The following is a 93,695-nucleotide window of genomic DNA, read 5'->3' as shown; positions in this document are numbered from 1 at the left end:
CTATGGCGGAGAATAAAATATCAATGGTTAGATTTTGATGCTTATAAATCATTCGAAAACCTCAAAGAAAAATTAAATTTTGTCCTGACTAATTTCGGAACAAAATACGACATTAAATTTTGACCATTACTTACATCTTGCCTCTAGTAGAAAAGTGTTTTTCTCAAAAAAAACTTTCTTGTTTTTAAAAATAAAAAAAAGGATATCTCTTATGAGATATCCTTTTTAAATTCAAAATAATCAGAATTCTTATCCTCTGATCAGTTTTTTATATTTCAATCGTTTTGGAGTTAAATCACCACCTAAACGTTTTTTCTTATTTTCTTCATATTCAGAGAAACCACCTTCAAAATAATACACTTCAGATTCTCCTTCAAAAGCTAGGATATGAGTACAAACTCTATCCAAAAACCATCTGTCGTGGGAGATTACTACTGCACAACCAGCAAACTGCTCCAGACCTTCTTCAAGTGCTCTAAGCGTATTTACGTCCAAGTCATTCGTAGGCTCATCCAGTAATAGTACGTTTCCTTCTTCTTTCAAAGTCATCGCAAGATGCAAACGGTTACGTTCCCCTCCTGAGAGCGTTGCTACTTTTTTATTTTGATCACTTCCACCAAAGTTAAAACGGCTTAAGTAAGCACGTGAATTCACTTGGCGTCCGCCCATCATAATCAATTCTTGACCATCACAAAAATTTTCCCAAATTGTTTTATTTGGATCAATATCAGAATGTGCTTGATCGACATAAGCAATCTTCACCGTATCTCCAACTGAGAATTCACCGCTATCAGTTTCTTGCTCTCCCATAATCATTCTAAAAATAGTAGATTTACCAGCACCATTTGGTCCGATAATTCCAACAATTCCAGCTTGTGGCAGAGTGAAGTTCAAGTTGTCATATAATAATTTATCTCCAAAAGCCTTCGCAACATTCTTAGCTTCAATTACATTCGTCCCTAAACGTGGGCCGTTCGGAATGTAAATCTCTAATTTTTCGTCAAGCTCTTTTTGATCTTCGTTCAATAATTTATCGTAGTTCTGCAAACGGGCTTTTTGTTTCGTTTGACGTCCTTTCGCACCTTGACGAACCCAGTCCAACTCACGCTCCAAGTTTTTACGACGTTTCGAAGCTACTTTTTCTTCCAATGCCATACGGCTTGATTTTTGATCCAACCAAGAAGAATAATTCCCTTTCCATGGAATACCTTCTCCTCTATCCAATTCCAAAATCCAACCTGCAACATTATCCAAGAAGTATCTATCGTGCGTTACAGCGATTACTGTTCCTTCATATTGTGCTAAATGTTGCTCCAACCATAATACAGACTCTGCATCCAAGTGATTGGTAGGCTCATCCAATAACAATACATCTGGTTGTTTCAACAACAAACGACATAAAGCGACACGACGACGCTCACCACCCGAAAGGTTTTTGATTGGCGTATCACCATCTGGTGTACGCAAGGCGTCCATTGCAATTTCAAGTTTGGTATCGATTTCCCAAGCTCCAAGTGCATCTATTTTATCTTGCAGTGCCGCTTGACGGTCCATCAACTTGTCCATTTTGTCTGCATCAGAATAGTTTTCCTCAAGACCAAACAAGTCATTTATTTTATTATATTCTTCCAAAACTTCCATCGTCTCGGCTACCCCTTCACGAACAATTTCGATAACCGTTTTGCTATCATCCAATTCTGGTTCTTGTTCCAAATACCCAACCGTGTATCCTGGTGCAAAAACAATATCACCTTGGTAATTTTTATCCACTCCAGCAATAATCTTCAATAAAGAAGATTTACCAGAACCGTTTAAACCAAGAATACCAATTTTGGCACCATAGAAGAAACTTAAATAAATATTTTTAAGAACAGGTTTGTCTGCTCCAGTGTAGGTCTTACTCAATTTTGACATCGAGAAAATTACTTTCTTATCGTCTGACATTTTATATATTTATTAATTTAATTCACAATTTTATTACACTCCATTACCAACATTTTTTCTCACCTCCAAGTACATCATTAAGTAAAATAAATCTACTTACATCAAATACTTATCCTAAGACCGGTCAACCTATATTCTTCCTTTCAAAGAATTAAATACCCATGATATAGCAAAAAAACCAACACCAACAGCGGCAAAACCCCAACCTGCAACATCATCATATCGAAAAGCTCCTAGGCCGATCAATAAGAAGCCCATCACAAGCATAATGAAAGTGGCCCAACCCAAGACGGTATTTTTATTCATTGCCATAATTATGTACCAGATTTTATAGACGACAAATATCGTCAATTTTTCGCCCTAATTAAAAATCTTATACAGCATTTCTTTTAATAAATCTCCATTTGGGAGTGCATTTGCGCCAACACCCTTACTTTTTACGTCTATTTCTCGTAATGAAGCTATAATCTGACTCACCTTTCGCATCGGATAATTCTTAATCGCCACATCATATTCTTTCATAAAATAAGGGTTTACTCCTATTACAGAGGCTACTGTTTTTGGATTTTTATCCTTTGTTCCATGGTATTTTAGCAATTGAATAAAAAATCCAAATACCAATCCCGTAGTCATCACCATCGGATTATCTTTTGGATTTTGAGCAAAATTGGCTGCAATCTTATACGCCTTCAATTGGTTGCGTTCTCCAATAGCTTTACGCAATTCGAATACATTAAAATCTTTACTAAAACCTATATTCTCCTCAATATCATGCGCTGTAATTGTACTCCCTTTTGGCAAAATTACTTTTAGTTTCTCTAGTTCATTATTAATTTTACTCAAGTCTGTACCTAGAAACTCTACAAGCATTGCCACCGCCTTGGGCTCGATACTGTACTTTTTACTTGCCAAGACACGTTTGATCCAGTCCCCAACCTGATTTTCATACAATTTTTTACTTTCGAACACCAAACCATTTTTGGCCAACGTCTTAGTTACCTTTTTACGTTTATCCAGCGTTTTATATTTATAGGCAAATACCAAAACAGTTGTTTGCATCGGATTCTCTGCATAAGCTTCTATTTTATCAATTGTACGACTCAATTCCTGTGCTTCCTTCACAATTACTACCTGTCTGTCTGCCATCATTGGGTAACGCTTTGCAGTCGAAACGATATCTTCAATTGATACGTCACGACCGTACAAAACCGTTTGATTAAAACCTTTTTCCTCCTCGGTCAAAATAGTATCCTCAATATAATCCGATAATTTATCAATATAATAAGCCTCTTCGCCCATCAAAAAATAAATCGGTTTTATATTTCCAGCCTTGATATCATTAACAATTTTTATTACTTCGTCCATTTACGTATTTTCAATTTCAAAAATTCATTCCAATAAACAATTTCTATTTGGGCGTGACACCAGTAAAAAAAGGGGCTTCCAGTAGTTTGCACTTACAAAGCCCCTTTCCTTACTGCTGTCGGGCTATCCATGCTACTTCGGTAGCTTATTCCTATCCCTCACGCAGGCAGTAAGGTAAATAGGCCAATTTCGATCAAAAAACCAACAACGAGTAAAAAATACACATTGAAAATTACTCAAATATTTGAACCTACAATTATGTCCTTCCTATCCCAAAAAAATCATTATTTTTGCGCCATGCAAAAGCTACAATTCCCTACTTATACATTTCGATTCAAAAATAGCGAAAATAAAGTGTCTATCTTTGATGAAATCAGGAAAAAATTCATCATTCTCACCCCCGAAGAATGGGTTCGTCAGCACGTAGTCCGTTTTTTATTAGAAGAAAAACAAATTCCAAAATCCTTAATTAACGTCGAAAAAGTAGTAAAGGTCAATGGTTTAAAAAAAAGATACGATGCGGTAGTTTATAATTCTGATGGTTCTATTTATATTTTAGTAGAATGCAAAGCACCCGAAGTCAAAATTACCCAAAGTGTTTTTGACCAAATCGCGCGCTACAACTTGGCAATGGATTCCGAATATTTAATGGTTACCAACGGATTGAATCACTACTTTTGCCAAATGGATTATGAAAAAGAGAAATATGATTTTCTACCCGATTTACCACAATACAAGAATTAAAAAATGAAAATAGCAGTCGTTATCCTCAATTGGAACGGAGTTGCATTACTCCAACAATTTTTACCATCGGTGGTTCAATATTCCCAAGAAGCTACACTATATGTAGCGGACAATGCGTCTACAGATGAGTCAATCACCTTTGTTCAAAAGAATTTCCCATCGATTAAAATCATACAAAACAAAGATAATTATGGTTTTGCACAAGGGTACAATGAAGCCTTGCAACACATCGAGGCAGATGTTTACGCTTTAATTAATTCAGATATCGAAGTAACCGAAAACTGGCTAAAGCCCATTATTAACACTTTCGAAAAAGAACCAAATACAGCTGTCGTACAGCCAAAAATTCTTGATTACAAAAATAAGCAATATTTTGAGTACGCAGGTGCTGCAGGAGGCTATATTGATAAATATGGTTATCCATACTGTCGAGGACGCATTTTTGAAACTATCGAAAAAGACAATGGTCAATATAATGATGAAAAAGAAATTTTTTGGGCATCAGGAGCTTGTTTTTTTATTCGTTCCAAAGTATACCATGAATTAAAGGGGTTTGACGACGATTTTTTTGCACATCAAGAAGAAATTGATTTGTGTTGGCGCATCATCAACAAAGGATTTACTATCAAATACAATCCAAAATCGGCGGTCTATCACGTAGGGGGAGCGACATTAGAATTAGGAAATCCAAAAAAAACCTATCTCAATTTTAGAAATTCCTTGTTCATGTTGGTAAAAAACTTACCCACATCATCCTTACTCCCTATTCTTTTTTCAAGAATGATTTTGGATGGAATAGCAGGATTAAAATTTATTTCTCAAGGAAAGTGGAAGCTTTTTTTGGCAATACTACATGCCCATTTTAGTTTTTACGGCTCATTCATAAGGAATTACAAAAAGAGAACCAACTCACAACATACAAATTACTTTAAAGCGAAATCTATTGTTTACAACTATTACGTCAATCACGGCAAGATATTTGTTAACTAATATTAACACTGTATTATAAGTATCTTATGAAGATTAAGAACTAAATTTGTACACAAACCTAATTAATCAATTTTATGAAAAAAATCGTAGTCGCATTATCAGTATTAGCACTTTTAACCTCGTGCGTTTCCAAGAAGAAGTATACTGCATTGGAAGCTAAAAACAAAGAAACTCAAGATTTATTAAATAGTTGTACCGTTAAATTAAACAGCTGTCTTGAAGATAAAGCAGGACTTACAGCTAGAGTTGAAGGATTGAAAGATCACAACGAAACTTTAATGACTACTTCTAAGAACTTAACCATGTTAACTTCTAAAGGAGCTGAAAACTTAGAAAAATCTCTTGAAAGTTTAAAAGAAAAAGATTTAAGAATTACAAGATTGCAAGATGCAATGACAAGAAAAGACAGTGTAACCCTTGCCTTGGTATCTAGCTTGAAAAGCTCGGTTGGAATTTCTGATCCAGATATTGAAATCAATGTTGAAAAAGGAGTTGTTTTCATCTCTATCGCAGATAAATTATTATTCAAAAGCGGTAGCTATGAAGTAAGCGATAAAGCAAAAGGAGTTTTAGCCAAAGTGGCTAAAGTAGTAAATGACAAACCAGACTTTGAATGTATGGTAGAAGGTCACACAGATAGCGTACCTTATGTAGGTAGTGGAGTGTTACTTGACAACTGGGATTTAAGTGTGAAGCGTTCTACTTCAATTATCCGTGTGTTAACAAATCAATTAGGAGTTAAACCAGAGCAATTAATTGCTGCAGGTAGAAGTTCTTACATTCCTTTGGTACCAAACGATACTGCTGAAAACAGAGCTCGTAACCGTAGAACTCGTATTGTTATTTTACCAAAAATCGACCAATTCTATGATATGATCGAAAAAGAAATGAAAAAACAACAAGGTAAATAAATCTTAATTGACCTAAAATATAGTTCACCTATTTTATAGAAACGTCCCAATAATTTGGGACGTTTTTTTTTGTATTTATCGGAACTTATCTATTCACATTTTACAATAAGGCACAAAAAAAGGACTCGCTTGCGAGTCCTTTGTACTTCAAATCAATTTAAAATTAAAGTGATTGTTGTTTCTTTGCTTTCTTTTCTTTGTATAATTCATATAAAGCACCGCCAATCCAATATTGAACGATACCTACAAGAAAGAACATTAACCAAAAACCTATAGTTAATACGGTTAAGAAAAGTAAAAAGCCTAAATACTGTGAAAATTCAAACATGTTTTCCGGAATTTTTGAATGTAGCCACAAATATAGGTTTAATATCTTTTGTTGACAATAAAAAAGGAATGAAATTACATAAGAAAAATACAATTTTGTACTTTTATAAAAGATACTAAGAAATACAGTCAAACTTAATCATAGAAACTATGAAATTTAGAATAGAAAAAGATACACTAGGCGAAGTTGCAGTTCCCATAGATAAATATTGGGGTGCTCAAACTGAAAGATCAAAGTCAAATTTCAAGATCGGTCCTCCTGCATCTATGCCAAACGAAATAATTATGGGTTTTGCCTACCTCAAAAAAGCAGCTGCTTACACCAATTGTGAATTAGGCGTTTTATCGTTAGAAAAAAGAGATGCTATTGCTAGAGTTTGTGACGAAATTTTAAATGGGGAATTGAATGAACATTTTCCACTCGTGATATGGCAAACTGGATCGGGAACCCAAAGCAATATGAATGTAAACGAAGTTATTGCCAATCGCGCTCAAATAATAAATAACTTGCAAATCGGAGAAAACGAACCTTTTATAAAAGCCAATGATGATGTCAACAAATCACAATCATCCAATGACACCTTCCCTACCGCTATGCATATTGCAGGCTACAAAATGCTAACTGAGATTACAATTCCAGCCTTAGAAAAACTTCGAGACACATTGATAGTAAAGGCGATTGATTTTAAAGACATAATCAAAATTGGCCGCACGCACCTTATGGATGCTACACCGCTTACACTAGGTCAAGAAATCTCAGGTTATGTAGCACAACTCAATCATGGCCTTAAAGCTTTAAAAAATACGTTACCCCATTTAGCTGAAATTGCATTAGGAGGAACTGCTGTAGGCACGGGCTTGAATACTCCAAAGGGATACGACGTTTTGGTAGCCAAATACATTTCTGAATTCACTGGACATGCATTTAGGACCGCCGAAAATAAATTTGAAGCTTTGGCTGCTCATGATGCTATTGTAGAAAGCCATGGTGCACTAAAACAGTTGGCTGTTTCATTGAATAAAATAGCACACGATATTAGAATGTTAGCCTCTGGGCCTCGCTCAGGTATTGGAGAACTTTTATTACCCGAAAACGAACCAGGATCTTCTATCATGCCCGGAAAAGTAAACCCAACGCAATGCGAAGCATTAACCATGGTTTGTGCACAAGTTATGGGGAATGATGTAGCCATCACTATAGGTGGTATGCAAGGCCATTTTGAACTGAATGTCTTCAAGCCAATGATTGCCTATAACTTTTTGCAATCTGCACAATTACTAGGCAACGCTTGCTCCTCATTTGACGAGCACTGTGCAAAAGGAATTGAACCCAATTACAAACGAATATCAGAGTTATTAAGCAATTCACTTATGCTTGTAACCGCTTTGAACACCAAAATAGGGTATTACAAAGCAGCCGAAATTGCACAAACAGCACACAAAAACGGAACTACATTAAAAGAAGAAGCCGTTAAAATAGGATATGTAACGGCTGAAGAATTTGATGAATGGGTGAAACCTGCAGATATGATTTAGAATATAATACACGGATAAATATTATTTATCCGTGTATTGTTTCTCCTTTTCCGTAATTCGCAATCACAGACTCTTCAAAAGCCAACCACTCTCTCCAACGTTTTTCAACATCAACTCCTTTTCCATATTTTCGAGCATAAGTGATAAAGGTGGTATAATGTCCCGCTTCGCTTTCCATTAAATCTCTATAGAAAACGGATAATTCTTCGTCTTTTATATTTTCTGACAAAACTTTAAATCGCTCACAACTTCTAGCCTCAATCATTGCCGAAAATAGTAATCGCTCTACTAATGCTGAAATTCTGCTCCCATCAATTGATTTTTTCATATACAGGTATAGCTCGTTTACATAATCATCTTTACGCTCGCGACCTAACCTCATTCCACGTTTAATAATAATGTTGTGTACTTGCTCAAAATGATCAATTTCTTCTTTGGCCAATGCCAATAGATCTTGTACCAAATCTTGGTGCTCAGAGTTTTGAGTGATGATCGTAATTGCATTGGTTGCTGCTTTTTGTTCACACCAAGCGTGATCGGTCAAAATCTCTTCTATATTTTTTTCTACAATATTCACCCATCTTGGATCTGTAGGTAATTGTAATCGTAATACGCCCATATTTTAAAGTTTAGAAATGGTTTAAGGTAATTTTGTTTTAAGCTTCATTCGATAAAAAGAAAAAAAGTTTAAAGTTTAAATTCTCTGCAATGATTTTATATTCACGCAAATATTCAAACTTTAAACTTTTAAATTATCCGTTAAACATTTAAACTGTTGACCAATTTAAATACTTTAGCTTTTAAAAATTTAGAATACGAAAATAGCTCTTTCGCTCATCATTTCGTTTACTTCATCAGCCACAGCTTCGATAACGGCTTCATCAGTATGATTTGTCAAAACTCTATCCATCAAAGCAACAATAGTTTCCATGTCAGATTCAACCAAACCACGAGTTGTAATAGCTGCTGTACCTACACGGATACCAGAAGTTACAAATGGAGATTTGTCATCAAAAGGAACCATATTTTTGTTTACTGTGATTTCTGCTTTTACCAATGCATTTTCAGCATCTTTACCAGAAATTCCTTTGTTTCTAAGATCAATCAACATCATGTGATTGTCTGTACCACCAGAGATGATATCATATCCTCTTTTTACAAAAGCATCAGCCATTGCATTAGCATTCTTTTGCAATTGACGTGCATAAGTAAAGAACTCATCTTGCAAAGCTTCTCCAAAAGCAACTGCTTTTGCAGCAATAATATGCATTAATGGTCCACCTTGATTTCCAGGGAAAACTGCTAAGTCCAATAATGAAGACATCATTCTAATATCCCCTTTTGGAGTTTTCAATCCCCATGGGTTTTCAAAATCTTTACCCATTAAGATCAAACCACCTCTAGGTCCACGTAACGTTTTGTGTGTAGTTGTAGTAACAATATGACAGTGAGGAATTGGATCATTCATCAAACCTTTTGCAATTAATCCTGCTGGGTGAGAGATATCAGCCATCAAAATAGCTCCAACACTATCTGCAATTACTCTAAAACGTTCAAAATCCATATCACGAGAATAAGCTGAAGCTCCCGCGATGATTAATTTTGGTTGTTCTTTAGTAGCAATTTCTTGAATTTTATCGTAGTTTAAACGACCTGTTTCTTTTTCAACACCATAAAAAACTGGGTTGTAAACACGTCCAGAAAAGTTAACAGGAGAACCGTGAGTAAGATGACCACCGTGAGATAAGTCAAAACCTAATATTTTGTCACCTGGTTGCAAACAAGCGTGAAATACAGAAGCATTTGCTTGAGAACCTGAGTGAGGTTGTACGTTTGCATATACAGCTCCAAATAATTCTTTGGCTCTATCAATAGCAATTTGCTCCACAATATCAACTACTTCGCAACCACCATAATATCTTTTACCTGGATATCCTTCGGCATATTTATTTGTCAAAGCAGAACCTGCTGCTTCCATTACTTCATCACTAACAAAGTTTTCAGAGGCTATCAATTCTAATCCGTGTACTTGTCTATCTTGTTCTTCAAGAATAAGGTCAAAAATTTGTTTGTCGCGTTGCATTTCTATCAATTTAGTTAATTTCAGGCAAAAATACAAAAAAACGTTTGTTCAATAGCTAGATTATGATATATTTGATATAATATTTTTCAACAAAAACCAATACTATATGCCTATATCTGCTAACGATACAAAAAGAAAATCCTGGTTGACAGTTGCTGAAAACAGCGATTTTCCTATTCAAAACATCCCTTTTGGTGTTTTCCTAACCAAAGAGAACGTAGTCACGGTGGGAACCCGAATAGGAGATTACGCCATTGATTTGGGGGCTTTACAACAAATGAATTATTTTTCAGGCATTGAACTGACTGATGATATGTTTATGCAGGATACCTTAAATGATTTTATTTCTGATGGAAAAAAAACTTGGAGGTTAGTTCGAAATAGAATTGGTGACATTTTTGATGAAAACAATTCAAGTTTAAGAGATAATGACAAACATAAAGACATTGTTATTTTCAATATTTCGGATGTAGAAATGCAACTACCCGTTTTAATTGGTGATTATACTGATTTTTATTCTAGTAAAGAGCACGCTACGAACTTAGGAAAAATGGTTCGTGAAGAAGAAAATGCATTGTTACCAAACTGGTCACATATACCAATAGGATATCATGGCAGAAGCTCTACTATCATTCCGTCTGGAATCCCTGTTCATAGACCTCTAGGTCAAACCCTACCTGTTGGAGAAAGTACTCCTGTACTCGGACCTTCTCGTTCAATTGATTTTGAATTGGAAACTGCTTTTATTACAACAGATGCAAATATCATGGGTGAAATGATTCCTATTAATGAAGCAGAAGACTATATTTTTGGAATGGTAATGTTGAATGATTGGACTTCTAGAGATATTCTAAAATGGGAATATTTACCATTAGGCCCATTTTTATCAAAGAATTTTGCAACTTCTATTTCTCCTTGGATTGTAACAATGGATGCTTTAGAGCCTTTTAAAGTCCATGGACCAAAACAAATCCCAAGTCCACTTCCATACTTACAGCAAAAAGGAAAAAATTCCTTTGATATTCAATTGGATGTTGCAATACAGCCTGAAAACGGAACAGCAAATATAGTGAGTAAAACCAATTTAAAACACCTTTATTGGACTATGAATCAACAACTGACGCATCATGCTTCTAGTGGATGTCGAATAAATTCTGGTGATATGATGGGATCAGGAGCAATTTCTGGACCGAATAAAGAAAACTATGCCTCAATGCTGGAATTGACTTGGGGAGGTAAAAATCCAATCAAATTAAATGATGGTACAGAACGAAAGTTTATTAATGATTATGATACAGTAATCATGACAGGATTTTGCAAAAACAGCCAAGTGAGAATTGGTTTTGGAGAAATTTCTTCCCAATTACTACCTCCATTTGTTCGAAAGTAAAAATAACTTAGTAAATAAATATATGAGTATAAGTTTGTATAAATGAAAAATAAAAAGTCTATTAAAACTTAGTTTTAATAGACTTTTTATTTACGAATACAATAAGTCATATCTATAGTATCTGTACGCCACGATAATAATTCTCATTAACATAATACTAAATCTCAAAAAACCATTTTTCACTAGACGCTCCTGCATTATTCCCTTCACTAGTAATAATTTCTTAAAAATTATTGACCTAAATATTTCAAGTTCCTAAAAAATATCGAAGAAACTACTTTCTACCTAAATTTTAAGAATAAAACAAATTAAAGTTCTAACGATAATCCGCTCCTATTTGTATGCGTAATAAAGGCTTGGTACATAAATTCCATTATATTTGTTGATGTTAAACAATTTTTAGATATGGAAGAGTGTATTTCGGTTTTTGATATGTTAAAGATTGGTGTTGGACCTTCAAGTTCGCATACATTGGGACCTTGGAGAGCTGCAGAACGTTTTTTAGTAGCGCTGCAAGAACAAAATTTCGGGACTATTTCTAGAATTAAAGTCGATTTATATGGTTCTTTATCATTGACTGGAAAAGGACATGCTACCGATCTCGCAGTTATGCTTGGACTAAGCGGTCAAGATCCTGAAATGATTCCCATCGCAAACATTGACAAAATTATTAAGTCGATTCGAGCGACACAACAACTTGAATTAGGAAGTCACTACCCTATCTCTTTTCATATAGCTGAAGATATTATTTTTAATAAAGATTTTTTACCTTTTCATCCAAATGGATTGACATTTAAGGCCATTTATACCAATGGAACTGTTTTTTCGGAAACCTATTATTCCATAGGAGGCGGATTTGTAGTCAAAGAAGAACGTACCAATGCTAAGGAAAAAATAAAAATAAAATGCGCTTTTCCATTTATGATAGATAATGCAGTCGAACTGTTAGCGTATTGTAAAAAGGAAAACAAAACTATCTCTGAAATAGTTTACGAAAATGAAAAATCTATGCGCACGGAGAAAGTGATAGACCACGAATTGATGCGTATTTGGAATACCATGCTGGAGTGCATGTATATAGGTTGTCATTCAGAAGGAGTGTTACCTGGGGGGCTCAATGTGCGCAGAAGGGCTTTTGATATGCATCAAGGTTTGATAGGGCTGGCTAACTATACTGATTCTCAGAGCTGGTTAATAGAGATTCGCAAGACGGAAGTTAAATTCCGTCAAATTCTTAAATGGGTAAGTTGTTTTGCACTTGCAGTCAATGAAGTAAATGCAGCGTTGGGCCGCATCGTAACTGCTCCTACTAACGGAAGCGCAGGCGTAATTCCATCAGTATTAATGTACTATTTGGTAATCGAAAACCATCAAGCTGGACCGGAAGAAATTAAAAAATTTTTACTTGTAGCTGGTGAAATTGGGAGCATTTTTAAAAAAGGTTCAACCATATCTGCTGCTATGGGAGGTTGCCAAGCAGAAATTGGAGTTTCTTCGGCAATGGCTGCCGCAGCACTTTGTGAACTATTAGGAGGATCTGTAGAACAAGTCTTGATGGCTGCTGAGATTGCAATGGAACACCACCTTGGATTGACCTGTGATCCTATTGGTGGATTAGTACAAATACCCTGTATTGAGCGCAACACAATGGGAGCGTTAAAAGCAATCAACGCTGCAGAATTGGCTTTATCAACAGATGCTAAGAATGCAAAAGTACCTTTAGATAAAGTAATTAGTACTATGTGGGAAACTGCCAAAGACATGAATAATAAATACAAAGAAACCTCTGAGGGTGGTCTAGCAATTACAGTAAATATGGCCGATTGTTAATTGTACGGCACCAGTAAAGTTTTTTTTGTAAATTATTAAATTACCTCTATCAAAGTTACAAATACGATACTTTGTACGGATTATAATCATCCTAATATTTTCATATTATATAGAAATTTAAACTGTGGTTTAAATTGATTATGAATTTGTTTGTTGTTATTTATTATTATTTTTTTTGAATTCTAAAGGCTTACATTTTATATTATACACAAAATAAGCAGACATTTATTCAATTTTCTATACAATTGTAAAGTCTTCATTGTTATATTAAAAAAAATAGTAGTTTTTAAATTCATAATAATTCATTGCTTTTAAATCAATTTTCGAGTTAAAATTCATCAAAAACAAAAAACAGCAAAGTATAATTCAGCTTTAAGCAGAATTATATAACAAATCAATAGTTAACCAACGGTAGTTTTAAGGTATATTTGCCTTTTTAAGTAAATAAAAATCTCCATTGAAAACAAATAATACCCAAACCAAATTAATTCTTGGATTACAGCACGTATTAGCCATGTTTGGCGCCACTGTCTTAGTACCATTTTTAACAGGCCTTAACCCATCGATTGCATTATTATCTGCAGGAATCGGTACACTCATTTTTCATTATTGTACAAAAAAAATAGTTCCTGTTTTCTTGGGGTCTTCCTTTGCATTTATAGGTGCTTTGACATTGATTCTAAAAGAAGAAGGAATTGCTAACGTAAAAGGTGGTGTTATTGCTGCAGGTGTAGTCTATGTTTTAATGAGTGGGATGGTTCGTTATTTTGGGGTAGAGAAAATAAAATCCTTCTTTCCTCCTATTGTTGTTGGTCCTATTATCATGGTAATTGGATTACGCCTTAGCCCTGTTGCACTTTCAATGTCGGGTTATAAAGATGGAAATTTTGACCCTAAAAGTTTGATTGTGGCCTTGGTTGTTATTGCAACTATGATTACGGTATCTATTTTGGAAAAGTCTTTTTTTAGATTAGTTCCAATTCTGATATCTGTAGTATTAGGTTATATTACTGCAGTGGCTTTGGGAATGGTAAATTTTACTAGTTTGGAAGAAGCTAGTTGGTTTGGGTTTTCCGATTTGGCCAAAAAAGATTTATTGACTATCCCAGTATTTTCAATGACAGCTGTTTTTGGTATTGCACCTATTGCTTTGGTTGTATTCATTGAACATATAGGAGACATCGCAACAAATGGTGCTGTTGTAGGCAAAGATTTCTTTAAAAACCCAGGAATAACGCGTACTTTACTAGGAGATGGTTTGGCGACTATTGTTGCGGGTTTTATTGGTGGCCCAGCAGTTACTACTTATGGAGAAAATACCGGAGTATTGGCTGTGACTAAAGTATATGATCCTGCTATTTTACGAATTGCAGCTGTTTATGCCATCCTACTAGGTATCGTTGGTAAATTTGGAGCTGTATTACAAACGATCCCCACGCCCGTTATGGGAGGCGTATCCATCATATTATTCGGAATGATTGCTGCCGTTGGCGTTAGGACTGTTGTTTCTGCCGAAATTGACTTTTCACATTCTAGAAACTTAATCATCGCTTCGTTAATATTTGTTTTAGGAATTGCAATTGGAGAAGTAAACATTCCAGGAAGTATTACACTGTCGGGATTGACTATTGCTGCATTTATTGGTGTTTTTCTAAATAAAATTTTACCTGCAGATCAATTAGATCCTGACCCTGAAGGACTATAATAATATTTCCAACTCCATACTTACAAAACCACTTTGAATGAAAACCAAAATTACCTTCCTTTTCAGTTTATTTACACTCTGTACCTCAGCACAAGAAGTACAACTACATTATGACTTTTCTAAAACAAGAAATTATCTAACAGGTACTTTTGAAGTATTTAAGCCTGATAGTGCGGGTAGTACTTTTTTCTTTACTGATTTTAATTTCGGACGCCAAGATGGAGCTAACTTGGCCTATTTTGAAATTGCTCGAAAATTTAATATTAAAAATGAAATTATCAACGGACTAAATCTACATATCGAATACAACGACGGTTTTGTAATGACCGATGATAAAAGTACTAGCCCATCATCACCAATTGGTTTTCCTATTAATCGCGCTTATTTAGCAGGTTTTGGTTTTCCAATAAAAATTGGAAATTTCACGCTTCACACCTCTTATTTGTATAAAAACATAAAAGGGTCATCTGGAATTGATGGGCAATTTACAGCTGTGTTTTTTCAGAATCTTTTTAAAAATAAAGTAACCATTAGAGGTTTCTTTGATTTCTGGAGCCAAGAAATTGTTTTAAATAGTCCAGATTCGAATAAAAAGCACATGATTCTTTTAACCGAACCACAAATCATGTACAATTTCACTACAAAATTTTCTGTAGGTTCAGAGATCGAAATTAGCAATAACTTTGTTCCAAATAAAGCTTTTAAAATTTATCCAACCCTCTTTGCCAAATACACCCTTTAATTCAAATACACACAATATGTTAGAAAAAATATTTAACCTCAAAGAACGCCATTCTAGTATAAAACAAGAAGCTATTGGTGGAATGGTCACCTTTTTGACAATGGCCTACATTATATTTGTAAATCCAAATATTCTGTCGACTACCGGAATGGACAAAAATGCACTGATTAGTATTACTTGTTTGGCTGCTGTAATTGGATCCTTGTTAGTTGGATTTTGGGCAAATGTTCCTTTTGCAATGGCACCCGGAATGGGGCTGAATGCTATGTTTGCTTTTACCTTAGTTTTAAAAGATGGTGCCACTTGGCAGCAAGCACTTGGAGTTGTTTTCTTGTCGGGAGTTGTTTTTATAATCATTTCTATCCTCGGACTTCGACATAAAATAATCGATGCCATACCCGAATCACTCCGTGTCGCGATTGGTTCAGGAATTGGTCTTTTTATTGCTTTTATTGGTTTTAAACAAATGGGATTGATTGTCGCAAACGATGCTACTTTGGTCGGATTGGGACATTTTACGCCTGCTTTGGTTATTGGTCTTATTGCCTTTTTTGTCACCGTTATGTTAGAACATTATAAAGTAAAAGGTTCCATTTTGGTGGGGATATTATTGGCTACTATTTTAGGCTTTATTTTCGATCCAAACATTTCTTTCCCTACAGAATTTGTAAGTAGTCCTCCATCGATTATGCCTATATTTGGAAAAATGGAAGTTCTTTCTGTGCTAAAAATTTCTTTCATAGCTCCGATATTTTCTTTCCTATTTGTCAATTTATTTGATTCAATTGGTACGGCAATGGCTTGTTCTATGGAAGCTGGTTTAGTCGATGAAGACGGCAAAATGCCCCATGTAAAAAAAGTGTTAGAAGCCGATGCGGTTGCTACAATGTTAAGTGGTTTTTTGGGTACAAGTAGCACCGTAACCTATATCGAATCGGCTGCAGGAATTGCTAATGGTGCGAGAACTGGGTTGAGCTCTGTGTTTACTGCTTTCTTCTTTTTACTGGCTATGTTTTTTGCTCCACTTATTGGGACGGTACCAGCCTACGCCACTGCACCTGCTCTAATTTTGGTCGGAATATACATGGCTAAGCATTTGGTTCGAATAGATTTTAGCGAATTATATTTAGGGGTTCCTGTGTTTTTAACCTTGTTGTTAATGCCCCTTACTTACAGCATTAGTTCTGGAATTGCTTATGGTTTTTCTAGTTATGTTTTGCTTTGCATTTTTACTAAAAACACAGATAAAATTCACCCTTATATGTGGGGAATTGGTTTTTTCTCGATGTTAGAAATTGTTCTTTCACAGATGTAAAAAAAAACTATATTTACCATTAAATAAGCGAAATAAGATTTACCTCTTATTCCGCTTTTTTGTTTTAAAATTGAAACTGATATCGAACTAAATGCTTCAAACGATTCATCTATTGAATTCGTTTTTTACTTTACGAATACTACTGATATAAACTAATAATTCCTTCTAGCCCCGATAGGAACGGTATCCTGTTGTGTTGCGGTAGCAAAAATAACAGATATAGTGGATAGCGGGAACTTTATTTCCTAAAATGCCTAGTTGCCTTGCTCCAAAAAACAATTAAAAAATAAAGTTTGATTAGGTCCAAAAAAAAAACTCCAAATCTCTCTGAAGTTTTATATAATTGAAAATAAGGAAACCTTATTTTATCATTTCGATTTTTTGTGACTCTTCTTCATTAATACTGTCGAAAAATCCTTGTTCGTTCATCCAGTCGTCACTAAATACTTTACTCATGTAACGTGAGCCATGATCTGGAAAAATAGCGATTACATTGCTGTTGCAATCAAATTCTCCTTCCTCTGCATATTGTTTGATTGCTTGCAAGACAGCACCTGATGTATAGCCTACAAACATGCCTTCTTTTCTAGTGATTTCTCTTGCGGAGTGTGCACTTTCTTCGTCGGTAACTTTCATGAATTTGTCAATTACATCAAAGTCTGTTGCGGTTGGAATTAAATTTTTACCCAATCCTTCAATTCGGTATGGATAAATTTCATCATTATCAAATTCTTTTGTTTCGTGGTATTTTTTCAATACTGAACCAAAAGCATCTACTCCTAAAATTTTAATATTTGGATTTTGTTCTTTTAAATATTTGGCTGTTCCAGAAATTGTACCTCCGGTACCACTGCAGGCTACAAGATGGGTAATCAGACCATTAGTTTGTTTCCAGATTTCGGGACCAGTTGATTTGTAATGTGCGTCAATATTCAGTTGATTAAAATATTGATTGATGTAAACCGAACCTTTTGTCTCTTCATGCAACCTTTTGGCTACACTATAATAAGAGCGTTCGTCATCTGCAGCTACATGTGCTGGACAAACATATACTTTTGCTCCCAAACAACGAAGCATGTCAATCTTGTCTTTGGATGACTTTGAGCTGACAGCAAGAATACAATTATAACCTTTGATTATGCTTACCATTGCTAAACTGAAACCGGTATTACCAGAAGTAGTTTCTATAATGGTATCGCCTGGAGATAATATTCCTTTTTTTTCTGCTTCTTCAATAATGTATAACGCGATTCTATCCTTTGAAGAATGGCCTGGATTAAAAGCTTCTACCTTTGCAAAGAAATTTCCTTCTAGGTTTTCGGTGACTTTATTTAGTTTAATAAGTGGTGTATTACCTATTAACTCTAAAACATTATTGTAAGCATTTATTTCTTTTTTCATAAAAAAATAGTTAATCAACGTTAATATTATTTAACAATGATACATTGCAAATTTAACAAAAAAATTTGATTAGTGTTTAATATTTTCTAATTCTAGTAAAAAACTGAATTCTTTTGCTAATTCTTTAAGGGCTTCAAATCTTCCTGAAGCTCCTCCATGACCTGCATCCATGTTGGTGTCAAGGTACAAAACGGTATCATCTTTCTTGGCTACTCGTAATTTGGCTACCCATTTTGCAGGTTCCCAATATTGTACTTGAGAGTCATGCAAGCCCGTTGATACATACATATTGGGATAGGCTTGTTCCTTGATATTGTCATAAGGCGAATACGAACGCATGTAATTGTAATATTTTTTGATGTTTGGATTTCCCCATTCATCATATTCTCCTGTAGTTAACGGAATACTATCATCTAGCATGGTGGTCATAACGTCTACAAAGGGTACTTGAGCTATCACTCCATGGTATAGTTCTGGTGCTTGATTGATGATGGCTCCCATTAATAATCCTCCTGCCGAACCTCCTTCAGCATACAAATGCTCTGGACTCGTATAGTGTTGATTTATAACATATTTAGAACAATCGATAAAATCGGAAAAGGTATTTTTTTTGTGTAACAATTTCCCATCTTCGTACCATTGTCTTCCTAAATCTTCTCCTCCACGTATGTGCGCGATGGCATAAATGAAGCCTCTATCTAACAAAGATAATCTAGTGGACGAAAAATGTGCATCCATAGAATATCCATAAGAACCATAAGCGTATAATAATAACGGATTTCGACCGTCCTTTTTTAAATCTTTCTTATAAACCATTGAGATCGGAACTTTGGTACCATCTTCGGCTGTTGCCCAAACGCGTTCTTCAGTATAATTATCTTTATCGAATTTTCCGCCTAGCACTTGTTGTTCTTTTTGAACTACTTTTTCTTGCGTTCGCATGTTGAAATCAATAATAGAAGAAGGTGTTGCCAAAGATTGGTAACTATAACGCAAAATTTCGGTTTCAAAATCAACATTGGTTGATGTAGAAGCGGTATATGTTTCACTCCCAAAAGGCAAATAATATTCTTTTTTTCCATCCCATGACATGATTCTGATTTTATTCAATCCTCCTGTACGTTCTTCTAAAACAAGGTAATTGGCAAAAATCTCAATATCTTCTAGTAGAACATCTTCACGGTGCCCGATGATTTCAACCCAATTTTCCACTGTAGTTGCATCTTCATGAGTTTTCATTAATTTAAAATTTTCGGCATCGTCTCTATTTGTCATGATATAAAAACTGTCTTTATAGTGACTTATACTATACTCAACACCTCTTTTTCTTTTCTGAAACATTTTGAATTTTCCGTCTGGTGTGTCGGCATTCAAAATTCTATATTCGGTTGTCATCGTACTGCCCGATTCTATAGAAAGATACTTTCGTGACTTAGATTTCGATATATCCACACTAAATGTATCATCTTTTTCAAAATAAACCATAACATCCTCTTCTTGAGTGGTGGCTAGTTTATGTTTAAAAATTTTGTCTGAGCGTAAAGTAACCTCATCTTGTGAAGAATAAAAAATAGTTTTATTATCGTTTGCCCAAACGGCAGAACCTGTAACTTTTTCGATTTTATCTGATAAAACTTCGTTGGTAACCAAGTTTTTAACCTCTAGGGTATAAATTCTCCTCCCGACAACATCTGTACTAAAGAGTGCCATAGTATTATCAGGGCTAATACTCATGCCACCCAATTTAAAATAAGGTTGCCCTTCGGCTAATGCATTGCAGTCAAATAAAATTTCCTCTCTTGCAGTAAGGCTTCCTTTTTTACGTGCGTAAATAGGATATCCTTTTCCAGTTTCAAAACGAGTAATGTAGTAATACCCATTGTATAAATAAGGAACCGATTCATCATCTTCTTTTATTCGGCTTTTCATCTCCTCATACAATTCTTTTTGAAAATCTTGAGTATCTGCTGTCATTTCTTGATAGTACTCATTTTCCTTGTTGAGGTAATCAATCACTTCTGGATTTTCTCTATCGTTTAACCAAAAATAGTTATCGATACGAATGTCATTAAATTTTTCTAATGACGTAGGGATATTTTTTGCAACAGGTGCAACTATACTTTTTAACATGGGTATGATTTCGATTTTTTATAAGGTCGAATGCAAAAATAACACAAGCAAGTCTAATCAAGCGCTGTTTTAACCTAATTTAACATTGTGAATTGATCTGAATATGTTAATTTCGCTCTAATAACCGCAAAAAAAACAAAAATGGACTTAATGGGAATGATGGGTAAATTGAAAGAAACCCAAAATAAAATAGAAGAGACAAAAAAACGTTTGGATACTGTTCTTGTTGATGAACAAAGTACTGATGGTTTATTTAAAGTTACCTTAACTGCCAACAGAAAAGTTACTGCGGTAACTATTGCTGATGAATTATTGGAAGATAAAGAACAATTGGAAGATTACATCATCATGGTACTTAACAAAGCAATTGAAAATGCAACCAAAGTAAACGAAGCTGAATTGGATGCCGTTGCAAAAATGGATATGCCAATGATTCCAGGTATGGACAATTTATTCAAATAGTCTAATTGTATAGAATTAAAAAAGCATGGATTTCACTTAATCCATGCTTTTTTTTATGTCCTTAAATTACAAGTTTCTCTAGGGCTTCCAATACATAATTATGCATCACCTCGCGATAATCCAAATGGGTCACCATTCGAAGTTTACCTTGCCCCATGGAGCTAATGGAAATATTTTTTTGTTTTAACTTCTCCATTACCAACTTCTCTGTGTACTGTGATTTAATGGTAAAGATTACAATATTAGTTTCTACTGGTGCTATATGATCTACCCAATGGGTTTTTCTTAGTGATCGAGCCAATTCGGTAGCCCTGCGGTGATCTTCAACCAATTTTGATATGTTATTTTCTAAAGCGTATAAACCCGCTGCCGCCAAATATCCCGATTGACGCATACCACCCCCTAGCATTTTGCGAACACGCATAGCTCTATGAATAGTAGCCTTGTCGCCCAAAAGTACCGATCCAATAGGAGCACCCAATCCCTTGGATAAACAAACAGAGATTGTATCAAACAATTGGCCAAATGCTTTTGGATTTTGTTTTTTGGCCATTAAAGCATTCCATATACGAGCTCCATCTAAGTGAAATTTTAGGTTATTGGCATCACATACAGCTTTTATTTTTTGCAGTTCGGCTAGTTCATAGCAGGCTCCTCCTCCTTTGTTGGTTGTGTTTTCGATACAAACCAAACTAGTTAAAGCACTGTGATAAAATTCAGGATCATTGATATGCTGTGCTACTTGCTCTGCAGTAATCATTCCGCGATTGCCATCAATCAAGGAAAAAGAAACACCACTATTAAAAGAAGCTCCTCCACCCTCGTACAAATAAACATGTGAGGTTTTGTCGGCTATAATTTGTTCACCTGGATTGGTATGCAACTTAATCGCCGTTTGGTTAGCCATTGTTCCCGACGGAAAAAATAATGCAGCCTCCATCCCAAATATTTGTGCAACAGTGGCTTCTAGTTCATTTACAGTAGGATCTTGCTTGTACACATCATCCCCCACTTGAGCATTAAACATACGTTCTAGCATTTCGAAATTGGGTTTGGTAACCGTGTCACTAACCAGATTTATATCCATATTTTTATATTATATTCAAATACCCACAAGCCATGACTTGTGTCTTTGCTAAATTTTTCTATTTTTGTGCCACAAAATTACAAATTTTATGACAACTACCGAACAAATTAAAGGTATTGTAGAGCGCCTTGGTGCGTTGAGGAGGTATCTTTGACGTTGATGCTAAATTAATCGAAATTGCCAACGAAGAAGAGAAGACTTTTGCACCCGACTTTTGGAACAACGCCAAAGAAGCAGAACTTATTGTTAAGAACCTGACATCCAAAAAGAAATGGATTGAAGATTACAACAAAGCCATCGAATATACTGATGAATTGCAGATAGCTTATGAGTTTTATCGAGAAGGTGAATACACTCCTGAAGAACTCGACGAGCAGTATTTAAAAACAGCCAATCATATTGAATCGATCGAATTCAAGAATATGCTCTCTGATGAAGGTGATTCATTGAGTGCTGTGATTCAAATTACCGCTGGTGCTGGTGGAACTGAAAGTTGCGACTGGGCAGAGATGCTCATGCGTATGTACATGATGTGGGCCGAAAAAAGCGGTTACAAAATAAAAGAACTTAACTTTCAAAAAGGAGATGCTGCTGGAATCAAAACAGTAACACTCGAAATTGAAGGTGATTATTCTTTTGGATATTTAAAAGGTGAAAATGGTGTACACCGTTTGGTACGTATCTCTCCATTTGACAGTAATGCCAAAAGACATACCTCATTTGTTTCAGTATATGTATACCCTTTGGTGGATGACACGATCGAAATCGAAATTAATCCTGCTGATATTGAAATCACAACAGCACGCTCTAGTGGTGCGGGTGGTCAAAATGTGAATAAAGTAGAAACTAAGGTTCAATTGGTACATAAACCATCCGGAATTCAAATTCAATGTTCAGAAACACGTTCACAACATGATAACCGTAGTAGAGCCATGCAAATGTTGCGCTCACAGCTGTACGAAATTGAATTAAAAAAACAACTTGAGCAGCGAAATGATATCGAAGCGGGTAAAATGAAAATCGAATGGGGTTCTCAAATTCGAAATTATGTTATGCAACCCTACAAATTAGTTAAAGATGTCCGTACTGGATATGAATCAAGTAATGTAGATGCCGTAATGAATGGAGAGATTGATGAATTCTTAAAAGCCTATTTAATGATGATGGGACAAAAAGACGAAGAATAATTTCTTTTTTTTCGAAATATAAAACCTTTCAAAGCATGGTTAATTCCTTATTTTGAAAGTTTTTTTATTTCAAAAAATTAACATAATACTCAATATTTATTCATTAAAAACTATTTCAATGTTAATTTTTTAGTTGAAAGTAAACAATTATTAGGAATACCAACGACAAATCACTTTATTTGATACCTATAACCAACAAACTATGAAATCGTATTCTATTCTAGAAATCAATGAAGTACTCAAAGGAGAAATTCTTGGAGAAACAAACCAAAACATAACAGCACCAGAACAACTGGAAGTAGCAACTAATACCGAAATTTCTTTTATTGGAAATATGAAGTATGAAAAACTATGGGCAGCATCTAATGCTTGCGTTGCGGTGGTAAACGAAGACATCTCTATTGAACCTGGAGAGAATAGAGCTTTTATAAAGGTTAAAAATGCCGATTTGGCTATGTCACAAGTATTAGAGCTTTTTGCATCTCCTATGCCAGCTTTTGAAGTTGCCATTCACCCCACTGCGGTGGTAAACAAAACAGCTACGATCGCCAATGGTGCAAAAGTGGGTGCAGGTTGCTATATAGGACCAAATGTAGCTATTGGAGAAAATACCGTTATTTATCCTAATGTTACTATCTTGGACGATTCTACCATAGGTACAAACAGTATAATTTGGTCTGGAACAGTAATTAGAGAACGTTCTCATATAGGTAATGACTGCATCATTCATCCCAACGCAACCATTGGAGCAGATGGTTTTGGATTTAGACCTTGTCCTGAAAGAGGCTTAGTGAAAATTCCACAAATCGGAAATGTTATCATCGGAAATAATGTCGAAATCGGAGCCAATACATGTGTCGATAGAGGTAAATTTAGTTCTACCGTACTTGGTGATGGTTGTAAAATAGACAATTTAGTTCAAATTGGTCACAATAGTAAACTAGGACGTTTTTGCATCATGGCAGGAAATAGTGGTCTTGCTGGCTCTGTAACCTTAGGAAATGGTGTTATTATTGGAGGTAGTGCTTCTATAAAAGATCATACTACAATTGGTGACGGCGCAATTGTTGGTGCTGGTTCTGGAGTTACCTGTGATATTCCTGCTGGCAAAACAATGCTTGGCTATCCCGCAGTAGAAGCTCGTGATGCACTTAAACAGTGGGCAATATTAAAAAGATTGGTAAATGACTCCAAACGTAAATAATAAATAGTTTCTACGTTTCTTTATACATAAAAAAAACCTGATTCAGTTTTAATATACTGAATCAGGTTTTTTATTGACCTCTAATTATCTAGAAATAGTCTTTACAACTTACTAATGTAGCTGCCGTAAATATCCTTAAATTGATAACCAGTTGCAATACGATCTTTACTTAATTTTTTATATTCTACCATAGCCCACAAAATGAACTCCTTCATAAACAAATGGTCTGCTTCGGGTAGTTGTGGCTGGTATTTCTTAATAAGAATTTCAAGTGGTACAATAGTATTTAAGATGTTTTTGTAATCACCATCAGTTGTGTCGTCTAATAATTCAAAACCACTTTCGGCAAAAAACCATTCGATTAAATCGGTATAGGCTGTTTTTTCATTTGGCTTCTCTAGTTTCTCGATTTTAGGAAAATACAAAGTAAACAAATTACTTATAGCGGCTCCAAGTAAATGTTGCGCTACAAAAGCTGCTCCTTCTTGCTCTCCTTCATAAACCAACTCTACTTTACCAGTAATAGCAGGAATCACACCCATAAAATCAGACAAGCGTACCGTTGTTTGTTCCTCATTATTCAGCAACGCTCTGCGTTCTGCCGTACTCAATAAGTTCTCATAGGCGGTGATACTCATTCGGGCACTTACCCCACTTTTATAATCTACATATTCGCTATCTCTAGCTTCAAAACCAATTTGCTCCAATAAGTCTTTTGCCAAAGAAGGTACTTGTACTCTACTCGTTTGAGTGGCATCCAATTTTGCTTCTTGCTCTGTAATTGTTCTTGCAATAGCAATAGATTCTGGATAATGTGTTAAAATCTGAGAACCAATACGGTCTTTCAAAGGAGTAACAATGCTTCCACGATTGGTGTAATCCTCTGGGTTGGCTGTAAAGATAAATTGAATATCTAGTGGCATACGCAATTTAAATCCCCGAATCTGAATATCACCCTCTTGTAAGATGTTAAACAAAGCTACTTGAATACGCGCCTGTAAATCGGGTAATTCGTTAATCACAAAAATACAACGGTTGGCTCTTGGTATCATTCCAAAATGAATTACTCTATCATCTGCATAAGACAATTTTAGATTTGCTGCTTTTATAGGATCTACATCTCCAATCAAATCGGCAACAGTAACATCTGGCGTCGCTAGTTTTTCAGAAAAACGATCCGAACGGTGCAACCAAGAAATTGGTGTATCATCTCCCTTTGTAGCAATTAAATCTTGTGAAAATCGAGAGATGGGTTGCAAAGGATCATCATTAATTTCTGAACCCGATACAAACGGAATATATTCATCCAATAATTCAACCATCTTACGTGCTAACCTTGTTTTAGCTTGACCACGCAACCCCAAGAAATTGATATTGTGACGTGACAAAATAGCACGCTCCAATTCTGGTATTACCGTATTTTCAAAACCATGAACTCCTACAAAAGTAGGTTGTCCCGATTTCATCTTTAGTATTAAATTAGAACGTAATTCGTCTTTAACTGACTTCGTTTGATAACCCGCAGCCTTTAACTCTCCTAATGTTTTTATATTTTCTATATTCATGTTTTTTTTGTGTAGTTACTAACTTACTTAAACCCTAAGTTGCTAAGTTTTTTTATTGATTTTTGAAATTGAAATTTGATTTTTGAATACTATTTCACCCGTTTCTTCCTATTTGTCTCATAATCCTCAAAAATCATTTCACCCAATCCTTTTAATCCAGTATAAAATGCTTTACCTTGATTAGCCTCGGTAAATTTATTCACGAATTTTTGTAAATAAGGATCGCTTGCAATCATAAAGGTAGTGATTGGAATATGCAATTTACGCGCTTGCTGTGCCTGTGTATAGCACTTATCCACGATGTAATCGTCCAAACCGTTACTGTTCATATAATACGAACCATCACGTTCCTTAACACAACTTGGTTTACCGTCTGTAATCATAAAAATTTGTTTGTTGGTATTTCTTTTTCTACGCAGCATATCCATAGCCAATTGTAAACCAGCAACTGTATTAGTATGAAACGGACCCACTTTTAAATACGGTAAATCTTTAATCGCTATCGGCCATGCATCATTTCCAAATACCAAAATCTCCAAGGTGTCTTTAGGGTAACGTGTCGTAATCAACTCTGCCAAAGCCATTGCAACTTTTTTGGCGGGAGTAATTCGGTCTTCCCCGTACAAAATCATACTGTGACTTATATCGATCATTAATACGGTACTCATCTGTGATTTATGCTGAGAATCTTCTACGACCAAATCATTTTCAGTAAGCATGAAATCACCAATCCCATTATTAATTTGAGCATTTCGCAAACTTTCTGTCAGCGAAATTTTCTCCAAACCATCCCCAAAATGAAACTCACGCAATTCCCCAGTATGCTCGTCACCCGTACCAGAATGTTTTGTTTTGTGATTTCCAGAACCAGAACGTTTCAAATTTCCAAAAATCTGGTCCAAAGCCTGTTGTCGTATCGCTCTTTCGGTCTTGGCTGTTATGCCTATTCCGCCAGTTCCATCCTCTTTTACTTCGTCCTTAATAAATCCCTTCTTCTTTAAATCCTCGATAAAATCATCTATTGTATAATTTTCATCGGTCAATTTGTACTCAATATCTAATTCACGCAACCAACTAATAGCTTCATCAAAATCTCCCGACGTATGCGTTATCAACTCTTTGAAAATACCAAAAAGTTTATCAAACGGAGACTGCTCTGCAGCCGTATATTGCTTAAAATAAAACCCTTTTTTTAACTCGTTTTTCATAATCTTAAAATTACATCATTTTAAAGAATAGGAAGTCCGAACGGTTATTAATTTTTAGTTAAATTAGAATATTCAGGCTGTCCGGGAAGGTTATATACTACAAGTCCGCAGGAACAAGACCATAAAACTGGAGTAAAAATGAGCTTCCTTCGGTCGCTATTTTTATTTCAGTTTTACAAAAAAGGTCTTCTTCCTTTGCGGGCTTTCCGTTACTATCCTTGACAGAAAACCAAACTTCACTACAACCCTTTTTTTTCTTCCAAAAATTAAAACGTTGAAATGAATTTTGTTTTGTATTTTTGGAAACAAATTAAGTATTGACAAATGAATAGTTATTTTTTACATAACGGGACCGATAGCACCGGTCCATTTACAATTGAAGAATTAAAAATAAAAAACATCAAAGCAACAACTCCTGTTTGGTGTCAAGGCATGCCTGATTGGCAAACTGCTGCCGAAGTACCCGAACTAAAAAACTTGTTTATTGTTACTCCACCTCCTATAAAAACTACAGTCATTACACCTGATCCAAAGTCGGAAGCGTTGTTTGTACCTGTAATAGAAGCAAAACCCATTAAAAAAAATCAAGACCATAAACCGAAAAAAGGCCTCTTTGGATTAAGTACTAGTGTAGTTATTTTTATATCCTTCTTTGGAGTGCTCATACTAGGAAGTTACATTTTAAGTAAATATCAGGATGGTCGTCGAGAAGCATTAGAACTCAAAAATCAACAGACAGAAAAAAACAACACTCAATACCGTTTGCAACAAAAGGAGATAGAGGAACAGAAAATTCAAATGGCGATCCAAGAAAAAATTGATGCAGAACGTCAATTGAAAGAGAAAAAAGAGTTATTAAATAGTAAAATAATAGCTAACAACCAACTTCTCAATACGGCAAATAATAATTTTGAAATCGCTAAAAAGAAATTAACAGAGGCAGCAAATTTTCAATTCTTTCGTTCATCTGAAGAAAGAGAACAAGAAATTGCATTAGAGCAACAACAAGTTAGTTATTGGAAAACAGAAGTAGAAAAAATCACCAATGAAACAGACCGTTTCAAATTGGAATTAGAAAATCTACATTAATAACAAAGGGGTTAGATAGCAGTATCTAACCCCCTTTGTTATTATACAGCACTTTTATTACAAAAAAAGCCCATCAACATAAAACCAATTTCCATCCTCTTTTTTAAAAGTTGAAAATTCGTGATGAACATATTTTTCACCCGCTGTATCTTGATAATGCGCTTTAAATTCCACTCTTGTCTCAGAAGCATTTAAGACTTCCAATTGTAGCCATTTATTTGACACTGACCATTCCATTATATCATCGCTATTATGGTTCTTTCTAGTAGAAAAATGGGTGGTTCTCATTAGGTAATCAGCATGCTGCGTAGCAAAAGCCGAATACCTTGACCGCATTAATTCTTCAGCCGTTGACGCACCTATTATTCCACATAATAAAAGATTGCAACAGTCTTCAAACAACTTTCCTGAGCAACAGTAACAATTAACGTTATGCATTATAGATTCCTTTTGGATTAATCTTCAACCGTAGGATTGATTTTCAAAAATAATTGATTCAATAACACTTGATATTTACTTACTTCAATTAAATCTTCATCTTCTTCTGCAAAATCAAGCAACTCATCTAGTTTTTCACTTATGACTATTAATTTATTCCCTGCTTCTATGGTATTATTACTAGCCATCAAATCAATGACTTCTTGCACACTAAATTTTATTTCGGCAAATTTATTATTTTCCATATCTATTTAATATACTACTCTTTAGCAGCTTTACTTTCATTATATTTTTTGGTGATCTCTTTTAACTGTTCTTTACGATCAATTACAGCTTTCTTCGCTTTATCCTGTGCTTTGTGTAATTTATCATTGTGTTTTTTAATATTCCTATCGTTATTCCTTCCCATAATCATTTTTTATAATTGTTCAAATATAACTTAAAATTAAAGTAATCTCAAATTCTAAAACAATTTCTGAAAAATTTTTATAATCAAATCCAGCATATATAATTGTCCTTTACTCTTTTAAAATATAGATAAAAATGTATATTTGTCAGTAATAATTTTCAATAGAAATCAATTTAAAAGTCTTAACCAGCAAATATCGAATATTGAAGAATAATATTAATTTAACAAATAAAGTAGTATCATATATAAATCGCTTTAATAAACCGAGATCCATCGGTTTATTAGTTTTTTTATGCCTCAGCATACTACTTTCCTATATAGTAACTCAACAATATTTTATTTCAGAAAAAGAAAAAAAAGATGAAATGAATAACGATTTGAAAGTTATTCAACAAGATATAGAAAAAACTCTAAAAAATAGTTACATAACTGCCTTGACCCTTGCATTAACAATTAATGACCAAGGTTTTCCCATAAATTTCAATGCCATATCGAAAAAATTAGTTGAATCTAACCCAAATATTAGCTGCGTACAACTAGTACCAAATGGTGTTATAACTTATGTTTATCCATATACACCAAACAAAGCAGCTATTGGTTTTGATATTTTAAACTCAAAAATGCATCAAAAAGAAGCTTTAAAATCTATTGAAACTCAAAAAATGTATTTTGCAGGCCCTTTTGATTTATTACAAGGTGGAAAAGGAATTGTAGGGCGGTTACCTGTTTACAACAATAATAAATTCTGGGGTTTTTCAGCTGTCACAATTAGACTTGAAAAATTGGTGAGCTTTTTCGAAAAACACACAATAGCAGATTCAAGATTTTACCTCCAACTTTCAAAGAAGGACCCTAACACTAACCTTGAAATTTTTTTTTTGAATGGCTCTTTTAATTTCTCAAATTTAAATTATGTCTCTACTACAATTACAGATGGAGATTGGACACTGTATCTTATTAACAAAGACCCTATAATAAATATTGATTCCAAAATTATAATTATAGCTACCTTTGGTTTTATTTTATCAGTACTCATTGGGATTGGTACAACTTCCGTTCTAAAAAAACCTGCCGAGCTACGAGTAATATTAGAAGAACAAGCAAATAATCTACTTAATAGTGAATTAAAATTCAAATCTTTTTTTGATCAAGCTGCTGTAGGAATAGCAAATATCAATAAATTGAACGGAAAGTTCATCGCTATTAATGGGAAGTTTTGCAAATTACTAGGGTACTCCCCTACGGAAATGAAAACGAAAAGTTTCATGGAAATAACTCATCCTGAAGACTTGGAAAACGATTTACAGTATCTCCGAAAACTAAAAGATGGAATTATAAATAAATACTCTATTGAAAAGAGGTATTTCAAAAAAAACGGAAAAGTTATTTGGGTAAAATTGACTGTATCTCATTTAATAACTATTTCTGGGAAAAGTTCAAGTTATATTTCTATCATAGAAAATATAACCAAAAGAAAGACCGCAGAACAAAATTCAAAAGAATACCAAAAAAAGATTGAGTCACTGATCAATACAATTGATGGTATTGTTTGGGAATGCGATGCTAAAACATTTGTTTTTAGTTTTATAAGCAAAAAAGTTGAAGCAATTCTAGGCTATACTTCACGTGAATGGTTATCTACCCCCAATTTCTGGCAGGACCATATACACCCTGATGATTTATCAAGAACCATCAACTACTGTAATGAAAAGATAAAAAAATATGAAGATCATGATTTTGAATATCGAATGATTGCAAAAGATGGATCTATAGTATGGCTGAGAGATATTATAAATATAATACGTAAAAACGATGAAGCTATTTCTCTTCGCGGAATTATGATTAATATTACTAAAACAAAAGAAATTCAAACTGAATTAAATAACTCTTTTGAATTAGTAACGGAACAAAATAAAAGATTGCTGAATTTTTCTTATATTGTCTCACATAATTTAAGATCTCATACAAGCAACATAACATCTTTAACCGATTTAATAGAGACTTCTGATAGTGAAGAAGAAACACAAGAATATGTTCAATTGCTTAAAAATGTATCAAATGCATTAAACGAAACCTTAGAAAATCTAAATGAAGTTGTTAATATACAATCCAATTTAGGTTTAGTCGTTGAAAACATTAATCTAAGCGAGTATATTAATAACACTCTTGTGATACTTTCAGACAAAATTAAATCAAAAAAAGCAATTATAATTACGACAGTAGCAAACGATATAGAATTAATTTATAATCCGGCATATTTTGAAAGCATTTTGTACAATTTAATTTCTAATGCAATACGTTACAGTCACCCCGAAAGAGTACCTGAAATATCAATTTCAATAACTACAGAGAATAATTTTAAAATATTAACTATTACAGATAATGGAATAGGTATTGATTTAGTAAAACACGGTGATAAAATTTTTGGTATGTATAAAACATTTAGCAATAACCCTGAATCCAAAGGAATTGGGTTATTTATTACCAAAAACCAAATAGAAGCAATGGGTGGAAAGATTAGTATTGAAAGTAAACCCAATGTTGGGACAACATTTAAAATTTATATTTCATGAAGAAAAAATCTATATGGGTAGTTGATGATGATCCAATTTATCAAATAATTATGAAAAAAATAATTGATAAATCAGATCTATTCTCAACAATAGTCCCTTTTACAAATGGAAAACAAGCCATCGATGCGCTCAAAAAAGCATTAAAGCTAAATAATAATATTCCAGAAATTATACTCCTAGATATAGAAATGCCTGTTATGGATGGTTGGTCTTTTATGGAAGAATTAAAGCAAATTAATAATTCTCAAAAAAATGCTATTTTAATTTATATTTCAAGTTCCTCCATCGCAGTAGAGGATAAAGAAAAAGCAAAAGACAATAAAAGCATTCTAGGCTATATGTCAAAACCCATCAAAATGAAAGATTTAATTTTCATAGCTAATAGTTAGTACAATCTATCTATTTTAATAATTCACTTTTTATTTGTTCCAATGATTTATTAGAATATACCAATGGCTCAATTATTTGTTTGCGCAAAATATCCAAATCATCACAATCAAAGTATTTAGCCCAAGAGGTAAGCTGCTGTAGGTTGCGAATTTGCTTAATTTTTTTGGTAGTTTCAAAACTGGTCCTCAAAATGGCTTGACCATCATAAGTAGGGCTATATTTGTGCTGATAATTAACCGTATTACTCCCATAGTCTACTTCAATAAAATACAACTCCTCTACTGCATTATCAGGATAAAAACACTCCCAAAGAGCAAAACCTAATTTCTTTTTATTATCGGTAACTAATTCATTAGCAACAAGTCTCCACTTACTATTTGCCAATCTTCCCCAATGATTAGAATATCGATACATCCCTTTATTGGTGTAATAATAAGTACTCCCCGCTTTACTTTCAAATTGTATTTTCAAGCCTTCAAGTACTTTAATATCCATTTCATTAAAGATGCAAAAAGTATTTTTGAATGAATTGGGACTAGGTCTAATGTTTTTTTCCATGTACAAATATAATAAGATTGAACAAAAGACAGTCGTGCTTCCTGTGATCTACACTTAATTTAAAGCAAATTCAAAAAACTAAATGCTATTACTTCTTAATATTAACTATCTTTGCACACAATTTTATTTTAGATTAAAAAACAAAAGAAAGAAAAAATGCTACAAAAAGGAGTTTATACAGGTGTAATTGAAAAAGACGAAAATAACAATTTTTTTTGTGGTGATTACCTCTTAGATTACCAAATGGTAGTTGCGAAACACGTTGTGGGTGATATGGTTACTATCAAAACGATCATAGAAAACCCAAGTGACATCAGCCACAACAAATATCCAAAAAAGTCTAAAAACTTTGATAAGGCTAATAATAAACCAGAAAATAAATAAGCAGCTATAACTATTAAATGTAAAACTCTTTTTAATATTTTTTAGAACACATCTAATTAGTGAAAAAAAAGTGTACCTTTGCAAAAAATTGTTGATTTAGAAAATATAATGAAAACAATTACATATTAAAAGACAAGCAGTTACCATAATTTATGAAAAAAATAGTTGAATTCCGCAAACTACTAAGTGTAGATAAGACAGTACAATTAAAAGAACTTAAAACCATTTATCGTAATGCGATGAAAGATTCTCATCCTGATAAATTTCAAGGTGATGATGCTGGTCTTAAAGATGCTGAAGAAAATAGTAAAAAAATCATTGAAGCTTACCACTTTTTAGTAAGTATCAATCCTGAAACTATCAAAGCTAATTTACCTGAATATACAGAAACAATTACAACTGCAACGATAACAGATTATAAATTTACAGAAAGTAGATTAATAATCAATTTTTCAAACGGTAGCGTTTATGAGTACATTAGTGTACCTAAAGCTACTTATGTAAAAATGGTTAACGCTGAATCTCCAGGTCGTTTTGCAAAAAGACACATCTTTAATGCTTTTCCTTATAGAAAAACTATTAATCAAGACTAGTATACCAAATTTTATTTATACAAAAAAGCTGTCTATTTAGACAGCTTTTTTTATCTCTACTATTTCACAATTACGATATAAAAAAACGACCTACACTGAAACAGAGTAGATCGTCAAACTAACCAATGAATATTTATCTTAAAAATGTAATTTAAAAAATTAAAATAAACTGTATACGACTACAACTTTAAATATTGGATTTCAAACTATTAAAATTATTTTTAATACATTTTCTATTTAGAATAAAGAAAGTTCAATTGGTTTAATGTATATTTTTATTTTAACAAATTATTAAGGTAAAAAACTTTTAAAATACAAATAAAAATATTTTTAATGATAAAGGCTAATAATTTTAAGATAATTTTAATATTAGGTTTACTTACAGCATTGGGTCCCTTCTCAATAGACATGTATTTACCAGGTTTTTCTGGGATTGCCACCGATTTAAACACTACTGTAGCAAAGGTTGCAATGACTCTATCAAGTTATTTTATAGGAATTTCTGCAGGGCAATTACTGTACGGACCATTACTCGATCGATATGGCAGAAAAATTCCCTTATTTACTGGTTTACTTGTTTATATCTTCGCTTCCTTAGGTTGTGTTTTTGTAAAAGATATTGATAACTTTATCGGTTTACGTTTCATACAAGCTATAGGAAGCTGTGCTGCAACTGTTGCCTCTGTATCGATGGTAAGAGATTTATTTCCAGTTAAAGAGATCCCTAAAGTTTTTTCAATGTTGATGCTTGTTGTTGGCCTATCTCCTATGCTAGCCCCAACTGTTGGTGGATATGTTACTGCTAACTTTGGTTGGCAAATGGTATTTGTTATCTTAATGTGTTTGGGAATTATCATACTCCTTGCCTCTCATTTCGGACTACCAACTACCTACACTCCAGACGCAACTATTTCGCTAAAACCAAAACCAATCATAAAGAATTTTTGGTCAGTATTAAAAGAGCCTCAGTTTTATACTTATGCTTTCACAGGTGCTATTTCCTTCTCTGGATTATTTACGTATGTAGCAGCATCTCCTATCTTATTTATGGATATATTTCAAGTAGATGCAAAAACGTATGGATGGATTTTTGCTTTTATGTCTTGCAGTTTTATAGGCGCAAGCCAGTTAAATTCGGTCTTACTACGAAAATATACAAGTGAACAAATGATCTTCAGTGCATTAATTACGCAGTCTGTCATTATCCTTATTTTTTTAATCACTGCCCTTAACAACTTACTTGGACTATATGAAACTATTGGCTTATTATTCCTGTACTTGGGGTGCTTAGGGATCTCAAATCCGAATACAGCCGGACTAACGTTGGCTCCTTTTACAAAAAATACCGGAAGCGCTTCTGCCTTAATGGGTGCAATTCAATTGGGGCTAGGAGCTGTTGCTTCTTTTGCCGTAGGTACATTTGTTATTAATTCTATGATCCCAATGATTTTAATAATGACAACCACAACAATTACTGCTTTATTTATACTTCAAATTGGAAAACGAACCATCAAAGTAAAACACTAGAACAACTGTAACACCTATAATACCTTACTAATTCAATACAAAAAACTCGCAAATAGCTATTTGCGAGTTTTTTAATTATTGTATTTAAATGTGTGTATGTTTGTAGTTCAATCTTACAAAATATTCAAACTACCTTTTCCTTCTCTAAGTACAATGGGGTCATCCTCGGACAAATCTATAATTGTAGAACCTACATTATCGCCATAACCACCATCAACTACTATATCGACAAGATTTTGCCATTTTTCAAAAATTAATTCAGGATCGGTAGTGTACTCTATTACATCATCTTCATCACGAATAGAGGTCGTCACAATTGGATTCCCTAGTAATCGAACAATTTCGAGAACAATATTATTATCTGGAATACGAATACCTACTGTGGTTTTCTTCTTAAACTCCTTTGGCAAATTATTATTCCCAGGTAAAATAAAGGTATATGGCCCCGGCAAGGCTCTTTTCAAAATCTTGAAAGTTGTGGTATCTATTTGACGAACATAGTCTGATAAGTTGCTTAAATCATGACAGATAAATGAAAAATTCGCTTTATCTAGTTTTACACCCTTAATTCTTGCAATTTTTTCAAGTGCTTTACTATTGGTAATATCACAACCCAAACCATAAACGGTATCTGTTGGGTAAATCACCAATCCTCCTGCTTGCAATACCTTAACTACTTTGGCTAATGCCGCTTCGCTAGGTTTGTCTTCGTATATTTTTATGAATTCTGCCATAATTTATTTTATTTTAGTTTTCGATTATAAAAGTGAAAACACTATTCTTTTTTCTTCTTTTTAGTTTTAACATGACCTCTATTTCCAAAATCAATTGCTAATTCAATCCATCGTTTCAATTGCGTTTCGCTTGCAAATCCTTCGGGCTCAATAAAAAGAAAGCTGTTACTACTTTTACCTGTAAAATTCATTGGTTTCACATGATTTTCTTCGAGTAAGGACTCTGAAAACTCCTCCATCACCCGCAGCATTATTTCATCCTTCATTACTCCAATACACATTTTATCAGCAATCATAAAGGAGATACCTCCAAACATTTTCTTTTCGATAAAATCAATTTGCATTTCGAATAAATATTTTTCAATTCGCAACGCTAGCAATTCATTGTAAGCCATAATTGTATTATATTATATACTATACTAATCCTATTATAATCATAATTAAAAGACTAGAACTACCCAATAATATCCAACTTTGCAAAACGGAGCAATAGTTTTTTTATTCCACCAACTTCAAATTTAATTTCAGCTTTTTTATCAGCAGCTACACCTTCTAAATTAACTACCTGCCCTCTACCAAAACGTTCATGCATCACTACGTTTCCAATTGTTAACTGATTATCAAACAAGTTTGCTTGACCTGGAGCACTGGTTCTTGAAACTGGTTTTAATTTACGAACATTCATTTCTGACTTAGGGTCATTAGGAGAAACCTTTTTAGGAGGCACACCACTGGTAGGTTTCGATAATCTAAATTTTGATTTATCTACATCATCAAAAATATCTTTATCAATTGTAGGTTGGTAACGGTAACTACTTTCTGGTGGTGTTAAATATTCTAAGTATTGACTATCAATTTCTTCTATAAATCGAGACGGTTCGCAATCGGTTAGTTTTCCCCAACGGTAACGGGATTGCGCATAGGTTAAGTACGCTTGGTGCTCTGCACGAGTCAAAGCCACATAAAACAACCTACGCTCCTCTTCCAATTCACTACGTGTACTCATACTCATAGCAGAGGGGAATAGATCTTCTTCCATACCGACTACAAATACATGCGGAAATTCTAATCCTTTAGCCAAGTGGATAGTCATTAAACCTACACGGTCTTGATCAGTTGTATCGTTATCCAAATCGGTAGCTAGTGCTACATCTTCCATAAATTCTTCTAGCGAACCTCTTGCACCATCAACCTCTTTTTGTCCTTCGGTAAAATCTTTGATACCGTTGAGCAACTCTTCTATATTTTGAATACGCAACATTCCTTCTGGAGTTGCATCTTTTTTTAATTCTTGAACTAATCCCGATTTTTTGGCCACATGATCAGTTAAGTAAAAAGCATCTTGATTTTCGTTAATTACTTGAAAGCTGCGAATCATTAAAACAAAATCTTTTAATTTTTGTTTGGTTCCGTTGTTTAATTTCAAGTCAATTTTATCAATATTTTGCATCACTTCAAAAATCGAACGCTTATAATGATTGGCTGCAACTGTCAATTTTTCGACTGTTGTATCTCCAATTCCACGTGCAGGATAATTGATTACACGTACCAAAGCTTCTTCATCTTTTGGATTAATAACCAATCGTAAATAACAAAGTACATCTTTAATTTCTTTTCTTTGATAGAAAGACAAGCCACCATAAATACGATATGGAATATCTCTTTTACGCAACGCATCCTCCATTGCACGGGATTGTGCATTGGTTCGATATAAAATTGCAAACGAACCATTACTCAGTTGGTTCTGCATTTTTTGTTCAAAAATAGTACTCGCCACAAAACGCCCTTCTTCAGCATCCGTCATGCTTCGATGAATTTTTATCTTAGGTCCAAAATCGTTGGCAGTCCAAACGATTTTATCCAGTTTTACTGTATTTTTATCAATAATAGTATTGGCTGCTTCTACAATATTCTTGGTCGAGCGGTAATTTTGCTCCAGACGATAGGTCTGTACACCTTCATAATCTTTTTGAAAATTCAAAATATTATTAATGTTCGCACCTCGAAATGCATAAATACTTTGCGCATCATCCCCAACCACACATATATTTTGAAATTTGTCTGATAAAGCTCTTACAATCAAATATTGAGAATGATTCGTATCTTGATACTCATCTACCATGATGTAACGAAAACGGTTTTGATACTTTGCCAAAACCTCGGGGAAACGGGTTAAAAGTTCATTAGTCTTCAATAATAAATCATCAAAATCCATAGCCCCAGACTTAAAACAACGGTCTACATAATTTCTATATATTTCGCCCATACGTGGCTTTTTGGCCATCGCATCAGCTTCTTGTAAATCAGGATCATTATAATAGGCTTTTACAGTAACCAAACTATTTTTAAAACTCGAAATTCGGCTCAAAATTTGTTTCGACTTATAAATATCTTTATCCAACTGCATTTCCTTTATAATTCCAGAAATAGCGCGAAGAGAATCTTGAGAGTCATAAATGGTAAAATTGGAAGGATATCCTAATTTATCTGCCTCTGCACGTAGTATTTTTGCAAATATGGAGTGAAATGTTCCCATCCAAAGATTTTTGGCTTCACTTGAACCAACAATAGACGAAATACGTTCTTTCATCTCACGAGCGGCTTTGTTGGTAAAAGTAAGAGACAAGATATTAAACGCATCTACACCTTGATGCATCAAATAAGCAATTCGGATTGTCAAAACACGTGTTTTACCCGAACCAGCTCCAGCAATGATAATCATTGGACCTTCTTTTTGTAAAACAGGTAATTGCTGTGCTTCGTTTAATTGAGAAATATATTGTTGCATGAAAAAATCGATTTATGCAAAAATAAGAATTTCAGAGTTAAGAAAAGGAATGTTTCGAAAGTTTTAAAAGCAAAAGACAGGATACAATTTAAGAGGAATAACATCTATTTACCCTATATATCCACAAGCTTTTTATGTATAAAAATTTAAGAATAGTTATTAAATCGTCTTACTAATAGTCGAATTTAGCTTATTAACAACCAAGTAGTAAGGTACTTTACCATCATTGGTAATTTTATACATGATTTCTGAAGTTACTTTTTTTACAATTTTGTTATCATAAATAGAATAAAGGCAACTTTCAATTAAATATTCTTCTTTTTTTTGTAACGTTCCGTTTTTTATCGAAATATAAAATTCGATACCCTTTCTCTCCACTTGCGCCACACCTACCACAAGCATTGTGATTTGAACTACTTTCAAAGTAAAAAATTACTCTATTCTGCATTTTATCTTGAATTATAGAGTAAAAGGAATTACCACCGTAATCTGAAAACAATTTTAATAAATTAATTTCTTTTGAATTTGGAAGTTTGTACATTTCCCATTCCTGCAAAATATTAATGTTTTCTGTACTTAATACTATTTCTGATTCCTTTTTTGGCATTTTAAATTCACCTTTCCGAGAAATAGATTTACCTTCTGTTTTTTGACATCTATTAAAAATCAATGCTTCTTGAAACTTAGAGTTGGAGTATAAACTATCAACACTTCAATTTGTTGCTTGCTTTTTGATGGTATTTTCTATTTCTAATTGCTCATTACCAAAAGCAAACAACTTCATGTTACAGTTTTGAACAAAACCGCTGAGAGGAATTTTAATCTTATATTTATCGTAATAATACCAACCTTCTATAAAAGTATCGTATCGATCACATTCGATGATTTCTTTGTTTTCTAAAAACAGAGTCACAGGAACATTTTGTATAACACCTTTGAAAATTCTAGAATTCTCTGTTTTAGCTATTACTTCATTTTGACCAAAACTACAAAAACAAAAAATAAAAAATAAATAATAAAAACGTAATATTCTTTCTCATTCCAACTATCCATTTTTAATTAGTTCGAAATTAGCTAAATTGTTCAAATTCAAATTTCCAACCCAATTCAGATTTATACCATAGTTTACCTTTTTCTACCGTCAAAGGAGATTCAAAATTATTAGTATAAAGTGCTCCAGTACCCAAACCTTGAGGCATCGAATTGTTCAATAAATACGTCCATTGCGCTATAGCATTTAAACCAATATTACTCTCTAAAGCTGAAGTAATCCACCATCCAATATTGTATTTTTCTGCTAACAAAATCCACTCGATCGTTCCTTTGAATCCACCTATAAAACTTGGTTTCAAAATAATAAATTGTGGCTTTATCTTTTGCAATAACACATCTTTATCCTCCTGCTTAAACACTCCTATAAGCTCCTCGTCTAACGCTATTGGAAAAGGTGTCACTTTACACAAGTCTGCCATACTGTCAGTGTTATTTTTTTTAATCGGTTGTTCTATGCTATGTAGTTTAAATTCAGATAATTGATTTAATATATCTAAAGCTTCATTTGAACTAAAAGAACCATTAGCGTCGACCCTTATTTCCATTTGTTCTGAACTAAAATTCGTACGAATAAAACGCAATAATTTCAATTCTTTATCAAAATCAATAGCCCCAATTTTTAGTTTTATACAATTAAAACCTTGCTCTATTTTTTCTTGAATTTGTTCCATCATAAAGTCCTCATTCCCCATCCAAACAAGACCGTTTATGGGAATCGATTTTTCTTGATTTGTAAAAGCGGATGGAAACAGTAAGAAAGGATTTTCACTAACTAAAGACAGGAAGGCCGTCTCAACACCAAACTGAATTGAAGGAAAAGCAATTAACTCTTCCCAAAGCTTGTTTTTACCCAAATGAATGTTCTCACAAGTCCATTGCAATTTAGCTTCGTAATCCGGTCGATCGTCTGCACTAAGTCCGCGCAAAATACCACACTCTCCAATACCTTTAACTCCCTCTTGTTCCAAAACGATAAACCAAGTTTCTTTTTGAGTCATTATACCTCTAGATGTTCCAGAAGGACGTTTGAAGTCAAGAATATATTTATAATAAGTAGCCGTCATTGATTTTTGATTAACGATTGAATATTTTTTGATTATAACTGTGGAGAAGTTTGAAAAACTTCTGAATTAGTCTATTAATTTGAACCTTGTACTCTGTATTGAAATTAACCTCACAAGTACTATTTGAAATTATTATTGATAAAGCCTCAGGATCCGTTCATAATCAGAAGATTGAATTCCGCTCTTTTGAAACTTAGTAAAGTCTGCTATTGTTTTTTGTACCCAACTGAGACTGTCATTTACATTTTGAGACTGGTATTCTTTATAAATTGATTTAGCCTTGGAATAATCTCCATTTAAGAGCAATGCATGTGCTAAGTGAAGCTTTATAAGCAATTCGGTTGTATCGTATTGCTCACCCGCTTCTAATGTTTTCAATGCTTTTGAATATTGTTTCGTAATCACATAATAATAACCCAAGTTTGCATAATCCAAAGCGGTAGCCTGACCATCATTAACAATCATGCTCAAATGCGTGATTGCAGCTCCGTAATTATTATTTTTTGATTCTAAGGAGGCTTTGTTTCGTAAATCGGCATAAATAACCTTAGAAACGCTAGTCTCATTGTAACAAGATGCCCCAAAATCTTTATAAATTTTAGCTTGCTCCATGATTAAAAGTTTCTGGAACTCATCAAAACGGAATTGCTTTTGTATTTTTTCTTCGATACAAATACAAAAATCATCTGAACTGGTCATTTTTTGAGCCAAAGCAGATGTTTTACACTGATTAATGATGAATTTTCTATTTTCTATTGACCACCCACGACTGAGTTTTAGATCTACCCACGGTACAATTTCTAGCACTATCTTTTGTTTCATAATCCAATTGGTACTCTCAAAACCAAAAAACAGATTACTTTTATTACTTTTCAAACAAGGTGATTTTTCTATCGAAAACCTTTTAGCATCTTTACTCAAGGGAGTCTCTTGTAGAAAACAAGCATCGGTTGTTTTTCCTGATTTTTGATACTCTACTGCACTTTCATCAGACGTAAATACAGCATACCTACATTTATCATCACCAGAAATTTTGGACATTAAAAAAACCGCCCCGGCAGAACCTTGACTAATTCCCGTGGGGTCTGGAATGGCTTTGAGTACCGAAACCAAACTACCCGCCATTTGCTGGTTGTTATCTAAAAGTGTTATTCGGAAAATCAATTCGGTTGTACCTGCAGGAAAATCATCTGTTTTCACTACAATCCGGTCACGTGCAGACACTTCTATTTCTTTATTCATGGAGCGTTCTTTATCCCAATATCCTTCTTTTTGCGCCTGAATTGATTGAAAACAAATGCTAATGAATAGCAATAAATATACTTTTCTCACTTAGATAGAATTAATTACGGAATCTCTGCCCAAATAGAAGTAAAAATCCTTTTTTGGGCTTTACTGACTCAAAAAAGGATTTTTATTTCTATTTTCATTTTTTATAGGAGTTCAATGTATTTCGTTTGTAACGAATAACAGGAAACAGCTCCTAAATATTATAATTCGATGCTCTCGCCAATTGCTAATAACATTAAATCTTTATCATTATCAAAAAATTTCTGAATTGCTTCTTTATGATTGATTTCGATATACCCAAAAGTATCATAATGATACCCCAAAACCTTATCACATTGCACAAAGTTCGAGGCTATTATTGCGTCTTCTACATCCATGGTAAAATTGTCACCGATTGGCAGAATAGCTAAATCCAGTTTAGTACGCATCGGAATTAATTTCATATCCATCATCAAAGCAGTGTCGCCGGCAATATAGATATTCTTATGCTCTCCTTCGATTACAAATCCACCTGGATTCCCACCGTAAGTCCCATTTGGAAAAGAACTAGAATGGATTGCATTAACATATTTTACTTTTCCAAATTCAAATTCCCAGCTTCCGCCATGGTTCATGGGGTGCGAAGTAAAACCTTTAGCTGCATAATAACTCGCAATTTCAGCATTAGAAACAATCACTGCATTGGTACGCTTAGCAATTGCCTCCACATCCAAAACATGATCTCCATGTGCATGAGTCAATAAAATATAATCGGCATCGAGTGTATCAATATCAATATGAGCCGCTGCAGGATTAGCAGAAATATAGGGATCTACAATGATATTTTTTCCCCCTACTTGAATGCCTAATGAGGCGTGTCCGTAAAATGTAATTTTCATGTTTTATGGCTTTTAGCTATTAGTGTAACAGTTCAGATTAATATTGAATTTTGAATTTAAAAAATTTATCTCCCTCCCATAAACAGATTCACTAAGATATCCGAGAAAAAGAAAATCATACATAATGATAACAAAACCGAAAGCACAAAAGTACTTAATGCAACTTTTTTTAACTCTGGGTCCAACTCCTTAGGGTTCTTATTCTTAGAGACAGTATTTAAATGTTTAATTAAAGGTAAATAAGCAATTAAAAAAATATATTGATCAAAATTATACTCTTCTAATACAGCAAAAAGCACTACTAAAACCATTGCTGAAATGATTAAAAAGTAATGATACTTTTTGGCTTTTGCTCCTCCAATTTTAACCACAATGGTGTTTTTATTTGACTTCCTATCCGACTCCTCATCGCGCATATTATTTAGATTTAAAACCCCAACACTAAGCAAACCGATAGCAATTGCCGGCAGAAAAAGTAAAACATTAATTTCTTTGGAATACAGAAAATTCACTCCCAATGTACTCACCAATCCAAAGAACACAAAGACAAACAAATCTCCATACCCACGATACCCATACGCCGTATTACCAACTGTATAACGAATTGCAGAAATAATAGCTAAAAGACCTAATATTAAAAAGAATAAAGAGTACAAAATATTGCTTTGACCAAACGCATAATAAATCAATAAAATAGCAGATAACAACGTTAGCGCCGAAGTGATAATAATAGCACGTTTCATATCTGGAGCGGTAATCACACCACTCTGAATCGCACGTTTTGGCCCAACTCGATCTTTATTATCAGTACCTTTTACACCATCGCCATAATCGTTGGCAAAATTGGACAAGACTTGCAGTCCCAAAGTGGTAAGTATCGCAAAACCGAATATCTTCCAATCAAAAGCATCTGACGGAGTTAACTCTATAGCTGTTGGATGTGATAAGGCATACATACTTCCTACTATAATTCCAGATACAGATAATGGTAGCGTGCGCAATCGTGCGGCTTCAATCCAATGTTTCATATTTTTATTTATTTGCCAAGAAGGCTCTAAGACTTTAAGTTTTTACTTGTAATTTCTCACCTCTAAGTATTCAATTTGAAACCTAAAGCTTATTTATGGTAGCCACTTCTTTTCGAAATTAGGTTTTCTTTTTTCTAAAAAAGCATTTCTACCTTCTTTAGCTTCTTCGGTCATGTACGCCAAACGAGTAGCTTCACCAGCAAACACTTGTTGCCCCACCATTCCGTCATCGGTAAGGTTCATAGCAAATTTTAGCATTTTTATAGCCATTGGGGATTTTCCTAAAATTTCCTGAGCCCATTCATAGGCTGTATCTTCCAACTCATCATGCGGAATTACAGCATTTACCATTCCCATTTCAAAAGCTTCTTGGGCAGAATAATTACGACCTAGAAAGAAAATCTCTCTCGCTTTCTTTTGTCCCACCATTTTAGCCAAATAAGCAGAGCCATAACCACCATCAAAACTAGTGACATCAGCATCTGTTTGTTTAAAAATAGCATGTTCTTTACTCGCAAGACTCATATCACACACTACATGCAAACTGTGCCCACCACCAACTGCCCATCCAGGAACAACAGCAATTACAACTTTGGGCATAAATCGAATTAAACGTTGCACCTCTAAGATATTCAATCGGTGTTGTCCATCTTCCCCAACATAACCTTGATGTCCACGTACATTTTGATCACCGCCACTACAAAATGAATAAACTCCATCTTTGGTAGAGGGACCTTCGGCGGATAACAATACTACTCCAATTGAAGTATCTTCTTGTGCATTATAAAAAGCATCGTATAATTCAGATGTTGTTTTCGGACGAAAAGCATTGCGAACATTTGGACGGTTAAAAGCTATTCTAGCTACTCCATTGCATTTTTTATATGTGATATCTTCGTATTCTTTGGCAGTAATCCAATCCATTCTAATGGGTTTAAGTTATTATAGTGTAAAAATAAATCATTTTCTTTGCATTTTACCTATTCAATCCTTTATTTACGCTTAAAAAATAACAAAGAATTAAAAAATGCTTTTATAAATCCCCATTTTAAGCAAGTATTAATTATATTTACAATGCCCCCTACTAATTACAAAAAAAAACCTATGAAAATATGGCGTAACTACAAGTCTATAGTAAGAAACAACCTACTTTTATATTCTAACACAAATAAAGATTTACAATATTGGCGAAATGACATGTTTGCTAATACCTTAATTTATATTATCCCACTAAGCATTATAGCACTCATCCCTTCCGTACTTTGGGCTTTAGAACTAAAACTCTATCTGTTAATCACCGTTGACATAACAGCAGTTTCATTAACCACTTTTATTAGCTTAAAAAAAGGAATTGATATAAAGAAACGTAAATTACTTTTTGTAAGCACACTATATATATTAAGCTTCTTTTTAGTTTATTATACAGGACTTAATAGTACCCTATACTTACTTGCAACCTGTTTTTTATCCACATTCATCTATTCTTTTAAAAATCAATATACACCAGCAATATTAAATATTTATATTTCCATCATTTACACTATATTCTATTACACACATCTTATCCCATTACTCTTTGCTCATTTTCAAACATCCGTATTAATCGCTGTCTTTGCTAACCTTATTTTTCTCAGCTTCTTAATTTGCTCGCTAGTTCCTAAACTATTTAATGGTCTAGATGAGAATTTTAAAAAAAACATTGAGCATAATAACAAAATTGAAAAACGAAATGAACTTTTAAAAGAAATTACATGGATCCAGTCGCACGTCGTTAGAGCTCCATTATCGAGATTAATGGCAATTACAGCTATTCTAAAAGACAATGATGTCACAGAAGATGAAAGAACCTTCTTTATTGATAATATCATTATATCGAGTACTGAGCTTGATACAATAATCAAAGAAATTGTTACAAAATCAGAAAGTATTCGGTCAACTTAAACAAGAGTAATCTAAACTATCTTTTATATTTTAATTTAAAAGCTCAATAAACAAGAATCCAGTAATCCTTCTCCCGTTAATCTGTATAAATTGTTAAAGTTTAAAAAATAATTAAATAAATGTATTGCGCAACCTTTTTTTATGAGTACCTTAGACATAGTTAGTTACAGTGTTGGTCAAATAATTACAATAGCAACTAGCGTACAATATAATCTCACTGAATTATTAACCTAAAGAAAGAATATTTGAAAAACACATCACACTTTATCACTCTTTTTTGTACGGTACTAAATATAAAATTCGGAATGAAAGAGCCCCAATGGGAAACACTAAAATTGATTCCAATTAACACCGGTAACACCAAAGGTTAAACAGTTGGATTACTATACTTGATTGAAGCAATCATTAAAATGAAGAAGTAAAATCCAAAGACGTCAAAAATACCAACGGCTATATTGTAAACGGGGATTGAAACAATTTTGGAAGTTTAAAAAGATAAAGAAAAATTTACACGAAGGAAACAACAGTAGTATTCGTTTCCATTTATTAAAAATTACAGCGTTTCAAGAATACGAAATGCTAAAAATAAGAGAAAGACTAATCACAATCGATTAGTCTTTCTTTTTTTATACTATAAAGGCGCTTCAACCAAGTAAATACCGTCCTCTTTTATTTCGATCAACTTCTCTCTATACAAAGCACCAATCGCTTTCTTGAAAATCTTTTTACTCATTTTAAGCACAGTTTTAATATCCTCAGGATGTGATTTGTCATTCAAGCGTAAAAATCCACGGCTTGCGCGCAATTCATTCAAAATCAAATCTGCATTTGGCTCAATGCTCGCATACCCTTGCTCTTGCAATGCCACATCAATTTTATTATCAGGGCGAATGTTTTTAATAAAGCCTCGCATACGATCACCCGTACGAATGGCATCGTCATATACTTCATCTTTATACAACAAACCTTTATGTTGCTCATTGATAATTACATTGATACCAATTTCGGTAATATGCGATACGATCAAATCAACTTCTTCACCTTTTTCAACAGTTAACTCCTCGTTTTTCAAAAACTGATTTGTTTTACTCGAAGCAACCAAGCGATTTGTTTTTTCATCCATATATAAATACACCAAGTAGCGCTTTCCTTTTTCCATCGGACGTGCTTGCTCTTTGAACGGAACTAAGATATCTTTCTCCATTCCCCAATCCATAAAAGCCCCCACTTGATTGGTATAATTCACACGCAAAAGCGCAAATTCATTCAACAAAATATAAGGTTCCAGTGTCGTTGCAACAGGACGTTGTTCGTGATCCAAGTACACAAAAACAATCAACTCTTCCCCAATTTCAAAAATATTGGGTACATATTTATTAGGCAAAAGCACATCATGAACACCTTCTGGATCTTTCTCGGGATCACCCAAAAATAAACCCACTTGAGTATCACGTAAAATCTTCAGCGCATTGTATTTTCCTATTTTAATCATTTCTTCTAATTTTCTAAGGCGCAAAGGTACGAAGTTTGAAAATAGGAAGCCCCTACTTCTGGCACCCTTTTTAGCTTTAGGAGCCCAACAATCTATTTTATTTCGTGATTCCTCCAGCTTTCGGCTCAATCTCTTGCACCCTAAGGTCGGGAGCAAGAGGATACCACCTCTATCAGGGTAACTGATGACTCTTTATTTTCATCATAAAATTTAGATAAAAATAACGACACAAAACACACGAATTAACATTAATACATTTATGCCTATTTATATACTTTCTTTAAAAACGCTACCCTTTTATCATCGACATAAAATCAGTTTCAGAGATAATAGGTATATTTAATTTAGTAGCCTTATCTAATTTCGCTGGTCCCATATTGTCACCAGCTACTACATAATGAGTCTTAGTCGAAATCGAACTACCCACTTTTCCGCCATTGTCTTCAATCGCTTTCCTTAAATCATCACGTGAAAACTGGGTAAAAACTCCAGAAACCACAAAAACTTTTCCCAACAGAATTTCGGTAGCATTTAAGTTTACTTTTTCGACAACCTCAAATTGAACACCTTTTTCTTTCAATCGTTCGATAATCAATCTATTTTCTGATTTTTCGAAAAAATCAATGACACTTTGAGCAATTCGTTCTCCAATTTCATCTACCAAAATTAAATCCATTAAAGTAGCTTGAGCTAGAGCGTCGATAGTTTTATAATGTTTGGCTAATTTTTTAGCGACCGTTTCACCTACAAATCGAATTCCCAATGCATACAAAACACGTTCAAACGGAATATTTTTCGATTCCGCAACACCATTTACCAAATTCTCAGCCGATTTTTGCGCCATTCGCTCCAAAGGAATAATTTGATCCACAGTCAATTCATATAAATCTGCATAATTTCGAACTAAATCATTATTAAACAACAAAGCCACCGTCTCACCACCAAGCCCTTCAATATCCATGGCTTTTCTCGAAATATAATGTTGAATTCGTCCAATAATCTGCGGCGGACAACCATAAAAATTGGGACAATAATGATTGGCTTCTCCTTCTGATCTAACCAATTCAGTTTGACATTCTGGGCAATGAGTAATGTATTTTGTGATTTCTGAGTTTAATGGTCGCTGTGTTAAATCTACCGCAATAATCTTGGGAATGATTTCGCCTCCTTTTTCGACAAAAACAGTATCTCCAACTCGGATATCCAATTTTTGGATCTGATCAGCATTGTGTAAAGAAGCACGTTTTACAATCGTTCCTGCCAATTGTACGGGTTTCAAATTGGCAACTGGAGTAATAGCGCCCGTACGTCCTACTTGATAAGAAATCGAATTTAAAACGGTAGAAACTTGTTCCGATTTGAATTTATAAGCCATTGCCCATCTTGGTGATTTTGCAGTATAGCCCAATTCTTCTTGATACTGACGACTATTTACCTTCACCACTACTCCGTCAGTTTCATACGGTAAGTCATGACGATGTATATCCCAATAGTCAATAAATTCAAAAACCTCATCGAGATTGGTTGCCAATTTTGAAGCCGAAGGAACTTTAAAACCCCAGTTTCTAGCCGTTTCCAATCCTTCATATTGCGTGTCAAAAGGCAAATTATCACCCACAATAGAATACAATAAACAATCCAAAGGGCGCTTGGCTACCTCTGTACTGTCTTGTAATTTCAAACTACCCGAAGCGGTATTTCTTGGATTTGAATAAGGAGTTTCGCCAATTTCGATTAAATCCTGGTTCATTTTTTCAAAGCCTTTAAAAGGCAATATAATTTCGCCACGAATATCAAATTTAGGCGGATAATTTCCTTTTAATTTCAAAGGAATAGAGCGAATAGTTTTAATATTGTTGGTCACATCATCTCCTTGTAAACCATCACCACGAGTCACAGCGCGTATTAAACGACCATTTTCATAGGTGATACTCATGGATGCACCATCGTACTTTAATTCACAAGTGTATTCTAATGGGATTTCACCTAATTGTTTCTGAGTACGTTTTTCCCAGTCTGATAAATCCTCTTTGGAATACGAATTGTCCAACGAATACATGCGCTGCTCATGTGCGACCGTTATAAAGTTTTTGGTAATTGTACCACCTACCCTTTGTGACGGTGAATTAATATCAAAAAATTGCGGATTCTTTTGTTCTAATTCTTGTAGTTCCTTTAATTTGGAATCAAAGTCAAAATCGGAAATTGTTGGAGTATCCAACACGTAATAATTGTGATTGTGCTGACTAAGTTCTTCCCTTAACAAAAGTATTTGTGGTAGCATGTCCATAAAAAAAATCGGCTATTTTAGTATTTATTTTTGTGTACTAAAATAACCAATTTAAAAGAAAAAACAATCTAATTACGACTCAATAATCGTATTTATTTGTTTGTATAATTGTCCATCACTTAAAAATGCACCTTGTTGAATTAGTGCGAATAACGAAACATTACGTTCATCTGAAAATTCTTTCTTCCCTACTTTCATTTCGATAGTATCTGTGAACATATTGTCACTCAACCATTGTAAACCTTCATTAGTTAAAAAATCTACTTCAGGAACTAATGATTTCAATACAATCGAATTGATATATGTATCAAATGTTTGAAAAAGGAAAATATGATTTTTGGAAAAATGTTCCAAATATTCTGCTTTATTCAATACACCCTCCCATATTAAATCGGAAAAAACATCCAATTCTTGTTCGGCTACTTCTGGTTTATTTACTTTGATACTATCCCACTCTCCTTTGTCAATTGACTGAGAAGCTAGAAAATTAGTAAATTCTTGCGTTAACTCTTCAAATTGCTCTTTTGTTAATCTTGCGTATTTCATGTCATTACGAGGAACGAAGCAATCTCATTCCAAATTGTTAAAAGTTAATATGATGTTATTGTTTTATAATTAGTAATAACAACAAACAAAAAAAATCCCGATTTTCATCGGGATTCTATATCAATTGCGAATAAACAATTATTCTGCAATAATTTCATAAGGTAAATCTACAATTACATCTCTGTGTAAACGAACGCTTGCGTTATATTTACCAGTACGTTTAACGATACCGCTAGTGATGAATTTTCTATCAATTTCTTGACCTCCTTTTGCTAATGCAGCAGCGATATCAATATTCGTGATTGAACCGAATAATTTTTCACCACCTGCTTTTGCAGAAATTTTAATTTCGATAGCTTTTAAAGCTTCTGCTACTGCTTTCGCATCAGCAACTACTTTAGCTTCTTTGTGAGCTCTTTGTTTTAGGTTTTCAGCTAATACTTTTTTCGCAGAAGAAGTTGCTAAATGAGCAAATCCTTGAGGAATTAAGAAATTACGACCGTATCCGTTTTTCACGTTTACTACATCGTCTTTAAATCCTAAATTTTGAACGTCTTGTCTTAAAATAAGTTCCATGTTGTTGTCCTTTATTATAGAAGTTAGTCCCGATAGCTATCGGGACAACAACTTATATTATTAATATTATTTAAGTAAATCGGCCACGTATGGCATTAAAGCTAAGTGACGTGCACGCTTAACAGCTACAGACACTTTTCTTTGGTATTTCAATGAAGTACCAGTTAAACGACGAGGAAGAATTTTTCCTTGCTCATTTACAAATTTCAATAAGAAATCAGCATCTTTATAATCGATATACTTGATACCAGATTTTTTGAAACGACAGTATTTCTTTTGTTTGTTAGTTTCTATGTTTAAAGGAGTAAGATATCTGATATCTCCGTCTTTTTTTCCTGAAGCAGATTGTTGTAATGTTGCCATAATAATTAAGCTTTTTGAGATTTAAGTTTTGCTCTTCTTCTTTCAGCCCAAGAGATAGCATGTTTGTCAAGACTTACAGTCAAGAAACGCATAATTCTTTCGTCACGTCTAAATTCAGTTTCAAAAGCGATTAAAACTTCTGGTGTAACGTTGAATTCAAACAAATGGTAAAAACCACTTTTCTTGTTTTGAATTTCGTAAGCCATCTTTTTAAGACCCCAGTCTTCTTTAGATACAAAAGTAGCCCCTCTAGTAGTAAGAAAATCTTCAAATTTGCTTACTGTTTCCTTTACCTGAACATCAGATAAAACGGGATTTAAAATGAAAACAGTTTCATAATGATTCATATAATATATGTTTTTATTAATTTGGATGCAAAAGTAGTTATTTATTTTTATCTCGCAAGAATAAAAGCAACTAATTCGTCAAAATACAGACTAATACTGTTTAAAGCCAAATTTAATCCGTAGAAATTTATTTTATCCAAAAAAACATTCTATTTTTACAAAACCAAATCCTAAACTTATAATAACATGAAATTAAATTGTGTAGTTGTTGACGATAGCTCTATACAGCGAATGATAATTGCTAAATTAGTGAATAATCACCCAAATTTACACTTGGTTGGTGATTTTTCGAATGCAATTGAAGCTAAAAGCTGTATGTCTATATATAATGTAGATTTGATATTCTTGGATATTGAAATGCCCGTTATTAGTGGTTTTGACTTTTTGGATGGATTAAAAACCAAACCACAAATCATTTTTGTGACCTCAAAAGCTGAATACGCAATGAAAGCTTTCGATTATGATGCTACCGATTATTTACAAAAACCCATTGCGATTGAACGTTTTAATGCTTCTGTCAAAAGAGCAATAGATCAATATCTTTATAAAAATGACTCTAAAGATGACGAAGGGGAACATATTTTTATAAAAAGTAATTTAAAAAAATTAAAAATCTTCACTTCAAAGATCAAATGGATTGAAGCTTTTGGAGATTACGTACGTGTAGTTACCGAAGAAGATAGCCATTTAGTACTTTCAACAATGAAATCATTCGAGGCTGACCTACCTGGAAATCGTTTTGTAAGAGTCCATAAATCCTATATTATTAACATAGACAAAGTAGAACGCTTCAATAGTAAATTTGCTGAAATTGGACCAACAAAAATACCTTTAAGTAGAAACAAAAAAGATGATCTTATAAAAGCACTAAATGTTGATTAATAAAAATCAACATTTATAGTCACTCGTATTGCTTTGTATTGAGGAACAGCATCAAAACTATTCAATATTTTTTGAATAGTTTTTTTTGTACCATTAATAGAGGTGTCTTGAGGAATTTTTATCAAAATGGTTCTGATATACTCATTTCTGATTCGGTTAATAGCAGGCTCTTCTGGTCCTAGAATAGAAATATTTAGATTCTGAGTCAACACTTTGTACAACCACATAGCTCCTTCATTCAATTTATTATACTCTCTTTGTTTTAAAGTCAATTTTATGATCCTATAATAAGGAGGATAATAATATATTTTTCGATCATAGAGTTGCTCCTTATACATGCCCATATAATCGTTTCGAGTCACTTGTTGAATGGTATTGTGATTTGGATTATAGGTTTGAATAATCACTTTTCCTTGCTTAGCAGAACGTCCTGCACGCCCAGCCACCTGGGTCATCATTTGGAAACTTCTTTCAAAAGCTCTGAAATCGGGATGAAACAACATATTATCAGCATTCATGATCCCTACTAAGCTCACATTATCAAAATCCAACCCTTTGGCCAACATTTGAGTTCCCACCAAAATATCTATTTCCTGATTTTTAAAACTATCAATTATTTTTTCGAAGCCAAATTTACCGCGTGTCGTATCTTGATCCATACGGCCTATCTTTGCATTTGGAAAAAGTTGTACCAACTCTTGCTGAATTTGTTCAGTTCCAAATCCTTTAGTCGTCAAATCAATACTAGAACAGTTGTGACAATTTGTAGGTTTTGCAATTGAATATCCACAGTAATGACAACGCAACTGGTTTTTATGCTTATGATAGGTTAAGCTCACCGCACACTGCTCGCACTGTGGTACGTGACCACACGTCATGCATTCAAGCAAAGGTGAATACCCTCTCCTATTTTGAAACAAAATAACTTGCTCTCCTAGCGAAATGGCATTTGTTATCTTTTCGACCAAAACATGGCTAAAATGTCCCGTCATTTGTTTTCGAAAATACTTATCCTTAATATCTACCAATTCTATTTCTGGCATCATGACTTTCCCAAAACGCTCTGTAATGGTTGCCAAGCCATATTTATTAGTTTGAGTATTAAAATAAGTTTCCAAACTTGGTGTTGCAGATCCCAATAATACTTTAGCCTTATATAGATGTGCTAACACGATCGCAGCATCACGCGCATGATATCGTGGTGCAGGATCCATTTGTTTGAACGTTTGTTCGTGCTCCTCATCAATTACTACCAATCCCAAATCTTGAAATGGCAAAAATAACGAGGAACGGGAACCTATCACAATTTGTGCCTTTTCTGCACGTTGCAGTACTTGTTTCCATACTTCTACGCGTTCATTATTGTTGTATTTTGAATTAAAAACGGCTACTTTATTCCCAAAATAGGTACGCAAACGACCCACCAATTGTGTTGTCAAGGCAATTTCTGGCAATAAATATAATACTTGTTTACCCGTTGCTAGATATTCTTCGATAAGTCTAATGTAAATTTCTGTTTTTCCGCTTGAAGTTACGCCGTGTAAAAGACAAACTTCTTTTGTTTCAAAATTAGTTCGAATAGTTTCAAATGCATTTTGCTGTGCCTCGCTCAATACAATAGCATCTTCAGAGGATTTTCCTTTAAACTGTACCCTGTCTTCTTGAATAAAATATTCTTCAAAAACTTCTTTTTCGAGCAAAGCTTTAATAATAGTTGTACTTATGTTGGCTTTTTCCGTTAAGTGTTTTACTGCTATTGGTTTCTTCTCAATGGCACTTAACTGAAAATAAGCGAGTACAATTTCCTTTTGTTTGGCAGCATTTTTCAACATCTCCAACAACATACTCAGTCCTTCATTGGAATCGTATTTGGAATGCAAACGAATGTAACGCACCAATTTTGGCTTATAACTCTCTTGAATTTCCTCTTCAATAATCAATATGTTTTTGTCAATCATTTTTTGAATGACTGGAAAAACAGTTTTTTTATTCAAAATAGCACTGATCTCCTGAATTTTCAAGGACGACTGTAATTGCAATGCTTGGTAAATTAAATACTCTTCGTCTGTAAGTTCCGCTTCATCTACAAATACATCTGGTTTTTGGAGAATTAAAGTTTCACTCTCTAGTAAAAAAGCAGAAGGCATTGCTGCGCGATATACATCGCCAATGGCGCACATATAATAGGTCGCAATCCATTGCCAGTGGGCAATTTGTTTTTCGGTAACGATAGGTTTTTCATCCAGAATTTGATGAATCTCTTTGGCATCGTATAAACTAGGTTTATTTTGATGTGTATCAATTACCAAAGCGGTATATATTTTATTTTTTCCAAACGGAACTGCCAATCTCATTCCTTTTTTGATATAATGATACTCAGCTTCCGAAATACGATATGTAAAAGTTTTGGCTAAGGAAAGTGGCATTATAACTTCAACAAAAAACAGCATTTATTTTATTTATTAGGTTCTTGAAAATCTATTCTATAGCAATGAACAAAACCTTTATTTAACTCTGTACCAATATTGGGTTCTTCCAAATAATGAAATACCAATATAACCACGTACTTTTAATTTATCTTTTTCTTTCAATTCAATCAAGCATCGGTATAATTTACCATTTGTAGGATCTAATATTTCACCAGAATTATATTCTTTGCCGTCTTTTTTAAGTCCTTTAATAATTGTTAAACCCAAGATCGGTTTGTTAGCGTCATCACCGCTACAATCTTGACATATTGATTTTGCTCGTTTTGCATCTAGAATTTCAGTTACTTTCCCGTAAATTTTTCCTGAGCGCTCATAGATTTCTACAATTGATTTTGCTTCGCCCGTTTCATCGTCAATTGTTTTCCACTTCCCAATAATACTTTGCGAATAGAAAATAGAGGTTACAAATAATAAAACTAGGGTTAATACAGACTTTTTCATGGTTGATTGTTTTTTAAAATTAGTTTAAAATAATGGTATTTTCGCCTCCCATCAATGCGTTTATTTTGTGAGTTCTTCACTTTCGTTTTGTTCTCTCTTTTTATAAATAGTCGCATTCAACTCAAATCCTAAAAGTAAAATCATACAGTTGATCCAAATATAAAACATCACAATCAACAAGGTTCCAATTGAACCGTATAGTTCATTATATTTCGAAAAATGAATTACCCAAATTCCAAAAAAATAGGAAGTCAAAATAGTCAACATAGTACTAAAAATGGATGCTTTAGATATAAATGCTCCTTTGTATTTATCCTTAGTTCCAAACTTAAAAAGAATTGATGTAGTAATCAATATCATCAAGACCAAGAATACATAACGTCCTAAAATAATCAGTGGAATACTATCACTCAATATATCCTGAATGGCTTGTAACTGAATCACAACTTCAAAAACTACAATTACAGCGACCGTCAATATCAATAAAAATGATAAAAAAAGAGACATTCCTACAGCTACTAAATACTGTTGTAAAAAACTCCTTTTCAACAACACATGTTCCGATTTTTGAAATCCTCCCAAAATTGCATTCAAACCATTTGCCATTAAGAATATAGACAGTAAAAAACCTGTAGAAATTAAGCCCGTATGACTATTATTCAAAATATCATCAATAATACTCGAAATTGCTTGATAGGTATTTGGAGGTACACCATCAGCCACAAAATCCAAAAAATCTTGCTGAAACCCCTCGATAGGAATATACGGAATCAAGTTCAAAATAAATAGTGCAAAAGGAAACAATGCCATAAAAAAACTAAAAGCTATAGAACCTGCTCTATTAGAAAAAGCCCCTTCAGTGATCCCTAATCCATACAATTCTAATAGATCGTATAGACTAAGACCATCCATCCAAGGAAGTGGAATTTTTTTCAACCCTTCAACCACCTTTTTAATTATCGGAAAACGATTGGTAATTGCTTCTATTTCTGCAGACATTTATAGTGTTTTTTAGTGCTAGAATAAATTCTAAATCGCTTTTAAACTCAAATCCATATTGTAAATCGAATGCGTCAAAGCTCCCGAAGAAATGTAATTTACGCCACATTCTGCATATTGCCTAATAGTTTCCTCATTAATATTCCCTGATGATTCAGTCAAACATTCGTTTCCAATTAAAGCAACAGCTTCTCGAGTCATTTTGTAATCAAAATTATCTAGTAAAATCCTAAAAACTCCTTTGGCAGCCAAAATCTCTTTCACTTCTTGAATATTTCTAGCTTCCACAATAATTTTCAAATTTCGATTTTCAGCTTTCAAATAGTCTTTTGTTTTAGCTATTGCCAATCCAATTCCACCTGCAAAATCAATGTGATTGTCTTTCAACATCACCATGTCATAGAGTGCAAAACGATGATTCTCACCACCACCAATTTTCACAGCCCATTTCTCAGCCACTCGAAAGCTTGGTGTAGTTTTTCTAGTATCGAGTATTTTAGTATTCGTTCCTGCCAACAATCGGACATAACTATTGGTTTTGGTCGCAATAGCCGACATTCTTTGCATAGAATTCAATACTAATCGTTCTGCCTTCAAAATCGATTGTGAGCTTCCTGCAACATGAAAAACGATGTCGCCATATTTCACTGCAGCTCCATCTTCAATAAAAGTTTCTACTTGTAAATTTGGATCTACATACTCAAAAATCATTTTTGCAAAAGAAACGCCAGCAATAATACCGTCATCTTTCACCAAAAGTTTTGCTTTTCCCTGCGCTGACTCTGGAATACAAGCCAAGGAACTATGATCGCCATCGCCAACATCTTCGCGAATAGCATTTGCAATTAATATTTGTAATTCATCCTGGAATTGAGCTTCAGTAATCATTTGATATCGTTATTTATTTAGGCTAAAATAAGACATTTTTGGCGAAATGAAAATTAGTTCCATAGTCTTTATCATTTTTTATCAACTACAAACATTAAGTAAATTAGCCTGAAAATTATCTGGGCGTGCCAGTAGCAAGCAAAGGGGCTTCTTTCACTTTTTTATTAGTAAGCCCCTTTACTCGCTACTGTCGGGCTATCCGCACCGCTTCGGCGGATTGCTCCTATCCCTCACGCAAAAAAAAACAGTCCGATAAGCACTTTTTATTCAAAATAATGTTTGATTTCCTTTTTTTACGTTATAAATGTAGCAGGAGTTTTCCCTGTATTTTTCTTAAACATATGTATAAAAGCACTCGTGTTTTCATATCCTAAGTCCAAAGCTATTTCCTTCACAGATTGCTTTTCTCCCAACATTTTTATAGCCTCCAATACTTTTAATCGAATACACCAATCACTAAAATTCATTCCCAACTCCTTAATAAAAATTCGAGATAGCGTTCTACTACTCACGCAAGCTAGTGCTGCATAATATTCAATACCCTGTTTACTAGCCATATTTTGTATCAATAAATTCAAAATTTTATTCAGGATGACATGATTACTCATTGGTAAAAAAGTTTCACTCGGTACAATCAATGATAATTCATCTAAAAAAACAGCTACTACCTTTTCTTGATTGAGTGCAAAAATATTTTCTCTTTCGAATAAAATAATTTTAAACAGCAATTCCTTTAATAATATAGAAATATCAAAAGCACAACTTTTTTTTGGCAATCTGCTTGCGCACGATGGATCAATAAAAGCACTATACAAACCCACATTCATTTGAAAATAAACTTGATGCTCTGCTCCTCCTGGAATCCAGATTGCTTGCAACGGATTTACAAACCAAATTTGATTATTGACAATTACCTTCATTACACCTGTTGTTGCATATAATAATTGCCCTCGAGGATGAGAGTGAGTTAAGCAAACAGCTTCCGAAATATCTTCACTATACCCAATTACAGGCAACAACGGATTTATTTGAAATCCATAATCCAAAACTGTATATGTCTGATAATCGTTATTCATTGTTCAAATATAGTAATTTGGACAATTCTTTTTAGCCGAACTTTGCAAAATAAAAAATTAAAATAGTAATGCAAACTGTAACTCCACATAATAAGAATACTAATGAGTCACCCGAACTCGTTCAAAAAACCCTTTACTCTATTCTATTCACCATTAGTTTTGCCCATTTTATTAATGATTTACTGCAAGCCATTATTCCTTCAGTATATCCTTTATTCAAAGAAAAATTTCAACTTAGTTTTGCTCAAATTGGTATGATTACCTTTACCTATCAATTGACAGCTTCGATTTTACAACCCTTTGTAGGTATGTATACCGATAAAAAATCAAAACCTTTTTCCTTAATAATCGGAATGACATTTACTTTGGTAGGTCTGTTTTTTGTTTCGGTAGCAAATAGTTTCACATATTTATTAATTTCCGTAAGCTTAATTGGCATTGGATCCTCCATTTTTCATCCAGAATCTTCGAGAGTAGCCCATTTAGCCTCTGGTGGAAAAAAAGGATTGGCTCAATCTATTTTTCAATTGGGTGGTAATGCTGGTAGTGCCATCGGACCGCTTTTGGCCGCTTTAATTATTATGCCAAACGGACAATACTACATAATATATTTTTGCTTAATTGCCTTAATTGGGATTTTTGTTTTGTACAAAATTGGGATTTGGTATCGACAACATCTGGAGTCAAAACGCGTTAATAAAACAGTTGAAACAATTATCAATCATCATTTATCTCGTAAAAAAGTAGTTTCATCACTGATTGTATTGCTAATTTTAATATTTTCAAAATATTTTTACTTAACGAGCATTACCAGTTATTATACTTTTTTCCTAATTGAAAAATTTCATGTCTCCATTCAAGAATCCCAACTGTATTTATTTGCCTTTTTAGGGGCTGTAGCAATAGGAACTGTAATTGGAGGTCCGTTGGGTGATACATTTGGACGTAAATACGTAATTTGGGTATCAATTCTTGGAGTTGCCCCTTTTACCTTACTTCTACCTTATGTACCTTTGTTTTGGGTAGGAATACTGTCAGTGATTATAGGATTAATTCTTTCTTCAGCTTTTTCTGCAATCTTGGTTTATGCAACCGAATTATTACCCGGAAAAGTAGGATTAGTGGCGGGGCTTTTCTTTGGATTCGCTTTTGGAATGGCTGGAGTTGGATCTGCAATTTTAGGAAAGCTTGCCGACATAACGTCTATTGAATATGTTTTTCAAGTCTGTGCGTTTTTACCTTTAATCGGAATCATAACAGGTTTCTTACCCAACATCGAAAACAGAAAAAAAAATTAAACTTCAAAAAAAATATAGAATGCAAAAGTTAACACATTTGGATATCCTTTTACGCAATCAAGTTGCCAAAAAAGATTTTATTGACACCATTCTCAAAAGCAAAGCAGAGGGGGAATTACTGTTCTTTAATTCCAAAAAAGGGATTCTTTTCTCCGATTTAGCCATCGAAAAATTTATCGAAAAAGAATACCAATACGATTCAGTTGAAGCGGCACCTGATACACACCGCCAACTGCGCACCTTCTCCTCTGGTGAACGCAAAAAAGCGTTTTTAAAATACTGTATTAGCCAAAATCCTGATTTTATAATTCTTGATAATCCAATGGACCACTTGGATCATAATTCTAGAAAAGAGCTAGTACTCCAATTAGAACAACTGGCACAAGAGATTGTTTTAATCCAAATTGTGAATCGTACCGAAGACCAACTTGCTTTTATACCAACCAAACGCCAAATTATAGACAATTCATTTGCGTTACAAGCTTTAGAAACTATATCGACAGCACCACTTGTACCGCTAAATAAAGTACCAAATCCTATTGAAATTGTAGATTGCCCCGACCCTATTTTGATCCAAATGAACAATTTGAAGGTTAGTTATAATGAAAAACCCATTCTTAACGGTATAAATTGGACCATCAAAAAAGGAGAATTTTGGCAATTAATAGGTCCTAATGGATCCGGAAAAAGCACTATTTTATCTTTGATAACCGGTGATAACCCAAAAGGCTATGGCCAAGATTTGTATCTTTTTGGTAAAAAGAAAGGCAGCGGCGAAAGCATTTGGGATATTAAGAAAAATATCGGGCAATTTTCATCAGCCATGATGGATTTATATCAAAAGAAACATACTACTGAACAAATGATTCTCTCTGGATTTTTTGATTCTATTGGTCTGTACATTCAACCAAGTAACTTACAAGTTAAAATTGCATTGGAATGGCTATCATTCCTAAATATGGAAGCATTACGCAAAACTCCCTTCATCAACTTATCTGTTGGGCAACAACGGGTGATTATGATTATCCGAGCAGTAGTAAAACATCCTCCTTTATTAATTCTAGATGAACCCACAGAGGGATTGGACGATGAAAACGTGGCATTGGTAACGCAACTCATATCACATTTAGCGCGTGAAACCAATATTGCTATTATATTTGTATCACATCGAATAGAAAAATTATTGGCACCGAATTCTATTTTGGAATTGACACCAAAACCAACAGGATCTGAAGGAAAAATCAAAATTCAAAAGTAGAAATATGAGCGAAAAAGATAATTTGAAAACAGTTGCAGAATATTTTAATGCACAACCTGAAAGAACAAAAAAAATGCTACTTGAATTAAAAAAACGTATTTTACAAGGAGCTCCAAATGCAATAGAATTATTCAATTACAATATACCTTCTTATTCACTAATAGAAGGAGGAAAAAGAGAGCATCAAATTATGATTGCTGGATATAAAAATCATGTTGGATTTTATCCACATCCTACAACTATAGAAAAATTTGAGACCGATTTAACTGAATTCAAGAAAGGAAAAGGCTCTGTACAGTTCCCATTAGACAAACCGCTACCAACAGAATTAATCATTAAAATGGTAGTATATCGAAAAGAACAAATAAATCAGCAAAATACATGAATATCAAACTACTTGCAATAGGCAAAACTGACAATAAAGCACTTCAAACCCTGATTGATGATTACACCAAGCGTTTGTCTTTTTATATCAAATTTGATTTGGAAGTGATTCCAGATATAAAAAATGTAAAAAACTTGTCTGAAAGTCAACAAAAAGAAAAAGAAGGCGAATTGATTTTATCGAAAATCACACCCACTGACCAATTAATTTTGTTGGACGAAAACGGAAAAACATTCTCAAGTGTCGCTTTTTCGGAAGATTTGCAGAAAAAAATGAACTCGGGTGTCAAAACGCTTGTGTTTGTGATTGGTGGTCCTTATGGTTTCTCAGATACGGTTTATGCTAAAGCAAAAGGTAAAATTTCACTTTCGCTAATGACGTTTTCCCATCAAATGGTACGCTTGTTTTTTATCGAACAATTATATCGCGGTTTTACTATTTTGAAGAACGAACCTTATCATCATCAATAAAAAAAAGTTTAAAGTTTTTTTTGTTTAAGATTTCAAGTTTAAAAACCGAAACTCTCAAGCGACCCTTTTTCAGTTTTAGTGATCATTGTTTTCTGGAAATATAATTTCTTTAAAATCAATAGAATCGGTCTTTAGACCGATTGAACTGTTGCAAAAAATAAAGGCTTTAGCCGAAAACATGATCGTTTTCGGATAAAGCCTTCTTAATAATCATTTATTATCATCCAGCTAAAACTTGACGCAATTAAAAATTCAGCTTAAAAAATATATTCTTCATTTGTACCTTTAAAGTCCTCTATTAGAATTTTATTTTGAAGATATTCAGCATAGGACATATTCTTGTCGAACTGCAAAACAACATCAGGCATAACTTCAAATTTAATTTTACCAAATTCTGTTATCAAATCTGTTTTCTTAACTTCAACACCATTTAAAATAATAAAATCGTTTCCTTTTCGAAAATGAAAAACTAATTTGTTTTTATCCGGTTTCCCAATTTTATAAAAAACCTTCGTAAACGGAATGAAAGCCATATTTTTTCCGATGGTATCAGCGTAGGCATAAAAATTCTCTGCTTTCTCATTTTTATGGGCTTTCTCTTGTCGCTTCTTTTCCTGCAATTTCATCACTTCCGGAATAACCAATTTCAATGGTAAGCGTGCATCGATATTCAAAATCCAATTGGTAGTTATAATGCTATTTTTTCGATTTACTTCTGCCAACGTATCTTTTTCTTTCGATCTAAAAAAAATATAAATTGGCGAGTGATCTTGCACATCGCTTACAATAGTTTTAGCCGCTTTGGGCAATTGTATATTTTCCTCTTTTCCGCATGAAAAAAGCAGTACTACTAGTGCTGTAGATAGGTATTTCATCATTTATTTCTTTAACTTATTCCATAATTTTACTGTTTCAGCGGCTTCTTTCACATCATGCACCCGCAAGATATTGGCTCCTTTTGATAACGAAATCGTATTCAAAACGGTCGTACCATTTAATGCTTCTTCGGGGCTGGTTTCGAGTGTTTTGTACACCATTGATTTTCTAGAAATACCCGCCAACAATGGTAAATCAAGCATTTGAAAGTCTTCTAATTTTCGAATCACTTCAAAATTTTGATCTAATGTCTTTGCAAAGCCAAATCCAGGGTCGATTATTATATCTGATATTCCGTGACGACGTGCTTCAAAAACTCTTTCTGAAAAGTACAAAATCATTTCTTTTACAATATTATCGTAATCTGTCAATGTTTGCATCGTCTGCGGATTCCCCTTCATGTGCATCATGATGTAAGGTACTCGTGCTTTTGCGACGGTTTCCATCATTTTTTCGTCTAATTTTCCTGCGGAAATATCATTGATTATGGCAGCACCACTTTCGATACAAATCCTAGCTACTTCACTCCTAAACGTATCTATAGAAAGAATAACTTCTGGTAATTGCTTCATTAGTAGTGCTACAACCGGCAGGATTCGATTTATTTCTTCTTGAACTGAAACAAATTCGGCGTTTGGTTTGCTTGAATAGGCACCGATATCAATGAAGGTTGCACCATCAACAAGCATTTTATTTACTTTAGAAAGAATGTCAGCTTCATTTTTATACGTTCCACCGTCAAAAAAAGAATTGGGTGTTATGTTCAAAATTCCCATTACTTTGGGTGCATTCAAATCTATTAATTGTCCGTTACAGTTTATGGTCATTTTGATTTATTGATTAAAAGTTTAAAGATTTTAAAATGTTTAAAATTGTCTCAATCGGAAACGACCTCAAACTTTAAACATTTTAAACTTTAAACGACCTTTGACTTTTAAATTTAATCCTTATTTTTGAGAAAATTTTAGACAAATATACATCAATAATGAACAATACTTCTCAGGAATACGATCAAGTTATGGCAATTTGCCGTGAGTTATTCACCAAAAAAATGAAAGATTATGGGAGTGCATGGCGCATCTTGAGGCTACCCTCGCTTACAGATCAAATCTACATCAAGGCACAGCGCATCCGTAGCTTACAAGAAAATGAGGTTCGAAAAGTGGACGAAGATGAAACTGGAGAATTCATCGGAATCATTAATTATTCGATCATGGCCTTGATTCAATTGGAGCTGGGTGTTGTTGATCAACCTGATTTGGCATTAGAAAAAGCTACCGAATTATACGATACTAAAGCGCTGCTAACCAAACAATTGATGGAAGCCAAAAATCATGATTACGGTGAAGCATGGCGCGAAATGCGTGTGAGTTCATTGACCGATTTGATCTTGCAAAAACTCTTGCGTGTGAAACAAATTGAAGACAATAAGGGGAAGACATTGGTTTCTGAAGGGATCGATGCCAACTACCAAGACATGCTTAACTATTCCGTTTTTGCGTTAATATTAATGGGATTCAAAAAATAATACCTCTTTAGAATGAAAAATATACTTACCCAATTTTCGAGAATTTTTGTCGGCGTTCTTTTTATCATCTCGGGATTAATTAAACTGAATGACCCACTGGGTTTTTCTTATAAACTTGGCGAATATTTTGGTGAACACGTGTTCAATATGCCTTTTTTGATTCCGTATACCCTTGCTTTAGCACTATTTATTGTTATCCTTGAAGTGGTTTTAGGTGTTTTTTTATTGATTGGTTACCAAGCAAAATGGACCATTTGGATTTTGCTGATTATGATCATTAAATTTTCGTTCTTAACGTTCTATTCTGCCTATTTTGATGTAGTCAAAGATTGCGGTTGCTTTGGTGATGCGCTTCATTTAACGCCATGGGAATCGTTTACAAAGGATATTGTTTTGTTGTTTTTTATCTTGATTTTGACTTTTAATCGAAAGTTAATTAAGCCATTATTTGGTAATAAAATACAAACTGTTTTGGCGTTTGCTAGTTTTGCTCTTGCGGCGATGTTTGGTTATCATGTCTTGAATCACTTACCTCTGATTGACTTTAGACCCTATCAAGTAGGTACCAACATTCAAAAAGGAATGGAAGTTCCAACAGACGCGCCTAAATCGGTTGTAGAAATGGTTTTTATTTATAAAGTAAATGGTGTCCTTACCGAATTTACAGAGAAAGACCTAATGAATATTCCCGAAGGAGCTACGTTTGTAGATCGTAAGGATAAAGTTATTACAGAAGGCTACGTACCTCCTATTCATGATTTCACAATGGTAAAAGAAGGTTCTGATTATAAAGAGGAGTTCTTGTACGTACCCAAGGTGATGATATTTGTGGCATATGATTTGCCTAATGCATCTCCAGAAGGAATGACGGCACTAAAATCATTAACGACAGAGGCTAAGGCTAAGGGCTACACTGTAATTGCTATGACTGCTTCTACCCCAGAACAAATTGCTGCGACTCAAAAAAAATATAAATTTGATTTTGAATTTTATTTCTGTGATGGAACTACTTTGAAAACAATCGAAAGAGCCAATCCAAGCATAGTGATCCTTAATCAAGGAACAATTACTCAAAAAGTACATTACAATGACATTTCGACTTTAAAATTATAGATTTCAAATGAAAAATCATTTTCTTATGATAAATGTTTAATAGAAAAACAAACTATTACGTTTTCACAATCATATCGACAGAATTTTATTGATTTTACGATAAAAAAATATGAAAATAAAGAATTTAGACCACATTTAATAGTGCACTCTTTATACTTTAATTAACTTAGCAAAAATTAAATTATTTTGAAAAAAATAACCTCCATTTTCATCATACTCTTCTCTTTTTTGGCGTGTTCAGGAAGTCATACCGAAAAAACAAGTTTTTCGCCCGAAGCATTAAAGGAAACTTTATTGACTCGCGAAGGCAATCAAGTCACGTTCGAATCCATATTAAAAGCGAACGAAGGTAAAACTACAGTGATCGAAATTTGGGCTTCTTGGTGCGGTGATTGTATTGGAGCAATGCCGAAGTTAAAAGAATTACAAGCAAAACACCCAGATGTAAATTACGTTTTTATCTCTATGGACAAATCAGATGGAGCTTGGCAAAACGGAATAAAAACACACAAAATAAAAGGAGCGCACTATATGGCAAACGATCAAATGAAAGGGAAGTTTGCAAAAGCAGTAGATGTAGATTGGATTCCGAGATATATTATTATTGATAAAACGGGTAAGATAGTACTTTACCGCGCCATTGAAACGGACTTTGACCTTATAGACAAAACAATAACTGAACTAAAATAAAAATTAAAATTTAACAAAACAGAATTAAGATGAGAAAGAAAATTGTAGCTGGAAACTGGAAAATGCATAAAAATGCCACTCAAACTGCTGAATTATTGAATGAATTGGTTGCTAAATTACCTGCTGATACTACTGCTCAAGTAATTGTAGCACCAACGTTTGTAAACTTGGCAGCAGCTGTAACGCAATTGGAAGGAAAAGCGATTACTGTAGCGGCACAAAATGTACACCAAGCTGAAGGTGGAGCATTCACAGGAGAAATTACTGCAGACATGTTGACTAACATTGGCGTAAACACGGTAATTTTAGGTCACTCTGAGCGTAGAGCAATTTTTAATGAAACAGATGCTATCATTGCTGAGAAAGTAAATTCAGCTTTGAAACATGACATGACCGTTATTTTCTGTTTTGGTGAAGAGTTGAAAGACCGTCAAGACAAACAACACTTCAACATTGTTGAGAACCAATTGCGTGATGGATTATTCCAAATCGAAAAAGCATCTTGGTCGAAAATTGTCTTGGCTTATGAACCAGTCTGGGCTATCGGTACAGGTGAAACAGCTTCTCCAGAACAAGCGCAAGAAATGCACGAATTCATTAGAGAAACTGTTCTTAAATCTTTTGGAGCAGATGTTGCAGAAGAAGTTTCTATCCTTTACGGTGGAAGTGTAAAACCAGAAAATGCAGTTGAAATTTTCTCTAAACCAGATGTAGACGGTGGTCTAATTGGTGGAGCAGCCTTGAAAGCAGATGATTTCTTAGCGATCGTAAAAGCAGCAGTATAATCTATTTGATTATAAAATACTTGAAAGCGGTAAACTTTGTTTTACCGCTTTTTTTTATACATGAAAATTATTCAATCTAAGAACTTATCTACCCTCTTGTTTAAATTATTAAAATTGAAGTAGTAAAGAGAATAATAATAAATATGACTAAGCATCTATCAGTCTTAAAACTACTAATGAATTAGGAAAAACTGGTCACTTTAAGATTTTATTTGAGTTGTAATATAATTGAGTTGTACTTGTGGGATATTTCATTGCTTTTTGGTTAGTGTATACTTCTTAAAATTATAACTCATAAAAAAGGCTAATCTACATGATTAGCCTTTTTTATATTATTTATATATTAAAATTATTTTCTCCAATAAGCAGACCATTCTTTTGTTTTCGCTTTTCCTAGTATTCCACTAATTTTAGGATAAGTTGCTTTTGCTAATTCTCTCATTTTAGTCTTTTGGTCTTCTTTATTTAGCTTCATTGCTACGATTTCCTTTGCCTTAACATTTCTTTCTGTGTTAACTTCTTGAAGTTTACTTACCGTTTCTTTTGGAAGATTTAGTGTTTTTACTGCGTCATCAAAACTTTTTTTCTGTTGTGCATTGACGCTTAAAGATAAAAATAGGACAAATAAAAGGGTTACAATTTTTTTCATTTAACTTTTTTTTGGGTTACTAACATTTCAAATTTAACAAAAAACAACATTAAATCCAACCAAAAACGATATTTAATCTCCTTTTAGTTCCTAAAAAAGAAAAAAAATCAATATTTTAAGAAAAAAACATATTTATGGAATCATTCTTTCTTATTGTAATTAAGTGATATAATAATGGCAAAATAAATTAATAATTCTATGGTTATCAATCATAAAGTAGTATCAAAAATTAAATACTTTTTTATGCTTTATACAAAAACCGTAATACAGAAATGCTACCTTTGCAAAAAAAATTAAGAAATGTCAAATATTTATATTGGATACCATTTTACTGTTGAACCTAAGGAATTAGGATCTGAAATTCTAATTGCAGAACTAGGAGAAGCTGCTTTTGAAAGTTTTACAGAAACAGAAACTGGAATATCTGCCTTTGTACAAAAAGATTTGTGGGACGAAGCTATATTGGAAAACATCCAAATTCTAAATTCGGAAGAGTTCAAAATAGAATATACTTTTGAAGAAATCGATCAAGTAAACTGGAATGAAGAATGGGAAAAAAACTTTGAGCCTATTGATGTAGATGGAAACTGCCATGTACGCGCTCCCTTTCACCCAAAAACAGATGCTGAGTTTGATATTCTAATTGAGCCAAAAATGAGTTTTGGTACGGGTCACCATGAAACTACGCACATGATGATTCAACATTTACTAGAAACTGATGTTACAGGATTAAAAACCTTAGACATGGGTTGTGGAACAGCAATTTTGGCAATTTTGGCCGAAATGAAAGGTGCTCAACCTATTGACGCTATTGATATTGACAATTGGTGCTACTTAAATTCGATCGAAAATGCAGAACGTAACAATTGCAAGCACATTACTGTTTATGAAGGAGAGGCTTCTTTATTGAAAGGTAAAAAGTATGACTTCATTATTGCGAACATTAACCGTAATATCTTGTTGAATGATATGCAAGCTTATATAGATTGCTTAAACCCTAAAGGAACGTTGTTATTAAGTGGTTTTTATACAGAAGACATTCCGTTTATTGATGCTTCTTGTACAGAGAAAGGATTAACGTATGTTAAAAAATTCGAAAGAAACAACTGGGTATCATTAAAATACGTAAATTAGAGTTCGCTATTTATTCATCACCAGTACAAAAAAAAAATCAAAATGAGTACTAAAGAAAAAATAAGAGAAAAAGTAAGTCTGAAAGAAGTACCTACTTTAAACAACGAGATTGTTGTCTACAATGACGACGTAAATACATTTGACCACGTTATTGATACCTTGATTAGAGTTTGTGAACATACTCCCGAACAAGCCGAGCAATGTTCTCTTATTGTACACTACAATGGAAAGTGTACTGTAAAAACGGGTCCTTTGAAGAAATTGAAACCACAATGCTTACAATTATTGGAAGCTGGAATTAGTGCTGAAATAGTATAATACTAATACTTATATAAAATAATTCGAATAACGGCGAGAAGTACACATTAATGTTCGACAACGCTCGATTTGACAGATTTTTTTGGTCTATATTATAAAGGTTATTTAGAATCCTATTTTGAACTAAAGTAAAAAAAAGCATTCTCGTTCGAGAATGCTTTTTTTTTGGCTATTGGGTTTTGCGTGAGAGATAGAAGTGTAAAGCCCGCAAACAAGTGCAGCGATAGCGGAACTGGTTGAGAACTTGCAACGTATAGCTCGACCCGCAGTTTTTACGGAGGGGCACGCCCAAGCTCTACCAATTTTACTTATTTTATTTGCATTAATGGGGTAACTTATTTTTGATTAGTCCGTATAGAAAAGTACCTATCATGGCGCCAATTAATACGATTGCAATCGTATAAAACCCTGCTCCTAGTAGAATAAAAATTGGCCCTGGACAAGAACCAACCAATCCCCAACCCATTCCAAAAATTATTCCTCCAATCCAGTAACGGTAGTTTCCAGCTTCTTTATTTGGGATTTCGATGTGTAATCCATCAATGTCTTTGATGTCTTTGCGTTTGATTATTTGGAGGCCGATGCTACCTGTAAGTATAGCTACAGATATGATACCATACATATGAAAGGACTGAAATTGAAACATTTCGTAAATTCGGTACCAAGAAACAGCTTCAGATTTTGTTAAAACGATTCCGAATATAAAACCAACAATTATATATTTGACTACTTTCATAATTTAAAAAATTAAGGGAAATAAAAGGTGTACCATAATAAGGCCACCGATAAAGAAACCGATTACGGCTTTTAGAGAGGGTAGTTGTAAATTACTCAAACCAGAGATAGCATGACCCGAGGTACAACCACCAGCATAACGAGCACCAAAACCAACTAGAATGCCACCAATAAGCAAAATTGCGCTATTTTTTGGGTCTTGAAAAGTTTGGTTACCAAAGAGTACTGTTGGGACTAGCTGTCCGTTTGGAGCATCAATTCCTAATTGTGCTAAGGTATCGATTGTTTTGGTATTTATACTTACATTGGTGGGGTCACTCATAAAGTGGACTCCGACGAAACCCCCAAGCATGGCTCCTAGGACAACCAATAAATTCCAACGTTGGGATTTCCAGTCGAAGTCAAAAAACGGAACTCTATTTCCAGCTCCAACCATAGCACACATTGAGCGTAGGTTGGATGACATACCAAAGGATTTACCAAAATACACTAAACTTAGCATTATCATTCCGATGATGAAACCCGAAATATACCAAGGCCAAGTTTGAAAAAAAATATTCATAGTTACTTATTTTAGATTGCAAAGATAGTTTGCTTTTACAAACCATAATGTGAGATATGTCACAATTGGACAATTTTAATAAATCCTCTAATTTTATAATCAGTAGTACTTCTACAAATAAAGTTCTCATTATCTTTGTATTCAAAATAGACTACACCTTAATATGGGTTGCTCTACCTTACGCTATCAAATATGAAAAAATGTCTCTTTTCGCTATTAAGTTTAACCATTATCTCTTGTGTTAGTACTAAATCTACCTTAAAAAACGTAGATGACAATGCTCCTTCACCTAGATTAAGTACCTATAATAGATTTGTTCTCGAGAACTATAGCCATGACAAAAGATATGGGTATGACAATGACTTTCCTGTAAATGTTTTTTATATCAATACCAACAATGATACTATCAATGCGGTGCGATACCTTAATGCATTGGCGGGACCAAAAGGAGAAAAAATAAGCTATTCAAAAGTTGAAAGCTGCTGCCCCTTCCCTACTAAAAGGAGTGGAATGGGAGCTGGTTTTTTGGATGTATATGAATTGAAATGGGAAGGACTGAAAAAACCAATTCAGTTGTATTTGAATATTTATGAAAAAGGGTATTTGATGGTTCCTGTGGGACTTTCAATAAAAAAGTAGTAACCCAATGTACTTTGTACAAGTTTCTACCTTATATTTTAAAATTACAAAACCTGTCGATTCGATACTGAAAATAGATTCTGACAAAGTACATGATTCTGTAAAAATAACTAGCCAATCACGCATTAAATAAACGTTAATTCCTAAAGAGTAAAACGGAAATCCAATTACCTTTGCACTTTATAATAAATCATACCTTATGAACATCAAACAAATCGCTCAAATCAAACATACTGAAAGTGGAAACTTCTTTTTATTGGCTGGTCCTTGTGCCATCGAAGGAGAAGAAATGGCATTGAGAATTGCAGAAAAACTAATTGGTATTACCGATAAATTAGAAATTCCTTTTGTTTTTAAAGGATCTTTTAAAAAGGCAAACCGTTCTAGAATTGATAGCTTCTCTGGTATTGGAGATGAAAAAGCATTGAAAATTCTAAGAAAAATATCAGAGACTTTTCATGTCCCTACAGTGACAGATATCCACACTAATGAAGATGCAGATTTGGCTGCGCAATATGTTGACATTTTGCAAATTCCAGCTTTCTTGGTTCGTCAAACTGACTTGGTCGTTGCGGCTGCCAATACAGGAAGAACAGTAAACCTGAAGAAAGGACAATTTATGAGTCCGGAGAGCATGAAACATGCAGTGCAAAAAGTACTAGATTGTAATAACCAAAATGTTATGGTTACCGATAGAGGAACGATGTTTGGGTATCAAGACATGATTGTAGATTATAGAGGGATTCCAACCATGCAACAATACGCTACGACAGTTCTAGACGTTACACACTCCTTGCAACAACCCAACCAAACAGCTGGTGTAACAGGAGGAAGACCCGATATGATCGAAACAGTAGCCAAAGCAGGTATAGCAGTTGGTGTTGACGGAATTTTTATTGAAACTCATTTTGACCCTGCGAATGCAAAAAGTGATGGTGCTAATATGTTGCACCTTGATTATTTTGAAGCTTTGATGACAAAGCTTGTTGCTATTAGAAAAACCATAAATTCATTTTAATTACATTACATTGAAAAAAATTACCGCTTATCTTGGCTTAGTCGGCCTTATGTTTGTGAACACATTAAGTGCTCAAGAAATTAAATTACAAGAAAAATATACGGCACACAATAAAGGAAAATTCTTTGTGTCATGGGGAGGAAATAGAGAAAGTTATACCAAGTCGGATATAACTTTTAAAGGAGCTGATTATAATTTTACCTTATATGATGTGCAAGCAAACGACAAACCAAAAGGGTGGCATGTGGATTACATCAACCCAGGAAGAATGACGATTCCGCAAACCAATTTCAGGATGGGTTACTTTATTAGTGATCATTACAGTATTGCACTAGGACTTGACCACATGAAATATGTAATGGCTCAAGATCGTGTTGCTGATATTAATGGATATTATCCTAACAAAGGAACCTATGGTGAAACAGTAATTGGAAATCCAAATCAAGTATTGCTAACAGAAAAATTCTTGAAATACGAGCATACCGATGGCTTAAACTATATAAACACAGAGTTTTCACGTCACGATGATATTTCAAAATTATTTAGAATAGGAAATACAGATAAAATTCAAATTAACCTTACCGAAGGAGTTGGCGTTGGTGTTCTGTACCCAAAAACAAATACAACTTTATTAGGTAAAGACCGTCATGATGATTTTCATGTTTCTGGTTACGGAACCTCGCTTAAGGCAGGACTAAATGTTACTTTTTTCAAACATTTTTACATCCAAGGTGAGCTCAAAGGAGGTTATATCAACATGCAAGACATACGCACAACTGTAAGTGCAGCCGATAGAGCTTCACAAGATTTTTTCTTTTTTCAAAGAATCATTGCTATTGGTGGAATTTTTAAAGTTTAACGACTTAAATTTTCATTATACTCAGAAGATTTTGTGAATTTTACATTATTTGTAAAAACTTTAATACCTTATAAAAAAAACAGTACTCCTGCTATTTTATAAGGTATTTTGGTATAATTTAGCAGTATCATATTACTATGCAATAAGTTGACTCGCTAGAAAATTATATCCGTAATAGTACCTACCTGCTTAAGGATACTTTTCTATTACTCAATTTATCCGTGTCGTTATATTGTGATGAATACATTACAGTTCATTTTTTTTTATCAGATTAAGTTAAACATTTGTTACTTAAAAAAATTTCATAGCGGATGAGAGTGAGAAAAATGATGACTAGTGTTTCTACTAAAACATCAAAAACAAATTTTGAGACCAAAGCTACCTTTGAGGATTTTTTCAATCTGTCTCCAGATTTACTATGTATTTCTGGTTTTGATGGCTACTTTAAAAAAATAAATCCCGCAGTTTGTAACTTATTAGAATATACCGAAGAAGAATTGAAGGCCAAGCCCATTAATCATTTTGTTTACCAAGATGATCTCAATACAACTTTAATGGTGCGAAAATCTATTAAAGATCAAAATCATTTAATCAACTATGAAAATAGATACGTAACCAAAAGTGGACGAATTGTATGGTTACTATGGACCTCTATTCCTGTTCAAAATCAAGAACATATTTTTGCCATTGCCAAAAATATTACCTATAAAAAACAACTCGAAGAAGAGCGTGATATTCATTTGATCAAATTAAATCAAATAGTTAACGACTATAAACAATTAACTTACGCTGCCGCACATGATTTAAGATCTCCAGTGAACAATATGATTAGCATTTTTGAATTGTTAGATATTAAAAAGATAAATGATCCAGAATCAATAAAATATTTAAAAATAACTAAGGAAACAGTAACAGGGTTAAAAGAGACTTTGAATGATTACATAACTGTCCTTAATAACAAAATAAAAGATAGTTCTCTTGTAGAAAATATCTCTTTCCAGGATAGCTTGAATGAAGTAACTTTTTCTATCAGCTCATTTATTTATAATTCAAAAACAACACTTAATGTAGATTTTTCAACACTCCATGAAATCACATTCAGTAAAACACACCTCAAAAGTATCTTTTTGAATCTTATAACCAATTCCATTAAATACTCAAAACCTGATGTATTTCCGGTAATTTCTATTTATACTCAAATAAATGATGGTAGAAAACAACTTATAATTTCTGATAACGGAATTGGCTTTGATATGGAAAAAGTTGGAGAGAAGATTTTTGGTTTACACCAAAAATTCAACAATAATTCTGATAGTAATGGTATAGGATTATATTTAGTATACAATCATATAACCGACTTAGGAGGTAAAATTAAATTAGAGAGTACTATTAACGGAGGAGCAAAATTTACAATTACGTTTAGGGATTAGAAGCTTACTTTTTACTCATTTGTATTTTCAACTAAGTATTTCATCATGAACTGAGAGTTCAAAAAATATAATCTTCAAAAACAAAACAACCTTAATTTTGTTAAAACATTTGCATAAATGCTAATTGAATATCTGTTTTATATTAATTATTTCCTACTTTAGTAAAATAAAGAATTTTTGTTCTTTGTCGATTTGAAAGCTTTTCGTCATTTTATTTTACAAACTAGAGACTACCAATTACATAAAAAATTTCAAAATGAAAATAGCACTTTTTACAAATGAATTCCCACCCAACATTTACGGTGGTGCTGGTGTACACATCGATTTTCTAAGCCAAGAACTTATAAAACTAGGACAAGTAGAAGTTCGATGTTTCGGAGACCAAAAAGTAGTCGAAGAAAATCTTCACGTTCAAGGAATCGATTCGTGTCTCACCAATCCAAAAGACGAAAAAAATTCACATATCAAGATGTTTCACAATTTGAGTAGAAACGTTGAGATGTCACAAGCTACACCAGAGGCCGATATTATTCATTGTCATACTTGGTACACGCACCTGGCAGGAATTATGACGCGCGAGCTGCTACAAGTACCCTTGATTTTGACTACCCACAGTCTAGAAACGCACCGCCCTTGGAAAGTGGAACAACTAGGAAATGGTTATTTCTTGTCTCGTTGGATCGAAAATAATGCCTACAACACCGCCGACGGAATTATTGCGGTAAGTGAACAAATGAAAGAAGATGTGGTCGAAGCTTACGGCGTAGATCCAAATAAAGTTACTGTAATCCATAACGGAATCGATCCTGAATTTTATAAACCAACCACAGACAATGACTTGTTGAGAGAACTCGGAATTGATCCAAACATTCCGTTTGTGCTATTTGTGGGGCGTATTACGCGTCAAAAAGGAATCTCACAATTGATTTCGGCGGCCAAATATTTCAATAAAGAGTGTCAAATCGTATTGTGTGCAGGAGCACCTGATACACCCGAAATCGCTGCCGAAACTGAGCAATTAATTACCGAGCTAAAAGCAACCCGCGATGGAGTAATTCTAATTTCAGAAATGCTACCACGTGAAAAAATAAAAATTCTATACAGCCAAGCACGTGTATTTGCGTGCCCGTCCTTGTACGAGCCGTTTGGAATTATAAATCTGGAAGCTATGTCTTGTGAAACTCCCGTAGTAGGAAGTCACGTAGGCGGAATTCCGGAGATTATTGTGGAAGGCGAAACCGGTTATTTGATTCCGTTAGAAAGTAAATCGAGAACCGACTTCAACCCTACTCATCCAGAAGAATTCCAGAAAGCATTTGCTCAAAAAATTAATGTATTGTTAGACGACGAAGCACTAGCCACCAAAATGGGGAAAGCAGGAAGAGAACGTGTTTTGAAAATCTTTAGTTGGGAATCGATAGCAAAAACGACCTTTGACTATTACCAAGAAGTCATTAATAATTTCGAAAAAGAAAAAGCATAATCAAAGCTTCATTTTTATATTCGAAAGGGATGCTGTTACTGCAACAGCATCCCTTTTTTAATTTACGAACAGTTGAATTCAGACTTTTTCCGATTCTTCTAAAGCTGCACCACCTCCTAAACCACTTTGTAGAAATTGTAAAAAATGATGTGATAAGAGTCCGTTCTATTTAGTACTTTTACAAAAAAAATCCATGCTAGCGTATTTCCTCGACCAATCTTTCCAAGACTTAATCTACACTACTGAGGAAGTTAATTTTAAGGAGTTTGAGGCCTGTGTTTTTACCAATTGTAATTTTACGGCTTGCAGTTTTACCGCTGTGACGTTTATTGACTGTACTTTTAAAAACTGTAACTTCAACAAAACCAAGATCAATCACGTAGCGCTACGTACCGTAACTTTTGACAATTGCAAAATCAACGAGGTTAACTTTGCTATGTGTGACAAGCTTATTTTCGAAATCCATTTTAAGAATACAATACTGGACTTTTCTAAGTTTTATACTTTAAAAATGAAAGGCACCACTTTCAACAACTGCAGCTTGGTAGCTGTCGACTTCATGCAAACGGATCTCACCGAAGTTCTTTTCGAAAAATGTGATCTCTACCGTGCCGAATTCGATCAAGCCGTTGCCAACAAAGCTAATTTTGCAACCAGCAAAAACTACACGATTGACCCTAAGAGAACCAAACTCAAAAAAGCCGTCTTCTCAATGGAATACCTGAAAGGCTTGCTGTTTACACATGACATTATTGTGGAATAAACCTTTATGTATTTATGGTACGCGGATGAAACTGATTCGCTATCGCGAAAACACAGATTTATACAGATTTTTATAATTTAACTAGAGCTATACTCCTGTGCGCAAAAGGACGCAAATGAAACTGAGTCGCTATCGCGAAAACACAGATTTACACAGATTTACACAGATTTACACAGATTTTTTAAATTAATTCGTGAGCATTCGTGTAATTCGTGTCATTCGTGGCTAAAACTATACGTATACATTTTCTAAATTAATTCGTGAGCATTCGTGTCATTCGTGTCATTTGTGGCTAAAACTATACGCACAGATTTTTTAATTAAATTCGTGAGCCTTCGTTCTCCCGAAGTCTCGGGACGTGGCTAAAAAATTTAACCGCAAGCCACATGAAAAATCCGTTTTTATCCGCGACTTCGCGATAGCGAATCCGTTTCATCCGTGGACTATTTCACCGAAAGCAAACGCTCCATCACATAATCCTCCATCAAGTAGCCGTTACCGATTTCAATATCGACTTCCTCAATAATCTTGAAACCTAGTTTTTCATAAAAGCCTAAAGCTTTATTAAAACGGTTTACATGCAGCAGCAGCGTTTCAAATTGCTTCTCAATAGCTCTAGTCCCAATGTAATCCACAAGTAATTTACCAACACCTTTACCTTGCGATTCGGGGAGCAAATATATTTTGTGAATCTTCGTTCTTTCAAGCACATCAAAATGCTCAAAACCTGCAAAGCCCAAAACAGCATCCCCTTCTTTAGCCAAAATAAAATGGCAGCCTTTGTCGTAATTATCGCTTAAAGTTGCTATCGAATAAAAAGACTCTAACATATACACCATCTGTTCTTTAGACAAAATTTCGCCGTACGCCACGGGCCAAACCTGATACGCAATTTTCTGAATCAAATTAAGATCCTTCTTCCCAGCCACTTCAATTGTAATCATAATTTTTTATTCTAAATCAGTCGTTATAAATTCTATTTTCTTGTTCGCTCACACGAATAAAAGTCGTTCTTTTTGTCAATTCCTTCAAGCGTGATGCGCCTACATATGTACAGGTACTACGCAACCCACCCAAGATATCCATCAGGGTATGAATCACTTTTCCTTTAAACGGAATCGAGACCGTCTTGCCCTCACTAGCGCGGTATTCGGCCACGCCACCCACATGTTTGTTCATCGCAGTAGTCGAACTCATTCCGTAAAATTGTTTGAAGCTACTGCCGTCAATTTCTACCAATTCGCCCCCGCTCTCCTCGTGACCCGCAAGCATTCCGCCCAGCATCACAAAATCGGCACCAGCGCCAAAAGCCTTTGCAACATCACCAGGAGTCACGCAACCACCATCGCTTATAATGTGACCACCCAAACCATGCGCGGCATCGGCACACTCGATTATCGCCGAAAGCTGCGGATACCCCACACCCGTTTTCACACGTGTCGTACAAACCGATCCTGGACCAATACCCACCTTAATAATGTCGGCACCCGCCAAGAGCAGTTCCTCCACCATTTCGCCCGTCACCACGTTACCCGCAACAATCACCTTGGCTGGGTATTGCAAACGCGTTTGCTTCAAAAATTCCACAAAATGCTCTGAGTAACCGTTGGCCACGTCAATACAAATAAATTGCAAAGCAGGATTCAGCGTCAAAATATCATTCAGTTTTTTGGCATCATTCTTACCCGTTCCCGTGCTCACCGCTATGTACGGAAGGTATTCAGGAGCCAAAGCCGACAAAAACGCTTGCCACTCGTCTACCGAATAATGTTTGTGTACCGCGGTAAAAATCTGCTCTTTTGATAGTACCAAAGCCATCTCAAAAGTTCCTACCGTATCCATATTGGCGGCAAAAATAGGCACACCAGACCAACTTGCCCCAGAGTGCATAAATTTGAAATTTCGTTCCAGCGAGACCTGCGCTCTACTCTTCAAGGTCGAGCGTTTTGGTCGAATCATTACATCTTTAAATCCTAATTTAAGGTCGGTTTCTATTCTCATCTTCAAAAATTTCGTTACAACCAAATATACGTATTTACACCAAAAACACCGCAACGGCAGTAAACAATTTCCGATTTATAGTTTCAGGAGTTGTTCCTGCAGAACGCGACACGCTTGTTTGTATTCTTATTTTTTTAAAAGGCCAAAAAGGAGCTTTCTCGACGTTTTGGGATCCGCTCTTTTTGACCAAGAAAAAATGCAAGCCTGTTTTATATGGAGTTTTGCTGTGGTCAGGGCTTGGGAATTTTGGGAAGGAATTAAGGTTTATTATTTCAAAAAATATATATTTGCATTGAATGACAATTCTTATCTATGTAAAAAAAATAATTTTTCTTTCTAAATAGCTTTTAAAAAGCAGTATTTTTGTTATTATTTTACATGTTAACAAAAAAAAGAGATTTATAATTCATTTTCACATGTTAATATTACACATATTCAAAGTTATAAAGCGAGACACTTAAGATATCTCCGAATTACAAAATTATGAAGGTTAGAAAACCAAGGTTAAAGGCTGTAGATTTTTTCTGTGGCGGTGGTGGTATGAGTTACGGAATGTTAGAAGCAGGTATAAATGTTCTAGCAGGAATTGACTATGAACCCAATTGTAAACAAACTTATGAACACAACATTACTGGTGCACAATTTATCAAAGCTGATGTATTTGAATTACAAGAACAAGAATTAGAAGACAAATTAAACTTAACCAAAAATGATGATAATTTAATCTTAATTGGTTGTAGTCCTTGCCAGTTTTGGAGTATTATCAATACAGATAAAACCAAATCAACTAAATCAGCAAATCTTCTAATAGAGTTTACCCGTTTTGTAAAGCATTTCAATCCAGGTTATGTAGTTGTAGAAAACGTTCCCGGGGTTTTAAGACAGAAAAAAGAAAGTGGACTCGAAGATTTTATAATTTGGCTCAAAGAAAATGATTATAAAGTTCATTTTGAAGTACATAATGTAGCAGAATATGGTGTTCCTCAAAGCCGAAAAAGATTTACTTTAATCGCAAATCGAGTAACTGATGAAAGCATTGATTTAATAAAAAGCGTAGAGAGAAAAGTTACTGTTAGAGATGTCTTAGGGCAAGTAAATGGTTTTCCCGAAATTAAAGACGGTCACAAAGACAAAACAGATTTTTTACATACTGTAGCTTCAATATCGGAAGTGAATAAAAAAAGACTAAAGAAAGTGGCAAAAGATGGCGGAGACCGACTAGGTTTTGCTAATGATACAGAATTACAATTGGCTTGTTTTGAAGGAAAGGACAATTCTTTTAAAGATACTTTTGGTCGTTTGTGGTGGGATAAGCCATCACCAACAATCACAACAAAGTTTTTTAGTATTTCAAATGGTCGTTTTGTTCATCCCGATGAAGATCGCGCATTATCATTACGTGAGGGAGCAACTTTACAATCTTTTCCTAAAGAATATAAATTTTACGGAACCAGTACTTCTGCTATCGCTAGATTAATAGGAAACGCAGTTCCACCTCAGTATGCAAAATGTATTGGAGAGGCAATAATAAATAATCATCTAAATGCAGTTTAGAACTAAAGCTAGAGCAGTCGATTTATTAGGTAAAGGACAAATTGCCGATTTACCAACAGCTATTACTGAGTTGTGGAAAAACGGTTACGATGCCTATGCTGATAACTTAACTGCTGAAATATATTTACCAGGATATAAAGGTTTAAACAATCCTTTGTTTGTAATGACAGATGATGGAAAAGGAATGTCTAGAAATGATATTTTCGAGAAATGGTTAGTGCTTGGTACGGATTCTAAAAGTCGAGCCACTCTTGAAGAAAAGGAAAGCGAAGAAACACTTTGGAAAAAACCTAGAATTAAAGCTGGAGAAAAAGGGATAGGAAGATTATCCGTGGCATTTTTAGGAAATCCTATGCTGATGTTAACTAAAAAACAAGGACATCCATTACAAGCTTTATTTTTCGATTGGAGACTTTTAGAAAACTATAATTTATTTCTTGACGATGTAGATATTCCAGTTGAAAACATTGATTCAAAAAATGATTTTGCCGAAGTATTTAAAAAACTTAAAAAATCTTTTCTTAAAAATTTCGAAAAAGAAAATGACCTTAATGGAAATCTGATTTGGGAAGAAGGAAATCAATTAAAACTAAAGAAAAATATTGAAATATCAGTTAGTAATTCTTTTTTACCTGATTTTTTACAAGAAAAAGTTATCAATGATATAATAGATCTAAAAAATAAAAATGGTACAAAATTTATCATTTTTGAACCAATTGACCAAATTGTTGATTTAACAATAAATGATGATGATAATTTAGAAGACAGAAATTTTGTTATTTCAAGCTTGTCTGGATTTACAAATGATTTTATTAATGATAATAAAATTATTAATACTTCAATACCAATATTTAATAGTAGTGAACAAGAATATGATTTTCTAACTACTCAGGGAAATTTTTTCACATCAACTGATTATGATTTTGCGGACGTACTAATAGATGGCGAATTTGATGGAAAAGGGTCTTTTAATGGAAAAATAAAAATTTATGATGAAGAAATTGATTATACATTTATTAATCCACGAAAAAAAGACATTAGAAATGAATATGGCAAATTCCCAATAAAATTAGGTTATTCACAAGGAAATGAAAGTGAATCAAAATTAGATTCAAATGTTTGGAATAAAATAAATGCAAAAGTATCGGATTATGGGGGCTTATATATATACCGAGATAATTTTAGAGTATTACCGTATGGAAGGACTGATTTTGATTTTTTAGGTTTTGAAAAAAGACGAGCAAAACGAATAGGGTCATTTTATTTTTCTCATAGAAGAATGTTTGGTTTTTTGGCAATAACTAGAAATGAAAATAAAAATTTAAATGATAAATCTAGTAGGGAAGGTTTAATAAATAATGCACCTTATAGAAATTTTAAAAATGATTTAGAAGCTTTTTTTATAGAATTAGCACAAGAATTTTTTGGAGACAAAGCGAGACAGTCTATCTTTTTGGATAAGAAGTTACAACTAAAAGAACAGTCAGAATCTTTGAAAGCCGATAAAAAAAGAGAAATAGCTGAAAAAGTTGCGTTCACAAAATCCTTAAATACATATTCAGATAGATTACAAGCGTACCAAAATGAGTATCAAGATTTATTAAGTCAATTAGAAGAAAAAACGAATGCTAGTAATGTTCTTTATTCAGATATAGAAAATATTTTAGACAGACTTCATACATTAGATATTGAATATAAAAATCTTTTGCCCAAAATACCTAAAAGATACAAACCAACAGATACTCAATTAGATCGATTAGATAAATTTGAGAACAAATTAATTTCATTCAATGATACTATCAAAAAGAATAGTATTCCATTAATGGTCAAGGTTCAAGAAAAGCTAGAAGTAAAAGAATTAAAAATGGAGTTTACTAAAAACTTCCAGAAATTTAATGGTACTCTTGAAAGGCTAATTTCGGATAATAAAGATGTTTTAAAAACTAAATTTGAATTTTTGTTAAAAGACTACTCTGGAAGATCAAAAAGAATATTAGAAGATTTTAATAGTAATAAAGAAAACATTGTTAGTTCGATTGATTCAAAAGAAAGTGTGAAACTGCAATCAGAAAATATCAGTAATAAATTTGAATATTTAAGAGAACAAATAGTCAAAGAACTACTTCCTTTGATTGAACACCTTAATAAATTAAGTTTTGATATTGACGAAGAATTAGTTCAAGGTGCTTATAAAGCAGAATACGACAATATCAAATACCAATGGGAACAGACGAGAGAAACTGCACAACTAGGTGTTGCGGTAGAGATAATTGATCATGAGTTTAATCAGTTGTATGCAAAAATCAATCATTCTATTGAAAAATTAAGCAATGATAATTTATTTACAGATGTTGAACAATTTAGTTTTCTAAAACAAAATTTCAAGCAATTAGAAGATAAATATGATTTGCTTTCTCCGCTATACCGAATTTCAGGTGTAGTTTCGAAAGATATCAAGTGCAATAATATTTTTGAGTATTTAAAAAAATTCTTTGATTCGAAAATTACTAATAACAATATAGAGTTTGAACAAACAACTGCTTTTAAAAATCATATTATTACAATAAAAGAGCCAGTAATTCATACTGTCTTTATTAATGTTATCAACAATGCATTGTATTGGTTAAGAAACTCAAATACAAAACATATAAAATTCGATTATTATAATGAAACAGATGAAATTTTAATTATAAACTCTGGTCCCAAAATAGAAGAGCATAGAAGGGAAAAGATATTCCAATTATTCTATTCAAATAGACCAAATGGAAGAGGAATTGGATTATATCTTTCTAAACAAAGTTTGAATGAATCCTACTTTGATATTTATGCCACAAACGATAAAAACTACAACACTTTAAATGGTGCTTGTTTTGTAATTAAGCCTTTAAAATAGTGTTTATGAGTTACGAAGAAAGAGCAAAACTAATTTTGCAAGATGCAATTAAATCAGCGATTTATATAGATGAAAAAGCAAGATCTTTTTACCAAGTTGAATCTAAAACTCCTGAAATTGAAGAAGTTTTATCTGAAAATTTATACAATAATTTTAAGCAAAACGGTATTTCTCTAGATGTTTTTAAATATACAAAAGGAGATGAAAACGACGATGATAAACTTAAATTTATTACCGAAAACAGAGATTTTGTAATATTAGATTGGAAATTAGATGGCAAAGAAGGAGAGGAAGAGTCTTTGAAGATTCTTAGTGAGATAGTTAAGACGAATCATATTCATTTTAGCACAATTTATACTTCAGAAGACAATTTAGATGATGTTCTTTTTAACATACTATCTTATTTTTCAGGTAAAAACAAAGAATATTATGTCGAAATAAAGGAATTATTAGAATTAGAGGGGTTTGAACCTGAATTGTTAACGCTTTTAAATCAAATCAATGTTAACAGAAGTAATAAGTCTGTAGTCAAAGAAATAAGGAAAGAAATTTATACTAAGCATAAAGCTGTCCCAAATAAACTTATGGAAATTACTGGGACATCAGATATGACCTGTGCGATGATAAAAAGTTCAATAGCTTTATCTAATAAAGTCACCTCTAATGCTGACCTCCAGTGTCCTACTTATGTTGATAGTGAAAAGAAAATAGTCGTAATTAATAATACAATTATAACAATTTTAAATAAAGCAGATAATAAAGCAGATGTCTTATTAGAAAATTTCAAAAATCATATTATTGATGACGTTGATAGTTTTAATCAGCTTTTAGGAATTGAACTTTATAACCATTTATATAGAGCTAGTGCAATTACAAATGATTTAGCTATATCATTTCCTAAAGATGCATTAATTCATCATCGAAAAAAATTAAATGCCGAAAACATAGGTTATTTTTTCAATTCATTTATGGATGAAGTTTTAATGGAAAAAATCTCTATGTCACTAAGAAATAGAAAGTCTTTACTACTTGATGATGTCTTATTAGATGAATTTGAATTAGGGCTTGATGATAATTATTCGGATATACCTTCATTGCATAAAATGAATGTTTTTTATAATTCTTATTACTTTGATAAAAAAGATCAAATTCTTAATTTTGGAGATGTCTTTTTAATTGAGTATAATGAAAATCACAAAGAAAGTCCAAAATATCTAATTTGTTTAACAGCGCTATGTGACTGTTTGAGACCTCATGATAAAATTAAAAGTAATTTTTATTTTGCCGAAGGTAGTAACATAAAAGATACTGATGCTCTCGAATTAGGGGATACAGCCTTTATTAGCTTTCTTCCTAATAACACAACTATTAAGTGGACTGAGATAACCCAAGATCCCTTAAGAAATACTTATGGTCCCCTGTATATAAAACCATTACAATATAAAGTATTTGAAAATGAAAATGTCATTGATGAAAATAATCAGATAAAAGTACATTATTTAGACAAAGTGGGACAAATTAAAAGTGAGACATTAACATATATAGGTACCATCCGTCCAAATTACGCTCAAAGAATTGCAAATCATGCGTTTTCATACCCTGTGAGAGTCGGTGTTGATTTTGTGAAAAAGTAATAGATGGCAACCCGTAACCTCTGGACAAAAGAAGAGCTAATCCTTGCCTTTAATTTGTACTTAAAAATTCCTTTTGGAAAAATGCATAGTACGAATAAAGACATAATTCATCTTGCGAAGTTGATTGGTCGGACTCCTAGTTCAATAGCGTTGCGATTGGTAAATTTTGCAAGTGTAGATCCAGCTTTAAAAGCAAGAGGAATTAAAGGTATGAGTGGCGGGACAAATATAGTCCAACCTATTTGGGACGAGTATTTTCATAACCAAGAAGAATTAATCTTTCAAAGTGAAATTTTATTGGCTCAAAAAGAGAATATCGCTATTGAAGATAAATATGTTGACCTATTTCCTGAATTAAAGGATATCAAGGGCGAAACAAAAATACGAGAAGTTAAAACAAGAGTTAATCAGTCTGTTTTTAGACAAATGATATTAGCAAATTATGCTACAAAATGTGCTATAACAGGAATTGATATTCCTGAACTTTTGTTGGCAAGTCATATCGTTCCTTGGTCAAAAAATGAAGAACATCGGTTGAATCCTGAAAATGGAATTTGTCTATCGGCCTTATACGACAAAGCATTTGACAAAGGAATAATTGGTGTAGATAAAAATTATCAAGTTGTTCTTTCAACTTCTCTGAAAAAGAAAAAGAATACTGATTTCTATCAAATTCACTTTGCGCCTATCGATAATTTAAAAATTACTAGTCCAATTAAATATTTACCAAAAATTGAATTCTTGGAATATCATATGGATACTATTTTTCAAAAATAATTCCTTTCACCATAATCCTAACCATTGACCACTCAAAACAACCCAAACCAAATAAACTGGTCATTCATAGAGCAATACTACCCAAATTACTACTCTTCGGATGAAATATTGTTGAGTGATATTTTGTCTCGAAAAATAGAAGGGCAAGAAATCGACCCAAAAGACGAAGAAATGATTTTAGGTTGGAATGTAAAAGAAGTACTTACCTTGCTTGACCAAAAAATTTACAATAAAGCGATGAATAATTATCTTCAAATTCCAAAATAAATAATAGAATTGTAACAGTAGATTCACCAGTTCAGATTCAATATTCTAAACTCAAAAATTTAATCCCTTCTGGTTTTAACCGCAAATTGCACAAATTTCCGCAAATTAATCTGTGGGAATTTGTGCAATTTACGGTTTGATCCTTTTGTACTATCTGAAATTAAATAACTTATAAAATCCCCTCATTATCCAACTGTCACGCGAGTGCAATGTTTTTAAGTTTAGGCTAAAAACATCCAGTTTTGTCATTCCACGAAGGAGGAATCGCACTAGCTGCTTATGTTATATGATTTCTCCTTTGTTGAAATGACACAAAATACACTCAACTTAACGATATTTTGCGTGAGTGATAGCAGCGAAAATCCATTTGTGGGGCTTTTTCTGCCCCAAAAAAGATTGTAGCATCCCGAAGCGTCGGGACTACGACCCGCTTTTTTCAGCGGGGCACGCCCAAATGATTTTCCGTTAGATTAACTCATTATACTATTTCTGCCGTAATTTTTTCAGCGTGCTGAGAGCTATCGGTAGCCCAAACCACAACACTCCTCTACCCCAACCAACCGTCGCGGTCTAAGCTTCGGTACTGAATGGCTTCGGATATGTGCATGGATTCGACTTTTGGCGATGCTTCGAGATCGGCGATGGTGCGGGCCACTTTTAGGATTCGGTCGTAGGCACGTGCAGAAAGGTTGAGGCGCTCCATGGCGGTTTTGAGCAATTGCTTGGAAGGATCGTCTAGGGCGCAGTACTCCCGAATTAATTTGGTGTTCATTTGGGCGTTGTAGTGCACGTTTTCCATTTCGGCAAAACGCAGGGACTGAAACTCGCGTGCTGCTGTAACGCGCTTACGGATATCGACGCTGGCTTCGGCTTTGCGATCGTCTGAAAGTTTCTCAAAAGGCACGGGCGTGACTTCGATATGAATGTCGATTCGGTCCAACAAGGGTCCTGATATTTTGCTCATGTAGCGTTGCATTTCGTGTGGTGAGGATGTTTGCGGTGCATCGGGATCGTTAAAAAATCCACTCGGACTCGGGTTCATACTCGCAACCAACATAAACGACGACGGATAGGTCACGGTAAATTTAGCTCTCGAAATGGTTACTTCGCGGTCCTCGAGCGGCTGACGCATGACCTCGAGCACGTCACGCTTGAACTCGGGTAACTCGTCTAGGAACAAAACGCCGTTGTGCGCCATGGAGATTTCGCCCGGTTGTGGGTAACTCCCGCCACCGACAAGGGCGACATTCGAAATCGTGTGATGCGGACTGCGGAAGGGACGCTGGTTCATCAATCCGGCTTCCTTCAGTTTCCCAGCTACCGAATGGATTTTGGTGGTTTCTAGTGCTTCTCTTAACGTCATGGGCGGTAAAATACTAGGCAATCGTTTGGCCAACATAGTTTTTCCGGCACCAGGAGGACCGATCAAAATGATGTTGTGACCACCAGCGGCTGCAATTTCCATACAGCGCTTAATGGACTCTTGCCCTTTGACATCACTGAAATCAAATTCTGGAAAATCAAGGTCTTTGTAAAATTCGGCTCTGGTGTCTATGGTGGTGGGTTCTAAGGTGCCTTTGCCTTCGAAAAAATCGATGACTTGGAGCACATTTTCGATTCCGTATACGTCGAGACCTGCTACGATGGCGGCTTCTTTGACGTTTTGCATGGGTAGAAAAAAGCCTTTGAACCCTTCTTCTTTGGCTTTGATCGCTATCGGTAAGGCGCCTTTGATGGGTTGCAGGCTTCCGTCAAGGGACAACTCCCCCATGATGATGTATTTGTTGACTTCGTCGGATTTGATTTGGTCTGAGGCTGCTAGGATTCCGATTGCCAAGGTCAAATCATAAGCAGATCCTTCTTTGCGCAAATCGGCAGGCGCCATGTTGATGGTTATTTTTTTGCCCGGCAAATTGTAGCCGTTGTTTTTGAGTGCGGCGGCAATGCGGTAACTGCTCTCTTTGATGGCGTTGTCTGGCAAACCTACTAAGTGGTAGCCGATTCCTTTGTCGATATTAACTTCTACGGTGATGGTGGTCGCTTCGACACCAAAAACGGCACTTCCAAAAACTTTAACGAGCATAGCAGATATTTTTTCTAAAAATAGACATTTTACATTATAATAACCTGCAATTTTCTTATAAAAATTTTAAGGGTTGTACTTTGCAAATGAAGGGGTTAGAAATGGAAAACGGATTGTCATTCGAAAACTAAATAAACTGCTTTTATGGGTTTCGAAAAATAATCTATTCGAATACAAACAAGGTCAAAAATAGGTCGATTCTTAATTCAGCCCTAAGACTTACCTATTGCGTTTTGAGCGGTTTTTGGATAAAAAAACGTACCTTTGCCAGAAATTAAACGGTTTTCAGGGCTAAAAGCTGAATTTAATGCAATAATTCAGTTTTACCATTCTACGATTTCAATGCAACGAAATCAAACTGAAACGCCTTCATAATGTGTAGTTGACTGCACTCATTGCCTTCGGAAGAATTTCGAGTACAGGCTTATAAATAATCAAAAATACCGAAAAATGCACGTACTAGATTATATAATCTTTGTCGTATACATGCTTGCGATGCTTGGCGTAGGTTATTATTTTTTTAAGAAAAACAAAACTGCAGAAGATTTTTACGTCAGCGGACGCAATATGAGCAGTTGGCACATTGGGCTATCGGTCGTGGCTACAGATGTAGGTGGTGGTTTCTCGATTGGTCTTGGTGGACTGGGTTTCACGATGGGATTGTCGGGCTCTTGGATGCTTTTTACAGGATTGCTTGGTGCTTGGTTGAGTGCCGTTTTCTTGATTCCGAAAGTGAGCGAACTGGGTCACAAACATAAATTTTTTACGTTTCCGCAGTTGTTTGAACATTATTATTCGGCCAGAGTAGCCTTGTTGGCAGGAATCATTTCTGCTATTGGATATATTGGTTTTACGAGTTCGCAGGTACTCGCGGGAGCCAAACTAGCCTCAGCCACTATCGAAGGTTTAAATTTGCAAACCGCTCTGATTGTCATGGGGTTAATTGCCGTTATCTACACCGCTATTGGAGGTCTAAAAGCTGTGATCTATACCGATACTATTCAATGGACCATCCTGATTTTGGGTTTGGTTTTCATCGGGATTCCGATGGCGTACCATGCAGTGGGTGGTTACGATGCGATCAAAAGTTCACTTGCTCCAGAATACCTCTCTTTAACGAATATAACAGGTTACCAAATTTTCAATTGGGCGATTACTATTATTCCGATTTGGTTTGTGGGGATGACTTTGTACCAACGCATCTATGCGAGCAAGGGCGAAAAAGAAGCTAAAAAAGCATGGCTAATTGCTGGTGTTTTTGAATGGCCTATCATGGCTTTTATGGGTGTGAGTCTTGGACTGTTGGCAAAAGTAGCCGCCAACCAAGGTATGTTTGCCGGAATCACCGACGCCAACGGAATGGATAGCGAAATGGGATTGCCAATTTTACTCGCTACCATACTACCTATCGGATTAATGGGATTGATGCTTTCCTCCTATTTCTCTGCCATACTTTCTACCGCAGATAGTTGTTTGATGGCAGCATCTGGAAATATAGTGACCGATATACTTGCGAAATTTTCGAAAAAAGAGATGACACATAAAAAGGAATTACAACTGTCGCAGCTAGTTACTTTGATTGTGGGCGTTTTTGCCATTTTACTGGCTTCGCAAATGCAAAATGTGCTCGAACTCATGCTGTACTCCTACGCTTTTATGGTTTCTGGCTTGTTTGTTCCCGTGATTGGAGCGCTGTTCTGGAAAAAGAGTCATCCTATTGCCGCTTTTTGGAGCATGCTATCTGGAGGAACTACCACAATTTTTTTAATATTGACCAAAAATCAACTACCTTTAGGAATACAATTACCACAACACCTAGACGCCAACGCCTACGGGATTACAGTGTCTTTGCTTGTGTTTGTCATACTATCAATTTATCATTCTAATAAAATAAAATTACAACATGGAATTTAAAATCATCAATAGCGCCACAGGAGCCGATACTACGATTACCGATACAATCATTGCCAACTTTTTGTTCACTCACCTTGAAGAATATGGTGATAAAGTAGATGATATCTTAAAATGCATTGCTTATGCCATGAATCCTGACAAAGGAGGATCAATCGTGGTTGGAATGGACGAAGGAAAGATTGTTGGAATCACCATCTTGAACAAAACGGGAATGAATGGCTTTATCCCCGAAAATATCTTGGTTTACATTGCTGTTGACAATAGCCAACGTGGCAAAGGATACGGAAAACAACTGATGCAAAAAGCAATTGACAGCACCGAGGGCGATATTGCCTTGCACGTGGAACCTAACAATCCGGCCAAAAAATTGTACGAGAAACTAGGATTTACAAACAAATACCTGGAGATGCGTTTGATTAAATAGGACGCATTTATTCGAAAAATAAAACATTGAACCTATCTGTAATACCGCAAGTACCATCAAATATTGCGGACAGGTAGACGGGAAATTTTCCTGAAAAATGGTTATCCTAGCTTTGTTTTATTTCGAATAAAAAAATCAATTACAGCGTTTATTTCATTAAAAATATAGCGCTCAAAACAGTACCAAATGGAGAATTCAAATTTAAATATAGCAGAGCTTATTGCTTTACGCAAAGATTTACATAAACATCCTGAACTAGCACTGAAAGAACACAATACAGCTAATAGAATTTGTTCTTTTCTTGAAAAATATCCGCCTGACGAACTCATTACGGAGGTTGGAGAAACAGGGATTCTAGCGATCTACAACGGAAGCAAACCAGGGAAAACCGTGGTGTTTAGAGCCGAGTTGGATGCCTTGCCTATTCAAGAAATTAACAACTTTGAGCACCAGTCTATATACGAGGGCGTGTCACACAAATGTGGGCATGATGGACACATGACGATCTTGTGCGGACTCGCCATGCAACTGCACGCTGCGAGACCTGAAACAGGGAAAGTCGTTTTGCTTTTTCAACCCGCTGAAGAAGATGGTCAAGGTGCTGTAAAAATTGCACCCGATCCAAGGTTTCAAGCCTTGGCTCCCGATTTTATCTTTGCATTGCACAATTTACCTAGCTATCCCAAAAATCAAATTTTGGTTAAGAGCGGAACGTTTACTTGTGCCGTAAACAGCATTGTCATTAAACTAGAAGGTAAAACATCGCATGCGGGTGAACCTGAGAAAGGAATCAATCCTGCGTTGGCCCTTGCCGAAATTACCGCTGCTTTTTTGGGGCAAATGCAAACGGATATCGCCAAAGGCAACTTTTGCTTGATCACTCCTATTTATTCCAAAATGGGTTCGAAAGCCTACGGGGTTTCCGCAGGAAGTGGTCAAACACATTTCACGGTGCGCTCTGACAGCAACGACCAAATGAAAATCATTGAAACCCAGCTTGAAGATACCGCAATTGCAATTGCCAAAAAATATCAGTTGGAAATCAAAATCAGCTGGACGCAAAGCTTTCACGCCAACGAAAACAATACCGAAGCCGTAGACCACGTGCGTCAATCGGCACAAATGAATGGTTTTGACCTGGCCGAAAAAGAATTCCCATTTACTTGGGGCGAGGATTTCGGGATTTTCACGAAACTCTACTCGGGTGCCATGTTCGGATTGGGATCTGGAGAACAAACTCCTGCCCTGCACAATCCAGATTATGATTTTCCGGATGATATTATAAGTACCGGTGTCGGTATATTTTACCAAATTGCCAAACAAATTACCAATGCATACTAATTCAACTATTGAACTAAGCCGAGAGGCTTTGAAAAATAATATTGCCTTTCTGCGAAAAACATTCGATAAAAAAACTATCCTTTCCTCTGTAGTCAAAGGAAATGCGTATGGGCATGGCTTATCGGAATTTGTGCAAATGGCAAACGATTGTGGCATCACACACTTCTCTGTTTTTGATGTCGAAGAGGCCAAAATCGTTTACAACACATTACAAGATAAGGTTACTGTTATGGTGCTTGGTCTTGTATCTGACGAAGATATGGACTGGGTAGTGAATCATAACATTGAGTTTTTTGTTTTCGATAAAAACCGACTGAACAAAGCCATTAAAGTGGCAAAAAGCAGCAATACAAAAGCTAAAATTCATATCGAAATTGAAACCGGTATGAACCGCACGGGTTTTGACAAAAAAGAGTTACCAAGCGTAGTCTCTATATTGAAGAAAGAAGGCGAACATTTGGTTCTAAAAGGATTGTGCACGCATTATGCAGGCGCAGAAAGCATTGCCAACTATTACCGCATTGATAAGCAAATCAAACGATTTGACGAAGCCTACCAATACATGTGCGCCAATGACTTGAAACCCGAAATCAAACATTCGGCTTGTTCTGCGGCCTCAATGATGTTCCCAGAGACTAGAATGGATTTGGTTCGTATCGGGATTATGCAATATGGTTTGTGGCCCAGCCCCGAAGTATTTGTTAATTATCTTAATTCGAAAAAAAGCAAAATTGACCCGTTACAACGCGTTATCAGTTGGAAAAGTAAAATAATGAACATCAAAACCGTCCAAGCAGGCGAATTCATAGGCTACGGAACCAGTTTTTTGGCCGAAAGGAAAATGATTATAGCAGTTATTCCCATCGGTTATTCGCATGGATACAGCCGTTCCCTAAGCAATCAAGGCCGTGTGATCATTAATGGTACGCGCTGCGTGGTGGTAGGATCTGTAAACATGAACATGATGACGGTAGACATCACAGATGTAGGACCCGTAAAAAAAGAAGACGAAGTCATATTAATAGGAAAACAAGGTGATACAGCCGTTTCTGTAGCCTCATTTAGTGATTTGAGCAATCAATTGAACTACGAGCTACTGACTCGAATATCCAAAACTATCCCAAGAAAAACTAAGCAATAAAAATGGCTTTTATAAAATTATACCGCAAAAAACTCCAAGAAAACTATGCTTTCCTGGACAACATCTTCAGCTCTCGCAACATCGATTGGGGCGTGGTGACCAAATTATTGTGTGGCAACACAATTTATATCCAAGAAATAATCGCCTTGGGTGTGACCGAAATGCACGACTCGCGCGTGAGTAATTTGAAGAAAATCAAAAAACTCAATCCCAACATTCAAACCGTATACATCAAGCCGCCTGCAAAACGCAGTATCGAGCGCATTGTACGCTATGCCGATGTGAGTTTTAATACCGAGAAGTACACGATTCAGCTCCTATCTGAAGAAGCTCAACGCCAGAACAAAATCCATAAAATCATTATCATGATCGAAATGGGTGATTTACGTGAGGGCGTTATGGGTGAAGAATTAGTGCAGTTTTACGGCGATATTTTAAAATTACCCAATATCGAAATAAGAGGAATCGGCACCAACCTCAATTGCTTGAGTGGTGTAATGCCTACGCAAGACAAATTGATTCAGTTAAGCTTATACAAACAATTAATAGAAGCCAAATTTGATATTAGTATTCCGTGGGTTTCCGGCGGAACTTCTGTTGCTGTGCCTTTAATATTGAAAAACGCACGACCAATGGCTGTTAATCATTTTCGAATAGGCGAAGCGCTCTTTTTCGGAAAAGATTTATTTACCGGTCTAACCATGGAAGGCATGCACAATGACGTGTTCAAACTTTTTGCCGAAATTATCGAAATCACCGAAAAACCAGATACCCCAACCGGCGAACTAGGCGAAAACGTAGCCGGACATGCTTTTACAGTAGCTGATGATGTCGATTTTAGCACTACTTCTTTACGAGCCATACTTGACATCGGATTACTCGACATGCAACCGCAATACCTGCAGGCAGATGACGAAAAAATTACCATTGTTGACGCAAGCTCAGACATGCTGGTTATCGACATATCAAATTCAGATACCAACTACAAAATTGGCGATTTAGTAAGCTTCAAAATTCAGTATATGGGAGCACTTTATTTATTGAATTCGGATTATATAGAAAAATCAATTGGCTAGTTTAAAAAACACAGAACCAATCCTCTAAGAAACTAAATAGTATTGACTGCGAACTTCCTAGACATTCTTCTTGTTATTTCCATAAAGAATAAATCACCTTAAGCACATTCCTTATTTGATTTCTCTTCCTTCAAACTAAACCACTATGGACTTAAAGTCCATAGATTTGGTTGTCAGACTTAAAGTCTGCATGTTGCTAGTCTTCAATTGTGAAGTTATCATTATTACTTTCATTCGGGCTTCGATGATATTCCAAATATTGATTTACCATTTCATCTGTAATATTACCTGTACTCCAACACCCAAAACCAATTGCCCAAAAATGACGACCCCAATATCTTTTTT

At 34.3% G+C, this 93,695-nt stretch carries 91 protein-coding genes; 46 read left to right on the top strand and 45 right to left on the bottom strand.

All coding sequences use genetic code 11. From position 1 onward, the window contains the following. Positions 1-249: 249 nt before the first annotated feature. The 3 genes from ettA to holA form a co-directional block, all read right to left on the bottom strand. Positions 250-1,944, bottom strand: a complete 1,695-nt coding sequence (ettA, locus tag M2326_RS05980) for an energy-dependent translational throttle protein EttA (RefSeq protein ID WP_264618642.1) — start codon at positions 1,942-1,944, stop codon at positions 250-252. A gap of 129 nt (positions 1,945-2,073) precedes the next feature. Next, complete coding sequence (locus M2326_RS05975) at positions 2,074-2,250, bottom strand: CAL67264 family membrane protein (protein WP_239865775.1); 177 nt, start codon at positions 2,248-2,250, stop codon at positions 2,074-2,076. 54 nt (positions 2,251-2,304) lie between these two features. Continuing rightward, positions 2,305-3,309 carry a DNA polymerase III subunit delta gene (gene holA / locus M2326_RS05970; protein ID WP_264618641.1) on the bottom strand — a complete coding sequence of 335 codons (1,005 nt, stop codon included), beginning with the start codon at positions 3,307-3,309 and terminating at the stop codon, positions 2,305-2,307. A 297-nt stretch (positions 3,310-3,606) separates the two neighbouring features. Here holA and M2326_RS05965 point away from each other — a divergent pair, with 297 nt between their 5' ends. The 3 genes from M2326_RS05965 to M2326_RS05955 all read left to right on the top strand — a co-directional run bounded on the left by M2326_RS05965 (position 3,607) and on the right by M2326_RS05955 (position 5,954). Continuing rightward, positions 3,607-4,053, top strand: a complete 447-nt coding sequence (locus M2326_RS05965) for a type I restriction enzyme HsdR N-terminal domain-containing protein (protein ID WP_264618640.1) — start codon at positions 3,607-3,609, stop codon at positions 4,051-4,053. A 3-nt stretch (positions 4,054-4,056) separates the two neighbouring features. Continuing rightward, positions 4,057-5,043: a glycosyltransferase family 2 protein gene (locus M2326_RS05960; protein ID WP_264618639.1), complete on the top strand. Its 987-nt coding sequence runs from the start codon at positions 4,057-4,059 to the stop codon at positions 5,041-5,043. 74 nt (positions 5,044-5,117) lie between these two features. Next, entirely contained in the window at positions 5,118-5,954 is an 837-nt protein-coding gene (locus tag M2326_RS05955; protein ID WP_264618638.1) for an OmpA/MotB family protein, read from the top strand. Between the two features lie 163 nt (positions 5,955-6,117). On the opposite strand, the gene M2326_RS05950 is transcribed toward M2326_RS05955, so the two are convergent. Further along, positions 6,118-6,282: a hypothetical protein gene (locus M2326_RS05950; RefSeq protein WP_264618637.1), complete on the bottom strand. Its 165-nt coding sequence runs from the start codon at positions 6,280-6,282 to the stop codon at positions 6,118-6,120. A gap of 149 nt (positions 6,283-6,431) precedes the next feature. On the opposite strand from M2326_RS05950, the gene fumC reads away from it, so the two are divergent. Then, positions 6,432-7,817, top strand: coding sequence for a class II fumarate hydratase (gene fumC, locus M2326_RS05945; protein ID WP_264618636.1), 1,386 nt, complete (start codon positions 6,432-6,434; stop codon positions 7,815-7,817). A 25-nt stretch (positions 7,818-7,842) separates the two neighbouring features. Here fumC and M2326_RS05940 read toward each other — a convergent pair whose 3' ends face one another. Both M2326_RS05940 and glyA read right to left on the bottom strand, forming a co-directional pair. After that, positions 7,843-8,436: a MiaE family protein gene (locus M2326_RS05940; RefSeq protein WP_264618635.1), complete on the bottom strand. Its 594-nt coding sequence runs from the start codon at positions 8,434-8,436 to the stop codon at positions 7,843-7,845. Between the two features lie 189 nt (positions 8,437-8,625). Beyond that, on the bottom strand, positions 8,626-9,900 hold the full coding sequence (gene glyA, locus M2326_RS05935) for a serine hydroxymethyltransferase (RefSeq protein ID WP_264618634.1): 1,275 nt from the start codon (positions 9,898-9,900) through the stop codon (positions 8,626-8,628). A gap of 106 nt (positions 9,901-10,006) precedes the next feature. Between glyA and fahA the strand changes: the two genes are divergently transcribed. The 5 genes from fahA to M2326_RS05910 all read left to right on the top strand — a co-directional run bounded on the left by fahA (position 10,007) and on the right by M2326_RS05910 (position 16,882). Further along, a complete protein-coding gene (fahA, locus tag M2326_RS05930; protein ID WP_264618633.1) occupies positions 10,007-11,290 on the top strand; it encodes a fumarylacetoacetase in 1,284 nt (427 codons plus the stop codon). Positions 11,291-11,695: 405 nt separating this feature from the next. Continuing rightward, positions 11,696-13,120, top strand: a complete 1,425-nt coding sequence (locus tag M2326_RS05925; protein WP_264618632.1) for an L-serine ammonia-lyase — start codon at positions 11,696-11,698, stop codon at positions 13,118-13,120. A 457-nt stretch (positions 13,121-13,577) separates the two neighbouring features. After that, positions 13,578-14,825 (top strand): uracil-xanthine permease family protein, encoded by a 1,248-nt coding sequence (locus M2326_RS05920; protein WP_264618631.1) that lies wholly within the window; start codon positions 13,578-13,580, stop codon positions 14,823-14,825. 37 nt (positions 14,826-14,862) lie between these two features. Further along, on the top strand, positions 14,863-15,567 hold the full coding sequence (locus tag M2326_RS05915) for a DUF5020 family protein (protein WP_264618630.1): 705 nt from the start codon (positions 14,863-14,865) through the stop codon (positions 15,565-15,567). A gap of 16 nt (positions 15,568-15,583) precedes the next feature. Then, positions 15,584-16,882 (top strand): NCS2 family permease, encoded by a 1,299-nt coding sequence (locus M2326_RS05910; RefSeq protein WP_264618629.1) that lies wholly within the window; start codon positions 15,584-15,586, stop codon positions 16,880-16,882. 360 nt (positions 16,883-17,242) lie between these two features. Here the strand turns inward: M2326_RS05910 and M2326_RS05905 are convergent, their stop codons facing one another. Beyond that, the gene (locus M2326_RS05905) at positions 17,243-18,283 is read right to left on the bottom strand and encodes a PLP-dependent cysteine synthase family protein (protein WP_264618628.1); all 1,041 of its coding nucleotides are present in this window, start codon (positions 18,281-18,283) and stop codon (positions 17,243-17,245) included. Positions 18,284-18,352: 69 nt separating this feature from the next. Then, a complete protein-coding gene (locus tag M2326_RS05900; RefSeq protein ID WP_264618627.1) occupies positions 18,353-20,413 on the bottom strand; it encodes a S9 family peptidase in 2,061 nt (686 codons plus the stop codon). A 141-nt stretch (positions 20,414-20,554) separates the two neighbouring features. On the opposite strand from M2326_RS05900, the gene M2326_RS05895 reads away from it, so the two are divergent. After that, positions 20,555-20,875: a YbaB/EbfC family nucleoid-associated protein gene (locus tag M2326_RS05895; protein ID WP_264618626.1), complete on the top strand. Its 321-nt coding sequence runs from the start codon at positions 20,555-20,557 to the stop codon at positions 20,873-20,875. Between the two features lie 61 nt (positions 20,876-20,936). Here M2326_RS05895 and M2326_RS05890 read toward each other — a convergent pair whose 3' ends face one another. Then, on the bottom strand, positions 20,937-21,962 hold the full coding sequence (locus tag M2326_RS05890) for a threonine aldolase family protein (RefSeq protein WP_264618625.1): 1,026 nt from the start codon (positions 21,960-21,962) through the stop codon (positions 20,937-20,939). Between the two features lie 88 nt (positions 21,963-22,050). On the opposite strand from M2326_RS05890, the gene prfB reads away from it, so the two are divergent. Together prfB and lpxD are read left to right on the top strand one after the other, a co-directional pair. After that, a protein-coding gene (gene prfB / locus M2326_RS05885) for a peptide chain release factor 2 (RefSeq protein ID WP_264618624.1) occupies positions 22,051-23,149 on the top strand; the annotation gives its coding sequence in 2 pieces (ribosomal slippage) (positions 22,051-22,113 and positions 22,115-23,149; 1,098 coding nt in all). Positions 23,150-23,351: 202 nt separating this feature from the next. Beyond that, the gene (gene lpxD, locus M2326_RS05880; protein WP_264618623.1) at positions 23,352-24,353 is read left to right on the top strand and encodes a UDP-3-O-(3-hydroxymyristoyl)glucosamine N-acyltransferase; all 1,002 of its coding nucleotides are present in this window, start codon (positions 23,352-23,354) and stop codon (positions 24,351-24,353) included. Between the two features lie 101 nt (positions 24,354-24,454). On the opposite strand, the gene M2326_RS05875 is transcribed toward lpxD, so the two are convergent. Both M2326_RS05875 and M2326_RS05870 read right to left on the bottom strand, forming a co-directional pair. Further along, positions 24,455-25,918, bottom strand: a complete 1,464-nt coding sequence (locus M2326_RS05875; protein ID WP_264618622.1) for a sigma 54-interacting transcriptional regulator — start codon at positions 25,916-25,918, stop codon at positions 24,455-24,457. 89 nt (positions 25,919-26,007) lie between these two features. Further along, a complete protein-coding gene (locus M2326_RS05870; RefSeq protein ID WP_264618621.1) occupies positions 26,008-27,126 on the bottom strand; it encodes a vWA domain-containing protein in 1,119 nt (372 codons plus the stop codon). 324 nt (positions 27,127-27,450) lie between these two features. Between M2326_RS05870 and M2326_RS05865 the strand changes: the two genes are divergently transcribed. Then, the gene (locus M2326_RS05865; protein WP_264618620.1) at positions 27,451-28,215 is read left to right on the top strand and encodes a GYF domain-containing protein; all 765 of its coding nucleotides are present in this window, start codon (positions 27,451-27,453) and stop codon (positions 28,213-28,215) included. 57 nt (positions 28,216-28,272) lie between these two features. Here M2326_RS05865 and M2326_RS05860 read toward each other — a convergent pair whose 3' ends face one another. From M2326_RS05860 to M2326_RS05850, 3 genes are read right to left on the bottom strand one after another with little or no spacing between them, the layout of a single operon-like run. After that, a complete protein-coding gene (locus tag M2326_RS05860; RefSeq protein ID WP_264618619.1) occupies positions 28,273-28,653 on the bottom strand; it encodes a YchJ family protein in 381 nt (126 codons plus the stop codon). Between the two features lie 17 nt (positions 28,654-28,670). Next, complete coding sequence (locus tag M2326_RS05855; RefSeq protein WP_264618618.1) at positions 28,671-28,898, bottom strand: hypothetical protein; 228 nt, start codon at positions 28,896-28,898, stop codon at positions 28,671-28,673. 14 nt (positions 28,899-28,912) lie between these two features. Next, complete coding sequence (locus tag M2326_RS05850) at positions 28,913-29,062, bottom strand: hypothetical protein (protein ID WP_264618617.1); 150 nt, start codon at positions 29,060-29,062, stop codon at positions 28,913-28,915. A gap of 203 nt (positions 29,063-29,265) precedes the next feature. Here M2326_RS05850 and M2326_RS05845 point away from each other — a divergent pair, with 203 nt between their 5' ends. Both M2326_RS05845 and M2326_RS05840 read left to right on the top strand, forming a co-directional pair. Then, positions 29,266-31,635, top strand: coding sequence for a PAS domain S-box protein (locus tag M2326_RS05845; protein WP_264618616.1), 2,370 nt, complete (start codon positions 29,266-29,268; stop codon positions 31,633-31,635). Then, positions 31,632-32,024 carry a response regulator gene (locus tag M2326_RS05840; RefSeq protein WP_264618615.1) on the top strand — a complete coding sequence of 131 codons (393 nt, stop codon included), beginning with the start codon at positions 31,632-31,634 and terminating at the stop codon, positions 32,022-32,024. Before M2326_RS05845 ends, M2326_RS05840 begins: the two co-directional genes overlap by 4 nt. Positions 32,025-32,034: 10 nt before the next feature. Here the strand turns inward: M2326_RS05840 and M2326_RS05835 are convergent, their stop codons facing one another. Continuing rightward, positions 32,035-32,583, bottom strand: coding sequence for a hypothetical protein (locus tag M2326_RS05835; protein ID WP_264618614.1), 549 nt, complete (start codon positions 32,581-32,583; stop codon positions 32,035-32,037). Positions 32,584-32,739: 156 nt separating this feature from the next. Between M2326_RS05835 and M2326_RS05830 the strand changes: the two genes are divergently transcribed. From M2326_RS05830 to M2326_RS05820, 3 genes are all read left to right on the top strand, one after another. Continuing rightward, on the top strand, positions 32,740-32,967 hold the full coding sequence (locus tag M2326_RS05830; RefSeq protein ID WP_413603260.1) for a hypothetical protein: 228 nt from the start codon (positions 32,740-32,742) through the stop codon (positions 32,965-32,967). Positions 32,968-33,119: 152 nt separating this feature from the next. Next, positions 33,120-33,560 (top strand): KTSC domain-containing protein, encoded by a 441-nt coding sequence (locus M2326_RS05825; protein WP_264618613.1) that lies wholly within the window; start codon positions 33,120-33,122, stop codon positions 33,558-33,560. A gap of 333 nt (positions 33,561-33,893) precedes the next feature. After that, complete coding sequence (locus M2326_RS05820; protein ID WP_264618612.1) at positions 33,894-35,087, top strand: multidrug effflux MFS transporter; 1,194 nt, start codon at positions 33,894-33,896, stop codon at positions 35,085-35,087. 113 nt (positions 35,088-35,200) lie between these two features. On the opposite strand, the gene M2326_RS05815 is transcribed toward M2326_RS05820, so the two are convergent. The 10 genes from M2326_RS05815 to M2326_RS05770 all read right to left on the bottom strand — a co-directional run bounded on the left by M2326_RS05815 (position 35,201) and on the right by M2326_RS05770 (position 44,846). Further along, complete coding sequence (locus M2326_RS05815) at positions 35,201-35,821, bottom strand: L-threonylcarbamoyladenylate synthase (protein ID WP_264618611.1); 621 nt, start codon at positions 35,819-35,821, stop codon at positions 35,201-35,203. Between the two features lie 41 nt (positions 35,822-35,862). Next, positions 35,863-36,216, bottom strand: a complete 354-nt coding sequence (locus M2326_RS05810; RefSeq protein ID WP_264618610.1) for a TfoX/Sxy family protein — start codon at positions 36,214-36,216, stop codon at positions 35,863-35,865. Between the two features lie 59 nt (positions 36,217-36,275). Then, positions 36,276-38,609: an ATP-dependent helicase gene (locus M2326_RS05805; RefSeq protein WP_264618609.1), complete on the bottom strand. Its 2,334-nt coding sequence runs from the start codon at positions 38,607-38,609 to the stop codon at positions 36,276-36,278. A 159-nt stretch (positions 38,610-38,768) separates the two neighbouring features. Next, positions 38,769-39,032: a hypothetical protein gene (locus tag M2326_RS05800; protein WP_264618608.1), complete on the bottom strand. Its 264-nt coding sequence runs from the start codon at positions 39,030-39,032 to the stop codon at positions 38,769-38,771. 289 nt (positions 39,033-39,321) lie between these two features. Further along, positions 39,322-39,522 (bottom strand): hypothetical protein, encoded by a 201-nt coding sequence (locus M2326_RS05795; protein WP_264618607.1) that lies wholly within the window; start codon positions 39,520-39,522, stop codon positions 39,322-39,324. A gap of 157 nt (positions 39,523-39,679) precedes the next feature. After that, positions 39,680-40,726 (bottom strand): o-succinylbenzoate synthase, encoded by a 1,047-nt coding sequence (locus M2326_RS05790; protein WP_264618606.1) that lies wholly within the window; start codon positions 40,724-40,726, stop codon positions 39,680-39,682. Between the two features lie 132 nt (positions 40,727-40,858). Then, positions 40,859-42,058 (bottom strand): tetratricopeptide repeat protein, encoded by a 1,200-nt coding sequence (locus M2326_RS05785; RefSeq protein WP_264618605.1) that lies wholly within the window; start codon positions 42,056-42,058, stop codon positions 40,859-40,861. A 158-nt stretch (positions 42,059-42,216) separates the two neighbouring features. After that, positions 42,217-42,894 (bottom strand): metal-dependent hydrolase, encoded by a 678-nt coding sequence (locus tag M2326_RS05780; protein ID WP_264618604.1) that lies wholly within the window; start codon positions 42,892-42,894, stop codon positions 42,217-42,219. A gap of 65 nt (positions 42,895-42,959) precedes the next feature. After that, positions 42,960-43,922: a 1,4-dihydroxy-2-naphthoate octaprenyltransferase gene (menA, locus tag M2326_RS05775; protein ID WP_264618603.1), complete on the bottom strand. Its 963-nt coding sequence runs from the start codon at positions 43,920-43,922 to the stop codon at positions 42,960-42,962. A gap of 93 nt (positions 43,923-44,015) precedes the next feature. Then, a complete protein-coding gene (locus M2326_RS05770; RefSeq protein ID WP_264618602.1) occupies positions 44,016-44,846 on the bottom strand; it encodes a 1,4-dihydroxy-2-naphthoyl-CoA synthase in 831 nt (276 codons plus the stop codon). A gap of 180 nt (positions 44,847-45,026) precedes the next feature. Between M2326_RS05770 and M2326_RS05765 the strand changes: the two genes are divergently transcribed. Further along, positions 45,027-45,863 (top strand): hypothetical protein, encoded by an 837-nt coding sequence (locus M2326_RS05765; protein WP_264618601.1) that lies wholly within the window; start codon positions 45,027-45,029, stop codon positions 45,861-45,863. Between the two features lie 631 nt (positions 45,864-46,494). Here M2326_RS05765 and M2326_RS05760 read toward each other — a convergent pair. The 6 genes from M2326_RS05760 to rpsF all read right to left on the bottom strand — a co-directional run bounded on the left by M2326_RS05760 (position 46,495) and on the right by rpsF (position 51,477). Continuing rightward, the gene (locus M2326_RS05760; protein WP_264618600.1) at positions 46,495-47,355 is read right to left on the bottom strand and encodes a CvfB family protein; all 861 of its coding nucleotides are present in this window, start codon (positions 47,353-47,355) and stop codon (positions 46,495-46,497) included. Between the two features lie 289 nt (positions 47,356-47,644). Beyond that, entirely contained in the window at positions 47,645-49,645 is a 2,001-nt protein-coding gene (ligA, locus tag M2326_RS05755) for an NAD-dependent DNA ligase LigA (protein ID WP_264618599.1), read from the bottom strand. Positions 49,646-49,717: 72 nt separating this feature from the next. Then, positions 49,718-50,191: a DUF6495 family protein gene (locus M2326_RS05750; protein WP_264618598.1), complete on the bottom strand. Its 474-nt coding sequence runs from the start codon at positions 50,189-50,191 to the stop codon at positions 49,718-49,720. A gap of 138 nt (positions 50,192-50,329) precedes the next feature. Continuing rightward, positions 50,330-50,767 (bottom strand): 50S ribosomal protein L9, encoded by a 438-nt coding sequence (rplI, locus tag M2326_RS05745; protein ID WP_264618597.1) that lies wholly within the window; start codon positions 50,765-50,767, stop codon positions 50,330-50,332. 66 nt (positions 50,768-50,833) lie between these two features. Beyond that, positions 50,834-51,130 (bottom strand): 30S ribosomal protein S18, encoded by a 297-nt coding sequence (rpsR, locus tag M2326_RS05740; RefSeq protein WP_066077030.1) that lies wholly within the window; start codon positions 51,128-51,130, stop codon positions 50,834-50,836. A 5-nt stretch (positions 51,131-51,135) separates the two neighbouring features. After that, positions 51,136-51,477: a 30S ribosomal protein S6 gene (gene rpsF / locus M2326_RS05735; protein WP_264618596.1), complete on the bottom strand. Its 342-nt coding sequence runs from the start codon at positions 51,475-51,477 to the stop codon at positions 51,136-51,138. A 186-nt stretch (positions 51,478-51,663) separates the two neighbouring features. Here rpsF and M2326_RS05730 point away from each other — a divergent pair, with 186 nt between their 5' ends. Then, a complete protein-coding gene (locus M2326_RS05730; RefSeq protein ID WP_264618595.1) occupies positions 51,664-52,359 on the top strand; it encodes a LytR/AlgR family response regulator transcription factor in 696 nt (231 codons plus the stop codon). Here M2326_RS05730 and priA read toward each other — a convergent pair. From priA to M2326_RS05705, 5 genes are all read right to left on the bottom strand, one after another. Next, complete coding sequence (priA, locus tag M2326_RS05725; protein ID WP_264618594.1) at positions 52,356-54,809, bottom strand: replication restart helicase PriA; 2,454 nt, start codon at positions 54,807-54,809, stop codon at positions 52,356-52,358. The genes M2326_RS05730 and priA overlap by 4 nt on opposite strands. 54 nt (positions 54,810-54,863) lie before the next feature. Then, the gene (locus M2326_RS05720) at positions 54,864-55,289 is read right to left on the bottom strand and encodes a DUF2147 domain-containing protein (protein WP_264618593.1); all 426 of its coding nucleotides are present in this window, start codon (positions 55,287-55,289) and stop codon (positions 54,864-54,866) included. Between the two features lie 60 nt (positions 55,290-55,349). Further along, positions 55,350-56,288 carry a YihY/virulence factor BrkB family protein gene (locus M2326_RS05715; RefSeq protein WP_264618592.1) on the bottom strand — a complete coding sequence of 313 codons (939 nt, stop codon included), beginning with the start codon at positions 56,286-56,288 and terminating at the stop codon, positions 55,350-55,352. A gap of 30 nt (positions 56,289-56,318) precedes the next feature. Next, positions 56,319-57,176, bottom strand: a complete 858-nt coding sequence (nadC, locus tag M2326_RS05710; RefSeq protein ID WP_264618591.1) for a carboxylating nicotinate-nucleotide diphosphorylase — start codon at positions 57,174-57,176, stop codon at positions 56,319-56,321. A gap of 293 nt (positions 57,177-57,469) precedes the next feature. Next, complete coding sequence (locus M2326_RS05705) at positions 57,470-58,252, bottom strand: AraC family transcriptional regulator (RefSeq protein WP_264618590.1); 783 nt, start codon at positions 58,250-58,252, stop codon at positions 57,470-57,472. Between the two features lie 68 nt (positions 58,253-58,320). On the opposite strand from M2326_RS05705, the gene M2326_RS05700 reads away from it, so the two are divergent. From M2326_RS05700 to rlmH, 4 genes are read left to right on the top strand one after another with little or no spacing between them, the layout of a single operon-like run. After that, on the top strand, positions 58,321-59,550 hold the full coding sequence (locus tag M2326_RS05700; protein ID WP_264618589.1) for an MFS transporter: 1,230 nt from the start codon (positions 58,321-58,323) through the stop codon (positions 59,548-59,550). A gap of 19 nt (positions 59,551-59,569) precedes the next feature. Continuing rightward, on the top strand, positions 59,570-60,808 hold the full coding sequence (locus M2326_RS05695) for an ATP-binding cassette domain-containing protein (RefSeq protein WP_264618588.1): 1,239 nt from the start codon (positions 59,570-59,572) through the stop codon (positions 60,806-60,808). Between the two features lie 4 nt (positions 60,809-60,812). After that, positions 60,813-61,193, top strand: a complete 381-nt coding sequence (locus M2326_RS05690; RefSeq protein ID WP_264618587.1) for an iron chaperone — start codon at positions 60,813-60,815, stop codon at positions 61,191-61,193. Continuing rightward, positions 61,190-61,663: a 23S rRNA (pseudouridine(1915)-N(3))-methyltransferase RlmH gene (gene rlmH / locus M2326_RS05685; protein ID WP_264618586.1), complete on the top strand. Its 474-nt coding sequence runs from the start codon at positions 61,190-61,192 to the stop codon at positions 61,661-61,663. The genes M2326_RS05690 and rlmH overlap by 4 nt, the downstream gene beginning before the upstream one ends. Before the next feature lie 257 nt (positions 61,664-61,920). On the opposite strand, the gene M2326_RS05680 is transcribed toward rlmH, so the two are convergent. Together M2326_RS05680 and folP are read right to left on the bottom strand one after the other, a co-directional pair. Continuing rightward, positions 61,921-62,541, bottom strand: a complete 621-nt coding sequence (locus M2326_RS05680; protein ID WP_264618585.1) for a hypothetical protein — start codon at positions 62,539-62,541, stop codon at positions 61,921-61,923. Continuing rightward, the gene (gene folP, locus M2326_RS05675) at positions 62,542-63,366 is read right to left on the bottom strand and encodes a dihydropteroate synthase (protein ID WP_264618584.1); all 825 of its coding nucleotides are present in this window, start codon (positions 63,364-63,366) and stop codon (positions 62,542-62,544) included. It abuts the gene before it with no gap. A 158-nt stretch (positions 63,367-63,524) separates the two neighbouring features. On the opposite strand from folP, the gene M2326_RS05670 reads away from it, so the two are divergent. The 4 genes from M2326_RS05670 (at position 63,525) to tpiA (ending at position 66,655) form a co-directional block, all read left to right on the top strand. Beyond that, entirely contained in the window at positions 63,525-64,067 is a 543-nt protein-coding gene (locus M2326_RS05670) for a DUF1599 domain-containing protein (RefSeq protein ID WP_264618583.1), read from the top strand. Positions 64,068-64,079: 12 nt separating this feature from the next. Further along, positions 64,080-65,180 (top strand): BT_3928 family protein, encoded by a 1,101-nt coding sequence (locus tag M2326_RS05665; RefSeq protein ID WP_264618582.1) that lies wholly within the window; start codon positions 64,080-64,082, stop codon positions 65,178-65,180. A 186-nt stretch (positions 65,181-65,366) separates the two neighbouring features. After that, positions 65,367-65,870: a TlpA family protein disulfide reductase gene (locus tag M2326_RS05660; protein WP_264618581.1), complete on the top strand. Its 504-nt coding sequence runs from the start codon at positions 65,367-65,369 to the stop codon at positions 65,868-65,870. A 29-nt stretch (positions 65,871-65,899) separates the two neighbouring features. Then, on the top strand, positions 65,900-66,655 hold the full coding sequence (tpiA, locus tag M2326_RS05655; RefSeq protein WP_264618580.1) for a triose-phosphate isomerase: 756 nt from the start codon (positions 65,900-65,902) through the stop codon (positions 66,653-66,655). A 349-nt stretch (positions 66,656-67,004) separates the two neighbouring features. On the opposite strand, the gene M2326_RS05650 is transcribed toward tpiA, so the two are convergent. After that, positions 67,005-67,304, bottom strand: coding sequence for a hypothetical protein (locus M2326_RS05650; RefSeq protein ID WP_264618579.1), 300 nt, complete (start codon positions 67,302-67,304; stop codon positions 67,005-67,007). Positions 67,305-67,604: 300 nt separating this feature from the next. Here M2326_RS05650 and prmA point away from each other — a divergent pair, with 300 nt between their 5' ends. Both prmA and M2326_RS05640 read left to right on the top strand, forming a co-directional pair. After that, complete coding sequence (gene prmA / locus M2326_RS05645; RefSeq protein ID WP_264618578.1) at positions 67,605-68,438, top strand: 50S ribosomal protein L11 methyltransferase; 834 nt, start codon at positions 67,605-67,607, stop codon at positions 68,436-68,438. 42 nt (positions 68,439-68,480) lie between these two features. Then, a complete protein-coding gene (locus M2326_RS05640) occupies positions 68,481-68,756 on the top strand; it encodes an ATP-dependent Clp protease adaptor ClpS (RefSeq protein WP_264618577.1) in 276 nt (91 codons plus the stop codon). 322 nt (positions 68,757-69,078) lie between these two features. Here M2326_RS05640 and M2326_RS05635 read toward each other — a convergent pair whose 3' ends face one another. Continuing rightward, entirely contained in the window at positions 69,079-69,492 is a 414-nt protein-coding gene (locus M2326_RS05635) for a DUF6691 family protein (protein ID WP_264618576.1), read from the bottom strand. Between the two features lie 3 nt (positions 69,493-69,495). Next, positions 69,496-70,053, bottom strand: coding sequence for a YeeE/YedE family protein (locus tag M2326_RS05630; protein ID WP_264618575.1), 558 nt, complete (start codon positions 70,051-70,053; stop codon positions 69,496-69,498). Positions 70,054-70,245: 192 nt separating this feature from the next. Here M2326_RS05630 and M2326_RS05625 point away from each other — a divergent pair, with 192 nt between their 5' ends. From M2326_RS05625 to M2326_RS05600, 6 genes are all read left to right on the top strand, one after another. Then, on the top strand, positions 70,246-70,692 hold the full coding sequence (locus M2326_RS05625; RefSeq protein WP_264618574.1) for a 2-dehydro-3-deoxyphosphooctonate aldolase: 447 nt from the start codon (positions 70,246-70,248) through the stop codon (positions 70,690-70,692). Between the two features lie 199 nt (positions 70,693-70,891). Further along, positions 70,892-71,710, top strand: coding sequence for a 3-deoxy-8-phosphooctulonate synthase (gene kdsA, locus M2326_RS05620; protein ID WP_264618573.1), 819 nt, complete (start codon positions 70,892-70,894; stop codon positions 71,708-71,710). Between the two features lie 10 nt (positions 71,711-71,720). Then, entirely contained in the window at positions 71,721-72,569 is an 849-nt protein-coding gene (locus tag M2326_RS05615; RefSeq protein WP_413603259.1) for a hypothetical protein, read from the top strand. 311 nt (positions 72,570-72,880) lie between these two features. Next, positions 72,881-73,999 (top strand): sensor histidine kinase, encoded by a 1,119-nt coding sequence (locus tag M2326_RS05610; RefSeq protein ID WP_264618572.1) that lies wholly within the window; start codon positions 72,881-72,883, stop codon positions 73,997-73,999. Positions 74,000-74,255: 256 nt separating this feature from the next. After that, on the top strand, positions 74,256-75,482 hold the full coding sequence (gene glgA / locus M2326_RS05605) for a glycogen synthase (RefSeq protein WP_264618571.1): 1,227 nt from the start codon (positions 74,256-74,258) through the stop codon (positions 75,480-75,482). A 193-nt stretch (positions 75,483-75,675) separates the two neighbouring features. Beyond that, positions 75,676-76,245 carry a pentapeptide repeat-containing protein gene (locus M2326_RS05600; protein ID WP_264618570.1) on the top strand — a complete coding sequence of 190 codons (570 nt, stop codon included), beginning with the start codon at positions 75,676-75,678 and terminating at the stop codon, positions 76,243-76,245. 443 nt (positions 76,246-76,688) lie between these two features. Here M2326_RS05600 and M2326_RS05595 read toward each other — a convergent pair whose 3' ends face one another. Together M2326_RS05595 and guaC are read right to left on the bottom strand one after the other, a co-directional pair. Next, on the bottom strand, positions 76,689-77,189 hold the full coding sequence (locus M2326_RS05595; RefSeq protein ID WP_264618569.1) for a GNAT family N-acetyltransferase: 501 nt from the start codon (positions 77,187-77,189) through the stop codon (positions 76,689-76,691). 16 nt (positions 77,190-77,205) lie between these two features. After that, entirely contained in the window at positions 77,206-78,246 is a 1,041-nt protein-coding gene (gene guaC, locus M2326_RS05590) for a GMP reductase (RefSeq protein ID WP_264618568.1), read from the bottom strand. A 483-nt stretch (positions 78,247-78,729) separates the two neighbouring features. Here guaC and M2326_RS05585 point away from each other — a divergent pair, with 483 nt between their 5' ends. From M2326_RS05585 to M2326_RS05565, 5 genes are read left to right on the top strand one after another with little or no spacing between them, the layout of a single operon-like run. Continuing rightward, positions 78,730-79,800, top strand: coding sequence for a DNA cytosine methyltransferase (locus M2326_RS05585; protein WP_264618567.1), 1,071 nt, complete (start codon positions 78,730-78,732; stop codon positions 79,798-79,800). Continuing rightward, positions 79,790-82,693, top strand: coding sequence for an ATP-binding protein (locus tag M2326_RS05580; RefSeq protein ID WP_264618566.1), 2,904 nt, complete (start codon positions 79,790-79,792; stop codon positions 82,691-82,693). Before M2326_RS05585 ends, M2326_RS05580 begins: the two co-directional genes overlap by 11 nt. Positions 82,694-82,698: 5 nt before the next feature. Further along, positions 82,699-84,327 (top strand): response regulator receiver domain, encoded by a 1,629-nt coding sequence (locus M2326_RS05575; RefSeq protein WP_264618565.1) that lies wholly within the window; start codon positions 82,699-82,701, stop codon positions 84,325-84,327. A 3-nt stretch (positions 84,328-84,330) separates the two neighbouring features. After that, positions 84,331-85,104 (top strand): HNH endonuclease, encoded by a 774-nt coding sequence (locus tag M2326_RS05570; protein ID WP_264618564.1) that lies wholly within the window; start codon positions 84,331-84,333, stop codon positions 85,102-85,104. 24 nt (positions 85,105-85,128) lie between these two features. Next, the gene (locus M2326_RS05565) at positions 85,129-85,371 is read left to right on the top strand and encodes a hypothetical protein (protein WP_264618563.1); all 243 of its coding nucleotides are present in this window, start codon (positions 85,129-85,131) and stop codon (positions 85,369-85,371) included. Between the two features lie 547 nt (positions 85,372-85,918). On the opposite strand, the gene M2326_RS05560 is transcribed toward M2326_RS05565, so the two are convergent. Beyond that, complete coding sequence (locus M2326_RS05560) at positions 85,919-87,454, bottom strand: YifB family Mg chelatase-like AAA ATPase (RefSeq protein WP_108741278.1); 1,536 nt, start codon at positions 87,452-87,454, stop codon at positions 85,919-85,921. 450 nt (positions 87,455-87,904) lie between these two features. Here M2326_RS05560 and M2326_RS05555 point away from each other — a divergent pair, with 450 nt between their 5' ends. From M2326_RS05555 to M2326_RS05535, 5 genes are all read left to right on the top strand, one after another. Beyond that, positions 87,905-89,368 carry a sodium:solute symporter family protein gene (locus tag M2326_RS05555; protein WP_264618562.1) on the top strand — a complete coding sequence of 488 codons (1,464 nt, stop codon included), beginning with the start codon at positions 87,905-87,907 and terminating at the stop codon, positions 89,366-89,368. Then, positions 89,358-89,792 carry a GNAT family N-acetyltransferase gene (locus M2326_RS05550; RefSeq protein WP_264618561.1) on the top strand — a complete coding sequence of 145 codons (435 nt, stop codon included), beginning with the start codon at positions 89,358-89,360 and terminating at the stop codon, positions 89,790-89,792. The genes M2326_RS05555 and M2326_RS05550 overlap by 11 nt, the downstream gene beginning before the upstream one ends. Before the next feature lie 186 nt (positions 89,793-89,978). Then, on the top strand, positions 89,979-91,133 hold the full coding sequence (locus tag M2326_RS05545) for an amidohydrolase (RefSeq protein WP_264618560.1): 1,155 nt from the start codon (positions 89,979-89,981) through the stop codon (positions 91,131-91,133). Further along, positions 91,123-92,274 carry an alanine racemase gene (alr, locus tag M2326_RS05540; RefSeq protein WP_264618559.1) on the top strand — a complete coding sequence of 384 codons (1,152 nt, stop codon included), beginning with the start codon at positions 91,123-91,125 and terminating at the stop codon, positions 92,272-92,274. The genes M2326_RS05545 and alr overlap by 11 nt, the downstream gene beginning before the upstream one ends. A gap of 2 nt (positions 92,275-92,276) precedes the next feature. Further along, complete coding sequence (locus M2326_RS05535) at positions 92,277-93,350, top strand: alanine/ornithine racemase family PLP-dependent enzyme (protein ID WP_264618558.1); 1,074 nt, start codon at positions 92,277-92,279, stop codon at positions 93,348-93,350. 196 nt (positions 93,351-93,546) lie between these two features. Here M2326_RS05535 and M2326_RS17535 read toward each other — a convergent pair. Continuing rightward, positions 93,547-93,695: transposase (locus M2326_RS17535; protein WP_413603261.1), on the bottom strand; the 149-nt coding region annotated here is incomplete at its 5' end.

It is taken from the genome of Flavobacterium psychraerolatum, assembly GCF_025960985.1.
In the GTDB taxonomy this organism is placed as follows: domain Bacteria; phylum Bacteroidota; class Bacteroidia; order Flavobacteriales; family Flavobacteriaceae; genus Flavobacterium.
This window is presented reverse-complemented; position numbering and strand designations above follow the sequence as displayed.

Coding starts and splice junctions, on each gene's coding strand:
- ettA (WP_264618642.1), bottom strand. CDS start 1,944: ATGTCAGACGATAAGAAAGTAATTTTCTCGATGTCAAAATTGAGTAAG.
- M2326_RS05975 (WP_239865775.1), bottom strand. CDS start 2,250: ATGAATAAAAATACCGTCTTGGGTTGGGCCACTTTCATTATGCTTGTG.
- holA (WP_264618641.1), bottom strand. CDS start 3,309: ATGGACGAAGTAATAAAAATTGTTAATGATATCAAGGCTGGAAATATA.
- M2326_RS05965 (WP_264618640.1), top strand. CDS start 3,607: ATGCAAAAGCTACAATTCCCTACTTATACATTTCGATTCAAAAATAGC.
- M2326_RS05960 (WP_264618639.1), top strand. CDS start 4,057: ATGAAAATAGCAGTCGTTATCCTCAATTGGAACGGAGTTGCATTACTC.
- M2326_RS05955 (WP_264618638.1), top strand. CDS start 5,118: ATGAAAAAAATCGTAGTCGCATTATCAGTATTAGCACTTTTAACCTCG.
- M2326_RS05950 (WP_264618637.1), bottom strand. CDS start 6,282: ATGTTTGAATTTTCACAGTATTTAGGCTTTTTACTTTTCTTAACCGTA.
- fumC (WP_264618636.1), top strand. CDS start 6,432: ATGAAATTTAGAATAGAAAAAGATACACTAGGCGAAGTTGCAGTTCCC.
- M2326_RS05940 (WP_264618635.1), bottom strand. CDS start 8,436: ATGGGCGTATTACGATTACAATTACCTACAGATCCAAGATGGGTGAAT.
- glyA (WP_264618634.1), bottom strand. CDS start 9,900: ATGCAACGCGACAAACAAATTTTTGACCTTATTCTTGAAGAACAAGAT.
- fahA (WP_264618633.1), top strand. CDS start 10,007: ATGCCTATATCTGCTAACGATACAAAAAGAAAATCCTGGTTGACAGTT.
- M2326_RS05925 (WP_264618632.1), top strand. CDS start 11,696: ATGGAAGAGTGTATTTCGGTTTTTGATATGTTAAAGATTGGTGTTGGA.
- M2326_RS05915 (WP_264618630.1), top strand. CDS start 14,863: ATGAAAACCAAAATTACCTTCCTTTTCAGTTTATTTACACTCTGTACC.
- M2326_RS05910 (WP_264618629.1), top strand. CDS start 15,584: ATGTTAGAAAAAATATTTAACCTCAAAGAACGCCATTCTAGTATAAAA.
- M2326_RS05905 (WP_264618628.1), bottom strand. CDS start 18,283: ATGAAAAAAGAAATAAATGCTTACAATAATGTTTTAGAGTTAATAGGT.
- M2326_RS05900 (WP_264618627.1), bottom strand. CDS start 20,413: ATGTTAAAAAGTATAGTTGCACCTGTTGCAAAAAATATCCCTACGTCA.
- M2326_RS05895 (WP_264618626.1), top strand. CDS start 20,555: ATGGACTTAATGGGAATGATGGGTAAATTGAAAGAAACCCAAAATAAA.
- M2326_RS05890 (WP_264618625.1), bottom strand. CDS start 21,962: ATGGATATAAATCTGGTTAGTGACACGGTTACCAAACCCAATTTCGAA.
- lpxD (WP_264618623.1), top strand. CDS start 23,352: ATGAAATCGTATTCTATTCTAGAAATCAATGAAGTACTCAAAGGAGAA.
- M2326_RS05875 (WP_264618622.1), bottom strand. CDS start 25,918: ATGAATATAGAAAATATAAAAACATTAGGAGAGTTAAAGGCTGCGGGT.
- M2326_RS05870 (WP_264618621.1), bottom strand. CDS start 27,126: ATGAAAAACGAGTTAAAAAAAGGGTTTTATTTTAAGCAATATACGGCT.
- M2326_RS05865 (WP_264618620.1), top strand. CDS start 27,451: ATGAATAGTTATTTTTTACATAACGGGACCGATAGCACCGGTCCATTT.
- M2326_RS05860 (WP_264618619.1), bottom strand. CDS start 28,653: ATGCATAACGTTAATTGTTACTGTTGCTCAGGAAAGTTGTTTGAAGAC.
- M2326_RS05855 (WP_264618618.1), bottom strand. CDS start 28,898: ATGGAAAATAATAAATTTGCCGAAATAAAATTTAGTGTGCAAGAAGTC.
- M2326_RS05850 (WP_264618617.1), bottom strand. CDS start 29,062: ATGGGAAGGAATAACGATAGGAATATTAAAAAACACAATGATAAATTA.
- M2326_RS05840 (WP_264618615.1), top strand. CDS start 31,632: ATGAAGAAAAAATCTATATGGGTAGTTGATGATGATCCAATTTATCAA.
- M2326_RS05835 (WP_264618614.1), bottom strand. CDS start 32,583: ATGGAAAAAAACATTAGACCTAGTCCCAATTCATTCAAAAATACTTTT.
- M2326_RS05830 (WP_413603260.1), top strand. CDS start 32,740: ATGCTACAAAAAGGAGTTTATACAGGTGTAATTGAAAAAGACGAAAAT.
- M2326_RS05825 (WP_264618613.1), top strand. CDS start 33,120: ATGAAAAAAATAGTTGAATTCCGCAAACTACTAAGTGTAGATAAGACA.
- M2326_RS05820 (WP_264618612.1), top strand. CDS start 33,894: ATGATAAAGGCTAATAATTTTAAGATAATTTTAATATTAGGTTTACTT.
- M2326_RS05815 (WP_264618611.1), bottom strand. CDS start 35,821: ATGGCAGAATTCATAAAAATATACGAAGACAAACCTAGCGAAGCGGCA.
- M2326_RS05810 (WP_264618610.1), bottom strand. CDS start 36,216: ATGGCTTACAATGAATTGCTAGCGTTGCGAATTGAAAAATATTTATTC.
- M2326_RS05805 (WP_264618609.1), bottom strand. CDS start 38,609: ATGCAACAATATATTTCTCAATTAAACGAAGCACAGCAATTACCTGTT.
- M2326_RS05790 (WP_264618606.1), bottom strand. CDS start 40,726: ATGACGGCTACTTATTATAAATATATTCTTGACTTCAAACGTCCTTCT.
- M2326_RS05780 (WP_264618604.1), bottom strand. CDS start 42,894: ATGAAAATTACATTTTACGGACACGCCTCATTAGGCATTCAAGTAGGG.
- menA (WP_264618603.1), bottom strand. CDS start 43,922: ATGAAACATTGGATTGAAGCCGCACGATTGCGCACGCTACCATTATCT.
- M2326_RS05770 (WP_264618602.1), bottom strand. CDS start 44,846: ATGGATTGGATTACTGCCAAAGAATACGAAGATATCACATATAAAAAA.
- M2326_RS05765 (WP_264618601.1), top strand. CDS start 45,027: ATGAAAATATGGCGTAACTACAAGTCTATAGTAAGAAACAACCTACTT.
- M2326_RS05760 (WP_264618600.1), bottom strand. CDS start 47,355: ATGATTAAAATAGGAAAATACAATGCGCTGAAGATTTTACGTGATACT.
- ligA (WP_264618599.1), bottom strand. CDS start 49,645: ATGGACATGCTACCACAAATACTTTTGTTAAGGGAAGAACTTAGTCAG.
- M2326_RS05750 (WP_264618598.1), bottom strand. CDS start 50,191: ATGAAATACGCAAGATTAACAAAAGAGCAATTTGAAGAGTTAACGCAA.
- rplI (WP_264618597.1), bottom strand. CDS start 50,767: ATGGAACTTATTTTAAGACAAGACGTTCAAAATTTAGGATTTAAAGAC.
- rpsR (WP_066077030.1), bottom strand. CDS start 51,130: ATGGCAACATTACAACAATCTGCTTCAGGAAAAAAAGACGGAGATATC.
- rpsF (WP_264618596.1), bottom strand. CDS start 51,477: ATGAATCATTATGAAACTGTTTTCATTTTAAATCCCGTTTTATCTGAT.
- M2326_RS05730 (WP_264618595.1), top strand. CDS start 51,664: ATGAAATTAAATTGTGTAGTTGTTGACGATAGCTCTATACAGCGAATG.
- priA (WP_264618594.1), bottom strand. CDS start 54,809: ATGCTGTTTTTTGTTGAAGTTATAATGCCACTTTCCTTAGCCAAAACT.
- M2326_RS05720 (WP_264618593.1), bottom strand. CDS start 55,289: ATGAAAAAGTCTGTATTAACCCTAGTTTTATTATTTGTAACCTCTATT.
- M2326_RS05715 (WP_264618592.1), bottom strand. CDS start 56,288: ATGTCTGCAGAAATAGAAGCAATTACCAATCGTTTTCCGATAATTAAA.
- nadC (WP_264618591.1), bottom strand. CDS start 57,176: ATGATTACTGAAGCTCAATTCCAGGATGAATTACAAATATTAATTGCA.
- M2326_RS05705 (WP_264618590.1), bottom strand. CDS start 58,252: ATGAATAACGATTATCAGACATATACAGTTTTGGATTATGGATTTCAA.
- M2326_RS05700 (WP_264618589.1), top strand. CDS start 58,321: ATGCAAACTGTAACTCCACATAATAAGAATACTAATGAGTCACCCGAA.
- M2326_RS05695 (WP_264618588.1), top strand. CDS start 59,570: ATGCAAAAGTTAACACATTTGGATATCCTTTTACGCAATCAAGTTGCC.
- M2326_RS05690 (WP_264618587.1), top strand. CDS start 60,813: ATGAGCGAAAAAGATAATTTGAAAACAGTTGCAGAATATTTTAATGCA.
- rlmH (WP_264618586.1), top strand. CDS start 61,190: ATGAATATCAAACTACTTGCAATAGGCAAAACTGACAATAAAGCACTT.
- M2326_RS05680 (WP_264618585.1), bottom strand. CDS start 62,541: ATGATGAAATACCTATCTACAGCACTAGTAGTACTGCTTTTTTCATGC.
- folP (WP_264618584.1), bottom strand. CDS start 63,366: ATGACCATAAACTGTAACGGACAATTAATAGATTTGAATGCACCCAAA.
- M2326_RS05670 (WP_264618583.1), top strand. CDS start 63,525: ATGAACAATACTTCTCAGGAATACGATCAAGTTATGGCAATTTGCCGT.
- M2326_RS05665 (WP_264618582.1), top strand. CDS start 64,080: ATGAAAAATATACTTACCCAATTTTCGAGAATTTTTGTCGGCGTTCTT.
- tpiA (WP_264618580.1), top strand. CDS start 65,900: ATGAGAAAGAAAATTGTAGCTGGAAACTGGAAAATGCATAAAAATGCC.
- M2326_RS05650 (WP_264618579.1), bottom strand. CDS start 67,304: ATGAAAAAAATTGTAACCCTTTTATTTGTCCTATTTTTATCTTTAAGC.
- prmA (WP_264618578.1), top strand. CDS start 67,605: ATGTCAAATATTTATATTGGATACCATTTTACTGTTGAACCTAAGGAA.
- M2326_RS05640 (WP_264618577.1), top strand. CDS start 68,481: ATGAGTACTAAAGAAAAAATAAGAGAAAAAGTAAGTCTGAAAGAAGTA.
- M2326_RS05635 (WP_264618576.1), bottom strand. CDS start 69,492: ATGAAAGTAGTCAAATATATAATTGTTGGTTTTATATTCGGAATCGTT.
- M2326_RS05630 (WP_264618575.1), bottom strand. CDS start 70,053: ATGAATATTTTTTTTCAAACTTGGCCTTGGTATATTTCGGGTTTCATC.
- M2326_RS05625 (WP_264618574.1), top strand. CDS start 70,246: ATGAAAAAATGTCTCTTTTCGCTATTAAGTTTAACCATTATCTCTTGT.
- kdsA (WP_264618573.1), top strand. CDS start 70,892: ATGAACATCAAACAAATCGCTCAAATCAAACATACTGAAAGTGGAAAC.
- M2326_RS05610 (WP_264618572.1), top strand. CDS start 72,881: ATGAGAGTGAGAAAAATGATGACTAGTGTTTCTACTAAAACATCAAAA.
- glgA (WP_264618571.1), top strand. CDS start 74,256: ATGAAAATAGCACTTTTTACAAATGAATTCCCACCCAACATTTACGGT.
- M2326_RS05600 (WP_264618570.1), top strand. CDS start 75,676: ATGCTAGCGTATTTCCTCGACCAATCTTTCCAAGACTTAATCTACACT.
- M2326_RS05595 (WP_264618569.1), bottom strand. CDS start 77,189: ATGATTACAATTGAAGTGGCTGGGAAGAAGGATCTTAATTTGATTCAG.
- guaC (WP_264618568.1), bottom strand. CDS start 78,246: ATGAGAATAGAAACCGACCTTAAATTAGGATTTAAAGATGTAATGATT.
- M2326_RS05585 (WP_264618567.1), top strand. CDS start 78,730: ATGAAGGTTAGAAAACCAAGGTTAAAGGCTGTAGATTTTTTCTGTGGC.
- M2326_RS05580 (WP_264618566.1), top strand. CDS start 79,790: ATGCAGTTTAGAACTAAAGCTAGAGCAGTCGATTTATTAGGTAAAGGA.
- M2326_RS05575 (WP_264618565.1), top strand. CDS start 82,699: ATGAGTTACGAAGAAAGAGCAAAACTAATTTTGCAAGATGCAATTAAA.
- M2326_RS05570 (WP_264618564.1), top strand. CDS start 84,331: ATGGCAACCCGTAACCTCTGGACAAAAGAAGAGCTAATCCTTGCCTTT.
- M2326_RS05560 (WP_108741278.1), bottom strand. CDS start 87,454: ATGCTCGTTAAAGTTTTTGGAAGTGCCGTTTTTGGTGTCGAAGCGACC.
- M2326_RS05555 (WP_264618562.1), top strand. CDS start 87,905: ATGCACGTACTAGATTATATAATCTTTGTCGTATACATGCTTGCGATG.
- M2326_RS05550 (WP_264618561.1), top strand. CDS start 89,358: ATGGAATTTAAAATCATCAATAGCGCCACAGGAGCCGATACTACGATT.
- M2326_RS05545 (WP_264618560.1), top strand. CDS start 89,979: ATGGAGAATTCAAATTTAAATATAGCAGAGCTTATTGCTTTACGCAAA.
- alr (WP_264618559.1), top strand. CDS start 91,123: ATGCATACTAATTCAACTATTGAACTAAGCCGAGAGGCTTTGAAAAAT.
- M2326_RS05535 (WP_264618558.1), top strand. CDS start 92,277: ATGGCTTTTATAAAATTATACCGCAAAAAACTCCAAGAAAACTATGCT.